Below are 113,574 nucleotides of genomic sequence, written 5' to 3'. Positions count from 1 at the left end.
TCCGCACCGAGGACGACGCGCTGGTGACGGACGAAGGCTGCGAGCTGATCACGCGCGGCGTGCCGGTGCAGGCTGGCGAGATCGAGGCGCTGATGCGCGAATGATGGCGCGGGCGGGCGCCGCGCCAGGCCCGCCCGCGGGGGGCCGGGGGGATCTGCCCATTACGGGGGACCTGCCTACAGGTGTCTACAGGGTCAGGCCGTCCAGCCAGCCCATCGCCACCCAGACGTAGACCACCACCATCGCGATGGCGAACATGGACACGGTGGCGCCGACCAGGCAGGCCAGGATGGCGACCAGCACCGGCCCCCAGCCGGTCTTGCGGGATGGCGGCAGCCCGGGGTTGTAGAGGCGGTCGAACTTCTCGTCGGGCATCAGCGAGAACACCGCGCTCTCGATGAAACCGTCGATCATGGGAATGAACAGCAGGAAGAAGGCCGGGTTGTCGTACCAGACCGGGAAATAGCGGAACGCACAGAACAGGCTGAGCAGCGCCAGCACGGTCACCAGCCAGGCATGGCGCCGGCCCAGGTACCACCAGTGCGCCCCGAGCCAGCCGAACAGGCAGGCCAGCAGGCCGACGGCGACCTTGCCGCGCGGACGGCGCGGGATTGCGGCGGACAGCGAAGATGAAGCCTGGAGCTGCGTCATGTCAATCAACCTGTGCAGGGGGCGCGCACGCCAAGCCGCGCCGGCAGACCCGGATTGTAGTGGACGGGTAAAATCCCGGCATGACTATCTCCGCCTTCGACATTGCGATTCTCGGCGCCGGCCCCGTGGGGCGTGTCCTGGCGTTGATGCTGGCGCGCGTGGCGCCGGACCCGTCCCGCATCGCCCTGCTGCAGGGCGCGTCGCCGGCGCCCGTCACGCCGGCCGCCGCCGTGCCCGCGGCCGATCCGCGCGTGCTGGCCATGAACCACGGCAGCCGCGTGCTGCTGGAATCGCTGCACGCCTGGCCCGCCAAGGCGGCGGACATCCTCAACATCCACGTCTCGCAGCGCGGCCGGCTCGGCCGCAGCGTGATCCGCAATACCGATTTCGACGTGCCGCAGCTGGGCTGCGTGGTCGCCTACTCGGCGCTGCACGCCCGCCTCGAAGAATGCGTGGCCGCCAGCGGCGTCACGCTGCTGTCCGGGCCGCCGGCCGTGGTGGACGGCCAGGATGCCGACGGCGTGCGCATCAGCCAGGGCGATGCCGCGCTGAGCTGCCGCATCGCCGTGCAGTCCGACGGCGCCGGGGGCAGCGACGTGCGCCGCGAATACGGCCAGCACGCCCTGCTGACCACCGCCCACGCCAGCCTGCCGCGCCGCGGCTGGGCCTGGGAGCGCTTCACCACCGAAGGACCGCTGGCGTTGCTGCCGCACCCGCAGACGCCGGACGCCTATTCGGTGGTCTGGTGCAGCGCGCCCGAGCGCGCGGCCGAGCTGGCGGCGCTGGACAACACCGCCTTCTCGCAGGCGCTGAGCACGGCCTTTGGCGACCGCCTGGGTCGTCTGAGCTGCCAGGCGCCGCGCCATGTCTTCCCGCTGGCGCTGAGCGCGCGCCGCGCCCTGGTGCAGGGCCGCGTGGCCGTGATCGGCAATGCGGCGCAGACCCTGCACCCCGTGGCGGGACAGGGGCTCAACCTGGGGCTGCGGGACGCCGCCAGGCTGGCCCAGTCCCTGGGCGGCTGGCTGGCCCAGCCAAACGCCACCCCCCACCCCGCGCTGCACGACTTCGCCCGCGCGCGCCAGGTCGACCGGGTCATCACCGCCGGGGTCACCGACCTGATGCCGCGCATCTTCGCCACCGGCCTGGCGCCGGTCGAACACGCCTGTGGCCTGGCATTGCTGGGCCTGGACTTGGCCGCGCCCCTGCGCGCGCCGCTGGCGCGCCATCTGCTGCAGGGTTTCCGGGCCTGATCTCGCCCTTTTTTTGCCCGCCTGTTACCAAGTGGTTGCGGAGCAAAAAATGGGGGTTCGATCGAGCCGGTTAAAATGTGACCATGCGCATCGGCCCGTGGACTCTTCCCAACAACGTTCTGGTCGCGCCCATGGCGGGCGTGACGGATCGTCCTTTCCGACAGCTCTGCAAGAAATTGGGGGCCGGTTACGCCGTGTCGGAAATGGCCGCCAGCAACCCCAAGCTGTGGGACAGCGTCAAGACCTCGCGTCGCCTGAACCACGACGGCGAGATCGCGCCCATTTCAGTGCAGATCGCCGGCGCCGACCCGGCCATGATGGCCGAAGCGGCCGTGTTCAATGCCAACAAGGGCGCGCGCATCATCGACATCAACATGGGCTGCCCCGTGAAGAAGGTCTGCAATGTGGCCTCGGGTTCGGCCCTGCTGCGCCACGAAGACCTGATCGCCCGCATCCTGGACGCCGTGGTCGAGGCCTGCGCGCCGCTGGGGGTCCCCGTGACCCTCAAGACCCGCACCGGCTGGGACCGCGACAGCCGCAACGCGCTGCGGGTGGCCAGGCTGGCCGAAAATGCCGGCATCGCCGCCCTGACGCTGCACGGGCGCACCCGCGCCGACCTCTATACGGGCGAGGCGGAATATGACACTATCCGCGCCGTCCGCGCCGAGCTGAAAATCCCGCTGATCGCCAATGGCGATATCGACTCCCCCGAAAAAGCCAAACGCGTCCTGGATTACACTGGCGCCGATGCGGTCATGATCGGCCGGGCGGCCCAGGGCCGTCCCTGGATTTTCCGCGAAGTCGACCACTACCTGCGCACGGGCGAAACACTGGCCCCTCCCGGCTATGGGGAAATGCGCGAACTGCTGCTCGAACATCTCGACGACCACTACCGCTTCTATGGCGAACACACCGGCGTACGCACGGCGCGCAAGCACATAGGGTGGTATCTGGACGGCCTGCCGGACGCGGACTCGTTCCGCGACCGCATGAACCTGATCGACAACACCCGCGACCAGTGGCGGGCGGTGTCGGATTGGTTCCTCAATCTTTCCCGCGACGGCAACCCCAACCCGGCGCCTGTCGCGAAAGCCCTGCTGGCGGCATGACCGCCTCAACACCAACATAAAAATATCTGTACTCCGATGAGCAAGAAAGATGTCCTGGAAGAATGCGTGCGCGCCAGCCTGGAGCGCTATTTCGAAGACTTGGGCGAATCCGAGCCCCACGACATGTGGGATATGGTGATGCGCTGCGTGGAGCGCCCGGTCCTCGAAGTGGCGTTGGAACGGTCCGGCGGCAACCAGTCGCGGGCATCCGAAATGCTGGGCATCACGCGCAACACCCTGCGCAAGAAACTGCTGGCCCACAACATCCAGGTATAGCGCATTGCCGCGCGGGCGGGCCGGCTGGCGCGCCCCGCATGACAGATTTCCCATCCCGACCTGAAGCGAGACAGGCGCACGCGCCCCACTCCCGTCCCTCACCATGAAAATCGAAACCGCCCTGCTTTCGGTGTCCGACAAGACCGGCATCGTTGAATTTGCCCGCGCCCTGGCCGCGCGCGGCGTGCGCCTGCTGTCGACCGGCGGCACCGCCAAGCTGCTGGCCGAATCCGGCCTGACCGTCACCGAAGTGGCCGCCCACACCGGCTCGCCCGAGATCCTGGACGGCCGCGTCAAGACGCTGCACCCCAAGATCCACGGCGGCCTGCTGGCCCGTCGCGACAGCGCCGAGCACATGGACACCATCAAGGCGGCCGGTATCGATCGCATCGACATGCTGGTGGTCAACCTGTACCCGTTCCGCGAAACCGTGGCCAAGCCGGATTGCACCTTCGCCGACGCGGTCGAGAACATCGACATCGGCGGCCCGGCCATGCTGCGCGCCGCCGCCAAGAACCACGGCACCGAAGCCGGTGGCGTGACCGTGGTGATCGACCCGGTCGACTACTCGCGCGTGCTGTCCGAAATGGACCAGGGCGGCGCCACTTCCTACGGCCTGCGCCTGGCGCTGGCCGCCAAGGTCTACGCCCACACCGCGGCCTACGACGGCGCCATCGCCGCCTACCTGACCAGCCTGACCGAAGCCGAACCGGCGCAGGACGCCGTGCCGGCCCGCCAGGAATGGCCCGGCACCCTGACCCTGCAGGTCAGACAGGAACAGGCCCTGCGCTACGGCGAGAACCCGCACCAGACCGCCGCGTTCTACGTCGACGCGCAGCGTCCGGCCGGCCTGCTGGGCAACTACCGCCAGCTGCAGGGCAAGGAACTGTCGTACAACAACATCGCCGACGCCGATGCCGCCTGGGAATGCGCGCGCAGCTTCGAGGCGCCCGCCTGCGTCATCGTCAAGCACGCCAATCCCTGCGGCGTGGCCGTGGCGGCCGACACGCTGGGCGCCTACCAGCAGGCCTTCAAGACCGACCCGACCTCGGCCTTTGGCGGCATCATCGCCTTCAACCGCCCGGTCGACGCCGCCACCGCCGAAGCCGTCAGCGCCCAGTTCCTGGAAGTGCTGCTGGCGCCGGCCTATGACGGCGCCGCGCTGGCCATCCTGGCCGCCAAGAAGAACGTGCGCGTGCTGGAAGTGCCGATGGGCACGGGCCAGAACGCCTTCGACGTCAAGCGCGTCGGCGGCGGCTGGCTGGTGCAGAGCCCGGATGCCTACAACGTGCCGCGCGACGCCCTGAAGGTCGTCACCAAGCGCCAGCCCACCGAGCAGGAAATGAACGACCTGGCGTTCGCCTGGAAGGTCGCCAAGTACGTCAAGTCCAACGCCATCGTGTTCGTCGGCGGCGGCATGACGCTGGGCGTCGGCGCCGGCCAGATGAGCCGCATCGACTCGGCCCGCATCGCCTCGATCAAGGCCGAGAACGCCGGCCTGACGCTGAAGGGCTCGGCGGTGGCGTCGGATGCCTTCTTCCCGTTCCGCGACGGCCTGGACGTGGTGGTGGCCGCGGGCGCGACCTGCGTGATCCAGCCTGGCGGCAGCGTGCGCGATGACGAAGTCATCGCCGCGGCCGACGAGCATGGCATCGCCATGGTGCTGACCGGCACCCGCCACTTCCGCCACTGATGCGCGTCCTCGGCATCGATCCCGGCCTGCGCCGCACCGGCTTCGGTGTGATCGATGCCGACGGCCCGCGCCTGCGTTATGTCGCCAGCGGCACCATCGTGGTGCCGCCGGCTCTGACGCTATCCGAACGCCTCAAGGTCATCCTGGACAACCTGCGCCAGGTGGCGCGCGACACGCAACCCGACGTGGCCGCGCTGGAAATCGTCTTCCTGAACACCAATCCGGCCTCGACCCTGCTGCTGGGCCAGGCCCGCGGCGCGGCGCTGTGCGCGCTGGCCGACAGTTCGCTGGCGGTGCACGAGTACACCGCGCTGCAGATCAAGAAAGCGGTGGTGGGCACCGGCCGCGCGGCCAAGGAACAGGTCCAGATGATGGTGCAGCACCTCCTGGCGCTGGACGGCACCCCCGCGCCCGACTCGGCCGACGCGCTGGCCTGCGCCATCTGCCACGCCCACGTCGGGCCCTTGCAGGATCGGCTGACGGAATTGGGCACGCGCCTGAGCCTGAGCGGCAAGACCCGCATCCGCAACGGCCGCCTGCTGGGCTGAAAACGCCGCGGCCCGCGCCACGCGGCGCGCGGACCCGTATAGAATCCCCGCATTCGCCGCGACTGACGCGGCCTCTTCTTCTGCCAGGCCACTGCCACCATGATCGGACGCATCACCGGAACCCTGATCGAGAAACTGCCGCCCACCGTCTGCGTGGACGTCAACGGTCTGGGCTATGACATCGACGTGCCCATGAGCACGCTGTACTCGCTGCCGGAAACCGGCGCCCGCGTCACGCTGTACACGCACCTGACCGTGCGCGAAGACGCCCACATCCTCTACGGTTTCGCCACCGCCGGCGAACGCAGCGCCTTCCGCGAACTGATCAAGGTCAGCGGCATCGGCGCGCGCACCGCCCTGTCGGTGCTGTCGGGCCTGTCGGTGGCCGACCTGGCGCAGGCCATCACGCTGCAGGAATCAGGCCGTCTGACGCGGGTGCCCGGCATCGGCAAGAAAACCGCCGAACGCCTGCTGCTGGAAATGCGCGGCAAGCTGGGCGCGGACATCGGCGCCACCGCGCACGCGGTGCACGACAACCAGTCCGACATCCTGAACGCGTTGCTGGCGCTGGGATACTCCGAGAAGGAATCGCTGTCGGCCCTGAAGACGTTGCCCGAGGGAGTGGGCGTCTCCGACGGCATCAAGCAGGCATTGAAAGCCCTGGTGCGCTGAAGGGGCGCCACCTGGGCCGCGCCGGCCGAAGATCATTGCGACCAGGGCTGGTCGCGGCAACAGGCGCGATACGCCCCAGGGCTGCCCCTGTCGACGCAGGCTTCGCGCACTAGCGCGCCGGCGCCAGGTAGCCGGGCGCCACCGCCTCCAGGCCGGTCGGCACCACATTCAGTTCGGGGGCCATCGGCGCCCCGCAGATGTTGTCGCTGCGCAGGGAATCGAGGTTGTCGCGCGACATCAGCGGCCGCCCCGGCAAGCATTCGAACAGCAACGCCTGCATCCGGCCCACGCCCATCGGCACGCTCATCACCGGACGCGGATGGCCGCTCCAGCCCGCGCACAGGCGCGCGATCTCGCCCAGGGTGTAGACCTGCGGTCCGCCCAGCTCGTAGGTCTTGCCGCAGGCATGCGTGTTGGCCAACGCCGACAGCATCGCCGACACCACGTCGCCCACGTACACCGGCTGCATGCGCGCGTGCGCGCCGGCCAGCGGCAGCACCGGCAGCCAGCGCGCCAGGCGCGCGAACATGTTGGTGAAATTGTCGTCCGGCCCGAACACCACCGAGGGGCGGAACATCGTCCACCCCCCTTCGCGCCAATCGGCCAGCTCCTGCCGGATGGCGGCCTCGCCATCGCCCTTGGAACGCTGGTACATGCTGCCGCCATTGGAATCCGCCCCCAGCGCGCTGACATGCAGCAGCCGGCGCACGCCCTGGCGGCGGCAGGCCCGGGCGATGCGTTGCGGCAGGTGCACGTGCGCCTGCGCGAAATCGGAGCCATAGGGGCGGCCCGCATTGCCGTGCAGGATGCCGACGAGATTGACGACCACGTCGCAGTCGCGCGCCAGGCGGTCGAGCGCGTCGTCGTCGTGCACGTCGCTGGCGAGCAGGGTGACGGTGGGCAGGATCTGGAGTTCTCGTCCCTGGCCGTAGCGGCGGGTGGGCACCAGGATCTGGTGCTGTCCACCCGAAAGCCGGGCGACGAGATGACGGCCGATGAAGCCAGTGCCGCCGATGACAAGGATACGCATGGAGCAGCCCCTGTTCTTCAGGATTCAGGCCCGATTCTGCCCTGCACGGGCCGCATCCGCAAGCGCGCGGCCAAAGCGCCGGACGATATCCCGCCGACGCCCGGCGCCGACCCTCAGCTTGCCAGCAACTTGCCGTAGGCCGGAAGGTCGACGTTGCCGCCGCTGATGATCACGCCCACGCGCGCGCCGCGCACCGGCACCACGCCCTGCAGCACGGCCGCGGACGACAGGCAGCCGGTCGGTTCCACCACCATCTTCATGCGCTCGGCGAAGAACTTCATGGTCGAGACCAGCTGGTCATCCGTCACCGTGACGATGTCGCGCACGTGCTTCTGGATGAGCGGGAAGGTCAGGTGGCCCAGGTGGGTGGTGGCGGCGCCGTCGGCCAGGGTCTTGGGCGCGGGGATGCGGACGACTTCGCCCTTGCGCAGCGATTGCTGGCCGTCGTTGCCGGCCTCGGGCTCGACGCCGTAGACCAGGCAGCGCGGGCTGAGCGCGTACGCCGACAGCGCCGACCCCGACAGCAGGCCGCCGCCGCCCAGGCACACGAACAGGTAATCCAGTTCGCCGACGTCCTCGAACAGTTCCTTGGCCGCGGTGCCCTGCCCCGCGATCACGTCCTCGTGGTCGTAGGGCGGGATCAGCGTGGCGCCGGTCTCGGCCTGGATGCGGCGCGCGATCTCTTCGCGATCTTCGGTGTAGCGGTCGTAGGTGACGATCTGGCCGCCATAGCCTTCGGTGGCGGCGCGCTTGGCCGCCGGCGCGTCCAGCGGCATGATGATGGTGGCCTTCACGCCCTGCAGCTTGGAGGCCAGCGCGATCGCCTGCGCGTGGTTGCCCGACGAGAACGTGACCACGCCGGCGGCGCGCTGCTCGGGCGTCAGGCGCGCGATGGCGTTGAAGCCGCCGCGGAACTTGAACGCCCCCATGCGCTGGAAGTTCTCGCACTTGAAGAACAGCGAGGCGCCGGCGATGGCGTCGGCCGTGGTCGAGGTCAGCACCGGCGTGCGGTGCGCGTGGCCGGCCAGGCGCTCGCTGGCGCGCGCGACGTCGTCGAAAGTGGGCAGTTCGGGCAACATGGAAACAGTCCTTTGAACGCGGAAAGAGTCGGAAGCGAAACCTCCGGATCATAAACCCGTGGCGGCGTTCCCGCCGCCGCCACGCCCGGACGGTTTACTTGCCGAACAGCTCGCCGCTGGTGCTGGCGGCGCCGGCGGGCGGCGTCAGGCCCAGGTGGCGCCAGGTGGTCAGGGTGGCCGTGCGGCCACGCGGCGTGCGCTGCAGGTAGCCGTGCTGGATCAGGTAGGGCTCGATCACGTCCTCGATGGTGTCGCGCTCTTCGCCAATGGCCGCGGCCAGGCTGTCGACGCCGACCGGCCCGCCGTCGAACTTGTGGATGATGGCCTCGAGCAGCTTGCGGTCCATCAGGTCCAGGCCTTGCGGATCGACTTCCAGCATGGCCAGCGCGCGGCCGGCGACATCGGCGTCGATGGTGCCGCCGGCCTTGACCTCGGCGTAATCGCGCACGCGCCGCAGCAGGCGGTTGGCGATACGCGGCGTGCCGCGGGCGCGGCGCGCCACTTCGGCGGCGCCATCCGGCGTGATGACCGCATTGAGCAGGCCGGCGCTGCGGGTGACGATGCGGCCGAGGTCGTCGGCGTTGTAGAACTCCAGCCGCGACACGATGCCGAAGCGGTCGCGCAGCGGGTTGGTCAGCATGCCGGCGCGGGTGGTGGCGCCGACCAGCGTGAACGGTTGCAGGTCGAGCTTGACGCTGCGCGCGGCCGGACCTTCGCCGATCAGGATGTCGATCTGGAAATCCTCCAGCGCCGGGTAGAGGATTTCCTCGACCACGGGCGACAGGCGGTGGATTTCGTCGATGAACAGGACGTCGTTCTTTTCCAGGTTGGTCAGCAGCGCCGCCAGATCGCCAGGGCGTTCCAGGACGGGGCCGGACGTCTGGCGCAATTGCACGCCCATTTCGTGGGCGATGATGTGGGCCAGGGTGGTCTTGCCCAATCCGGGCGGACCGAACAGCAGCACGTGGTCGAGCGCTTCGCCGCGCTTGCGGGCCGCGGCGATGAAGATCTCGAGTTGTTCACGGGCGCGCTGCTGGCCGACATATTCCTCCAGCGCCTTGGGGCGCAGGGCGCGTTCGATCGACTCCTCGTTGGGCGACGCCGGCTGGGGCGCCACGATGCGAGGCGCGTCGGGACGGGAGGAAAGCGAATCGGACTGGATGGCCATGGTGCGGAAAACGACTGGATACTGAGCGGGATGCTGCATCGTACCGTAACCACCGCCCCCGGGACTGGATTCCGCCCCGCCACGCCCTGGCGGGGGCGGGGTCAGGCGCCTTCCGCCACCGGCAGCTTGACCCGCACGCACAGGCCACCGGACTCGGCCTGCAACAATTCCAGCGAGCCGCCATGGGCGCGGGCGATGGCTTCGGCCAGCGCCAGCCCCAGGCCGACGCTGCCGGTACGGGTCCGGGCATCGTCCAGGCGGCTGAACGGACGCAGCGCTTCCTGGCGGCGTTCCGGCACGATGCCGGGGCCGTGGTCCGCCACGTCCAGCACCGCCTGGCGGCCTTCGCGCCGCAGGCTGACGTCAACCGGCGGCGCGCCGTGGTTGAGGGCATTGCCGATCAGGTTGTCGAGCAGGCGGCCCAGCGCGACGGCATCGCCCTGCACCACCAGGGCGTCGTCGCTGTCGGCCGTCTTGAGGTGGATGTCGGTGCCCGCGCCGCGCCAGGCGTTGACGCGCTCGGTGAGCCAATCGGGCAGCACCATCGACGCGTAGCGGTAGGCCGCGGGATCGGTGCCGCGCACGAAGCCGATGAACTGGTCGACCATGTGCTGCATGTCCTGCAGGTCGGTGCGCAGGCCCTCCTTCAGGGCCGAATCGTCGGCCAGCTCAATGCGCAGCCACATGCGCGATAGCGGCCCCTTCAGGTCGTGCGGCAGGCCCGACAGCAGCGTGCGGCGCACCGAGTCGGATTCGGCCAGCGCATCCAGCATGGCGTTGAAGCGCTCGCCCAGCACACGGGTTTCGTGCGGGCCTGAAGGTTCGACCCGTTGCGGCTGGCCGGCGGCCAGGCGGTCGGCGGCGTCGGCCAGGCGGGTGATGGGACGCGTGATGTGCCAGGAGAACCCCACCGCCAGCAACAGCAGCAGCCCCAGCCCGCCCAGCCAGGCGGCGATCAGCGGCGTGGCCACGGGCGGGTCGAGGCGGTCCAGCGGAATCACCAGCCATTCGCGCAGGCGCGGCGCGTCCTCGCTGGCCGGATTGGGCGCCAGCGAGATGAAGATCTCGGGCGTGGGGCCGCGCGACAGCGCCACCCGGGTGCCGTCGTTCAGGCGTTCGTTCAGCTGCTGCACCAGCCCTCTCAGATCGCGCCGGATATCGTCGGGTTCGGGCTTGTAGCGGCGCATGTGTTCTTCATGCTCGCGCTGGCGTTCGCGCTCGGCCCGCTCCTGTTCGACTTCGTGTTCGTCGCGCATCTCCGGCGGCAGTGGCGGGCCCTGGATCTGCGCGCTCGGCGGTGGCGGCGGCGGCGGTGGCCGTTGCGCGCCGCGCGGCGGCGGGCGGCGGCCGTTGAAACGCTGCAGCTTGGCTTCGGCCGGCAACACCCGCGACCACAGGCGCCATTGGTTCTGCGAGGCCGCGCGCACGAAATCGGCGCGGTCTTCGGCGGGAACCTGCGACACGGCGGCGCGCAGGGTGCGGATGGTGGTGGTGATGTAGCCGATGGCCACGTCTTCCATGAACTTGTGGCGGAAGTACGAAACCGTGACCAGCGTGGCCGCCTGCGTCAGCAGCACCGACCCGAGGATCAGCAGGATCAGCCGCGCCCGCAGCGAGCGCGGCACCAGGGAACTGGCGGAGAAGCGCATCAGGGCGAGAACCGGTAGCCGATGCCCCAGACGGTCTGGATCCAGCGGGGTTGCTTGGGATCGTCCTCGATGACGCGGCGCAGGCGCAGAATGGCGATGTCGATGGCGCGATCGTTGCGTTCGCCGGCGTCATCGTCGCGCGCCAGCGCCAGCAGGCGTTCACGCGACAGCGGCTTGCCGGCGTTGCGCACCAGCGCTTCGAGCAGGTTGATTTCGCCGCCCGTGAGCTTGACCACCGTGCCGTCGCGCGACAACTGGCGGGTGGAGGGGTCGAAGAGGAACGGGCCGAACGCGACCGGCGCGTCCTTGGTGAGGGCCGAGGGGCCGCGCTTGCGGCGCAGCACGGCTTCGATGCGGGCCAGCAGCTCGCGGGGATCGAAGGGCTTGCCGACGTAGTCGTCGGCGCCGGCCTCCAGGCCGATGATGCGGTCGACGGCCTCGTCGCGGGCGGTCAGCAGGATGACGGGGATGTCCTCGCCCTGCTCGCGCAGGCGGCGACAGGCATCGGCGCCGTCCCCGCCCGGCAGCATGCGGTCCAGCACCAGCAGGTCGGGCGCGTAGCGGGTGATGCGCGACGGCAGGTCGCTGGCGTCGGGCGCCAGCAGCGTGTCATAGCCGTGACGGTTCAGGTAGTCGGCCAGCAACTGGCGCAAGGCCGGATCGTCGTCGACGACCAGCAGCTTGGTGTGGTGATTGTCCATGGATGCCATAGTGGAGCCGTCCGCCCGCGGCGGCAAGAGCCGGGAAATCATCTGAAATATACCTGTTGCACGATGTTTGCCGGCGATGCCGGCCCGTTGGCGCCAGCGTCACCCGCCGGACAGGACTGGCCCTAAAATATCGCCATTGCCCCGCATACGCTGGTGCGGTTTGCTAAAAATCGTTTACAGCAGGGGCAACGCCCCCTTTTTACACTGTCGGTTATGGTCGCCCCTGCATCCTGGCGCAAGCGGCTGCTGCACTCGGCGTTGACGGCTGGCCTGGCCTGCCCGTTGATGCCGGCGTTTGGCGGCACGCCCGCTGCGCCCTCTTCCTCCCCGTCGGCTCCGGCCTACGTCGCGCGCGGTATCGGCGTGCTGGCGCCGGTGCAGCCGATACCGGTGCGGCCGGCGCCGTCGATGGCGTCACGGGCGGTGCCGCTGGATCCGACGCCCTGCGACCTGCAGACCAGCGAACCGGCCATGGACACCAGCGTGGCCGGAGGCGGCGCCGAAGCCATACCGGGGACGGGTTCGACCCTGTCCGGAGACGCCGCCACGGGCCCGCTGGCTTGCGACGACACCCAGGCCGCCACGGCGTCGACCGACGCCCCCAGCTACTCGTTTGACCTGGAAAGCGGGGACATACCAAGAGTGCCGGTGGTGGTGATCTCCGGCGTGTCGCGGCCAAGCCGCCCCTGGTTCGCCTCGGTCAGCGGCCAGGACGGCCTGCGCTATGGCGGCGACCGCAACTGGATCTACCGCAATACCGGCGGTCCGTCGTTCGCGGTGGGCAACATCAGCGCCAATGCCCCCACCTGGGGCAGCAGCGCGCCGGTGGGCGGGTTGCAGATATCCAACCTGCAGAGCACCACGGCGCCGCTGGCGGAAGGCACTTTTGGCTATTCGTCGTCGCTCGGACGACTCAACCGCATGGACCCGTCCGCCACTTCCGGCGCGGTCGACTACGGCGCCTCGGTCGGCAACAGCACCGTGCGCTACGGGCTGACGCCGGTGCTGACGCTGGAGGGCCAGATGCAGAGCGCGCCCTCCCTGACCACCCGGGGCATGGGCACCACCTACACCGCGGGCGAGTACGGCACTTTCCAGGCGGGAGCCACCCAGAGCTCGTTCGATGCGGCCAGCGCCTGGCGCTACCGCTTCGGCTACAGCGTGGACGTGGCCGACGCGGTCAACCTGGGCTACACCAACGAACAGATCGGCGCCGGCTTCGGCGACCTGTCCACCTATTCCGGTGGCGTGGCCGCCGCACCGCAGACCCGCAACACCCTGACCGCCGGCGTACCGATCACCGGCTGGGGCACGCTCAGCGGCACCTATTCCGGCCTGCATGAAGGATCGGCGCTGGCCGAGCAGCGGCTCGGCCTGTCGCACAGCATGTTCGTGGCGCCCAAGGTCAAGCTGGCGGTGGGAGCCGACCGCGACATCATCTCCGGCAATTACGAATGGCGCGCCAATCTCAGCATGCCGGTCGACACCTTCATGCGCGGCACCTGGCTGAGCTGGTGAGCCGGCCCGCCCGCGGACGGAAATGTCCGCCCGCGCCCGGGCGGTCCGATTTGCGGCTTAAAATCCCTGCCATGATGCTCACCGCCTATCCCCATGTCTGACGCGCGCGCCCTCGGAGTCCTGCAGCGCGTTTTCGGTTACGAATCCTTCCGCGGCGACCAGCAAGCCATCGTCCAGCAGGTCATCGACGGCGGCGACGCGCTGGTCCTGATGCCCACCGGCGGCGGCAAGTCGCTCTGCTACCAGATCCCGTCGCTGGTGCGCGAAGGCACCGGCATCGTCGTTTCGCCCCTGATCGCGCTGATGCAGGACCAGGTCGACGCGCTGACCGAACTGGGCGTGCGCGCCGCCTTCCTGAATTCGACCCAGGACTGGCGCGTGGCGCGCGATGTCGAACAGGCCTTCCTGGCCGGCGAGCTCGACCTGCTCTACGTCGCGCCCGAGCGCCTGCTGACCGACCGCTGCCTGCAACTGCTGGAGCGCGGCAACATTGCCCTGTTCGCCATCGATGAAGCCCACTGCGTCTCGCAATGGGGCCACGACTTCCGCCCCGAATACCTCGGCCTGTCGATGCTGCACGAGCGCTGGCCGGACGTGCCGCGCATCGCGCTGACCGCCACCGCCACCGCCGAAACCCGCAACGAGATCGCCCAGCGCCTGTCGCTGACCGACGCGCACCACTTCGTCTCCAGTTTCGACCGCCCCAACATCCGCTACCGCATCGTCGAAAAGAACGAGGTGCGCAAGCAGTTGCTGGACATGATCCGCACCGAACACGAAGGCGAATCCGGCGTGGTCTACGCGCTGTCGCGGGCGCGCGTCGAGGAAACCGCCGAATTCCTCTGCAACCAGGGCATCGACGCCATGCCGTACCACGCCGGGCTCAGCCCGCAGGTGCGCGCCGCCAACCAGGCGCGCTTCCTGCGCGAGGACGGCGTGGTCATGGTCGCCACCATCGCCTTCGGCATGGGCATCGACAAGCCCGACGTGCGCTTCGTGGCGCACATCGACCTGCCCAAGTCGGTCGAGGGCTATTACCAGGAAACCGGCCGCGCCGGCCGCGACGGCCTGCCCGCCACCGCCTGGCTGGCCTACGGCCTGCAGGACGTGGTGCAACAGCGCCGCATGATCGACGAATCCCCGGGCGACGACGCCTACCGCCGCCGCCTCGGCCAGCAGCTGGATGCGATGCTGGGCCTGTGCGAAACCGTGGAATGTCGCCGCGTGCGCCTACTGGCGTATTTCGGCCAGCAGATCAGCGCCTGCGGCAATTGCGACGTCTGTCTCGATCCGCCCCAGGCCTGGGACGGCACCGTGGCGGCGCAGAAGGTGCTGTCGGCCGTGTACCGGCTGTGGAAGGAACGCGGCCAGCGCTATGGCGCCGGTCACATCATCGACATCCTGCGCGGCAAGGTCACCGACCGCACCAAACAGCACGGCCACGAAACCCTGAGCGTGTTCGGCGTGGGCGAAGACCTGAGCGACACGGCCTGGCGCGGCGTGCTGCGCCAGTTGCTGGCGCAGGGCCTGCTCACCGTCGACAACGAAGGCTACGGCACGCTGGCCCTGACCGAAGGCAGCCGCGCCGTGCTCAAGGGCGAGCGCCAGCTGATGCTGCGGCGCGAATCCGAAAAGAAGGCCCGCTCCGGCAAGAGCGGCGGCAGCCGCGCCAAGGCCGCGGCGATCGACCTGCCCGCCGAACTGCAACCGGTATTCGAGGCGCTGCGCGCCTGGCGCGGCGAAGTGGCCAAGAGCCACGGCGTGCCGGCCTACGTGATCTTCCACGACGCCACGCTGCGCGAGATCGCGCTGGCCCAGCCCGAGTCGATGGACGCGCTCAGCCACATCAGCGGGGTCGGCGCGCGCAAGCTGGAAGCCTACGGCGAGGAAATCCTGCAACGGGTGGCGCGGCCGGTGCTGTAGCGCCGGGCCCCCGCTCCCGGGAGCCGCGACCGGAGCGGCCGGGGTGGCCGACCAGGGCGGCCGGGGTGGCCGACCAGGGCGGCCCGGCACGGCGGATGACATGGTCATCCGCCGGCGCCTGCCGCCTCGGACCTCAGGGCGACGGCGGCGGCAACAGCGGCACGGGCGCGCGCTCCTTGCCGAACACCGAGCGGTAGGCCAGGATGTTGAACACCAGCACCACCGGTATCCCCACCACCGCTCCGGCCATCACCAGCCGCATCGAGCCCAGCGCGCCGGCGCCGTCCCAGAGCGTCATGTCGTCCAGGATCAGGAAGGGGAACAGGCTGTAGGCCAGCCCGCTCAGCATCAGCAGGAACAGCGCCACGCACAGCACGAACGGCAGCCAGCTGAAGCGGTCGGCGCGGCCCGGCAGTCGCGCCAGCAGCATTTCGGCGGCCACGAAGCCCGCCAGCATCAGCACCCATACCGTGGCCGCCAGGCTCAGGTGGGCGATGTTGCTCCACTTGTAGAAGATGCCGGCGTTGGCCAGGCCCAGCGTGACGGCAATGGCCACCATGCCGACCGCGGTCCAGCGGATCGCATGGCGCGCCCAGTTGGCGGCGCGGCGCTGCAGGTCGCCGTCGACCCGCATCACCAGCCAGGACGCGCCCAGCAGCACATAGGCGGCCACGGCGCACAGGCCGACGAACAGCGCGAACCAGCCATAGCCGGCGTCGGATTGGTAGCCGGTGGCGATGCGACCGAGCAGCATGCCCTGGCCGAAAGCGGTCATCAGCGACCCGGCCCAGAAGGCGAAGATCCAGCGCGGCTTGGCCTCGTTGCGGGCGCGGATGCGGAACTCGAAGGCCACGCTGCGCAACACCACGCCCAGCACCATGAAGGTGAGCGGCCCGTACAGCTTGCCCAGCACCGCGCCCCAGGCGAACGGAAACGCGGAAGCGAACAGGCCCATGCCCAGCAACAGCCAGAACTCGTTGGCGTCGCGCCAGGGACTCAGCAGGCTCATCATGCGGCCGCGCTCCTGTTCGGGCGCCAGCTGCAGCAGGATGCCCACGCCCAGGTCGAAGCCGTCCAGCACCACGCCAGCGGCGATGACGACGAACAGCAGGCCCATGAACGCCAGCGGCATCCAGAAAGAAGGATCATCGGGGCTCAACCCCTGCGAAGCGGCCAGCATGGCGATCATGGCGTGCCTCCGCCCAGTTTGCGCACCGGCACCACGCCGTAGCGGGCCGCATGGAACAGCATGCCGGCAAACGCCGCCAGCAGCAGCGCATACAACACGCCATAGCCGACCAGCCCATACAGCACGGTGCTGGAGGACATGGTGCCCAGCACCTCGGTCTGGGTGACGGTGCCGTTGACGACGAAGGGCTGCAGGCCGATCACCGAGACCCACCAGCTGGCCACCACGGCGATACCGCCCGAGAACATCATGCCGCAGAGCACGCGCTGCCACCATTGCGGCAGCACCGAGACGTCCAGGCCGCGGCGCCAGGTCCAGAGGAAGGTGATCCAGGAGACGGCCAGCATCAACAGGCCCAGCCCGGCCGCGACCCGCAGCGACCAGAAGGTCAGCGCCACCGGCGGCAGCATGCCCGAATACTTGTCCAGGCCGAGATAGGTGCCGTCGTCATTGCGATGCAGCCACATGCCGCCGGCGTTGTTCCAGGTCCAGTCGGCCACGTTGGCATGGGCGCGGGCGTCCGGCCAGCCGAACAGAACCAGGCGCGGTTCGCTGCCGCTTTCCCAATAGCCCGCGGCGGCGGCGGCCTTGGCGGGCTGGTACTTGGCCACCATCTGGCCGGCGCCGGTCGCCACCGGCACCTGCAGCACCGCGGCCAGGGCGGCAATCACCAGGCCGGTCTTGAAGGTGGCGCGTTCGCCATCGCCCAGAGGGCGGCGCAACGCCTGCAGCGCGGTCACGCCCATCATCAGGAAGGCGGCGGCCAGGGCCGATCCCACCACCACCACGGCCATGCGCCAGCCGACGGAGGGGTTCAACACCACCGCGGTCCAGTCGTAGACCTGGTAGCGGCCATCGACCAGCACCGCGCCGTCGGGCGTCTGCATCCAGGATTGCAGCGCCAGCACCCAGAACAGCGCCACCAGTTGTCCCACCGCCACCATCAGCACCGCCAGGGTATGGGCGCCGTCGGACACGCGGCGCTGGCCGAACAGCATGACGCCCAGGAAGCACGACTTGAGGATGAAGACCGACAGGATGCCGTAGCCCAGCAGGGGACCGGCAACGTTGCCGATCTTGTCCATCAGGCCGGACCACAGACTGCCAAGCTGGATCAGCACCGGTACACAGGCGGCCAGGGTCAGCACGAACGACAGGGCGAAGATGCGGACCCAGAAGCGGTAGGCGGCGGTCCAGCCGCCCAGGCCCGAGAACCGGGCCCGGAGTTTGAAGAACAGCAGGACCCACGCAAGCGCCAGGGCCACGGCGAGAAACAACGCCAGGAAGCTCAGGCTGGCCACGAATTGCGCGCGGGCCAATGAAAGAGTGGAAATATCCATGATGGCCCGTAGTGTAGAGCCAGTTACATGACAATGGGGGCCAGTTTGAAACCGCTTGCAGCGAGCCAAAAATGGCTTGTCCCGGGAACGTGGCAAAATTGACGCTTTGTCGCTGCTTTTTCCTATTCTTTCAAGAATGACCTCCGCCACGACGCCGACCCCTGCCGCATCCAATTTCCTGCTCAACATCGTCGAGGACGACCTGCAAGCCAACCGCTTCCAGGGCAAGCGTTGGGCCGGCAAGCCTGGCCCGGCCGCCGTGCAGCAGCAGGGCGAGCCCGACCCGGCGAAGATCCGCACCCGTTTTCCGCCGGAGCCCAACGGCTACCTGCACATCGGTCATGCCAAGAGCATTTGCGTGAACTTCGGCCTGGCGCGCGACTTCGGCGGCGTCTGTCACCTGCGCTTCGACGACACCAACCCCGAGAAGGAAGACCAGGAATACGTCGACGCCATCATCGAGGCCGTGCACTGGCTGGGCTTCGACTGGAAGGCCGACGGCCGCGACAACCTGTATTTCGCCAGCGACTACTTCGGCTATATGTATGAGTTCGCCGAGGCGCTGGTCGAGGCCGGCCATGCCTACGTCGACGAACAGAGCCCCGACGAGATCCGCGCCAACCGCGGCACCCTGACCGAACCCGGCACCGACTCGCCCTGGCGCAACCGCCCGGCCGCGGAGTCCATCGCGCTGCTGCGCGAGATGCGCGACGGCAAGCATCCGGATGGCAGCCTGGTGCTGCGCGCCAAGATCAACATGGCGTCGCCCAACATCAACCTGCGCGATCCGGTCATGTACCGTGTGCGCCACGCCACCCACCACCGCACCGGCAACCAGTGGTGCATCTACCCGATGTACAGCTGGGCGCACCCGGTGGAGGATGCGCTGGAAGGCATCACCCACAGCGTCTGCACGCTGGAGTTCGAAGACCAGCGGCCGTTCTACGACTGGATCCTGGAACGCCTGGCGGAACTGGGCAAGCTGGCCCGGCCGCTGCCGCACCAGTACGAGTTTTCGCGCCTGAACGTGAGCTACGTGGTCACCAGCAAGCGCAAGCTGCTGCAACTGGTGCGCGAAGGCCACGTGGATGGCTGGGACGATCCGCGCATGCCGACCATTTTCGGCCTGCGCCGCCGCGGCTACACGCCGGCCTCGATCCGCCTGTTCTGCGACCGCACGGCGGTGTCGAAGTCGGATTCGCGCATCGACTACAGCCTGCTGGAACAGGCCGTGCGCGACGACCTGGACCCGATCGCGCCGCGTTCGGTGGCGGTGCTGGACCCGCTCAAGCTGGTCATCACCAACTATCCGGAAGGCCAGACCGAAATCTGCACGGCGCCGCGCAATCCGCACGATCCGGAGGCCGGCTTGCGCGAGTTCCCGCTGTCGCGCGAGCTGTGGATCGAGCGTGACGATTTCCGCGAGGAAGCGCCGAAGAAATACTTCCGCCTGTTCCCGGGCAACCTGGTGCGCCTGAAATACGGCTACGTGGTGCGTTGCACCGGCTTCACCAAGAACGAGGCCGGCGAAGTGGTCGAGGTGCAGGCCGAATACCTGCCGGAAACGCGCAGTGGCACGCCGGGCGCGGACAGCGTCAAGGTCAAGGGCAATATCACCTGGGTCAGCGCGGCGCATGCGGTGCCGGCGCAGATCCATCTGTACGACCGCCTGTTCGCGGATCCGCGGCCCGATGGCGGCGACAAGGATTTCCTGGCCTGCCTGAATCCGAATTCGAAGGAGACGGTGACGGCCTGGCTGGAACCGGGCACGGTGGCGACGCCGGGCGCGACCTGGCAGTTCGAGCGGCTGGGCTATTTCACGGCCGACATCAAGGAATCGACGGCGGAAAAGCCGGTGCTGAACCGCATCGTGACCTTGCGCGACTCCTGGGTGCAGGGCTGATCGTCGGCGGGACCGGCTGCCAGGGCTGGGACCCGCATGAAAGACCCGCCGGATGGCGCCGCGTCCGGCGGCGCCTGCGCCATCCGCCGCGATTCCGGGTTTTTTCCCCCTTGCCGAATCGATTGAACGGGCCCGGGGCGGGTTATCATGCCCGACATTCCGCAGCCGGTTGCGCGCGCCCCTTCCAGGCGCCCGGAACCGCCAGCCCCCGATCAAGATGAACACTGAATCCCTAGCCCTGGACTTCAAGAGCGCCACCCTGTATGCCATCCGGGTGGTCCTGCACAGTGCCGATCCCGAACGCCTGAACGCCGCGCTGGCCAAGCGCATGGCGGACGCGGGCAGCTTCTTCGAGAACGAGCCCGTGGTGATCGACGCCAGCCGTGTCGAGGAAACCATCGACTGGCCCGCCCTGGTCGCGGCCTTGCGCGGGCACAACCTGCCCCCCATCGGCATCGTGGCCGAGGGCGCCAACCTGGCCGCGGCCCGCGCCGCCGGCCTGACGCCGGTGGAGCTGTCCACCCCCGCGGCCCGGCCGGCGCAGGTCATCGATACGGCGCCGCCCAACGATGTCGCCACGCCGGTGCCGTCGGTGCCGGCCGCCGCCGTCGAGATCGCCCCCGCCCCCGCCCCCGCCCCCACGCCCGCCGCTGAAGCGCAGGTCGACAAGGCTGCCGACAAGACCGCCGATAAATCCGCGGACAAGGCCACCGACAAGCCCGCCGACAAGGCGGCCGCCGAGCCGCTGCCCGAGCGCGCCGCCGCCAGCACCACATCGGCGCCCAGCCCCACGCCGGCCGCGCCGCAATCGTCATCGGCCCTGGTCATCACCAAGCCGCTGCGTTCGGGCCAGCGCGTCTACGCGCGCCATACCGACCTGGTCGTGATCGGCATGGTCAGCCAGGGCGCCGAGGTCATCGCCGACGGCAATGTGCACGTGTACGGTCCGCTGCGCGGCAAGGCCATGGCCGGCGCGCGCGGCGACACGTCGGCGCGCATCTTCACCACGCACCTGGACGCGGAGCTGCTGGCCGTGGCCGGCGTGTACCGCGTGGTGGAAGACAAGCTCGACCGCTCGCTGCACAACCAGCCCGCGCTGGTCCGGCTGGACGGCGACACCCTGCGCATCGAGGCCTTGAAAGCCTGAGATGCCCTTCCGCGGTCCATGCCGTCGGGGCTGGCGCGAGACGGCGCCGGACGCGGAATGGTCCTGCAACGCAATACTCTGTCAGCCTCGAACGGGCCGTGCCCGTTCAACACATTCTGTAAGAAGCCTTACACGGGCTTTTTGCTTTACGATAACGCGATTTATTCGAACATAAGGGTTTGATCGTCATGACACGCATTGTTGTGGTGACTTCCGGCAAAGGCGGCGTGGGCAAGACCACGACGAGCGCCAGTTTTTCCGCGGGCCTCGCGATGCGGGGCCACAAGACCGCTGTCATCGACTTCGATGTCGGCCTGCGCAACCTCGACCTCATCATGGGTTGCGAGCGGCGTGTGGTGTACGACTTCGTCAATGTGATCCAGGGCGAAGCCACGCTGAACCAGGCGCTGATCAAGGACAAGCAGCTTGAAAACCTGTTCATCCTGCCCGCCTCGCAGACGCGCGACAAGGACGCGCTGACGCAGGAAGGCGTGGAAAAGGTCATCAACGACCTGAAGGAAATGGGCTTCGACTACATCGTCTGCGACTCGCCCGCCGGCATCGAGACGGGCGCGCTGATGGCGGCCTATTTCGCCGACGACGCGCTGGTCGTGACCAACCCGGAAGTCTCGTCGGTGCGCGATTCCGACCGCATCCTGGGCATCCTGGCGGCCAAGTCCAAACGCGCCGTCGAGGGCGGCGAGCCGGTCAAGGAATTCCTGCTGCTGACGCGCTACAACCCCAAGCGCGTGGTCGACGGCGAAATGCTGTCGCTGGGCGACATCGAGGACATCCTGCGCATCAAGCTGATCGGCGTCATTCCCGAGTCCGAAGCCGTGCTGCAAGCCTCCAACCAGGGCCTGCCCGCCATCCACCTGAAAGATACCGACGTCTCCGAGGCCTACAAGGACGTCGTGGCCCGCTACCTGGGCGAAGACAAGGCCCTGCGCTTTACCGACTACGAAAAGCCGGGTTTCCTGAAACGCCTGTTCGGAGGCAAGTAAGCAATGTCCTTCCTGTCGTTTCTGCTTGGTCAAAAGAAAACCTCCGCTTCCGTCGCCAAGGAACGGTTGCAGATCATCCTGGCCCACGAGCGGGGCCGTGGCGATTCGCCCGACTACCTGCCGCAATTGCAGCAGGAACTGATCGCGGTGATCTCGAAGTACGTGAAGATCAATCCCGAGGACATCAAGGTGCACCTGGAACGCCAGGACACGCTCGAAGTGCTCGAGGTCAAGATCGAGATGCCGCAAAGCGAAACCTGATGTCCGCGCGCGCCGCCCGCCGGCGCGCGCCTCGTTCTGCGCCACAAAGCAAAAACGCCCGGCAATGCCGGGCGTTTTTGCGTTTGGCACGGTACGCCAGCGCATCCTGGCGACTGCCTGGTTCGCGGCTTAGTGCTTGCCCACCTGATCACCGATGACGCCGCCGATCGCCGCGCCGCCCACCGTGCCGAGGATGCCGCCGTTGGTGATGACGGCACCCGCCACACCGCCGAGCGCCGCACCGCCCACCGTGCTTTTCTGGCGGTGGCTCATGCTGTCCCACGACGAGCAACCGGCCATGGCGGCGGCCATGGCGACAGCGACACAGATTTTGGAAAGAGATGCGATTTTCATGATGAGGCTCCTATTCTTGTACCCGGGGCCGCACCTAGATCCAGACGCGAGCGCACGATACCCCTTATGGGTTTAGAGCCTTCAGGATCGCAAAATATCCCGTCCCGCGGTGTTAGGTTTGCCCAGGAATTGTGTCAAAGGGCGAGGGAATCTTTGCGACTCCCAGGGACGATGTTGCAGGCGCGGCCGGCTATTTGACCAGACGTAACACGTCGCGGAAGCGCGGGTGCTCGCAGGTCTCCATCCACTCGAAAATGGCCATTTCCGTGGTGACGATCTCGGCGCCGTGGGCGCGCGCGCGGCGCAACGCGGCATGGTGGTCGGACGATTTGCGCGAACCGACCGCATCGGCCACCAGCACCGCCTTGTAACCCAGCCCGGTCAAACCGATGACGGTCTGCAACACGCAGATGTGGGCTTCGCAGCCGGTCACCAGCACCGTTTTTCGCGCCGCCGGCAGCCAGGCATCGAAGCCTTGTTCGCGCGCGGCCGAAAAGTGCATCTTCTGGAAAGTGGACTGCACCAGCTCGGCGAGCGGCGCCACGGTGACGCCCAGCATCTTGCTGTGATGCTCGGTGGCGACCACGGGGACATCCAGCAGCCGCGCGGCCCGCGCCAGCTTGGCGTTGGCCGCCACCACCGCGTCGCCGTCGTGGATCGCAGGCATCAGGCGGCCCTGCATGTCGACGATGAGCAGCGTGGAATCGGAGGCTTGCAACAACATGGGAGGTCTCCTGAGGTTGAAGGCGGTATCGACGATACGGTACGACCATCACGCCAAACCGCTTCACTCAATGATATCTCGGGGGATCAACCGCCAGGCTCAAGGTGGTGGCGAGTGCCTGCAGCCGTTTGTCCCTGGTCCATAGCGCCGCGCCAGGTGTCAGTCGCGTGGACGCCAACAAGTGTAAATCCACATAACCAATGCCCTTTCCAAACAATCTCTCGCTATGAAGAAAGTGCATGACTTCGTCATGACTCGCACGCACGACTTGAGGCAATAGCGACATCGCACCCAATACAACGTCACGCCGGCCCAACGAACCCAGCGCCAATTCACCCGCGATGAACGGGTGCATCAATACACTTTCTTCCTCCAGCAAGCGCACCAGAAATGGCTCGCCGTCGGATAAATGATCTATCCAGATGGAAGTGTCAACCAGGATCATTGCAGGTTTCCGTCTGCCGCCGCGGGATAGGCTTCAACTTGGGCGAACTACCACCAAGCTTGGCCAACCGCTTCGCGGCCTCTTTCTGCACGAGCTGGGTCAGCGCTCGCGTTACGAGCGCCGATGTCTCCTGGACGCCCGTATAGGTACGGGCCAATTCGAGCAGGTCGTCATCGAGCGTCACAGTCGTACGCACACTGGCCTCCTTGAAATGATTGGAGCAAAAATTCGCATCAAATGATGAACTTTTTGATTCTATCATCCGAAAAAAAATCCCGGCGCGCAATGGCCGGGATTTTCGCACCGCCTGACAGGCCGGCTTACTTCAGCGCCTTGTAGCGCAGGCGCTTGGGCTTGGCGCCCTCTTCGCCCAGGCGGCGCTTCTTGTCGGCTTCGTACTCCTGGTAGTTGCCGTCGAAGAACACCACCTGCGAATCGCCCTCGAAAGCCAGGATGTGCGTGGCGATACGGTCCAGGAACCAGCGGTCGTGGCTGATGACCATGACGCTGCCGGGGAACTCCAGCAGCGCGTCTTCCAGCGCGCGCAGCGTTTCGACGTCGAGGTCGTTGGACGGTTCGTCCAGCAGCAGCACGTTGCCGCCGGCGATCAGCGTCTTGGCCATGTGCAGGCGGCCGCGTTCACCGCCCGACAACTGGCCGACCACCTTGTTCTGGTCGCCGCCCTTGAAGTTGAAGCGGCCCAGGTAGGCGCGCGAGGACATTTCGAACTTGCCCACGGTGAGCAGGTCGGCGCCGTCGGCGACCGCGTCGAACACGGTCTTCTTGTCTTCGAGCGCGTCGCGCGACTGGTCGACGTAGGCCAGCTTGACGGTCTGGCCGATCTTCACTTCGCCCGAATCCGGCTGCTCGCGGCCCGCGATCATGCGGAACAGCGTCGATTTACCGGCGCCGTTGGCGCCGATGATGCCGACGATGGCGCCGGCCGGGACCTTGAAGCTGAGGTTGTCGATCAGCAGGCGGTCGCCGTAGGCCTTGCTGACGTTGTTGAATTCGATGACCTCGTTGCCCAGGCGCTCACCCACCGGAATGAAGATTTCCTGGGTCTCGTTGCGCTTCTGGTATTCGTAGGACGACAGTTCCTCGAAGCGGGCCAGGCGCGCCTTGGCCTTGGCCTGGCGGCCCTTCGGGTTCTGGCGCACCCACTCCAGTTCCTTCTTGATGGTCTTCTGGCGGGCCGATTCGGACGCCTCTTCCTGCTTGAGGCGATCTTCCTTCTGCTCCAGCCAGGAGCTGTAGTTGCCCTTCCAGGGAATGCCGTAGCCGCGGTCCAGTTCGAGGATCCATTCGGCGGCGTTGTCCAGGAAGTAGCGATCGTGGGTCACGCCGACGACGGTGCCCGGGAACTTGTGCAGGAACTGTTCCAGCCATTCGACGCTTTCGGCATCCAGGTGGTTGGTGGGTTCGTCCAGCAGCAGCATGTCGGGCTTGGACAGCAGCAGGCGGCACAGCGCCACGCGGCGCTTTTCACCGCCGGACAGGTTGCCGACGATGGCATCCCAGGGCGGCAGGCGCAGCGCGTCGGCGGCGATTTCCATCTGGTGTTCGATGTCGTCGGCGCCGCTGGAGGCGGCGGCCGCGATGATCGCTTCCAGCTCGGCCTGCTCGGCGGCCAGCGCGTCGAAGTCGGCGTCCGGCTCGGCGTAGGCGGCGTAGACCTCGTCCAGGCGCTTCTTGGCGGTGACCACCGCGCCCAGGCCTTCCTCAACCGCCTGGCGCACCGTGTGCTCGGGGTTGAGCTGCGGTTCCTGCGGCAGGTAGCCGATGTTCAGGCCCGGCATGGGGATGGCTTCGCCTTCGATCTCGCGATCCACGCCCGCCATGATCTTCAGCAGCGTCGACTTGCCCGAGCCGTTCAGGCCCAGCACGCCGATCTTGGCGCCAGGAAAAAACGAAAGCGAGATGTCACGCAGGATCTGCCGCTTGGGCGGCACGATCTTGCCGACGCGGTTCATGGTGTAGACGTATTGGGCCATGGGCTCGTATAGGGAAAGAAAGCTGATGAATCGCTGATTGTAGGCCGGAACCCGGACAGGCGCGCGGGCGGGGTCCGCGCGCCGGCGGCAAGGCTATATTTACCGCTTGTGTCCGTTCCATGACGCCCCTCGCGGCACCCTGCCCACCCCCATGACCGAAGCCGACCTGCTGGCCCGCACCCCGTTTCCCGCCACCCGCGACAGCCTCGCGGCGCAATTGCGCGACGGCGGCCTGCGCCCCGGCGCCACGGTGCTCGTGCACACCTCGCTGCGCGCCCTGGGCTGGATCGCGGGCGGTCCCGTGGCGCTGATCCAGGCCTTGCTCGACTGCGTCGGCTCCGACGGCCTGGTGGCGATGCCGGCGCACTCCTCCGACCTGACCGATCCCGCGCAGTGGCAGGCGCCGCCGGTGCCGGCCGCCTGGCTCGACACCCTGTACGAGCACATGCCGGCCTACGATCCCGCCATCACGCCCACGCGTGGCATGGGCGCGGTGGCCGAGCTGTTCCGCACCTGGCCCGGCGCCGTGCGCAGCCTGCATCCCACCTGTTCGTTCGCGGCCGTCGGCGCCGGCGCCCAAACGCTGACCGCCGGCCACCAACTGGAGGACCCGCTGGGCGAAACCTCGCCGCTGGCCAAGCTGTTGCGCGCCGACGCCGAGATCCTGTTGCTGGGCGTCGGCTTCGATGTCTGCACCATGCTGCACCTGGCCGAACAACGCGCCTGGCCGGCGCGGCCGCGCCAGCCCGAAGCCTCGCCCATCATCGAGCACGGCCGGCGTGTCTGGAAGCGATATGACCAGCCCGCCTTGCTCGACTCCGATCATTTCCTGCCGGTCGGCCAGTCGTTGATCGACGCCGGACTGGCGCGGCGCTTCCCGCTCGGCGCGGGCCACGGCCTGCGCGTGTCAGCGCGGGTCGCCGTCGAACACGCCGTGCGCTACTGGCAAGGCCAGCCCGCGCCGGGCTGAAGCGGAAAGCCCCTACGAGGCAACCCGCGCGCGGCGCGCGCCGGCGAATGGCGCGCGCATCTGCGCCAGCATCACGCCGGCCAGCGCCATCGCGCCGCCAACGATGTGGAACAGGTGCGGTTTCTCGTCCAGGAACAGCGCCGCGATCGCCACCGTGGCCACCGGCATCAGGTTCAGGAACACGCTGGCGCGGGCCGGCCCCAGGTGGCGCACGCCCTGCATCCACAGGAACGGCGCGAACAGCGACGGGAACAGGCCCGCATACAGCACCAGCGGCAGGTTCTCGGCATTGAGCGGCGAGGCCGGCGCCATCAGGAAGGTGGGCAACTGGAACAGCACGCCGAACGCCACCTGCACGTACAGCGACACCCACGGTCCGGCCGGCAGGCCCCAGCGCCGCAGCAGCACGCCGTACAACGCATAGGCCAGCGCGGCCACGCCCATCAGCACGTCGCCATGGTTCGCGCCCACCGACAGCAGGCGCGCCGGATCGCCTTCGCCGATCAGCAACGCCAGCCCCGCCAGCGACAGCAGGCCGCCCAGCAGCGCCATCAGGGAGGGACGCTCGCGCAACACCGCGGCGCCGACCGCGATCGTCAGCAACGGAATCATCGCGGTGATGATGCCCATGTTGGTGGCGGTGGTGCTGCTGGCCGCCACATAGGCCAGGCCCTGGTACAGCGCCATGCCCAGGCCGCCCAGCACCGCGAACTTGGGCAGGTAAGGCCACAGCGCGCGCCGCTGGCGCCAGGCGGCCGGCAGCGCGAACGGCGTCAGCAGCAGCCCGGCCAGCGCCCAGCGGTAAAAGCCGATGGCGGCCGGCGCGATCACGCCGGCCGCCATCTTGGTCACGATCATGTTGACCGACCAGATCAAAGCCGCCAGCAGCGGGAACAACAAATAGCGAGCCGGGGTGGGCGAAGCATCTGCGCGCGTCATGGAACAACTGCCAAAACAGGATTACGGCTGGCCAGTGTAGGATTTGTCCGACTTGATGTATATAATGAAAAACCGACAAACACCAGTGAACTTCGGACATGGACCTCGCCGTATCGCCGCCCAGCCTTGGCCCGGGCCGGCCCTATCCGCTGGCCTGCCGCATCCTGCACTTCCTGCCGCACTCGCGCGTCCAGCGCCACAGCTCGCCCTGGGGCGAACTGAATTTCGCCCTGTCCGGCATCATGGAAATCGGCATCGAGGACAGCACCTACCTGTCGCCGCCCCAATACGCCATCTGGATACCGCCGCGCGTCTCGCACTGCTGCCAGAACCAGGGGGAAGTGCACTACGCCTGCATCGACATTCCGGCCGCCGCCTGCGCCGACCTGCCCGCCAGGCCTTGCACGCTGGAGATCAGTCCCGTCATGCGCGCCATTCTGGCCGACTTCGAACGGCGCGGCATCGCCTATCCAGATACGCCGGAAGACCGGCGCCTGGCGCAAGTGGTCATCGACCAGATCCGCGTCGCCCCCGCCTACGCCAGCTACCTGCCGTCCGCGACCGAACCCGTGCTGGCCCCCATCCTGACCGCCCTGCAACGCCAGCCTGGCGACAAGCGCGGCGCCGCCTACTGGGCCGCCACCGCCGGCATCACCGAACGCACCCTGCTGCGCCACTGCCAGCAACACCTGGGCATGTCATTCAACGAATGGCGCCAACGCTTGCGCGTGGTCAGTGCGCTGGAAATGCTCGACGCCGGCCAACCGGTACAGGCCGTATCGCGCGAACTCGGCTACAGCACGCCGTCCGCCTTCATCGCCATGTTCCAGCGCCTGACCGGCCAGTCCCCCGACAGCGCCCGCAAGCGCGCCGCCGCGCCCGCCTGAAACGCGCGTAATCCAAGCGCCCGATGCACGCCGCGCGCGATCGCGAGACAATAGCGTCTGCATTTTTTTCGTAACGCCGTCCCCGCGGCATCATCGCGCCAGGAACCCCCATGTCCGCCTCCGCCACGCCCCCGCCTTCCCTGACCCACTTCAGCGCGACCGAACTGGACATGCTCGCCAAGACCGCCGACGCCCTCAGCGCCTACCTGGGCAAGCCCGTCCTGGCCGAAGTCGTGTTGGGTGAAGAAGGCACCGAATGGGTCACCTATGGCGTGCCCATCGACGAGAACGCCGAACCCGACGAAGAACAGACCCACGTCCAGCTCGGCGGCCCCGGCGCCCGCCTGCTCGGCAACCGTGGCGGCCTGCCCCCGACCGGCGACGACACCTACGACTGCCTCTACCTCTGGGCCATCCAGATCTCGCTGAACGAAGGCGAACGCTTCATCAAGCTCGACCACGACGGCGAGGAATCCGCCTGGTCCGACAACCTGGAAGATGTCCTGCCCTTCGCCCTGACCGAGGAACCCCTGCCCGACCCGGATGAGGAAGACGAGGAAGAAGACGACGAGGACGAGGACGAGGACGACGCTCACGCCCCCCCCCACGACCACAACGACCCCGGCCACCGTCACTGAACCAGCAGGCAGGCGGCAAGACACAATAAGCCGCCGCCAACAAGCAAAAGGGCTTCCAGAAAGAAGCCCTTTGCCAAAATCACGCCCCCGCGACACCGCCCCGCCAAAAAACCGGCAAGCGGGCAAACCAGCACCGCCTCGACGCCCCACCACCCAGACGCTGCAACGGGCCGCCCGCGCGGCCCCGTTGCAGCAGCCCCGCAAGACGCTCCCCCCACGACAGTGTCGGCAAAAACGCCAAGCACACCACTCCCCCAAGCGCCCGTCATGAGCCACCGACGCGAGTCTGTCGTGGCGCGGGGCGGGGTGCGCGGGGCGTGTAGATGCGCCCGACGGAATCTGAAGGGAAGGCCGAAGGCCTGGACGAAGATGAGGAAGGGGAAGTCCGGAGCGAAGGCTCCGGACCGCAATCGTAGCCCCGCGCACCCCGCCCCGCGCCGCGACAGGCGCCTCAAGAACCCCTTACAAGGCCAGCAAGCAAAAGATCACCCCGCAATCCGCCCCTCCTCCACCGCATGGCAAGCCACCACCGCCCCCCCCGCCATCCGCCCCACAGGCGCCTCCCCCCTACACCGCTCATTCGCATGCGGACACCGAGGATGAAACGTGCACCCCGACGGCGGATTCAACGGATTCGGCACTTCCCCCGCCACCGCCGTGCGCGGCTTGCCGGCCCCATCGATATCCGGAATCGCCGCCAGCAGCATCCGCGTATACGGATGCCGCGGCCGCGCGAACAGCTCGTCGCGCGGCGCCACCTCCACCATCCGCCCCAGGTACATCACCCCGACCCGATCGGCCACGTGATGCACCACCGCCAGATTGTGCGAGATGAACAGATAGGTCAGCCCCAGCTCGCGCTGCAGGTCCTTCATCAGGTTCAGCACCTGCGCCTGCACCGATACATCCAGCGCCGACGTCGGCTCGTCGCACACCAGGAACTCCGGATTCACCGCCAACGCCCGCGCGATCGAAATGCGCTGGCGCTGCCCGCCCGAGAACTGGTGCGGATAGCGGCTCTGGTCGGCCGGATCCAGCCCCACCTGCCTGAGCAGCTCGCCGACCCGCGCCGTGCGCTCGGCCGGCGTCATTTTCGTATGCGTCAGCATCGGCTCGGCAATGATGCGGCCGACGCGCCAGCGCGGGTTCAGGCTCGCGTACGGATCCTGGAAAATCATCTGCAGCCGCTTGCGCAGCTCGCGCCCGCCCGGCTCCGACATGCGCGACAGCGGCTGGCCGTCGAAACGGATGTCGCCGCGCGTCAGCCCATACAGCCCCACCAGCATGCGCGCCACCGTCGACTTGCCGCAGCCCGACTCGCCCACCAGCGCCAGGGTCTCGCCGCGATTGATCTCGAACGACACGCCGTCCACTGCGCGCAGCATCACCCGCGGCTTGCCCGCCAGCTTGCGCTCCAGCCAGGGCGGCGACACATCGAACCAGCGCGCCGCGTCCTTCACTTGCACCAACGGCGTGCTCATGGCGTCACCTCGACTTCGCTCTCATGCAACCAACAAGCCGCTCGGGACGTGCCCGCCGGCATCAATTCAGGCCGATCCTGGCCGCAGCGCGGCAGGCGCCGCCCGCAACGCGGATTGAAGGCACAGCCCGGCGGAATCGCGTTCAGCCGCGGCATGCTGCCGTCGATCTGCACCAGCCGCTCGGCATGTCCCTGCAACGACGGGATCGATCCCATCAGCCCCATCGTGTACGGATGGCGCGGCTGGTGGATAACGTCGCGCACGGGGCCGATCTCGGCCACGCGTCCCGCGTACATCACCGCCACCCGGTCCGCCGTTTCCGCGATCACGCCCATGTCGTGCGTGATCAGCATCACCGCCGTGCCCTGCTCGCGGCACAGGCGCTTGAGCAGCTCGATGATCTGCGCCTGGATCGACACGTCCAGCGCCGTGGTCGGCTCGTCCGCCACCACCAATTTCGGCTCGGCCGCCAGCGCCAGCGCGATCACCACACGCTGCCGCATGCCGCCCGAGAACTGGTGCGGGTAATGATCGATACGCTCGCGCGCCGCCGGGATGCCGGTGGCCGCCAGCAGCTCGACCGCGCGGTTGCGCGCCTGCGACCAGCTCATGTCCAGATGCGTCACGATGGTCTCGGCCAGTTGCCGGCCCACCGTGTACAGCGGATTCAGGGAGGTCAGCGGGTCCTGGAACACTGCTCCGATCTCGCGGCCGCGCACGCGGCGCATCTGCTCGTCGGGCAGGTTGTCGATACGCCGGCCCGCCAGCAGGATCTCGCCGGCCGCGATGCGGCCAGGCGGTTCCAGCAGACCGATGATCGACGCGCCGGTCAGCGACTTGCCGGCGCCCGATTCCCCCACCACGCCCAGGACTTCGCCTGCCTGGATCGAAAAGGACACGTCGTCCAGGGCCAGCAGCGTGCCGCGACGCGTGGGGAACTCCACGCGCAGGTTGCGGACTTCAAGTAATGCGCTCATAGGTATTTCTCAAATTCGTGTTCCACGTACAGCGCCCCCGAGGCCGATGAAATGCCGACGGGGCCATCGGGATGCCGCGGAGCCGGCTTCGCCGGTCCGCCAGCATGCCCCCTTGAGGGGGAAGCGCGCAGCGCTTCGGGGGTGGGCCATCACCCTAGGCGCGGGTTGAGTGCGTCGCGCAGCCAGTCGCCCAGCAGGTTGACCGACAACACCAGCAGCACCAGCGCCGCGCCCGGGAAGATGGTGATCCACCATTCGCCGGAAAACAGGAAATCGTTGCCGATGCGGATCAGCGTGCCCAGCGACGGCGCCGTCGGCGGCACCCCCACTCCCAGGAACGACAGCGTCGCCTCGGTGATGATGGCCGTCGCCAGGTGCACGGTGGCCAGCACCAGCACCGGCCCCAGCACGTTCGGCAGCACGTGGCGGAACATGATCACGGGCGAGGCCACGCCGATCACGCGCGCCGCCTGCACGTATTCGCGGTTCTTCTCCACCAGGGTCGAGCCGCGCACCGTGCGCGCGTACTGCGGCCAGCCGGCCAGCGCGATGGCGCCGATCAGCACCGGGAACGCGATGATCTCGTGCAGCTCGCGCGGCACCGCCGCGCGCGCCACGCCATCGATCAGCAGCGCGATCAGGATCGCCGGGAACGACAGCTGCACGTCGGCGATGCGCATGATGAAGGCATCGATGCGTCCGCCCGCGTAGCCCGAGATCAGCCCCAGCACGATGCCGATCAGCATCGACAGCAGCACCGAGGCCAGGCCGATCAGCAGCGACACGCGGGTGCCGTACAGGATCGCCGAATACAGGTCGCGGCCCTGGCTGTCGGTACCCAGCAGATAGGTCGACTGGCCGTTGGGCGACCAGGCCGGCGGCAGCAGCGCATCCAGCAGCTCGACCTTGGTCAGGTCGAACGGATTGTGCGGCGCCACCCAGCCGGCGCCGAACGAGCCGATCAGCAGCAGCGCCAGCATGACGGTGGCGACGATGGCCACGGGCGCCCGGCGCCAGGCCCAGGCAATGTCGCTGTCCCACCAGCGTTTCAGAACGGCACGCATCAGTGGCCACCTCCGCCGCGGGTCAGCCCGGAGCGCAGGCGCGGGTCCACGACAAAATACAGAAGATCGACGATCAGGTTGATCACCACGAACACCAGCGCGATCAGGCACAGGTACGCGGCCATCACCGGCACGTCGGCGAATTGCACCGCCTGGATGAACAGCAGCCCCATGCCGGGCCACTGGAACACCGTCTCGGTCACGATGGCAAAAGCGATGATGCCGCCCAGCTGCAGGCCGGTGATGGTGATGACGGGTACCATGGTGTTCTTGAGCGCGTGACCGAAATGGATGGCGCGCCGCTTCAGGCCGCGGGCGCGGGCGAACTTGATGTAGTCCGAACGCAGCACCTCCAGCATTTCGGAGCGCACCAGCCGCAGCACCAGCGTCATCTGGAACAGCGACAGCGTGATCGACGGCAGGATCAGGTGCTTCCAGCCTGTCGCCGTGAACAGGCCCGAGGTCCACCAGCCCAGCGCCACGGTGTCGCCGCGGCCGTAGCTGGGCAGCCAGCCCAGTTGCACCGAGAACACCAGGATCAGCAGGATGCCGATCAGGAAGGTCGGCAACGACACGCCCAGCAGCGAACCGGCCAGCAGCAGCTGCGACAGCAGGCTGTTGCGCTTGAGCGCGGTGTACACGCCCAGCGGCACGCCCACCACCAGCGCCAGCAGGGCCGCCACCAGGGACAGCTCCAGCGTGGCCGGCAGGCGCGACTTGAGCAGGCTCGAGACCGGTTCGCTCTGGCGCAGGGAAATGCCGAAATTGCCCTGCGCGGCGTTGGCCACGAAATGGCCGAACTGGACGATGGCGGGCTCGTTCAGCCCCAGGCGCTCACGCAACTCGATGCGCTCGGCATCGGTGGCGTCCTGCCCCAGCATGATGGTGACAGGGTCGCCGACGTATTGGAAAAGCACGAAGGCCAGTAGCGCGACGGTGAGCATCACCGCTACGGCCTGCAACAGGCGACGCAGTATGAAAGCAAACATAGGCGGGAAAGGCAAAACGGCGAAGCCCCGCGGGGCTTCGCTGTCTGGTTAGCCGGGGCGGGGTCAGTCGACCTTGACCCAGTCGGCAACGAGGCGGTTGTCCGCGCGGTGGATCACCGACACGTTCTTGCGCATGGCCCAGGGAATGACCTGGTCGTGCAGCGGGATGTGGCCGAATTCCTTGGCGTGCACTTCCAGCACCTTGTGGATGTCGGCGTCGCGCTTGGCCGCGTCGGTTTCGGTCTTGATGCGGTCGATGATCGCATCAAGTTCCTTGTTGCTGTAGTTGCCCAGGTTGTACATGCCGTCCGCGCCCTCGCCCTTGGTGCGGATCAGGTTCTGCAGCGTGTACATGGCGTCGAACGTGGGCACGCCCCAGCCGAACAGGTAGGCGCTGGTGTCGGAGCTCTGCACCTTGGGGAAGTAGGTCGAACGCGGCATGGCGTTCATGGTCGCCTTCACGCCCACCTTGGCCCACATGCCGACCACGGCCTGGCAGATGGCTTCGTCGTTGATGTAGCGGTTGTTGGGACAGTCGAGCGTGAAGTTCAGGGTGCCATCGTAGCCGGCTTCCTTGAGCAGGGCGCGGGCCTTTTCGGGATCGTAGGGCACGCGCTTGTGCAGCGACTCGGTCCAGCCGTGGACCTGCGGCGCGATCATGGTGCCGGTGGGCGCCGACAGGCCGCGCATCACGGCGCGCTTGATGGCGTCGACGTCGATCGCGCGGTACAGCGCCTCGCGCACGCGGATGTCCTGGAACGGGTTCTTGCCCTTGATGTTGGAATACTGCAGCTCGGGACGCTTCTGGTCCAGGCCCAGGTAGATGGTGCGGTACTCGTTGCCCTCGACCACCTTGGCCGACTGGCGCAGGCGGTCCAGATCCTGCGCGGCCGGGTCGAGCACGAAGTCGATCTCGCCGGACAGCAGCGCCGCGGTGCGCGTGGCGTTCTGCTTGATCGGCGTGAACACCACTTCGGTCACGTTGCCGACCTTGCCGGCCTTGTTCCACCAGTCCTTGTTTTCTTCGAACACGGTGCGCACGTCGACTTCGCGCGACTTCAGCTTGTACGGGCCGGTGCCGTTGGTGTTGCGCGCGCCGTAGGTCTCTTCCTTGTTGACGAAGTCCTGCGGCTTGGCGATGTTGTTCTTCTCCGACCAGGCCTTGTTCATGATGAACACGTTGGGCAGCTGGCGCAGCAGCACCGGGTTGGGCGCCGTGGTCTCGATCTCGACCGTCAGGTCGTCGATCTTGCGCGCTTCCTTGATGCCGGTGGTGTAGGCCTTGTAGTTCGAGGTGGGCGCCATGGCGCGATGCACCGAGAACACCACGTCGTCGGCCGTGAAGGCGGCGCCGTCGTGGAACTTGACGCCGGGACGCAGCTTGAAGCGGTACAGCGTGGGCGAAACCTGCTGCCATTCGGTTGCCAGGCGCGGCACCACCTTGAAGTCCTTGTCGTAGTCCACCAGCGGTTCATAGACATAGCTGTTGGCGGCGATCGTCATGCCTTCGTTCTGCGAGTGCGGATCGAAGGTGAGGATGTCGCCCTGGGCGGCCCAACGGAAGGTCTTGGCCTGCCCGATCGAGGGCACGGCCACGGCGGCGGCGATCGCGATGGCAATCAAAGTGCGGCGCATGGTTCAACTCCTGACTGTAGTCTGAATACCGGCGCGATATTGCCTAGCGCCAAGACCCGCGTCAATTAAGGGTTTATGCGTACCGGAGGGGGTTTTCCCAGGGAGAACCTATTTAGGGACGTATAAAAATATGACAAAAAAATCGCTGTTCTCTTGATGTAAACGGTGTTCACCCGACCGCAACGCGCCTCATCAAGGGCTCGGCCCCTGGCGGCCCGGTGCCGCCCTACTCGTCGGCCTCCAGCGGCAGGTCGAGCGGCACATGCTCGGTCATCAGCACCCGCAGCATGTCAATCAGCAGGGTGGCCTTTTCTTCGCCGAAAGGGGCCAGCACCGCCTTCTGGTGCTGCTTCGCCTGCTCGCACAGCGCGGCAATGAGGTTGCGGCCCTTGGTGGTGATGCAGACCCGGGTCTGGCGCCGGTCGGCGCGCACCCCGTTGCGCGCCACCAGCCCTTCGGCCTCCATGCGCTGCACCACCTTGCTCAGCGTCGGCTGCTTGGTGATGGCCAGCACCGCCAGGTCGCCGATGGTCTCGCCGGCGCTGCCTTCCAGGCTGGCCAGCACCCGCCATTCGGTGACCGACAGGCCGGCCGCCTTCACCTGCTGGTGGAACTCCGCCGAAATGCGCTGGCTGGCCTGCGCCAGCAGGTAGGCCAGGTAGTCGTCGACGAACCGCGCGCCGCCGGCCAGGGTATCGCCGTGCTTGTCCGACCGCATGTTGTTCTGCTCCCACGCATCAATATTGAATAGGCGACCCGAGGCCGGCAGGCGCATTGCACCACGTTGGCGCCGGCCTGCGCCATGACGCGGCGCAATGCTGTTGCGCAGCACAGGGTATACCCCGAATCGCAACCCGTTTTTGCACCATCAAAGCGCCTTTTCCCGGTCCTTAGGATAGAGAACAACCAGTATATACATCCTTGTTTTAGCGTGATATTTTTTTGATTCCATGAAATTTCATCTTTTTTGTTGACAGCTAAAACGTTGACTCCTAAAGTATTTTTCAGAGCGAAATTTCGTGACATGAGCGTGCTGCGCAGCAGCATGGCTTCGGGACCCGGATGCCGGTCCGCGTGGAGGAGTTCGAGATGGCTGAAAGGTCTTTCAAGAAAGAAGTCCAGCAGTTGCGCATCGGCGCGGGCGAAGAGTTCCGCGGCGAGGGCATCCTCGCGGTCACCAAGGCGCTGCTGCAATCCGGGGTGGGCTACGTCGCGGGCTACCAGGGCTCGCCCATCTCGCACCTGATGGACGTGCTGGCCGACGCCAACGACATCCTGCAGGAACTCGGCGTGCATTTCGAGGCCAGCGCCTCCGAGGCCACCGCCGCCGCCACGCTGGCCGCCTCGGTCATGTACCCGATCCGCGGCGCAGTCACCTGGAAATCCACCGTCGGCACCAACGTCGCCTCCGACGCGCTGGCCAACCTGGCATCGGGCGGCGTCACTGGCGGCGCGCTGGTCATCGTCGGCGAGGACTACGGCGAAGGCTCGTCCATCATGCAGGAACGCTCGCACGCGTTCGCCATGAAGTCGCAGATCTGGCTACTCGATCCGCGTCCCAACCTGGAAAGCATGGTCAAAGCGGTGGAAGACGGCTTCGCGCTGTCGGAAGCCAGCAAAACGCCAGTGATGCTGCAACTGCGCATCCGCGGCTGCCACGTGCACGGCCGCTTCATCGCCAAGGACAACCAGCGGCCGGCGTTCTCGCTGGCCCAGGCGCTGGAAAGCCCGGCGCGCGACACCAGCCGCATCGTGCTGCCGCCGGCCTCGTTCCTGCACGAGCAGGAAAAGATCAAGGAACGCTGGCCCGCCGCCATCCGCTATATCAAGGAACACAAGCTCAACGAGCACTTCGACGGCGACCAGGACGACATCGGCCTGATCCTGCAGGGCGGCCTGTACAACGGCGTGATCCGCGCCCTGCAACTGCTGGGCCTGGCGGATCACTTCGGCAACAGCCGCATTCCGCTGTATGTGATGAACGTGGCCTACCCTGTCATCGAAGACGAGGTCATCGACTTTTGCCGCGGCAAGCGCGCCGTGCTGCTGCTCGAGGAAGGCCAGCCCGATTACCTGGAACAGGCCCTGCACGCGGTGCTGCGCAAGGCCGGCGTCGATACGAAGCTGTCCGGCAAGGACGTGCTGCCGATGGCCGGCGAATACACCACCCAGGTGATGCGCGACGGCCTGCGCGAATTCCTCAAGCGCGAGCGCCCCGAATCGCTGCAGACCCATCCCGCCGTGGCCGCCGACAGCGCCGCGGCGGAAACGACGTTGCAGGTCACCGAGATCACGCGGCCCAAGCCCGCGCCGCGGCCGGCCGAACAGCCCATCACCTTCCACAAGCACGTCGCCGAACTCGCCGCGGTGGTGCCGCCGCGCCCGGCCGGCTTCTGTACCGGCTGTCCGGAACGGCCGATCTTCTCGGCCCTGACGCTGGCGCAGGAAACGCTGGGCCAGCACCACATTTCCTGCGACATCGGCTGCCACCTGTTCTCGATTTTGCCGCCGTTCAACCTGGGCGCGACCACCATGGGCTACGGCCTGGGCGCATCGAGCGCCGCGGCCTTCAACGTGCCGGCGGCCAAGCGGCCCATCTCGATCATGGGCGACGGCGGCTTCTGGCACAACGGCCTGGCCTCGGGCATCGGCAACGCGGTGTTCAACAAGTACGACGGCGTCATCGTCATCGTCGACAACTTCTACGCCTCGGCCACCGGCGGCCAGGACATCCTGTCCTCGCGCGCCGAGAATCCCGACCGCTCCACCAACAATCCCATCGACCAGGCCGTGCGCGGCGTGGGCGTGAAGTGGGTGCGCACGCTGGACCGCACCTATGACGTGGCCAAGGTGCGCGCCACCATCGAGGAAGCGCTGACCACCGACATCAAGGGCCCCAAGGTCATCATCGCCCAGTCGGAATGCATGCTGAACAAGCAGCGCCGCATCAAGCCGCTGTTCAACCAGGCGGTCAAGGCCGGCAAGCGCGTGGTCAAGGAACGCTTCGGCGTCGACCCCGACGTCTGTACCGGCGACCATGCCTGTATCCGGCTGTCCGGCTGCCCGTCGCTGACGGTCAAAGACAGCGGCGATCCGCTCAAGGAAGATCCGGTGGCCCACGTGGAGAGCAGCTGCGTCGGCTGCGGCAACTGCGGCGAAGTGGCGCACGCCGCCGTGCTGTGCCCGTCGTTCTACCGCGCCGACATCGTCCACAACCCCAGCGGCCGCGACCGTTTCCTGGCGCGCCTGCGCCAGGGCGTGATCGGCTACCTGCAGCGCCGCCGCGAAGCGCGCCTGGCCAAATTCGCCCTGTGAGGACCCGCCCCATGAACCCGGTGGCATTGCAGCAAGGCACTCCCATCAAGATCGCCATCCTGGCCATGGGCGGCCAGGGCGGCGGCGTGCTGGCCGACTGGATCGTCGACATGGCCGAGCACGCCGGCTGGTGGGCCCAGACCACCTCGGTGCCAGGCGTGGCGCAGCGCACCGGCGCCACCATCTATTACCTGGAACTGCTGCCCGAATCCGACGTAACCCGCGCCGGCCGCCCGCCGGCGCTGGCGCTGATGCCCACCCCGGGCGACGTCGACCTGGTGGTGGCGGCCGAGCTGATGGAAGGCGGCCGCGCCATCCAGCGCGGGCTGGTGACGCCCGACCGCAGCGTGCTGATCGCCTCATCGCACCGCAGCTACGCGGTCAGCGAAAAATCGGCCCCCGGCAACGGCATCGCCGATCCCAACAAGGTGCTGGAAGCCGGCCGCGCGGCGGCCCGCCGCTTCCTCTGCTTCGACCTGCAGGACCTGGCCGACCGCGCCGGCAGCGTCATCAGCGCCAGCCTGTTCGGCGCCGTGGCCGGCAGCGGCGCGCTGCCGTTCTCGCGCGACGACTTCGAGGCCACCGTGCGCCGCGCTGGCGTCGGCGTGGACGCCAGCCTGCGCGCCTTCGCGCTCGGCTTCGAGGCCGCCGACCAGGCGCCCGCGCAGCCGGCCGCGATCGATCTGGCGCGCCCGGTCCCTGTCGTGCCCGAGCGCGCCGCCAGCCCGAGAGCGCAAGCCTTGCTCGACCGCATCACCCGCGACTTTCCCGCCTGTGCGCAGCCGATGCTGACGGCCGGCGCGCGCCGCCAGATCGAATTCCAGGACCTGGCATACGCCGAGGACTACCTGGCCCGCATGGCCGCGATCCGCGAACTGGACGCGCGCCACGGTGGCGAATCGAAACAGTGGGCGCTGACGTGTGCCGCCGCGCGCTACCTGGCCACCGCCATGGCCTATGACGACGTGATCCGCGTGGCCGACCTGAAGACGCGCGGCAGCCGCTTCGAGCGGGTGCGCGCCGAAGTCGGCGCCAAACCGGATCAGCTGGTCTACACCACCGAATTCATGCACCCGCGGCTGGAAGAGATCTGCGGCACGTTGCCGGCCGGGCTGGGCCGCTGGCTGGAACGGTCGAAAGCCTTCGGCGGCTTCGTCGAACGCCGCCTGGGCAAGGGCCGTCGCATGCAGAGCGGCACGCTGGGCGGCTTCCTGATGCTGTACACGCTGGCCGGCATGCGCCGCTTTCGGCGCCGCACGCTGCGCCACCAGATCGAATCCGAAGGCCTGACGCAATGGCTCGACCTGATCGCCGACCTGGCGCCACGCGACTACGACCTGGCGGTCGAGACCGTCAACTGCCGCCGCCTGGTCAAGGGCTACAGCGACACCCACGCGCGCGGCGGCGGCAAGTACCGCCAGCTGATCGCGGCCGCCGCCAAGCTGGCAGGCCGGCCCGACGCGGCGGCCTCGCTGCGCGCCCTGCGCCAGGCCGCGCTGGCCGACGAGAAATGCGGCCCCATGGAACGCCAACTGGCCGAGAAACTGGCCGCCTGACATCGAGATAGAGACGAACGCCGTGCAAACCCTGAAACTCATCGTCCGTGAAGTCCGGCAGGAATCGCCGCTGATCCGCTCGCTGCGCCTGGCGCGCGAAGACGGCGGCGCCCTGCCCGCCTTCGGCCCCGGCGCCCACCTGAAGGTCAGCGTGCCGGGCCTGCGCGAACCACGCTGCTACTCGCTGGTGCAACTGGCGCCGGAAGCCGGCCGCTTCGCCGAACCCGTCGAATACCGCCTGGGCGTGCGGCTGGAAGAAGCCAGCGCGGGCGGATCGCGCCACATGCACGGGCTGGCGGTGGGCGACACGCTCAGCGTCGAAGGGCCGAAAAACGACTTCCCGCTGCACGAGGGCCCGGCCGGCGACGAGCCGGTGGTGCTGATCGCCGGCGGCATCGGCATCACGCCGGTGGCGTCGATGGCGGCGGCGCTCAAGTCCGCCAACCGCGCCTTTGAACTGCACTACAGCGGCCGCAGCCGCGACCAACTGGCCTTCCTTCCGGAACTGCAGGCGCTGGCCGGCGACGCGCTGGTGCTGCACGCCGACGATGATGCCTCCTGCCGCTTCGACCTGAAGGCGCTGCTGGACGCCGCCAGTCCGCGCCAGCATCTGTACGTCTGCGGTCCCAAGGGCCTGATAGACGCCGTGATCCAGGAAGCGCGCGCGCGCCACTGGCCCGACGCCCACATCCATTTCGAGCTGTTCACCAGCGCCGCGCCGCAGGCCGGCGACCAGCCCTTCGAGGTCGAGCTGCGCCAGTCCGGCCGGGTGCTGACCATTCCCGCCGACAAGACCATCGTCGAGGTGATGGAAGAAGAAGGCTGCGACCCGATGTATGACTGCAAGCGCGGCGAATGCGGCGTTTGCCAGGCCACCGTGCTGGAAGGCGAGCCGGACCACCGCGATTACTACCTGTCGGACACCGAGAAAGCCAGCGGCAAGATCATCCAGATCTGTATCTCGCGCGCCAAGTCGGCGCGCCTGGTGCTGGACCTGTAGGCCGGGTGCGAGAAGAGGAGACCACGATGGCCAAATACCGCTACAACCCCGATGCCATCCGCGCCTTGCTGCGCGAGACCGAGGTGCACAAGGACCTGTTCATCGACGATGAACTGTTCGACCTGGAGATGGAACGGCTGTACGCCAACACCTGGGTCTACGTCGGCCACGACAGCCAGGTGCCCAACCCCGGCGACTACATCACCACCACCGTCGGCAATCAGCCGGTGGTGATGGTGCGCCACAGCGACCGCTCGGTGCGCGTGCTGCACAACCGCTGTCCGCACAAGGGCACCATGGTGGCGGGCGACGCCTGCGGCAACACCGGCAAGTTCTTCCGCTGTCCCTATCACGCCTGGACCTTCAAGACCGACGGCAGCCTGCTGTCGATCCCGCTGAAAAAGGGCTATGAGAACACCGGCCTGGAGCAGTGCGAGGCCAGCCAGGGCATGGCGGCGGTGAAAGACGTGCGCAACCACCGCGGCTTCGTGTTCTGCCGCCTGAACCCGAACGGTCAGTCGTTCGAGGACTTCTTCGGCGACGCGCTGTCAACGCTGGACAACATGGTCGACCGCTCGCCCGAGGGCCGGCTGGAAGTGGCCGGCGGCGTGCTGCGCTACATGCACCGCTGCAACTGGAAGATGCTGGTCGACAACCAGACCGACACCTGCCATCCGATGGTGGCGCACGAGTCGTCGGCCGGCACCGCGGTCAAGGTCTGGGAACAGGCCCCGGCCGGCACGCCCAAGCCGATGGCGGTGGAACTGTTCGCGCCGTTCATCTCGCCGTATGAGTTCTTCGAGAACATGGGCATCCGCGTCTGGGAAAACGGCCACGGTCATACCGGCGTGTCCGACTCGATCCATGCCGCGTATTCCGGCATTCCCGGCTACTGGGAGTCCATGGTCGCGGCCTACGGCGAGGAACGCGCCCGCCAGATCCTGGGCGACGTGCGCCACAACACCGTGTACTTCCCCAACATCATGGTCAAGGGCCCGATCCAGACCCTGCGCGTGTTCAAGCCGATCGCCGCCGACCGCACCCTGGTGGAGTCGTGGACCTTCCGCCTGGTCGGCGCGCCCGACCTGCTGCTGGAACGCACCCTCATGTACAACCGCCTGATCAACGCGCCCACCTCGGTGGTCGGCCACGACGACCTGGAGATGTACGAGCGCGCGCAGGACGGCCTGCAATCGCGCGCCCGCGACTGGGTCAACGTCGGCCGCCTGTACGACCCCGCCGAGCTTGGCCAGAAGAACGTCACCACCAACGGCACCAACGAATGGCAGATGCGCAACCAGTACCGCGCATGGGGCCGCTACATGACGGAGCAGGCATGAGCTTGAGCGACCGCGACCTGATCGATTTCGTCTACGCCGAGGCGCGCCTGCTCGACGAGCTGCGCTTCGAGGACTGGCTGGATCTGTACACCGAGGACGGCCACTACTGGATGCCGCTGGCCCACGGCCAGACCGACGCTCGCCTGCACGCCTCGCTGATGTACGAGGACAAGCTGCTGCTGCGCGTGCGGGTCGAGCGCCTGGCCGGCCAGCGCACCTTCTCGCAGCAACCCAAGAGCCGTTGCCATCACCTGCTACAGGCGCCCACGGTCGAACGCGACCATCCCGATTCGGCGCCGGACCAGGGCCGCCACGTGGTGCGCACCGCCTTCCATTACGTCGAGACGCGGCAGGACGCGCAGACGCTGTACGCCGGCTGGGCCACGCATCACCTGGTCGAGCAGGACGGCGCGCTGCGTATCCGCCTCAAGCGCGTCGACCTGGTGAACTGCGACGCCGCGTTCGGCAACATCCAATTGTTCATGTAGGAGCGGCTTGTGAGCACCACCGTCCACCAGGCTTTCCTGGACACCGCGGCCCGCCACGGCGCCCGGCCCTTCCTGTGCATCCTGCCGGAAACCGCCGGCATCTACGGCATCGGCGCCGGCGAACTGGGCTATGCGCAGGCTGCCGCCGCCATCGAGACGCTGCGCGCGGCCTATGCCCGCGCCGGCTACGGCCACGGCCACCGCGCCGGCCTGCTGCTGGAAAACCGTCCCGCCTTCTTCCTGCACTGGTTCGCGCTGAACGCGCTGGGCGTGTCGGTGGTGCCGATCAATCCCGACCTGCGCGCGGCCGAACTGGAGTACCTGACCGGCCATTCCGAAATCGCGCTGGCGGTGGCCCTGCCCGAGCGCCACGCCGACCTGCTGGCCGCCGCCGAGCGCGCCGGCCGGCCGCTGCGCGTGATGGGGCCGGACGACGCCCCGCCCGCCGCGCCCTTCCCCGCGCCGCTGGCGGGCGAGCCGGATGAACTGACCGAGTGCGCGCTGCTGTACACGTCCGGCACCACCGGCCGCCCCAAGGGCTGCATCCTGCCGAACCGCTATTTCCTGCACGCGGGCGGCTGGTACGCGCGCATCGGGGGCCTGGCCGCGCTGCGCCCCGGCGAGGAGCGCATGCTGACGCCGCTGCCGCTGGTGCACATGAACGCCATGGCCTATTCCGCCATGGCCATGGTGCTGACCGGCGGCTGCCTGATCCCGCTGGACCGCTTCCACCCCAAGACCTGGTGGGACAGCGTGCGCGAATCCGGCGCCACCGTGCTGCACTACCTGGGCGTGATGCCGGCGATCCTGATGAAGGCCGAACCGTCGGCGCGGGACAGGCAGCCAGCCATCCGATTCGGTTTCGGCGCGGGCGTCGACCGCAAGCTGCACCAGCCCTTTGAGGAACGCTTCGGTTTTCCGCTGCTGGAAGCCTGGGCCATGACCGAAACCGGCGCCGGGGCCGTCATCATCGCCAACCAGGAGCCGCGCCACATCGGCAGCAGTTGCTTCGGCCGCGAAGAGGACGACATAGAGGTGCGCATCGTCGCCGACCACGGCGGCGAGGCCGCGGCCGGCGAGCCGGGCGAGCTGCTGGTGCGCCATGCTGGCGAGGACCCGCGCTACGGCTTCTTCGCCGGGTACCTGAAGGACGCCGAGGCCACTTCGCAGGCCTGGGAGGACGGCTGGTTCCACACCGGCGACATCGTGCGCCGCGAGGCCGACGGCGCGCTGCGCTTCGTCGACCGCAAGAAGAACGTGATCCGCCGCAGCGGCGAGAATATCTCCGCCGTGGAAGTCGAAAGCGTGCTGCTGCAGCATCCGCTGGTCAAGGCCGTGGCGGTGGCCGCCGTGCCCGACCCGGTGCGCGGCGACGAGGTGCTGGCCTGCGTGGTGGCGGAAACCGCGCCCGCCGACGCCGCCGCCCGCGCCGACGCGGCCCGCGACATCGTGCAGTGGAGCCTGCAACAGCTGGCCTATTACAAGGCGCCCGGCTACGTCGCCTTCGTCGACAGCCTGCCGCTCACCACCACCAACAAGATCCAGCGCGGCGAAATGAAGGCGCTGGCGCCGAACCTGCCGGGCACCACGAACTGCGTCGACACCACCGCGCTGAAGAAGCGCCAGGAGCCCGCCCGATGAGCACGCCGCGCGCCCGCTACGACGGCGTGGTGGCGGCCCTGCCCGTCAGCATTCCGTACGAGCGCTATTCCACCCATGCCGCGCATTGGTGGCTGGGCCGCGCGCTGGGCGCGCTGATCCGCCAGGCCGGCATCGCCAAGACCGACGTTGACGGCCTGTGCGTGTCCAGCTTCACGCTGGCGCCGGACACCGCCGTGGGCCTGACGCAGCACCTGGGCATGAGCCCGCGCTGGCTCGACCACATCCCCATGGGCGGCGCCAGCGGCGTCGCCGCGCTGCGCCGCGCCGCGCGCGCGGTGCAGGCGGGCGACGCCGGCATCGTCGCCTGCATCGCGGGCGACACCAACCAGGTCGACTCGTTCCGCAACACCGTCAGCCAGTTCTCGCGCTTCGCCCAGGACGCGGTCTACCCCTATGGCGCGGGCGGCCCCAACGCCAGCTTCGCGCTGCTGACCGCGCACTACATGCGCGGCACCGGCGCCACCCGCGAGGACTTCGGCAAGGTTTGCGTGGCGCAGCGCGACAACGCGCTGCGCTATCCGCACGCGCTGATGAAGAAGCCGCTGACGCTCAAGCAATACCTGGACGCGCGCGTCATCACCGACCCGATCCACCTGTTCGACTGCGTCATGCCCTGCGCTGGCGCCGACGGCTTCCTGGTGATGAGCGAAGACCGGGCGCGGGCGCTGAACCTGCCCTACGCCCGCATCCTGTCCACCATCGAGCGCCACAACGCCTGGATCGAGGACCCGATCCAGACCCGCGGCGGCTGGACCTTGGACATCGACGAACTCTATGGCATGGCGGACGCGGCGCCGGCCGACATGGATTTCCTGCAGGCCTACGACGACTACCCCGTCATCAACCTGATGCAGATGGAGGACCTGGGCTTCTGCGCCAAGGGCGAGGCGCCGCAATTCGTGCGCGCCAACACCTTCACCATCGACGGCAGCTTCCCCTTCAACACCAACGGCGGCCAGTTGTCGGTGGGCCAGGCCGGCGCCGCCGGCGGCTACCTCGGCATGGTCGAGGCGCTGCGCCAGCTGACCGGCACCGCCGGCGGCACGCAGGTGGCCGACGCGCGCCTGGGCCTGGTCAGCGGCTTCGGCATGATCAACTACGACCGCGGGCTGTGCACCGCCGCGGCCATCCTGGCCAGGAGCGACGCATGACCGAGCCGCTAGCCAAGCCGCCGCGCAAGAATCCCGTGACGCGCACGCGCCAGCCGACCCTGCCGCCGGGCGCCCGCAGCCGCGCCGCCCTGGGCCTGACGGCCGCGGCCGCCGAAGGTCGCTTCGAGCTGCAGACGTGCGCCGATTGCGGCGCGGTGCAGTACCCGCCGCGCGAAGTCTGCGGCCATTGCCTGTCGGAACGCCTGCCGTGGCGGCCGGTGGATCCCAACGGCGTGCTGCTGGTCAGCACCACGCTGCATCACAGCAACGACCTCTATTTCCGTGAACGCCTGCCGTGGCGGGTGGGCACCGTGCGCATGGACGCCGGCCCGTCGGTGGTGGCGCACGTGCACCAGGATTGCGCCGACGGCGCCCGCGTGCGGCTGGCGCTCAAGCTCGACCGCGGCGGCCAGGCCGTGATGATCGCCCTGCCCGAAAGGAATACGCCCAATATGGAAGACGACAAGACCCTGCGCGAGACCTCGTGCGATCCGAAATTCCGCCGGGCGCTGGTCACCGACGGCAAGTCGGCGGTGGGCCAGGCGGTGGCGCGCGCCCTGCTCGACGCCGGCTGCCCGACCGTGTTCCTGGGCGATCCGCAGGCCTGGCGCCGCGACGCCGGCTTCGACGCGCTGGCGGCCGATCCGCGGGTGCAGGCACTGGCGCTGGACGTGACCGACAGCGACTCGGTCGAACGCGCCGCCGCATCGATCGGCGGCAAGGTCGAGATCCTGGTCAACACCGCCGACCTGGAACGCGAAGGCGGCCTGCTCGGTCGCAAGGACGTCAACACCGCGCGCGACGCCCTGGACGTCAACGTGCTGGGCCTGATGCGGCTGGCGCAGGGTTTCGGACCTGCGCTGTGCGGCCGCGCCGCCGACGGCGTCAACAACGCCACAGCCTGGGTCAACGTGCTGTCGATCTACGCCCACCTCAACCTGCCGGCGCGCGGCATGTGGTCGGCCTCCAAGGCTGCCGCGCTGTCGCTGGCGCAGTGCCTGCGCGCCGAAATGCGGCCGGCCGGCGTGCGCGTGGTGAACGTGTTTCCCGGCCCGGTCGACCACGAATGGGAGCAGCGCACGCCGCCCCCGCGCGTGGCGCCCACGGCCATCGCGAGCGCCATCGTGCGTGCGCTGAGGGATGGCGTCGAGGACGTGTACGTCGGCGACGTGGCACAGGAATTCCGCGCGCGGCTGGCGGAGAACCCCAAGGGACTGGAACGGGAACTGGGCGCCTGACGCCCCGACACGAAAACCAAAGGAGCAACAGATGAGCCAACCCATACTTGCCCAATTCATGACCGAACTGGTGTCGGGCCGCATCCGCCTGGTGGACCTGACCGAGACGCTGACGCCCGAATTCCCCACCATCGTGCTGCCGCCGGAATTCGGCCAGGCCTGGCCGTTCCGCATCGAGGAAATCTCGCGCTATGACGAGCGCGGCCCGGCCTGGTACTGGAACAATTTCTCGTGCTCCGAGCACACCGGCACCCACTTCGACGCGCCGGTGCACTGGGTCACCGGCAAGGACCAGCCCGACAACACCGTCGACACCATCCCGGTGGAGGCCTTCATCGCCGGCGCCTGCGTCATCGACTGTTCGGCCGAAGCGCGCGACAACCCGGACTTCCTGCTGACCATCGACTTCGTCAAGAAGTGGGAGGAACAGCATGGCCGCATCCCGGCCCGTTCCTGGGTGCTGATGCGCACCGACTGGTCCAAGCGCGCCAAGCCGGCCGAATACCTGAACATGCGGGAAGACGGCGCCCACTCGCCCGGCCCCGACGCCGAGGTGGTGCCGTGGCTGATCAAGGAACGCGACGTGCACGGCTTCGGCACCGAGTCGGTAGGCACCGACGCCGGCCAGGCCCATCACCTGAATCCGCCCTACCCCTGCCATTACTTCATGCACGGCAACAACCGCTATGGCCTGCAGTGCCTGACCAACCTGGACCAGTTGCCGCCCACCGGCGCGGTGATCTTCTCGGCGCCGCTCAAGATCCGCAGCGGCTCGGGCAGCCCGCTGCGGGTGCTGGCGCTGGCGCCGCGCGCCTGAGCGGCCGCCAAGAACAACAGAACACAGGGGGATTCACCATGACGCAAACCAACGTCGCCATCGTCACCGGCGGCAGCGCCGGCATCGGCGCCGAAATCTGTCGCAGCATGCTCGACGCGGGCTACGAGGTGATCTCGATGGCGCGCCGCGCCGCCGACTTCAGCCACCCGCGCCTGCACAACGTGCAGGTCGACCTGCTGGACGCCGACGCCACCGCCCAGGCGGGCGCCGAGATCGCGGCTAGCTTTCCGGTCAGCCACGTCATCCACAACGCCGGCGTCATCTGGCCCAACCTGCTGCCGCAGGTGACCCAGGAGGAACTGCACGGCCTGACCCAGATCCACCTGGGCGCGGCCATCAGCCTGGTGCAGGCGGCCTTGCCCGGCATGCAGGAACGCCATTTCGGCCGCATCGTCATGATGTCCTCGCGCGGCGCGCTGGGCCTGCCCACCCGCACCGCCTATTCGGCCACCAAGGCCGGCATGGTCGGCATGGCGCGCACCTGGTCGCTGGAACTGGCCCCCTTTGGCATCACCGTCAACGTGGTGGCGCCCGGCCCGATCCAGACCGACATGTTCTACGAAGTGATCGAACCCGGCAGCGAACGCGAAAAGCAGCTTGCCAACGGCATCCCGGTCAAGCGCCTGGGACGCTCGGACGACGTGGCGCGGGCGGTGATGTTCTTCGCCGACCCCGCCAACAGCTTCGTCACCGGCCAGACGCTGTTCGTCTGCGGCGGCGCCAGCGTCAGTTCCATCACCATCTGACCGGCGTCCCACGCATCCGCTTCGGGTTTTGACGGATAGGTAAGCACGCAGACCGCGTCTACAGTGCAGTGCCAGAAAGTTGAAACCAAAAGCAATTTCCGCGGTATCCGTTTTCTCCGTTTTCCAGCCGCACCCACTCTGCCCCCTATCCGGAGGTTTTGCCATGCTGTCGAAGAAACTCCCCCTGGCCGCCGCCGTGCTGGCCACGCTGGTCTCCCTGCCCGTCCTGGCCCAGGTCAAGGTCGGCGTGGTCACCTCATCCACCGGCCCCACCGCGCTGGTCGGCATCCCGCAAAAGAACACCGTGCCGCTGCTGCCCAAGAAGATCGGCGACCTGACCGTGGAATACATCTCGCTGGACGACGCCAGCGATTCCACCAACTCGGTCACGGCCTTCAAGAAGCTCATCACCGAACAGAACGTGGACGCCCTGATCGGGCCGTCGGGCTCGCCCAACGCCATGGGCGTGATCCAGTTCGCCGCCGAGGCCGGCGTGCCGATGCTGGCGCCGGTGGGCACCGCCGCCGTGGTGCTGCCGATGAACGAGCAGAAGAAGTGGGTCTTCAAGACCACCCAGAACGATGACATCATCGCCCGCGCGCTGGTCGACCACATGGCCAAGAGCGGCATCAAGACGGTCGGCTTCATCGGCCTGAACGATCCGTATGGCGAGAACTGGTACAAGGTGTTCTCCGGCCTGGCGGCCGAAAAGGGCATCAAGATCACCGCCAACGAACGCTACCTGCGCTTTGACAGCTCGGTCACCGGCCAGGCGCTGAAGATCCTGGCGGCCAAGCCCGACGCCGTGCTGGTGGCCGCCCCCGGCGCCGCCAGCGTGCTGCCGCAGGCGACGCTGTTCGACCAGGGCTACAAGGGCAAGTTCTACCAGACCCACGGCGCCGCGCTGCCCGACTTCCTCAAGCTCGGCGGCAAGAAGGTCGAAGGCACCGTGCTGGCCGCCAGCCTGATGCTGGTGCTGCCGGAAATGCCCGACAGCAACCCGTCCAAGAAGGTCGCCAGCGACTACATCGCCGCCTACGAAAAGCTCAACGGCTCCAAGCCCGCCACCTTCGGCGCCAACGTCTACGACGCCGGCCTGCTGCTGGAGAAGGCCATTCCGCTGGCCGAAAAGGCCGGCAAGCCGGGCACCAAGGAGTTCCGCAGCGCGCTGCGCGACGCGCTGGAACAGACCCGCGAGCTGGTCGGCACCCAGGGCGTCTACAACATGAGCGCCGCCGACCACAGCGGCTTCGACGACCGCGGCCGCGAACTCATCACCGTCAAAGACGGAAACTGGACGCTAGTGAAGTAAAGCCTCCTCTTGAACGCAGCCCCATCGAGATGCCGCGGCGCCGGCTTTGCCGGTCCGCAGGCATGCCCCCTGGGGGGAGGCGCGCAGCGCTTCGGGGGGTGATATTTGTCCGTTATCCGGAAGTACCGATGAATGCTCAGATCGCCCTGATACTCGGGCAGGATGGCATCACCAACGGCGCCATTTACGCGCTGCTGGCCTTGTCCATCCTGCTGGTCTTTACCGTTACCCGCGTGCTGTTCATCCCCCAGGGCGAGTTCGTCGCCTTCGGCGCGCTCACCATGGCCGCGCTGCAGGCCGGCAAGCCGGTGCTGCTGGTGTGGCTGCTGCTGGCGTTCGCGCTGGCCGAGGCCGTGGCCGACCTGATGGCGCGCGCCAGGCGGCCGGGACGCCGCGCGCCGCTGTGGCGCATCATCGCCAAGGTGGCGTATCCGCTGCTGCTGGCCGCGCTGTTCTACCGCCTGCCGCTGGCGCAGCTGCCGATGGCCGTGCAGGCGCTGCTGACGCTGCTGCTGGTGGTGCCGATGGGCCCGCAGCTGTACCGCCTGTTCTACCAGCCGATCGCCTCGGCCTCGACGCTGGTGCTGCTGATCGTGTCGATCGCCGTACACCTGGCGCTGGTCGGCCTGGGCCTGCTGGCCTTCGGCGCCGAGGGCGCGCGCACCGCGCCGTTCAGCGACGCCAGCCTGGCGCTGGGCCCGGTCAACGTCAACAGCCAGGCGCTGTGGGTGGTGGCCGTGTCGGCGCTGCTGATCGTGGTGCTGTACCAGTTCTTCGAGCGCTCGATGTACGGCAAGGCCTTGCGCGCGGCCGCCTTCAACCGGCTCGGCGCGCGCCTGATGGGCATTTCGCCGGTGTTCGCCGGCAAGGCCACGTTTTTCCTGGCGGCGCTGATCGGCACCGTCTCGGGCATCCTGATCGCGCCCATCACCACCATGTATTTCGATTCCGGCTTCATGGTCAGCCTGAAGGGCTTCGTCGGCGCCATCATCGGCGGCCTGGTGAGCTACCCGCTGGCCGCCGCCGGCGCCGTGCTGGTCGGCCTGATCGAGGCCTTCTCCTCGTTCTGGGCCAGCGCCTACAAGGAGATCATCGTCTTCACGCTGATCATCCCCGTGCTGCTCTGGCGCTCCCTGAAAAGCCACCACGTCGAGGAAGAAGAAGAATGACCCCGCGCCACCTCGTCCTCGTGTTCCTGGCGCTGCTGGCGGCCGCGCCGCTGGCGTTGCCGCCGTTCTACGTCACCCTGCTGAACTACATCGGCCTGTATGCCATGGTGGCGCTGGGGCTGGTGCTGCTGACCGGCGTGGGCGGCCTGACCAGCTTCGGCCAGGCGGCCTTCGTCGGCGTCGGCGCCTACACCACCGCGTTGCTCACCACCCGCGCCGACGCCCTGCCCGCCTGGCTGGCGTGGTTGGGCGCCTCGCCCTGGCTGACGCTGCTGGCAGGCCTGCTGCTGACCCTGGTGGTGGCCTACCTGCTGGGCGCCATCACGCTCAAGCTGTCCGGCCACTTCCTGCCGCTGGGCACCATCGCCTGGGGCCTGTCGCTGTACTTCGCCTTCGGCTCGGTCGAGGGCCTGGGCGGCCACACCGGCATCCCGGACGTGCCCGCCATCAACCTGTTCGGCTGGTCGCTGACGCAGGGCGATGAGATCTACTACCTGATCTGGGCCTTCCTGCTGGTGGCCATGTGGTCGACCAGCAACCTGCTCGACTCGCGCGAGGGCCGCGCCATCCGCGCCCTCAAGGGCGGCCGCGTCATGGCCGAATCGATGGGCGTGGACACGGCGCGCTCGCGCATGGTGATCTTCATCATCGCCGCGCTGCAGGCCTGCGCCTCGGGCTGGCTGTACGCGCACATGCAGCGCTTCGTCAATCCGAATCCGTTCGGCCTGCAGATGGGCATCGAGTACCTGTTCATGACCGTCATCGGCGGCGCCGGCCAGGTGTGGGGCGCGCTGGTCGGGGCCGGCGTGTTCACGGTGCTCAAGCAGTGGCTGCAGGACTGGCTGCCCAAGCTGCTGGGCCAGACCGGCAACTTCGAGGTGATCGTGTTCGGCTTCGGCATGGTGCTGCTGCTGCACCGCTTCCGCGGCGGCCTGTGGCCGGTGCTGGCGCGCTGCGTGCCGGTGCGCAGGCGCCAGCGCCAGATCGACAGCCAGGCCGAGCCGCTGCCGCGCAAGCCCATGCCGCCGCGCGGCGAGGTGGTGCTGAAGGCGGTCGACGTGACCCGCAAGTTCGGCGGCCTGGTCGCCAACAACGCCATGAACCTGGAGATCCGCGCCGGCGAGATCCTGGCGCTGATCGGCCCCAACGGCGCCGGCAAGAGCACCATGTTCAACCAGATCTCGGGCGTGGACACACCCACATCGGGCCAGGTCACGCTGCTGGGCCAGCCAGTGGCCGGCGCCGGCGCGCGCCGCATCGCCCGCCTGGGCCTGTCGCGCACCTTCCAGCACGTGCGGCTGCTGGGCCGCATGAGCGTGCTGGAGAACGTCGCCATCGGCGCCCACCTGCGCGGCCATCGCGGCGTGCTGCCGGCGGCCTGGCGCCTGGACCGCGCCGAGGAGGCCCGCCTGCTGGCCGAGGCCGCGCGCCAGGTCGAGCGCGTCGGCCTGGGCAAACACCTGCACGACGAGGCCGGCTCGCTGGCGCTGGGCCAGCAGCGCATCCTGGAGATCGCGCGGGCGCTGGCGTCGGATCCCTGCATTCTGCTGCTGGACGAACCGGCCGCCGGCCTGCGCTACCAGGAAAAATGCGAACTGGCCGAGCTGCTGAAAAAGCTGCGCGCCGAGGGCATGGCGATCCTGCTGGTGGAACACGACATGGATTTCGTGATGGGCCTGGTGGATCGCGTGGTGGTGATGGACTTCGGCGAAAAGATCGCCGAGGGCCTGCCGGCGGAGATCCAGCACAACCCCGCGGTGCTGGAAGCCTATCTGGGCGGAGTGGAATGATGAGCGCGAAACTGCTGGAAGTGCGCGACCTGCGCGTGGCCTACGACAAGGTCGAGGCCGTCTCGGGCGTCAGCCTGTCGGTGGACGAAGGCAAGATCGTGACCGTGATCGGCCCCAACGGCGCCGGCAAGACCACGCTGCTGTCGGCCATCATGGGCGTGCTGCCCTCGCGCGGCGAGATCGTGTTCGGCGGCAAGCGCCAGGAACACGCCGAGATCGAGGAAATGGTGGCGGCCGGCATGAACCTGGTGCCGGAAAAACGCGAGCTGTTCGCCGAGATGTCGGTGGAAGACAACCTGATGCTGGGCGGCTTCGACCGCTTCCGCCGCGGCCTGCGCGACCAGGACCAGACGCTGGCCGAGGTCTACGACCTGTTCCCGCGCCTGCGCGAACGCCGGGCGCAACTGTCGGGCACGCTGTCCGGCGGCGAACGCCAGATGCTGGCGGTGGGCCGCGCGCTGATGGCCAAGCCGCGCCTGCTGATGCTGGACGAGCCCAGCCTGGGCCTGGCGCCGCGCATTGTGCGCGAGGTGTTCCGCATCGTCGAGCAGTTGCGCGGCATGGGCGTGTCGATCCTGCTGATCGAACAGAACGCGCGCGCCGCGCTGCAGGTGGCCGATTACGCTTACGTGCTGGAGACCGGCGCGGTCACCCTGGAAGGCCCGGCCGCGCAGGTGGCGGAGGACCCGCGCGTGGTCGAGGTGTACCTGGGGTTGGGGCACGCCACGGCGGCGTCGGCGTAGCCGCGGCCAAGCGGACGGACGCGGGACCGCCCCGCGCCGGCATTTCCCGGGTGCTCAGGCAACGCCGCGCCGCCGGTCGCGGCGGTACAGTGCATAGCCCAGCGGCCACATCACGCCCACCATCAACCGCGCCCACGGGTTTGTCAGGCGGTAGGCCTGCAACGCCGTCGGCACGCCCGAGTGCTTCAGGTGCAGCCGGAAGCGCGTGTAGCGCGCGGCGGCCATGATGAATTCGCGTGGCCGGAAGCGGAAGAATTCCAGGTGGTGCTGCAGCATGTCCCAGGCCAGCAGGTACAGGCCCTGGGCGTTGTTGTGCACCGAGACCGCCCCCTGGCTGAGCCCGCCCGGGGTGTCGTGGTAAGTGCGCACGACCTGGTTGATGAAGCGGCTGAGATAGCCGGCCCGCGCGATCGCCCACCACACCAGGCTCTCGGGCACGAACCCGGCCACGTCTTCGGGGAACGGAAACTTGCGCAGGATGTCGGTGCGCATACAGCCGAACTTCTCACCCTTGATGCGATAGCGGAAATACACGTCGACCGCAGTGCTGTCGAACACGTCCTGCGGATAGCGGTCGCCGACGATGCTGCCGTCCGGCCGCGCGCACAGGCCGGTGATGGCCACGTACGAATCGCGCCGCGCCGGCGGAATGGCGTCCCAGGCGGCCTTGAACGTGGCCAGCGCCTCGGGAGGCATTTCATCGTCGCTGTCCAGCGCCACGACCAGTTCCCCGCGCGCCTCGCGAACGCCGCGATTGAAGGCGGTTTTCTTGTGCTGGTTGTTCTGCCAGACATAACGGATGGGGAAGGCGGCGCGCTGCTGCCAGTCGAGCACGGCTTCGTGGGTGTTGTCGGTGGAACCGTCGTCCACGATCACCCACTCGAAATCCCGGTAGGTCTGGCGGGAAAGCGATTCATACACCCGATGCAGCGTGCCCGCCCGGTTGTAAGTGGGGGTGAGGACGGTGAAGAACGTCGGCGTAGCGGTCATGCGAACTGTGCCCCTTTGCGATTTCCGGCAAACCGCTGCGGTCTTGGTCTGTGTGTTGTTTTCGCCTGAAGTTTAGGGGATATGCCTGTGCCAACTGATGCCATGGCATGCAAATTTGCAATCAAATCTGACAATGTGCGGATTTCCAGACGCTTCCTAGCTTCCGCTCCTGCCGTTGGGCACCTGGCCGGAGTGGCGTAAACTCGGGCGGCCCACACCGGAACGCCTATGGAAGCTTCGACCGTCCAGCTCAATGACATCGCCTTGTTCGTAGAGGTTGCCAAGCGCAAGAGCTTCAGCCTGGCCGCCCGGGCCCTGAACATGCCCACATCGACGTTGTCACGCCGTATCAACGAGCTGGAACGGGCGATCGGGCTGCGCCTGATCAACCGCAATACCCGCCGACTGGACCTGACCGAGGCGGGCGCGGCCTACATGAGCCGCTGCCAGGGCCTGATCGACGAGGCGCGCCTGGCGCACGAGCAATTGCAGGCGTTGTCGGGCGGCCCGTCCGGCAATCTGCGGGTGTCGATGCCCTATAGCCTGGCGATCTGGCTGCTGCCGGAGACGATCAAGGATTTCACCGACCGCTATCCGGAGGTGGAGTGCGAGTTCGACCTGAGCATGATGACGGCATCGGACGCGCAGGGTACGCCGTTCGACATCGTGCTGCGCTTCGGGCGCGACGGCGACTATCCTTCGGCCGCCGCGGACAACGGCAATGGCGTCGCGCCGGCGCCGCGCAGCGATGGCGCGGTGGTGCAGGAGCTGGTGTCGCTGGACAATTACCTGTATGCATCGGACCGCTATCTGGAGCGCTTTGGCGAGCCCAAAACGCCGAGCGACCTGATGCAGCACCAGTGCCTGCGCACCACCATCGACGACGCCCATTCCTATTGGACGCTGCACAACGGCAAGGTGACCGAGCAGGTGCCGGTGAGCGGCCATCTGGCCGCGAACAACATGAGCATCGCGGGGACTTTCGCGGGGCTGGATCTGGCGATCACGCGCATGCCGCACTGCCAGGCGCTGGATCCGATCATCAAGCGCAATTCGCTGCGGCGGGTGTTGCCCGGGTGGTCGGTGGATCCCATTTCGATCTACGTGGTGTATCCGTCGAGTATTCAGCCGGCCAAGACGCGGGCGTTCATGGATTTCATTCGGCCTAAGTTGGGGCCGGCTGAATAGTCTTTATTTTTGGGCGATGCGGGGTTCTTGAGCCGCGCGTGGCGGGATCGGCGGGGGATGGCGGGGCTACGATTGCGGTCCGGAGCCTTCGCTCCGGACTACCCCTTCCTCATCTTCGTCCAGGCCTTCGGCCTTCCCTTCAGATTCCGTCGGGCGCATCTACACGCCCCGCCATCCCCCGCCGATCCCGCCACGCGCTCACGATGAGACTTAGCGTCGGGCGTTGGGGCGGTCGGCTTGCTTGACGTGCAGGTGACTATCAGGAGTGGAGCGGAGGATCTTGCGGGGCCCGCCTCAAACCGGCCGCGCGGGCGGCCTTTTGAGGCTTACGCGGTGTCTGGCGTCGGGGTGATGGCGCTCTCGCCTGTGCGAAGGGACCAACTAGCTGCCTTGTCGATGCATGTCCTGCACACGAATCCGGCCGAAAGGCGACCTACCGAGCCAAAATGCGTCCCCATTTTTTAGACGCTCTCGGGTCTCCAGACAAGCCCCCAAAATTGGCACCCTCGCCACTTTCAGGCTAGAATGCCGAGTTACCCAATTTCCCCGCCAGCCCGATTTCCGGTTGTGCGGTCGGATCGAAGACGCCGGCAAGCCAAGCTTGAAGGCGGATTTCGATCCGCTAATTCGATTTCCGCAAATTCAACAGGAGAATCAACATGGCTGAACGCAAACGCGTGCGTCGCAACACCCTGGAACGCCGTTGCCTGGGCAAGGCCTTCAAGCGCTTGTTCGTCAAGTCGCCCAAGGGTGTGTTCAAGATGCTGGAAAAGATCAAGCGCGTCTAAATGACACGCGGGCCGCGCCAGGTTCCTGGCGTGCCGCCTGATCGAAAAAATCCCCGCTGGTGCGAACCGGCGGGGATTTTTGTTTGGGCCGGCGGTTGGGGCCGGCTGTCGGGACGCCCCCTGCCTCAGGTCCGCAGCTTGGCCAGCACCTGCTCCGCCCGCGGCAGGGGGTCGACGGCGCCGTAGCCCAGCGTCGACAGCGCCGCCGCCACGTTGGCGTAGCGCACCGCGTCGGCCCAGCCGTCGCCCTGGCAGCGGCGCGCCAGCAGGCTGCCGGCGAAGCAGTCGCCGGCGCCGGTGGCGTCCACCGCATCCACGCGCAATGCCGCGACCGGCGTGCGGGTCTTGCCGTCGTCGATGATGGAGCCGTCCTTGCCCAGTTTCAGCACCACCACGCCGGTCGCGCCGGCGTCGCGGATCCAGTCGAGGGTGCGCTCGGGGTCGTCGTTGCCGGTCAGGTGCTGCATGTCGTCCATGCTCGGCAGGAACAGGTCTGCGTGGCGCAGCGCCTCGCGCAGTACGGCGCGGGCCCGGTCCAGCGGCCACAGGCGCAGCCGCAGGTTCGAATCCAGGCTGACCTGCACGCCGGCGGCGCGGGCGCGGGCGATGGCGGCGAAGACCGTGTCGCAGGCGCTGGTGCTGATCGCCAGGCTGATGCCGGAGACGTGCAGGAAGCGGGCGCGTTCGATCAGGCCGCCGTCGAGGCTGGCGGGAGTCATGAGGCTGGCGGCCGAGCCACGTCGCAGGTAGCTGAAGGCGTGGCCGTCGGGGCCGTGCTGCACGAAGTACAGGCCGGTGTGCGCATTGGCGTCGACCTCGACGCCCGAGGTGTCCACGCCCTCGTCGCGCCACAGCGCCAGGAACTGCGCGCCGAAGGCGTCGTCGCCCACGCGGGTCAGGTAGGCGCAGCGCGCGCCCTGGCGGGCCGCGGCGATGACGGCGTTGGAGGTGTCGCCGCCGAAGCCTTGCAGGTATTGGCGCTGGTCCTGGCTGGTCTGGTTCAGTTCGACCAGCGGCTCGCCCAGCGCGACGATGTCGAAATCAGCCATGGGCGGCCTCGCGGGTGCGGGTGATCTGGGCCACCAGCGCGGCGGTGTCGCGCGCGGCGAAGGCGGCCTTGTCGTAAAGGTTGCTGCCGATGCCGACCAGGCCGGCGCCAGCGGCGAAATAGGAAGCCATGTTCTCGGCGGTGACGCCGCCGGTGGGGCAGAACACGGTGTCCGGGTAGACCGACTTCAACGCCGCCAGGTGCTTGGGGCCGCCCGTGTCGGCGGGGAACACCTTGACCACGTCGACGCCGGCGCGGCGCGCGGCCAGCACTTCGGTGGGCGTGAAGGCGCCCAACAGGCACAGGGCGTCGGCGGCGTGCGCCAGGTCGACGATCTCGCTGGCCAGGGCCGGCGACACCAGGAAATCGGCGCCGGCCACCAGCGCCTCGCGCGCCTGGGTTTCATCCAGCACCGTGCCCACCCCCAGCAGCAGCGCGGGGCCATGCTTGTCGCGCAGCGCGCGCACCAGATCGGTCACGCCGGGAATGGTCCAGGTCAGTTCGAGGGTGGTGCAGCCGGCGGCCACGGCCACCTCGGCGGCATAGGCCGCGGTGGCGGCGTCCTGGTAGCGCAGCACAGGCACCACCCGCGCGGCGAGCAAGGCGTCGAGTTTCGAGGCAAGGGGAGCAGCGGTCATGGCATTCCTTTCGGGGCGGATCGTTCAGGCGCCGCCGCACGGCAGCACGGCAAGTTTGGCCGTGGCCGCATCACGCAGCCGCAGCAGGGGTTCGATATAGGCGGACTGCGGATCGTCGCGGCGCCGGAACAGCAAGGTGCTGATGCTGACGCAGGCCACCGGGTGGCCCGCGGCATCGCGCAGCGCCACGCCATAGCAGACGATGCCGGGCTCGTTTTCCTCGTTGTCCATGGCGTAGCCGCGCGCCGCCGTTTCGGCCAGCGCCGCGCGCAATGCGGGCAGGCTCGCCAGCGTGCCGGGCATGCGCGATTCCAAGGGCAGATCGCGCAGCAGGGGTTCGCGCGCGGCGTCGCCCAGCGCCGCCAGATAGGCCTTGCCCACCGCGCTGGAATGCAGCGCCACCGCCGCGCCCACGCGCGAGGCCATGCGCACCGGGCCGGGGCTTTCGAGCTTGTCGATATAGACCATTTCCGTGCCGGCCGGCACCGCCAGGTGCACGGTTTCGCCGGTGGCGTCGCGCAGCGCCCGCAGGTCGGCCGCCAGCGTGGCGCGCAGGTCGAACTGCGACCAGGCGCGGCTGGCCAGCGACAGCAGGCGGGGGCCGAGGCGGTAAACGCCGTCGGTCTCGGCCACCATGCCCTGCTCGGCCAGCGCCGCCACGATGCGGTAGACCGTGGGCCGCGGATAACCGCAGCCGCGCGCCAGCGCCGCCGCCGTGGGCGGACTGTGCGCGTCCGCCACCGCCTGCAGCACCGTCATGAATTTGGCGAACGCCGCGGCGCCCGCCACCTTGGATTCCGACACCACCACCCCCATCTCGGGAAGATGCTCAGCGTTAACAATGCCCGCGCAGAATGCGGGCCGCTCGAAGCAAATCGCGCCAATTTCAGACGAATCTGCGATACTGTTTATTTGTACAGCAGCGGAGCGCATGATTGCCCACAATGTGGACACATGCCTCACGATATAGGCAATTATTCCACATCGCCGCGCCCGGAACCAGCCACAGGCCGCCGTCCGGGATCGCCTCCTCCCTCAGGCTACGATACCGTCCATGAGCTCCCAAATTCGCATCGTTGGCGCCCGCCAGAACAATCTCAAGAACCTGGACCTGACCATCGCCACCGGCGAACTGGTGGTCGTGACCGGCGTGTCGGGGTCCGGCAAAAGTTCGCTGGCCTTCGACACCCTCTACGCCGAGGGCCAGCGCCGCTACGTGGAAACCTTCTCGCCCTATGCGCGCCAGTTCCTGGACCGCATGGACAAGCCGCAGGTGGATCGCATCGAAGGCATCCTGCCTGCCATCGCCATCGACCAGACCAACCCGGTGCGCAGTTCGCGCAGCACGGTCGGCACGATGACCGAGCTCAATGACCACATCAAGCTGCTGTTCGCGCGCGGCGCGCGCCTGCACTGCCGCGGCTGTGGCAAGGTGGTGCAGCGTGACACGCCGGAATCGATCCACCGCTCGCTGGCCGAACGCTCGGCCGCGGCCGGCGATCCGCGGCTGGTGGTGACCTTCCCCATCGCCGTGCCGGCCAACTTCACCGAAGACGAAGTGCGCGGCTTCCTCGAACAGCAGGGCTATACCCGCGTGCACGCCGAGGAAACCGCCGTGCCGAACGCCACCGCGCCGGCCAAGGGCGCCAAGAAGGAAAAGGGCAAGGCCAAGGCCGCCACCGAGGAACGCCGCATCCTGCACGTCATCCAGGATCGCTTCCGCTTCGCCGGCACCGAACGCGAACGCGTGATGGAAGCGCTGGATACGGCATTGCGCATGGGCGCCGGCCACCTGGCCGTGTACGTCATGGACGCCGAGGGCGCCGACGCGCACATCTGGAAGTACAGCGACCGCCTGCACTGCGCCGACTGCAACATCGAATACACCGACCCGCTGCCCAGCAGCTTCTCGTTCAACTCGCCGCTGGGCGCCTGCGAGGCCTGCCGCGGCTTCGGCCGCGTGATCGGCATCGACTTCGGCCTGGTCATCCCCGACGAGAACAAGACCCTGCTGGAAGGCGCCATCAAGCCCTGGACCACGCCCTCGTACAAGGAATGCCAGGACGATCTGCAGAAGTACGCGCCGCGCGCCGGCATCCCGCTGGGCGTGCCGTGGAAGAGCATGAGCGAGGAGCACAAGCGCTGGGTGCTGTACGGCACGCCCGACTGGAAGGGCGGCAATGACGCCTGGAAGCACCAGTGGTACGGCGTGCAGCGTTTCTTCGATTGGCTCGAGACCAAGTCGTACAAGATGCACGTGCGCGTGCTGCTGTCCAAGTACCGCAGCTACACCCCCTGCCCCACCTGCAACGGCGCGCGCCTCAAGCCCGATGCGCTGCTGTGGCGCCTGGGCACCAAGGCCGAGGCCGACAGCGTGCTGCCGCCGGAAGACGGCCGCTACAAGCGCTTCATGCCGGTCGGCGCCAACTGGAGCCGCGAGCAGCTCGACAACCTGGACGGCCTGTCGATCCATGACGTGATGCTGCTGCCCATCGAACGGGTGCGCGCGTTCTTCGACAAGCTGTCGTTCGAAGGCGCGCTGGACGCCGCCACCGACCTGCTCATGACGGAGGTGCGCGCGCGCCTGAAATTCCTGTGCGACGTCGGCCTGGGCTACCTGACGCTGGACCGCCAGAGCCGCACGCTGTCCGGCGGCGAAGTGCAGCGCATCAATCTGACCACGGCGCTCGGCACCTCGCTGGTGAACACGCTGTTCGTGCTGGACGAGCCGTCCATCGGCCTGCACCCGCGCGACATGCACCGCGTGGTCGAGGTCATGCACCGGCTGCGCAACGCCGGCAATACGCTGGTGGTGGTGGAGCACGACCCGCAGGTCATGGTGGCCGCCGACCGCATCATCGACATCGGCCCCGGCCCCGGCGAACGCGGCGGGCAGATCGTGTTCGACGGCACGCCGGCGCAGTTGCGCGCGGCCCGCACGCTGACCGGGGACTATCTCGGCGGACGCCAGCGCGTCGAAGCGCCGCGCCCCATGCCGGTGGCGGCCAACACGCCGCGCCTGCTGCTCGAAGGCGTCAGCGCGCACAACCTGAAGAATGTCTCGGTCGAGCTGCCGCTGGGCCGGCTGGTGTGCGTGACCGGCGTGTCCGGCTCGGGCAAGTCGACGCTGGTGCAGGATGTGCTGTTCCCCGCCCTGCTCAAGCAGAAGGGCAAGCCGTCGGAAGCGCCGGGCGCCTTCGAGCGCCTGCTGGGCGCCGAGCAGATCGCCGACGTCGTCATGGTCGACCAGACCCCGATCGGCAAGACCGCGCGTTCCAACCCGGCCAGTTACGTGGGCGCGTTCGACGCGATCCGCAAGCTGTTCGCGCAGGCGCCGCTGGCGCGGGAACGCGCCTACACCGCCGGCACCTTCAGCTTCAACGGCGGCGACGGCCGCTGCCCAACCTGCGGCGGCACCGGCTTCGAACACGTCGAGATGCAGTTCCTGTCCGACGTCTACCTGCGCTGCCCCGATTGCGACGGCAAGCGCTTCCGCCCCGAAGTGCTGGAAGTGCGCGTCGAGCACCTGGGCAAGAGCGCCTCGATCGACGAGGTGCTGGAAATGACCGTGAGCGAGGCGCTGGAGTTCTTCAAGGGCCTGCGCGACGTGCAGACGGGCCTGGCGCCGCTGGCCGACGTCGGCCTGGAATACGTGCGGCTGGGCCAGCCGGTGCCGACCCTGTCGGGCGGCGAGGCGCAGCGCCTGAAGCTGGCCGGTCACCTGGCCGAAGCGGCGCGCAGCGGCATCTCCACCGCCAAAGTCGCCAAGAAGGGCAGCCTGTTCCTGTTCGACGAACCCACCACCGGCCTGCACTTCGATGACGTCGCGCGCCTGATGCGCGCCTTCCGCAAGCTGCTGGCCGCGGGCCACACGCTGCTGGTCATCGAGCACAACCTGGACGTGATCCGCGCGGCCGACTGGCTGATCGACCTGGGCCCCGAAGGCGGCGACGCCGGCGGCCTGGTGATCGGCGTCGGCACGCCGCAGGACCTGATGGCCAACCCCGCCTCGCACACCGGCGCGGCGCTGCGCGACTACGAGGTCAGCATCCTGCCGGCCGACGTGGTGGTCAGCAGCGACATCGACGCGCAGGAAGCCGAGCAGGCCGGCCTGACGGCCCGCATCGCCGAGCCCACTGCCGCCTATGGCGCCGGCGAAGGCACGCCGCTGCAATCCGTCATGCGCAAGCGCCGCCAGGACAACATGGCGATCGAGATCCGCAACGCGCGCGAACACAACCTGAAGAACGTCAGCGTCGAGATCCCGCGCGACAAGTTCACGGTGATCACCGGCGTGTCCGGCTCGGGCAAGTCGACCCTGGCCTTCGACATCCTGTTCAACGAAGGCCAGCGCCGCTATCTCGAATCGCTCAACGCCTACGCCCGCGCCATCGTGCAGCCTGCCGGCAAGCCGGATGTGGACGCCATTTTCGGCATCCCGCCCACCGTGGCCATCGAGCAGCGCACCAGCCGCGGCGGCCGCAAGTCGACCGTGGCCACGATGACCGAGATCCACCACTTCCTGCGGCTGCTGTACGTGAAGCTGGGCACGCAGTACTGCCCGGACTGCAACGTCGCGGTCGAACCGCAGAACACCGACCAGATCGTGGCGCGCCTGCTACGCGAGCGCAAGGGCGAGCACATCGGCCTGCTGGCGCCGCTGGTCACCGCGCGCAAGGGCTACTACACCGACCTGGCCAAGTGGGCCGGCTCCAAGGGCCACACGCACCTGCGGGTCGACGGCGAATTCATCCCGGTGGCGCCGTGGCCGCGCCTGGACCGCTACAAGGAACACACCATCGAACTGCCCGTGGCCGACGTGGTGGTCGACCCGGCCAACGAGGCCGACCTGCGCGCCGCGGTCAAGAGCGCGCTGGAAAACGGCCAGGGCGTGATGTCGGTGGTGTGGCCGGTGGACAAGCTGCACGAGGCGCTGAACAGCGAACTGCAGCAGCAGCACTTCTCGGTCAAGCGCGCCTGCCCCTCGTGCGGCACCAGCTTCCCCGAGCCCGATCCGCGCCTGTTCTCGTACAACTCCAAGCATGGCTGGTGCACCGGCTGCTTCGGCACCGGCCTGCAACTACAGGGCTTCGACGAAGAACAGACCGGCGAGGAAACCGCCTGGAACGCCTGGTACGAGGGCGAGGCCAAGGTCTGCACACAGTGCGACGGCCAGCGCCTGAACCGCGTCGCGCGCGCCGTGCGCTGGCGCGACAAGTCGATCGCCGAGCTGGCCTCGCTGCCGGTGTCGGACGCGCATACTTTCTTCACCGGACTGGTGGCGCGCGGCCGCGAAGGCGAGATCGCCCGCGACATCCTCACCGAGATCCGCGGCCGCCTGAACTTCATGCAGGAAGTCGGCCTGAACTACCTGGCGCTGGACCGCGCCGCCCCCACCCTGTCGGGCGGCGAGGCGCAGCGCATCCGCCTGGCGGCGCAGCTGGGCTCGAACCTGCAAGGCGTCTGCTACGTGCTGGACGAGCCCACCATCGGCCTGCACCCGCGCGACAACCGCATCCTGCTGGACGCGCTGGCGCGCCTGGAAGGCAACGGCAACACGCTGGTGGTGGTCGAGCATGACGACGACACCATCCGCCGCGCCTCACACATCATCGACATCGGCCCCGGCGCCGGCATCCGCGGCGGCCGCGTGGTGGCGCAGGGCAGCGCGCAGGACCTGATCGACGCGCCCGAATCCGTCACCGGCCGCTACCTGGCCAAGCCGCTGCAGCACCCGCTGCAAGGCCGCCGTCCGGTCGAGGCCGACACGCCCATGATCGAGATCAAGGGCGCGCGCCTGCACAACCTGCGCAGCGTCGACGCCAAGATCCCGGTCGGCCGCCTGAGCGTGGTCACGGGCGTGTCCGGTTCCGGCAAATCGACGCTGGCGCGCGAAGTGCTGCTGGACAACCTGATGCAGGCCGTCTCGCAGGGCAAGGCGCCCGGCTGGGCCGGCTGCGAAAGCATCAAGGGCTGGGAAGCGATCGACCGCGTGCTGGAAGTGGACCAGACCCCGATCGGCAAGACGCCGCGTTCGTGCCCGGCGACCTACGTCGGCTTCTGGGACGACGTGCGCAAGCAGTTCGCCGACACGCGCGAAGCGCGCATGCGCGGCTGGACCTCGGCGCGCTTCTCGTTCAACACCGGCGACGGCCGCTGCCCGATCTGCGAAGGCCAGGGCATGCGCACCATCGAAATGAACTTCCTGCCCGACGTGAAGGTGCCGTGCGACGCTTGCAACGGCGCGCGTTTCAACAGCGACACGCTGAGCGTGCAGATGCGCGGCAAGAACGCCGGCGAGCTGCTGGCCATGGAAGTCGATGACGCCATCGAATACTTCGCCGCCCATCCCAAGATCCATCGCCCGCTGCAACTGATGCAGGACGTCGGCCTGGGCTACCTGACGCTGGGCCAGCCGTCGCCGACGCTATCCGGCGGCGAGGCGCAGCGCATCAAGCTCGTGACCGAGCTGTCCAAGGCGCGCCTGACCGACGGCCTGATCAAGACCGGCCGCGCCTCGCGCATCCCGCACACGCTGTACGTGCTGGACGAGCCGACCGTGGGCCTGTCGATGGCCGACGTGGAAAAGCTGATCCACGTGCTGCACCGCCTGGTGGAAGCCGGCAATACGGTGGTGGTGATCGAGCATAATCTCGACGTCATCGCCGAAGCCGACTGGCTGCTGGACCTGGGTCCCGAGGGCGGCACCGGCGGCGGCAAGCTGGTGGCGCAGGGGTCGCCGGAACACGTCATGACCTTGCGCGACCACTCCCACACGGGCCGGGTGCTGACGGAGTTTCTGGCCCAACAATAAAGAGCGTCATGCATTGTCGTTTTGAAGACCGGCTGGCCGGCCGCGCCCTGCGGCTGGACGGCTTCCTGGCCCGTATCGAGGCGCGCGCGGCGGCCGAGGTCGGCCCCGCGCTGGCCGCCATCGACGCGGCGCGCCAGCGCGGACACTGGGTCGCCCTGCTGCTGGACTACGAACTGGGCGAATGGCTGCTGCCGGAAGCCACCCTGCCCGCGCCCGCCGGGCCCTGGACGCCGCCGCGCGACGACGGCCGGGCGCGCCTGACGGCCCTGGTATTCGAACGCAAGATCGACGAAGCCCCGTGGGACGCGCCAGCGGCCGACAGCGCGCCGGGCGCCCTCAGCATCCCCGCGCCGCGCATGACCGAGGCCGGCTACGTGCGCCAGATCGACGCCATCCGCGAACTGATCGGCGCCGGCGAGCTGTACCAGGTCAACTACACCCAGCCGCTCGACGTGCAGTACCAGGGCGACGCGGCCACGCTGTATCGCCGCATCGCCGCCCGCAATCCGGTAGCGCACGGCGCCTATATCGAGGACGGCGCGCGCACGGTGCTGTCGTTCTCGCCCGAACTGTTCGTGGCCCGTCGCGGCGCGCAACTGACCACCCGGCCGATGAAGGGCACGGCGCCGCGCCACCCCGACCCGGCCGAGGACCAGCGCCTGGGCCAGGCGCTGCTGGCCAGCGACAAGAACCGCGCCGAGAACCTGATGATCGTGGACCTGCTGCGCAACGACCTGGGCCGGCTGGCCGAGCCCGGCTCGGTCAAGGTCGAGGCGCTGTTCTCGCTGGAACGCTATCCCACCGTCTGGACCATGACCTCGACCGTGTCGGCGCAGGCGCCGCGCGCCACGCTCGAGGACGTGCTGCGCGCGCTGTTCCCGTGCGGCTCCATCACTGGCGCGCCCAAGGTCGCCGCCATGCGCCGCATCCGGCAAATGGAGGCCGCGCCGCGCGGTCTGTATTGCGGGAGCATCGGCTGGCTGGCGCCGGACGGCGACTTCTCGCTCAACGTGGCGATCCGCACGCTGGTGCTGGATGCGGCCGGCCATGGCGTTTACAGCGTCGGCGGCGGCATCGTGCACGACTCCGATCCGGCCGAGGAATGGCAGGAATGCCACTGGAAGGCCCGCATCCTGCGCGCCTGAGTGCGCAATCCGTGGCCGCGGGGTAGGATAGACCCCGGCCCCGCCCTCCTTCGCCCGCCGTTTACCAGGAGCCCGCATGCAACCCGAACTGATCGAGACCATCCTGGTCGACGCCGAGCGCCGCGTGCCGCTGCTGGCGCGCCACCTGCACCGCCTGGAGCATTCCTGCAAGGCGCTGGGCTACACCTGGGGCGGCAACGCGGTGCAAAGCGACATCATGATCGCCGCGCTCAGCCTGAACACCCCCGGCGCGCACCGCCTGCGCCTGTTGGTGGCGCGCGACGGCAGCCGCCACATCCAGACCGCCGTGCTGCCGCCCCTGCCAGCGGCGCAGGAAATCATGCTGGCGCCCGAGGCGCTGCGCTCCTCCGAACCGCTGCTGCGCTACAAGACCACCTACCGGCCCTGGTACACCAAGACCATCGAATGGCTGCCGGCCCATCCGCACATCTTCGACCTGGTCTACCTGAACGAACGCGGCGAGCTGTGCGAAGGCAGCCGCAGCAACGTCTACCTGCGCCTGGATGGCGACTGGTACACGCCGCCGGTCGACAGCGGCTGCCTGCCCGGCGTGCAGCGCGCCGAACTGCTCGATACCGGCAACGTCAGCGAACGCGTGCTGACCCTGGCCGACCTGCACGCGGCCGACGAAATCCGGCTGTCCAACGCCCTGCGCGGCTGGTTCAAGGTCACGCTGCGCGAGACCTGAATCCCGCCGCGCCGGGCGGTGAGTACGCGGTCCCCTAATCCGCGAACTGCTCCACCACCACCTGCCGCAACCACTGGTTGGCCGGCTCGCGGTGGTTGCGGGCGTGCCAGAACACGTTGATGACGGACTCGGGGATCTTCACCGGACAGGGCGCGGTGGCCAGGCCGAAGGGCTTGCAGGCGCAATCGGCGAAGCGCCGCGGCACCACCGCGATCATGTCGGTGGCCTGCAGCACCGGCCCCACCGCCATGAAATGCGGCACCGTCAGGCGCAGGCGCCGGCGGATGCCGGCCTGCTCGATCACCTGGTCCACCACCCCGTGGCCGGTGCCCTCCGACACGATGGCGACATGCTCGGCGGCGCGGAACTGCCGCGCCGACACGCCGGTGCGCGCCAGCGGATGATCCTCGCGAAAGATGCACACATAGGGCTGGCGGAACAGCCGGCGCTGGAAGAAACCGTGCTTCAGGCCCGGCAGGAAACCCATCGCCAGGTCGATGCGGCCGCGCTCCATCTCGTCCTTCACGTCGATCGAGGTGGTGCGCACCGTGCGGATGGTGACGCCGGGCGCGGCATCGTCCAGCGCCCGCATCAGGCGCGGCAGGAAGTAGGTCTCGCCGACGTCGTTGACGCCGATGACGAAGGCGCGCTCGCTGCGCGCCGGATCGAAGCTGGCGCGCGCATTGAGCGTGCCGTGCAGCGCCGCCAGCGCGTCGGCGATCGGCTGCGCCAGCGCCTCGGCATAGGGCGTGGGCACCATGCCGCGCGAGGTGCGCAGAAACAGCTCGTCGCCCAGCAGTTTGCGCAACCGCCCCAGCGCGTTGCTGACCCCCGGCTGCGAGATGCCCAGGTTCTGCGCCACCGCCGACACCCGGCCGTGCTTGCACAGCTCGTTGAACACGACCAGCAGGTTCAAGTCCATGTCTTGCAGGTTCATGCTTGTCTCCACCAATATTTATTTTGGTGATTGTTGTCATCATCCAGATTCTATTTATTTATTTCACACCCTGGCCGATGATGCAACAAACGCCCGCGCCGATGTCGCGCAGGCTCCGATGGATGAAGGAGACAACCATGCGCCACCCCCCCGTCACGCCCTGTAGGCGCGGCCGCCTCGCCGGAGGCCGCCGATGAACACTCCCCTGGATAGCGCGCCGGACGCGATCGCCGGCGCCGCCGCCAACTCTGCCTGCCCCGCCAGCGCCGCCCGCGAACAGCCGCTGTCGTTCGTGCCGCCCTGGCAGGGCGACGGCAGCCACCGCATTCCCTTCGGCGTCTACACCGACGCCGCCCTGCACCAGCGCGAGCTGGAGCGTTTCTTCTACCGCGGCCACTGGAGCTACGTCGGCCTGGAAGCGGAAATCCCCAATCCCGGCGACTTCAAGCGCACCGCCGTGGGCGAGCGTTCCGTCATCCTGCTGCGCGACAACGACGGCCAGGTGCGCGTGGTGGAGAACGTCTGCGCCCATCGCGGCGTGCAGTTCTGCCGCGAACGTTCCGGCAACCGCAGCGAGTTCGTCTGCCCCTACCACCAGTGGAACTACGACCTGCAGGGCGATCTGATCGGCGTGCCGTTCCGCCGCGGCGTCAAGCAGGACGGCCGCGTCAATGGCGGCATGCCGCCCGATTTCAAGCCGGAAGATCACGGCCTGACCAAGCTGGCCGTGGCCTGCCGCAACGGCGTGGTGTTCGCCTCGTTCGATCACGACGTCGAGCCGCTGGAGGACTACCTGGGCCCGGACATCCTGCACTACTTCGACCGCGTCTTCGACGGCCGCCAACTGGTCATCCACGGCTACAGCCGCCAGCGCATCCCGGGCAACTGGAAGCTGATGCAGGAGAACATCAAGGACCCGTACCACCCCGGCCTGCTGCACACCTGGTTCGTCACCTTCGGCCTGTGGCGCGCCGACAACCGCTCGGAACTGAAGATGGACCGCCATTTCCGCCACGCGGCCATGATCTCGACCCGCGGCCAGGGCGGCAAGGGCAGCGTCACCAGCGGCGTGTCCAGCTTCAAGGAACAGATGACGCTGAACGATGACCGCTTCCTGGACATCGTGCCGGAACCCTGGTGGAACGGCCCCACCGCCGTGCTGATGACGCTGTTCCCCAGCGTCATCATCCAGCAGCAGGTCAACTCGCTGTCCACGCGCCACATCCAGCCGGTCGGCCACGACGCCTTCGACTTCGTCTGGACCCACTTCGGCTTCGCCGACGACACCCCCGAGATGACGCAGCGCCGCCTGCGCCAGGCCAACCTGTTCGGCCCGGCCGGCTTCGTCTCGGCGGATGACGGCGAGGTCATCGAGTTCTCGCAATCGGGCTTCGCGCAGAAGCCCTGGCACCGCAGCGTGGCCGAACTGGGCGGCAAGACCGCCGAGAACACCGACCACATGGTGACCGAAACCCTGATCCGCGGGATGTACGCCTACTGGCGCCGCGTGATGGAAGCGGAGGCGTGAACATGCTGGACTTTCCCCTCTACTACCAGCTGACCCGGCTGTACGCCGACTACGCCGCCGCGCTCGACGCCGAACAGTGGGAGCAATGGCCCGACTTCTTCCTGGAGGACTGCGTCTACAAGGTGCTGCCGCGCGAGAACCACGAGCGCGGCTACCCGCTGGCGACCATGTCGTTCGAGAGCCGCGGCATGCTCAAGGACCGCATCTACGGCGCCACCGACACCATCTTCCACGATCCCTACTACCAGCGCCACGTGGTCGGCGCGCCGCGCGTGCTGTCGGTGCAGGGCGACCGCATCGAATCGGAAGCCAACTACGCGGTGTTCCGCACCAAGCCGAACCAGCTGACCACGGTCTACAACGTCGGCCGCTACCTGGACGTGATCCGGCAGACGCCCGACGGGCTGAAGTTCGAGTCGCGCCTGTGCATCTTCGACAGCGAGCTGATCCCGAATTCGCTGATCTACCCCATCTGACGAGGACACCAAGACATGAGTACGAACTGGATCAAGGCCATCGCGCTGGCCGACGTGCCGGACGAAGACGTGATCGCCGTGCAGGCGGGCGGCCGCGAGATCGCGCTGTACGGCGTGGAAGGCAACGTCTACGCCACCGACAACCTCTGTACGCACGGCAATGCGCGCCTGTGCGACGGCTTCCTGATGGGCCACGAGATCGAGTGCCCGCTGCACCAGGGCCGCTTCGACGTGCGCGACGGCCGCGCGCTCTGTTCGCCGCTGCGCGACAACCTGGCGACCTATCCGGTCAGGATCGAGGACGGCGTGGTGTTCGTGGCGCTGTGACCCGGGCGCGGCGGCGTTCCGTGACGGGCCCGTCGCCGCCCAGCTAGCCTTGCAACGCCAGCCGCAAGGCCTCGTTGGCGGCCGCCATGCCCATGGCGGCGGTCACGGTGACCACCGAGCCATAGCCGGCGCAGGACAACCCCTGCGGCGCCACGGTCTGCGCCGAGGCGCCCATATCGTCCTCGGCTTCGGCCTGCCGCGTCCATTCATCGGGCAGGATGGCAGGCTGGTCGAACCACAGCGCGTGGATGCCCATTTTTGGAATGCGCTTAAGCGCCTTGCCATTCTTGTCCGATGCGCGCGGAAACCCGTGTTCGCGCCGCAGCTTGTTGCGCAGCTTGGACAGCAAGGCGTCATTGACCGCGGCCGACAGGTCGCCGGCGCGCAACGCCAGCGGATCGGTCTTGCCGCCGGCGCCGCCGCACAGCAGCATCGGAATCCCCAGCGCCCGCGCATGCAGGATCATGGCGATCTTGGCCGCGGCCTGGTCGGTGCAGTCGATGATGGCGCTGTAGGGGCCGGGCAGCACTTGCGCGACGTTTTCCGGAGAAACGAAATCGTCCACACGGGTCAGGCGACATTCGGGATTGATGGCCAGGACGCGTTCGGCCATGGCATCCACCTTGGATTGTCCCAGGGTCTGCGTCAGGGCGTGGATCTGCCGGTTGACGTTGGATTCGGCGATGTGGTCCAGGTCGATCAGCGTCAGGGCGCCGACGCCGCAGCGGGCCAGCGCTTCCACCGTCCACGAGCCTACGCCACCCAGGCCGGCGACGGCGATGTGGGCGTTCTGGAGGCGGGCGGGAGCGTCGGGGCCGTAGAGGCGGGACAGGCTGCCGAAGCGGCGGGCGATGTCGGCTTTTTCTTCTGGAGCGGTCATGGGGGGTATTTTATATGGGCGCGCGTCGGGCAATCCCCCCCGGTCTTTTCACGGCGAAGGTTGCCATTCATCCCGGACATAACCCGGTGCAAGGCCCGTCACGACCACCCCGTCCGGCGTGGCAGGTCCGGCCGAGACCACGACCGACCGCTCGGGGGAGCTCGCCGATTCACGAAACCGGACAAGGCTTTTTCCCGCGTCAGTCCGAATCGCCGTGGCCGGCACCACCATCGCCTGCTCATCATGAAATATCACGATCGAGGCGCTCGCCGTCATTCCCAGCCGCACCACCGCCTGTTGCGCCGCCGTCAGCGGCGGCAATGCAATCACCACCCGATACATCGTGCCCGCCTGCGAGTCTCCTTCGAGCCCCTGCACCCCGATCGATTCCAATTCGCCGGAAAGCGCCAGGTCCCTGAATCCTTCGCCACGTATTTCCACCTGCTGGCCTGGACGCAGCTGATTCAGATCCGTCTCGTCGACCTTGGCCACGACATGGACCCGCGCGACGTTGGCGATGGCCAAGAGCCCCTGGCCCTGCCCTACCTTCGTACCCGCCTGCAATGGCGCTCCCGCGGCATCCTGCCTGCCATCGACGTTGCCCGGAACTCGGACCACAACGCCGGAAAACGGCGCCACCACCCCGCCCGAGGCCTCATCGGCCAGCGCATTGAGCCTGGCCGTGGCATTGGCCAGTTCCATTTCCGCGAGTTGCCGCGCTTGCCCCTTGCCGCGTTCCCGGGCGTTGGCGAGTTCCGCCTCTGCCGAGGCCACCGACAGGGATTGCATCTTTTCCTGCTGGATCAAAGCATCCAGCTCCATGCGGGGCACGATTCCGCGCTCATAGAGCTGCCTGGTCTCAACCAGCTTCTGATGCGTGTCGCTCACGCTGAGACGCGCGCTCGACAGGGTTTGACGAGCGCGGGCGACGTCAGGGCCCGACTCCCAGTGATCGATGTCGCTCAGGACCTTGCGCGCCTTGATCTGTTCGCTCAGCGCCTGGCGTCGCTGTATGTCGAGTTGGGTCACATCCATCTCGAGCAGGCGCTGGCCCGCCTCCACCCGCTGCCCTTCCGACACCTCAAGCGACTTGATATTGCCATCGAAAGGCGCCGTGATTGTGACGATCTGCGCCGAAACGATCTTTCCCGCCACGCCCAGACGAATCTCGACCGGCCGAGGAGAAACCAATGTCCAGAGCGAGGGTTTATCTTGCGCCCTGCCGCCAGACGGCCGATGCCATGCAAAGGCGATCGCCGCGACGGCAAGCAGGGCCACGCCCGCCGCCATCAGGCCGGATTTATAGGCAGAGAGCTTAGTCATTCAGCGAGATACCCCAACTTTGCAATGTCATGCCAAGCTTCAGGTCCAGCTGCGCCTGTGCATCCAGATAGCCGATCAAGGCATTGAGTCGGGCGTTCTCCGCCCCGCGTAGATCGGTTTCAAAGGCCAGCACCTGAAAATTGCTCGATCGTCCTGCCTGCAGTTTCTGGTGTTCGATCTCGAGCTTCTTGCGTGAAAGATCGCGGACGCGCCCCGCGATTTCGTACTGGCGCCATCGCGAGGCCAGTTCCCGCACCGCGTTGTTCACGTCCAGCGCCAACTGCTGTTCGGCGTCTTCGAGCAGCAGCGCCTGGTTGTCCGCGTCGGCTTTTGCATGGACTTCAGCCTGTCGTGCGCTCAGGTCCCCGATCGGTATCTGGACCTGGACACCCACATACCCGTCCCAATGGCGATCGGACACCGCGTCCGCACGGCTCGACCGCCTCGTTCGCCCCTGGCTGGCGCCGCCCATCAGGGAAACATCCCACAGGCGGTTGTCGCGCGCGACCACAAGATTGATATCGGCCTGTTCCCGGGCGATCACCTGCTGCAAATAGCGCGGTTGGTGCGTCAACGCGATGCGCTGCGCATCCTGCACGCCGAGCGTCGAGGGCTTTTTCCCGGGCGTGTCGCTGGCCCGGATCCGGCTGCGCAGATCCAGGGCCAGCAGTTGCAGCAACACCAATCGGCTGGCGTTGAGATCGTTATCGGCATTCTCGACATTGAATTCCTGGGCGGCCACATCGGCCTCCGTCTGCACCAGGTCGACCCGCGCCATGCGTCCGGCGGCGATCAGCGCCTGGTTGATCTCCAGAAGCGCTTGGGAACGCTGCAACGCCGCCTTGGCGAGGGTGACTTGCTCTTGCGCCCGCATCAATTGCCAGTAGGCCTGGACGATCTGCGTGACGGTCTGGGAAACCGAATCCTGCAAGGCCAGCCGATTGCTTTGCTCGATCAGGCGCGCCATGCGCAAGGGCGCGGTTGCCACCTCGCGGCCCGCGCCGCGCAGCAAGGGTTGGATGATCGCGAGCGTGACGCCGTCGTCCCGGAACCCGCCCGCCCGGTTGGCCTTGCTCAATTGGCTGGTCCAACCCAGGCTGAAACGCGTGCCGAATTCCCCCACCATCGTTGCCGCGGGCGAAAGCACCCCCTGCCGCGAACGATCGTCCTGATTGCGGTTGCCGGTGATCTGCCCGGTAACGAGAAGCTTGGGCGAAAAGAAATCCTCGGCCACGCGCAGGTCGAACTTCTGCGCCACGCGGGTCAGGTAGGCGCTCCGTATGCCGCGATTGGCGCGCAACCCGAGAAAGACGGCATCGGTCAAGGTCAGATCGACGACGCCTTCGCCCAACACGGCCGGCGCCTGATACGGCATGGTCGGGCGAGACGGCAACGGCTCATCACCCGCGCGTGCCACGGGTGACAGCGCCGCCAACCCAAGCGCCACGATGAGCATCCGCGCCGCACTACGCATCGCGCAAGGCCTGGACAGGCTCCAGCCGCGAAGCCGCGACGGCCGGATACCAACCGAAGAACAAGCCCGTCAGCAGCGCCGTGCCCATCCCCAAGGGCAAGGACGCGGGCGCCAGCACGAAATCCCAACCGGAGAAACGCGCAAAAGCGTAGGCCGCGCCAACGCCGCACACTGCGCCCAGCGCCGCGCCCACCATGGCCAACAGACCCGCCTCGGCGAGGAACAACAGGCGGATGTCGCGCCGGGTCGCCCCGAGCGCCAGGCGAACGCCGATCTCGCGCCGCCTTTCGGAGACACTCATCAGCATCACGTTCATCACGCCCACGCCGCCCACCAGCAATGAGATCGCGCCCAGCCCCGCGAGCAGATATGAAAAGGTTCGGGATTGGCGCTCGAGACCGTCGATCAACTGCCGGGGAATATCCACCTGGACCTCCCTGCCGGGCACCTGCGTGCCGACATACTCGCGCAGCGCGCTGGCCGTTTCCACAAGGTCGGCCATAGGCGTCGCCTTGGCCAGGATGGCGCCGAGTTCAGGCTTGGGAAACAATCGGTGCAACCCTTCAATGGGAACGATCACCGATCGGTCCGCATCGACCGGAATCAGCGGATTCCCCTTCATGCTGCGCGCGACGCCGATGACCTGATAGAAGTAGCCGCCAATTTGCAGCGAGGCACCCAGGGCGAGCGGATGCGCCGGACTGCCCAGTTCACGCGCGATTTCCGCACCCACGACGGCAAACGTGGCATGACGATCGAACGGCGACAGGAAACGGCCGCGATCCATGCGCAGATTCATCGCGGCGGCAAGATCCGGCGTCGTGCCTACGATCCTGGGAACCATCGTACGTCCCGGGAAACGCAGCGGCACGTTGTAGACCGACAGGGGCACCGCATGGCGGATGCCCGGCACGGCTTGCGCCAACGCGCCGGCATCCAACGCGCGGGGCAGCGCGCGCGGCTTGGCGCCCGTCACCGGGAAAGTCACCACCAGGACGTCCGTACCCATGTCCTTGAACATGCGCATCACCTGTTCGGCGGCGCTATGCCCGATGTTCAGGAGCGCGATGATGGCGGTGCTGCCGACCATGATGCCGAGCAAAGCCAACAAGGCCCTGCGACCCATTTGGCGCAGGCTGTCGGCCGCTTGCAGCGCAGTTTGCGTCAGCGATGGACCGCGCATGCACCGGAACACCGGAAATCAACGTCTTTCATCGCAGTGGCAGGGTTCATGCAATACACCGTCGCGCACATGAAGCTGGCGCGAGAAGCGGCCAGCCAGGTTGGCATCATGCGTCACCATCACGATCGTGACCGCCCGCTCGCGATTCAGCCCCATGAGCAAGGCCATGATGCTCTCGGCTGAAGCTTGATCCAGATTACCGGTCGGTTCGTCCGCAAGAATGACGGAGGGATTGCCGACCAAGGCGCGGGCAATGGCGACCCGCTGGCGCTGCCCGCCGGAGAGATCGGCAGGGAGATGCCCGCCGCGATCGGCCAATCCAACTTGACGAAGCCAATCCATGGCCGTGGCCCGCGCCGGCGCTAGCGGGATACCACGATAGAACAGTGGCAAGGCAACGTTATCGAGGGCGTTCATACGGGGCAACAGGTTGAAGGACTGAAAAACAAACCCGATCTCTCGATTGCGAACCCAGGCGCGGGCGTTCTCGTCGATACCCAGCATGTCGCGTCCGCGAAACAGGAACTGGCCGGCCGACGGCCGGTCGAGCAAGCCCAGGATATTGAGCAAGGTGCTCTTGCCGGAACCGGACGCCCCAAGCAGCGCGCAGGTTTCGCCGGAGCGGATCTCGAGTGTCACGTCGCGCAGCACGCTCACTGATTGGCTGCCTTTGCGATAGGCATGGCTGACATGTGTGACGTGAATGAGCGGATGGTGCAGCATCTTGCAAGCCGCATCAGTCAAAAGGTCCAAATCGATTCAAATGTATTCGATAGCGGGTTATAGCCAAACCGGCAATGACCCACTATCGATCGGAACTTGCTTAGTCGTTGTAATACACCACCATCGAGGAAATTATGTACCTGGGGTACGGCCCGGCACCCGTACCGGTATATTTGACATAGAACGTATTATCGGCAGGACTGCCAACAAAATATTGGTAAATCCTCCCATCGTAGGATATCGGAAGGCAATTAACTGTATTACCGTAGCAAACCTGCATCGCTACATCCGCCTGGGCGCTATCTCGAAGCTGCACTTGCACACCCTTTATTTTTTTACCCGAGGGTGAGACGAGAAAATTAGCCGGCCGATACATAACAATTGTTGTCGCCCCCTTCCTTGACACGGAGTCGCTACCATTATCAGCGGACCAAACATAATCCCCGGCGAATGCGCTGCCGGAGAACAGCAGCGAAGCAGCCATCAACGCATTCAGCAATCCATTCTTCATAAAATCTCTTCCAAAAAAAGGTGAACTTCGTATCGATCATCGGCTGATGCTGAACTTCCCCGGCTTTTGCTGGCGAGGCCCGATCAACATACAGGACGACAGGTTGATAACCTGCAACTCAATTTGAGCGCCACAATGGGATTGCATATTGTTATTTTTGGAACACGCGCGACCGAATTGGTCAGACCATGAAAAATCCCATCATTGCTTAGCGGACCGTCGCTACATCAAAGAGAAAAATCAGATTGAGTCACGATCATAAAAAAACCCGACGGAACGCATCGGGTTTTTTTCGGAAAGGCACATAAGAGCGTGCCACTCTGAAATTAATAATCTATACCGAGCGATTGGATGCCTTCGACGTATGACCCAATTTTCCATAAAGCAAATCCATCAGCAGGTATTGCCTGTCCCGTTCCATAGCATGCACTTTGTGCTGCAACACGCTTCGGGAAATTTCATCCTTTGTCTGCGTAGGCGTCCCAGCGTCTGATTCATCTGGTGGGACATACGTGATGGACGTAATACCATTAACGAACGGATTCCCGTGACCTCCCCACGGATCCATTGACTCTACCGCTTCACGATACTTGACACTCAATCCGAATCTGTAGGCGAAATCGTTCGGCTGAGACAAAATCACATGCCCCATTTTTTTATAGATATCCATTGCTGAACTGCCCTTTGCCTTCTCGGCGGCATACATGGCTTTCAATTCGGCATTGCACGCATCGGCTTGTCGTTTATCGATCATTTTACTTTCAGGAGTGATCGGAATTCTCGTAGTCGCGTAGTAATCCGGCCCCCCATAAATTGCGTCGCTGCAGTCACATGCGGCCCCATCGCCGAAGAAAGCCCAAGTCTCGAGCCGTTGATACCGTTCCTCCTCGGTATAGTTGTTAGCAAAGCGAGCCAACTCTTCAGGTGTCCAGGCCGTCAACAAGCTGAGGTCTGCATCCTTATCTTCCGACTCCTTATTTGACAGCGCCACCGCCTTATCAGACAGGGTCACGGCCTTCGATGCGGGGGGGCTTTCGATATATTTTTGCTTCGCAGAACCCATGACTTCGGTGAAGCGGGCCTCCCCATTCGCGTCCGTAGTGAACCGCGTGGACGAATAGTTGAATCCGAGCGGGCCGCTCGGACCTGACAGCGTTGAATTGGATACTTGCACAAGTAGCTCCTGATTGATTCAAGCCATTGATGCCATTGGCTGTTCTCCAAATGGGCGCAAGGGCAAGGAATTGGATCTTTCAATCTAGAACGGCGAGTGGCCCTTGACGTTGCCTTATAAGAAACGCGCCAGACCGAAAAGGTAACGTACGGGCAACCCACCCGAAGGCGGTACTCACTGCACACATAGGGAGCAATTCGCCCGGCAATGGCTAGTCAACCTGATGAGGTTTTTCTGTTGCCGGGAGTTGCCCCCTAGCGGGTTTCCCAGGTAGGAACCGGTCCGCCGAAAGCCGGTCGAGCAAGCCCAGGATATTGAGCAAGGTGCTCTTGCCGGAACCGGACGCCCCAAGCAGCGTGCAGGTTTCGCCAGGATGGATTTCGAGCGTCGCGTCCCGTAGCACGGATACGGATTGGCTGCTCATGCGATAGGCATGGCTGACATGTGTGATTTGAACGAGCGGATGGCCCGACGACGCCTCTTTGCTCTGCATCGGTCACGATGTCCAGAATCAGCTTATACATTTCGGATGGCAATTTATTTTCAAATCGAAAACAAATCGCCATCCATTGCTGTTTTCTCAGTCGTTGTAATAAACCACCATCGTGGCAAGGATATAGCGAGGATATGGCCCAAGCCCTGTTCCAGTATATTTCACATGGAAAGGCTTATCGGCGAGCTTGCCATTAAAATACTGCGATATCTGCCCGTTGTTGGATAAAGGAATGCAATCAAACGGACCGTTATAGCAAACCTGCATAGATACGCTTGCCTGGCTACTATCCTGAAGCTGAACTTGCACACCCTTGATTGTTTTCCCCACCGGCGAAACAAGGAAATTGCTGGGTTGATACACAACCGTGGCGGTTCCTCCTCTTCTCGACACATAGTCGCCACTCTTATAGGTGGACCACACATAATCACCGGCAAACGCGCTGCCGGAGAAAAAAAGCGAAGTAATAACCAATGCGCGCAGCAATGGGGTTTTCATGGTATCTCTCCAGGGCTAGGTATGAAACTACGCATCCATCAGCGATTGATGCCCCCCCTTAGATGACTTGCTTTCAGCTTGACAACATACGGGGTGGACAGGTTGACAACCTGCACATCAATTTGAACGCAGCAACGGCGTCGTTTATTGCTATTTTGGGAACACGCGTTACCGTATCGGTCAAAAAAATATGGTTTTGCCCCTAGCCATAAAAAGCTATGGTCAGCCCGATCCCCACGAAGCGCTACGCCTAGCGGGGTTCTGTCTGACCATCTTTATCAGGCCCGGCGAATCCAATATGCCGACGCCTTTCCGAAAATGCGACATGCGCATTTTTCGGAGAAACCTGATTTACGCCTGGCGACCTGTAGGTTTCGACTTATGGTTCACTTTCCCATACAACAGGTCCATCAACTGATGCTGCCTGTCTCGCTCCATATCATGTACTTTCTGTTGCAGCGTGTTGTGCGAAAACCCATCTTTCATTTTTTTCAACATCGCGACATTCGATTCGTCTGAAGCGGCGTGACTAAGGGTAGAAAATTCACCGCGCTGCCGTTCGACCGGTTTAGCACGCCCCCCCCATTGCATGGACTCCACCCTCTCGCGAAACGTGACACTGAATCCGAACCTATAAGCAAAATCATCCGGTTGGGCCAGAATCAATTTTCCGATCTTCTTGTAGATATCCAGCGCTGAGCTGCCTTTGTTCCTTTCGGCCTTATACATGGATTTCAACTGCGCAACGAACGTATCTGACTGCCGCCTGTCGACAATTTCACTTTCTGGGGTAACCGGAATCCTCGTGGTCGCATAGTAAATCTGACCACCATCTGCAGTAAGCTCACTGCAATCGCACCCCGGTGAATACTGACTGTTAAAAACCATAATATCCAGTTCCTCGAGCCGCTCGCTTTCCGTATAGTTCCTGGTGAAGCGCGCCAGCTCAGCCGGTGTCCAGCACGCCAACAAGCTGAGATCCGCATCCTCATCTTCGGTCTCCTGGCTTGACAGCGCCACCGCCTTATCAGACAGGGTCACGGCCTTCGATGCGGGGGGGCTTTCGATATATTTTTGCTTCGCAGAACCCATGACTTCGGTAAAGCGGGCCTCCCCATTCGCGTCCGTAGTGAACCGCGTGGACGAATAGTTGAATCCGAGCGGGCCGCTCGGACCTGACAGCGTTGAATTGGATACGTGCACAAGCAGCTCCTGATTGATTCAAGCCATTGATGCCATTGGCTGTTCTCCAAATGGGCACAAGGGCAGGGAATTGGATTTTTCAATCTAGAACGGCGAGTGGCCCATGACGTTGCCTTATGAGAAACGCGCCAGACCGAAAAGGTAACGTACGGGCAAGGAACCGGTCCGCCGAAAGCTGGTCGAGCAAGCCCAGGAGGTTGAGCAACGTGCTCTCGCCGGAACCGGAAGCCCCGAGCATCGCGCATGTTTTACCGGAATGGATCTCGAATGCCACGTCACGCAGCACGGGTATGGACTGGCTACCCATGCGATAGGTATGGCCGACACGTGTGATTTGAATGAGCGGAAGGCCGGGAGTGTCAGTAATTCGCATCGATCACATAGTCCGAAATCGACGCGAATAGCTTCGACAACAACTCAACGCCAGATCTACGAGTCGCCACTCAAGGAGTTAGTTAATCGCCGTAATAGACCACCATCGTGGCGATAACGTAGCGTGGATACGGACCAAGACCAGTACCGGTATACCTTACCGTGAACGGCTTATCGGCCGGCCTGCCATTAAACATTTTATAGATTTGTCCATTGTAGGTTATGGGATAGCAATCGATCGGGCCGTTATAGCAAACCTCCATTGATACGTTTGCCTGAGAACTATCTTGAAGCTGAACTTGCACACCAGTGACGGTCTTTCCCAGTGGCGAGACAAGAAAATTGCTGGGTTGATACACAACCGTGGCGGTTCCCCCTCTTCTCGACACATAGTCACCACTCTTATAGGTGGACCACACATAATCACCGGCAAACGCGCTGCCGGAGAACAAAAGCGAAGTAACAACCGAAACGTGCAACAATCGATTTTTCATAAAATCTCTCCATGGGGTACGTTGACTATGCATCAATCATCGACTGATGCTGAACTCACCCTTGGGATGACTTATGCTTCAAAAACTTGGTCAACGTGCAGGGTGAAGCAGGTTGACGACCTGCCACCTCAATTTGAACGCGGCCGTGAACTCGCATATTGCTATTTTTGGAACACGCGTGACCTTATAAATCAGGCAAAACCGGCCAGATTACGAAATAAAAAATGCCCGATGAAAATCATCGAGCACCACTTCTGCCAGGAATTTTTTCTAAAAACAGCCCGGGCGCAGGACTTTTAAATTTACAACCTACACTCGGTGGCTGGATGCAGATTTAGACCTAAAACCTGCTTTCCCATGAAGCAGGTCCATTAATATTTGTTGCCGCTGCCGCTCTAGATCACTCGCTTTTTGCAATACGGAATTATGCGCAAGGCCAGTCTTCGCTTTCACCAATGCGTCAACCTTCGACTCATTCGAGAGTGGCATACTAGATGAGGAATGATCGACATGCCTGCCAAACTGGCTATTATGCGCACTGTTATAAGCCGCGGTAAGAGCATCCATTCTTTCGCGATATTTGACACTAATCCCAAATTTATAGGCAAAATCACCCGGCTGCGCCAAAATCAGCTTCCCGATCTTCTTGTAGATATCCATAGCCGAGCTCCCCTTACTCATTTCGGTGACATACAAGGCTTCCTGTTGAGCTGCAAATGTATCGTGCTGCCGCTTTAACGCGGCCTCCCTTTCGGGCGTGACCAGAATTCTCGTGGTCCCATAATATATGGGACCGCCCTCCGACGTGAGTTCGCTGCAATCGTGCCCTGGCGTGTATGCGCTATTGAAAACCATAATCTCGAGCTTCTGATACCGTTCGGCCTCTGTATAGTTATTTGCGAAACGCGCCAGAGCTTCCGGTGTCCAGCACGCCAACAAGCTGAGATCTGCATCCTCATCTTCGGTCTCCTGGCTTGACAGCGCCACCGCCTTATCAGACAGGATCACGGCCTTCGATGCGGGGGGGCTTTCGATATATTTTTGCTTTGCAGAACCCATGACTTCGGTAAAGCGGGCCTCCCCATTCGCGTCCGTAGTGAACCGCGTGGACGAATAGTTGAATCCGAGCGGGCCGCTCGGACCTGACAGCGTTGAATTGGATACTTGCACAAGCAGCTCCTGATTGATTCCAGCAATTGACACCCCTGACTTCTTTTCCAAAAGCGCTACAAAGGCAGGGAATTGGATCTTTCAATCTAGAACGGCGAAAGGCCTATCACGTTGCCTTATGGGCAACGTGATAGGCCCAAAAGGTAACGTGGGGATGTGATCGAGGCGGGCTCACGCGCCGATAGTGGCCGTTTACCGCGCGCGGGAAGGTGGAGAGGTGTCTTCGCGCATGGCAATCACCCGCTCAACGAAGCGCGCCACGTTCTGGCGTGCGACACGGGTTGAGCGCAGGAGCCAAGTCGTCAACGCCGCCGGCTCGGCCAGCGGGCGGCTGAGGATGCCGAGTTCCCAGTTTGAAAGGGCCTGGGAAGCGCCCACCAGTGCGAGGCCGACGCCAGCGGCCACCATCGAAAGCATGAGATAGGTCGACTGCACCTGCGCCGCCACGAGAGGTTGGGCCGAACCCTTACTGATCAAGCGGTCGATTTGCTGGCGGCATCCCTCGCAATACTTCGGATCGCCAAGTACCAGGGGATGCCTGAGAACCTCGCTCAAGGGAATCACTTCCATCGCCAGCAACGGGTGGCCGGTGGGGAGGACCACATGGATCGGATCTTGCCAGGCTCGTTCAGCCACGATGCCGCGGCCCACGTGGTCGGATGGCGCGAAACCCAGGTCGTAAAGGCCTTGGTCCAGGCCTGCGAGCTGCTGGGCGAACGGCACCTCCGAAAAATGGATGACCACGCGCGGCTCGTCCGCGCGGCAACCGGCCATCAACGCGGCCAATCGCGTCGGGTTCATTCCTTCTGACAGGGCAATATGTAGCGCGCCGCGATTGCCAACGGCCACGCCTAGGACGCTGTCGCGTGCATGGCCGATTGCACTGAATATGGCCGGGATGTGCTCCCGTAGCGCTTCCCCCTCCGGCGTGAGCAGGGTGCCACGGTTGGACCGCACAAAAAGAGACACCCCCAAGGTGGTTTCCAGCGATTGAATCGCCCGAGACAACGGCGAGATTTCAATATGCAGCCGTTCGGCGGCGCGGCGATAGTTCAACTCGTCGGCCAACACAGCGAAGTACTTCAGCAGTCGCAAGTTCATTCTGAGTATTTCGGTGACGGTGATCGTACGTTGCGGTGAACGTGATCAGTCTGGCGGGGTATTGCGCGGTCAATCGATTGTAGCGACGGCCTTCATGATTCAGCGTCGGCTGACGCTGCTTTCCGTCTTCTATTGCATCAGGTGAAACCGTCCGAATCTGACGGCATAGGCGACGATTCGGGAACAGGCCGAAGCGCTGCGGGTCAGCTTGCGAACTGCCCGAGCCAATATCGAAGCTGACGCGGCCCGGAGGGTCGAACGCGATCGGATTTCAGCGCTGGCGCCGGCGATATCGCGCGCCGACGCCGGTTTTTTTTCAACGCGCTAATGGGCGCGATCCGCTCATCGGCCGTCCACCGCGCCAGCACCGGCCATGACGACGACATCGTCCCCTCCCAGCGCCTGATAGACCTTCACCTGATTCACCAATCGATTCAGGGCGTTCTCATCCCGCGCGATCTCGGCGGTGCGCCGCTTCTCTTGCGCATCCAACCAGAACCGCAACGACACCGATCCCGCTCGGTAGCGCACCTCGTACAGGCGCTCCGCCTCGCGCGCCGCCTTCAACGACGCGTCCAACTGCTCCGCCTGCAGACGCAACTGCGTCCGGTTCGACAACGCGTTTTCCACATCCGCCATGGCCTGGTATAGCGCCTGGCGGAATTTCACCACCCGTTCGTCGAAATCCGCGCGCGAGACCTTCAGGTTCAGGTTCAGGCGGTTGAATTGCAGGAACGGCAGCGTCAGCGCCCCCGTCAGCGTGCCCACGGGGTTCTGCAGCACATTCGACAGCGTCGGGCTGGAGCTGCCCAGCGCGCCGGTCAGGTTCAGCGTCGGATAGAAACTGGCGCGGGCCGCGTCGATGTTCGACAGCGACTCCCGCAGGCGCAGTTCGGCGGCGCGCAGGTCGGGACGGCGGCCCAGCAGTTCGGCCGGCACGCCTTCGCGCGCCTGCGGCAGCGGGTACTGCGGCAGGCGTTGCGGGTCGGCCATGACGCGGTCGGGCGGGCCGTCGAACAGGATCGCCAGCGCGTTCACGTATTCCACCCGTTGCTGCACCAGCAGCGCATGCGCCGCCTGCTGGCTGGCCACGGTCTGTTCGGCCTCGGCCACTTCCAGCGCCGAGGCGCCGCCGGCGGCATATTGCGCGCGCACCAGTTCCTGCGTCTTGCGGGCGTAGGCGATGCTCTCCAGGCTGCTGGCGATGCGCTGGTTGATGAAGGCGGTCTGCCAATACAGCGTGGCGGTGGTGCCCACCAGCGACAGCGCGGAGCTTTGGCGGTCCTGCTCGCTGGCGAGCGCTTCCCACTCGGCGGCGTCGAGCTGGCGCGACAGCTTGCCCCACAGGTCGACCTCGTAGCCGATCGACAGTTCGGCGCTGTTGGTGCGCGTGATTTCGCGTTCGCCGCGCAGGTTGCGCGCGCGCGTCACGTTGCCGGTGCCGGACAGTTGCGGGATAAGTTGGTCCTGCGCCAGCCCGGCCTGCAATTGCGCGCGGCGCACGCGGATGGCGGCGGCGGCCAGGTCGTTGTTGCGCGCCAGCGCGCCATCGACCAGGCCGTCCAGCACCGGGTCGTTGAAATTGCGCCACCAGGCGCCGCCAGCGGCCAGCGCGTTGGCGGGCGCGTCGGCGCCCGCGCCGTGGCGCCAGGCGGCCGGTGACTGCATCCGCGGCGTTTCGTATTCGCTCTTGAGCAGGCCACCGCAGCCGGCCAGGGCCAGCACCAGGGCCAGGGCGGCGGGTTTGCGGATCAGGGAAACAGCTTTCATCGTTCTCATTCCCGGGCCAGGGCCTCGACGGGATCCAGGCGCGCCGCGTTGCGCGCCGGGAGATAACCAAACAGCACACCGATCAGGGTCGAGCAGGTGAATGCCGCTACCATCGACGCGGTGGAATAGATCATGCGGAAGGACCCGCCGGTCGCTTTCGAGACCAGCACGCCCAGGCCCAGCGACAGCGCGATGCCCACGGCGCCGCCGATCAGGCAGACCAGCACGGCTTCGATCAGAAACTGCTGCATGATGTCGCTGCGCCGCGCGCCCACCGCCATGCGAACGCCGATCTCGCGGGTACGCTCGGTGACCGACACCAGCATGATGTTCATGACGCCGATACCGCCCACCATCAGCGAGATCAGCGCGATCAGCGATACCAGCAGCGTCATGGTGGCCGTGGTGCGCTCGATGGTCTTGCGGATCGCGTCGGTGTTGAACACGAAGAAATCCTTCACCACGTGGCGCCGCAGCAGCACCTTGGTGATGGCCTGCTCGGCCGCCGCCGGCGGCGCGGCGTCGTTGACGCGCACGGTGATGCTTTTGAGGTGCTGCTGCCCCAGCACACGCGACAGCGCCGTGGTGTAGGGAATCCACACGTTCAAGGTTTCGTTGTTGCCGAACACCGTGTCGTTCTTCTTGGTGACGCCGATCACCCGCGCCGGCATCGACCCCAGGAACACCACCTGACCGATCGGGTCGGTGTGCGAACCGAACAGGGTCTTGCGGGTGCTCTCGTCGATCACCACTTCCTGGGCGCGCCGCGCCACGCTGGTGGCATCGAAGAACTTGCCCTGCGCCAGCTTGACCGCGCGCACCCGGAAGTACTGCTCGCCCACGCCCTGGATCGAGCCATTCACCGCCACGTTGCGATAGCGCAGCGTGTTGCTGGTGGAAACCTCGGGCGTGACGCTGTCCACGTAGGACTCGCGTGACAGGGCCTCGGCATCGGCCGGCACCAGGGTGCGGATGGTCAGGGCCTTTTCGTCGCCGAAGTCCTTGCCGGGAAACACTTCGACGGTATTGGTGCCGATCTCGCTGATGTCTTCCAGGATCTTCTGGCGCGAGCCCTCGCCCAGCGCCACCACCGACACCACGGCGGCGATGCCGATGATGATGCCCAGCATGGTCAGCGAGGTGCGCAGGCGGTGCGCGTTCATGGCCAGCAGCGCCATGCGCAGCGCTTCGCCGCAGCGGTCCAGGTAGGCCTGCCAGGCCGGCCGTGGCGGCAGCGGCGCCGCTTCCTCGCGCTTGACCTCGATGCGCGGCGCGTCGGGGTTGCGCCGGTCCGATACGATCTCGCCGTCGCTGATCTCGATGATGCGCTGCGCGTGCCGCGCCACGTTCATGTCGTGGGTGACCAGGATGATGGTGTGGCCGGCGGCGTTCAGTTCCTCCAGGATGCGCAGCACTTCCTGGCCGGTGTGCGTGTCCAGCGCGCCGGTCGGCTCGTCGGCCAGGATGATGTCGCCGCCATTCATCAGCGCGCGGGCGATGCTCACGCGCTGCTGCTGGCCGCCGGACAGCTGGCCCGGGCGGTGGCCGGTGCGTTCGCCCAGCCCCAGGCGCTCGAGCAGGTCGGCGGCGCGTTCCAGCCGGGCCTCGCGGCGCTTGCCGGCGTAGACGGCCGGCACCTCGACGTTGCCCTGCGCCGTCAGGTCGGACAGCAGGTGGTAGCGCTGGAAGATGAAGCCGAAATGCTCGCGCCGCAATTCGGCCAGTTCGTCAGGGTCCAGCTCGCCAGTGCTGCGGCCGCTGACGCGGTAGTCGCCGCTGGTGGCGCGGTCCAGGCAGCCCAGGATGTTCATCAGGGTCGACTTGCCCGAACCGGACGCGCCGACGATGGCCACCATTTCCCCGGCCTCGATGGTCAGGTTGATGTCCTTGAGAACGGCGATGGTCTGCTCGCCAGCGGGGAATTCGCGCCGGACGCCGGACAGCGAAATCAACGGTTCGGCCATATCAGCGTCCCGCCGCGGCGGCCACCGGCGCGGCGTCGGCCGACACCACGCGCTCGCCCACCTCCAGGCCTTCCAGCACCTGCGCCTGCACGTTGTTGTTCATGCCGATCTTGACCTTGCGGGTCTCGGTCTGGTTGTCCTTGCCGACCACCCGCACCTCGTAGCGCCCGTCCTCGCCGCGCTTGCCCAAGGCCGAGGCCGGCACCACCACGGCGTCGCGCGCCTCGCCCAGCACGATGGAAACCTGCGCGGTCATGGAGATGCGCAGCTTCTCGTCCGGGTTGGGCACGTCGAACAGCCCGTTGTAATAGACGGCCGCGCTGGTGGATGTGGAGCTGGACGAGGTCAGCGACGTGGCGGCGTCGTCCTTCTGGATCGAATCCGGCGCCGGCTCCACCGCGCGCAGCGTGGCGTGATAGCGGTGGTCCGGCTCGCCCAGGATGGTGAAGTACACGGGCAGGCCCGGCTTGACGCGGGTCACGTCGGCCTCGGAGATTTGCGCCTTGATGGTCATGGTGGCCACCTGGGCCACCTTGATGATGGTGGGCGCGCTCTGGATCGCGTTGACGGTCTGGCCTTCCTTGGTCACCACCGCCACCACCACGCCGTCGATCGGCGACACGATACGGGTGTAGCCCAGGTTGACCTTGGCCTTGTCGACCTCGATTTCGGCCTGGACGATCTGGGCGTCGAGCGCGGCGATATCGGCCCGGGTCACGCCCAGCGTGGCCTCGGCCGATTCAAAGGCCTCGCGCGAACTGGCGTCGGCCGCCAGCATCTGGCGCTGCCGGCGGAAAGCCAGCTCGGCCTGCTTCAGGGTGGCGACCTTGGCGGCGCGCTCGGCGCGGCGTGTCTGCAGGGCGGCCTGGGTATTACGCAGTTCGTTCTGCTGCGTCAGATCGTCGATCTCGGCGACCAGTTGGCCGCGCGTCACGCGGTCACCCAACGCCACCTTCAGCGACTTCAACTGGCCGGTGGCCTGCGCGCCGACACTGACGCGCTCGATGGCGTCCATGGTGCCGCTGGCCAGCACACTGTCTTCGAGATTGCCGCGGACGACCTCGGCCACGGCGAAGGTGGGCGGCGGCGGCGACGAGAAAAAGGCGGCGCGGACGCCAAAGGCGATGATCAGGAGAACGACGGCGATCAGGACGTAACGCTGGACTTTGCTACGAGGCTTTTTCATTGAACCAGTTCGGAGGAGGCGGCGGAGGCATCGTCCACCACTCGAATAACTCGATACGGATCGGGCCGGCTGTACGTACCCATACTGCCCGCTCATCCTAAACGGGGGGCTGCGTCAAAGCATGGCCAATCTGTGGCGAAAGGGTGAAAAACGGTAAAGCACCCGGCATTGGGTCGTGGGCAGGCAATATTGTTCCGTTGCACGAACGATACATCTGTTGCGGCGCATTAGCGTTTCCATTCTATGGAACCTTGCCGGCAACGTGATGCCATCTTGCCGCATCCCCATCTCAGTTGGACCATAGATGGCGCCTATCTTGTCACCATTGGCAATCGAGAATTGCGGCGGCGCAAAAAATCCACGCCTCGACATAGGGCGACGATAGGGACAGAATGAATGCAGTTAAGCCGTATCCGTGTCCAATTCGCCCCCTCCCCCCTCTTCACGCAGCGCCGCCCCGGAGTTTTCCGGGGCGGCGCTGTTGTGCCTGCTGGCCATGTTGAACCATGTGGCGCTGACAGGGGGACGGATCACCGTATCCCTGACGGCGCTGCAAATGGGCCTGTCGACCTTCAAGGTGGGCACCCTGGTGGCGGTGTTCGCGGTTTTGCCGATGCTGTTCTCGGTGCGCGCCGGACGCTGGGTGGACCGGGTCGGCATCGTCCGGCCGCTGGTCACCGGCACCACGCTGGTGGCGGTTGGCACGGCCTTGCCGTTCCTGTCGCAGACCCAGTTCGCGCTGCTGGTGGCGTCCTGTTGCATCGGCATCGGCTTCATGCTGCACCAAGTGGCCACGCAGGACCTGTTGGGCCACGCCGAGCCGGCCCAGCGGCTGCGCAATTTCTCGCTGATGTCGCTGGCGCTGGCGGGCTCGGGCTTCTCGGGACCGCTGATCGCCGGCCTGGCGATCGACCATCTGGGCACCCGGCTGGCCTTCGGCCTGCTGACGCTCGGTCCGCTACTGTCGGCCGGCGGCCTGTATGCGCTGCGGCACCAATTGAAGGCGGTGGATTCGCAGCTGGCCGGCACCAAGGAAGCGCAGCGCCGCCGCGTGACGGAACTGCTGGCGGTGCCGGCGCTGCGCCGTATCCTGATGGTCAACACCATCCTGTCGGGCGCCTGGGACACGCACTTGTTCGTGGTGCCGATCTTCGGTGTCGCCATCGGCCTGTCCGCCACCACCATCGGCGTCATTCTCGCGTCCTTCGCGGCGGCAACGTTCATCATCCGCCTGGTACTGCCCCTGATCCAGCGCCGAGTGCGGTCCTGGACACTGGTGCGGGTGGCCATGGCCACCGCCGCCATCGATTTCATGCTTTATCCGCTGTTCACCGACGTTGGCGTCCTGATCGTGCTGTCCTTCATCCTGGGACTTGCGCTGGGTTGCTGCCAACCGAGTATGCTTTCATTGCTGCACCAGCATTCGCCGCCGGGCCGCGCCGCCGAAGCCGTGGGGTTGCGGATGGCACTGATCAACGGCTCCCAGGTTTCCCTGCCGCTGACCTTCGGCGCGCTGGGTGCGGTCATTGGCGTCGCCCCGCTGTTCTGGGCCTATTCCGTGGCCCTGATGGCTGGCGGCTGGGCCAATCGCAACCCCCCGCTCGAATCTGACCGGAAACCGTAGTCGTGAACATGCAGTCTTCTCCTCCCGTGGCCGGCGCCAGCCTGCCTTTTCGCCTGTGGACGCCCGAAGAGCGGCAGGCATCGCTGCAGGCGGCCTTGCAGCATTGGCGGGACGGGGAAGACGTCTGGGTATATGGGTACGGATCACTGATCTGGCGCCCCGACTTCGACTTCGAGGAACGCCGCCTGGCCACCCTGCGCGGCCATCACCGCGCGCTGTGCCTGTGGTCGCGGGTCAACCGCGGCACGCCGGAATGCCCCGGCCTGGTGTTCGGGCTGGACCGTGGCGGCTCCTGCCGCGGCGTGGTCTACCGCCTGGCCGGCAACCAGGTGCCGACCTATTTCCCCGCCCTGTGGGACCGCGAGATGTCCACCGGCGCCTACCTGCCCCGCTGGATCAATTGCAGCACCGAGGCCGGCCCGGTCCGCGCCCTGGTCTTCATCATGAACCGGGACAACCCGGCCTACATCCGCGCCCTGCCCGAGGCCGAGCTGCTGGCCATCGTGCGCCGCGCCGCCGGCCGCTACGGCCCCTGCACCGACTACGTGGTGCAGACCGCCCAGGCCCTGCGCGCCGCCGGCATCCACGATGCCCGCCTGGACGCCATCGCCCGGCGCCTGGAACAGGACAGCCACGCGCTGCCCGAAGGCGCCTGAAGCGAGCCCGGCGCGGGGCCGCCAGGCCCGGCCGAAAGGCGCCGGAGGCCCTCGCGGCGCAAAAACTTGCCCGGGCCCTGCGCGGGGTCAATGAGGGGAGCGTTTCTTCGGCGGTATAAACTGCTTGTTATCAACGCTGAATCAAACGTCCCATGTCTGTCTCCGATCTGCGTCAAAGCTACGAAAAGAACGTGCTGCTGGAAAGCGACGCCGCCGCGTCCCCGTTCGAGCAGTTCACCCGCTGGTTCGACGAGGCCCTGGCCGCCAAGGTGCCCGAGCCCAACGCCATGACCCTGGCCACGGTCGACGCCAACGGCCAGCCCAGTGCCCGCATCGTCCTGATCAAGGGCTTCGACGAGCAGGGTTTCACGTTCTTCACCAATTACGAGTCGCGCAAGGGCACCGACCTGCTGGCCGAGCCGCGCGCCTGCCTGCTGTTCTTCTGGCAGCCGCTCGAGCGCCAGGTGCGCATCGAGGGCGTGGTGGAAAAAGTGCCGGCCGAAGAGTCGGACGCCTACTACCACAGCCGCCCGGCCGGTTCGCGCATCGGCGCCTGGGCCTCGCGCCAGAGCCAGCCCATCACCCGCGCCGAACTCGAAGCCCGCGAGCAGGAGTTCCGCGCCCGCTACGGCGACCAGCCGCCGCGCCCGCCGCACTGGGGCGGCTACCGCCTCAAGCCCACCTCGATGGAATTCTGGCAAGGCCGGCCCTCGCGCCTGCACGACCGCCTGCGCTACGTCGCCGACGGCCAGGGCTGGAAGATCGAACGCCTGTCGCCCTGACGCCGCCGGGCGCCGGCCACGGCGCCCCCCCATCTATCAATTGCATGCCAGCCTCCTCCCCTGATTTCGACGCAGCCTTCTTCCGCACCGCACTCGGCCGCTACGCCACCGGCGTCACGGTCGTGACCACCGCCGACCTCGATGGCGCCCCCATCGGCCTGACGGTCAGCTCGTTCAACTCGGTGTCCCTGAATCCGCCGCTGGTGCTGTGGAGCCTGTCGCGCAATTCCTCGTCGCTGGCCTCCTTCGAGCAGTGCCAGCGCTACGTGGTCAATGTATTGAGCGCCGACCAGATCGCGCTGGCGCGGCGCTTCGCCACCGGCAAGACGCCGGACCGGTATGCTGGCCTGACCGTGCACCACGCGCCCGGCGGCACGCCGATGCTGGACGGCCATTGCGCCGCCTGGTTCGAATGCCACAACCGCAGCCGCTATGTCGAGGGAGATCACATCATCATGGTGGGAGAAGTCGAACGTTGCGGACATAGCGGCGAACCGCCGCTGGTCTTCCACGCGGGCGGTTTCGACCTGACGCCCGCCGGCGCCCGTGCGGAAGGCGGGAAGTCATGAGCGCCGACATCGATTGCGTCGTCATCGGCGCGGGCGTGGTCGGCCTGGCCATCGCCCGCGCCCTGGCCCAGTCGGGCCGCGAGGTGCTGGTGGCCGAGGCCACCGAGGCCATCGGCACCGGCACCAGCTCGCGCAATTCCGAAGTCATCCACGCCGGCATCTATTACCCGGCGGGCAGCCTCAAGGCCCGCCTGTGCGTGCGCGGCAAACACCTGCTGTACGCCTATTGCGCCGAACGCGGCATTCCGCACAAGCGGCTGGGCAAGCTGATCGTGGCCACCAGCACCGAGCAGGCCGCCCAGCTCGAAGGCATCGCGCAGCGCGCCCGCGCCAACGGCGTGGACGATCTGCAGTTCATTTCCGGCGAAGACGCCATGCGCCTGGAACCGGCGCTGCGCTGCACGGCGGCGCTGGTGTCGCCGTCCACCGGCATCGTCGACAGCCACGCGTTGATGCTGGCCTACCAGGGCGATGCCGAGAACGCCGGCGCCCAGTGCGTGTTCCACACCCCGCTGGTGTCCGGCCGGGTGCGCCCCGAAGGCGGCTTCGACCTGCAGTTCGGCGGCGACGAGGCCATGAGCCTGAGCTGCAACGTGCTGATCAATTCCGCCGGCCTGCAGGCGCCGGCGCTGGCGCGCCGCATCGACGGCGTGCCGGCCGCCAGCATCCCCACCGATTACCTGTGCAAGGGCAGCTATTTCACGCTGTCTGGCCGCGCGCCGTTCTCGCGCCTGATTTACCCCGTGCCGCAACACGCCGGCCTGGGCGTGCACCTGACGCTCGACATGGGCGGCCAGGCCAAGTTCGGCCCCGACACCGAATGGGTCGGCACCGAGGACTACACCATCGACCCGGCCCGCGCCGAGGTCTTCTACGCCGCCGTGCGCAGCTACTGGCCGGCCCTGCCGGACAACGCCCTGGCCCCGGGCTATACCGGCATCCGCCCCAAGATCTCCGGTCCGCACGAGCCGGCCGCCGATTTCGTCATCGCCGGCCCGACCGCCCATGGCGTGCCCGGCCTGGTGAACCTGTTTGGCATAGAATCGCCCGGGCTGACTTCCAGCCTGGCGCTCGCCGAAGAGACCCTGGCGCGGCTGGCGGACGACGCTTCTTCTCATTCTTCCCACTGAATCATGCAGCACAACGACTACATCCTGACCCTGTCCTGCCCCGACCGCACCGGCATCGTCTTCCGCGTCAGCGGCCTGTTGTTCGAATCGGGTTGCAACATCCTCGATTCGCAGCAGTTCGGTGACGAAGAGACCGGCCGCTTCTTCCTGCGGGTGCACTTCGACCTGCCGGCCGGCGCGGCCCCGGACGCGCTGCGCGCCCGGCTGGACGAGATGGCGGCCGAGTACGGCATGGAGTTGCAGCTGCATGACGCCCGCCGCAAGGAACGCCTGCTGATCATGGTCAGCAAGCAGGGCCATTGCCTGAACGACCTGCTGTTCCGCGTGCACAGCGGCCAGCTGCATGCCGAAGTGGCCGCCATCGTCTCGAACCACAACGACTACGCCAGCCTGGCCGCGTCCTATGGCATCCCGTTCCACCACCTGCCCGTCACGCCCGACACCAAGGCCGAACAGGAACGCCAGGTGCTGGCGCTGGTGGACCGCTACGAGATCGACCTGGTGGTGCTGGCGCGCTACATGCAGATCCTGTCGGCCGACATGTGCCGCGCGCTCAATGGCCGCGCCATCAACATCCACCACAGCTTCCTGCCCAGCTTCAAGGGCGCCCGCCCGTACCACCAGGCGCATGCGCGCGGCGTGAAGATCATCGGCGCCACCGCCCACTTCGTCACCTCGGACCTGGACGAAGGCCCGATCATCGACCAGGACATCGAGCGCGTCGACCACACCATGACGGCGCAGGACCTGACCCAGGTCGGCAGCGACATCGAGTCGTTGGTGCTGTCGCGCGCCGTGCGCAGCCACGTCGAGCACCGCATCCTGCTGAACCGCAACAAGACCGTGGTGTTCCGCTAGGACAGCACCGGCGTCCGCTGGCGCGCGCTCAGCGCTTCCAGTCGGCGTCCTTGAACCAGTTGCGCAGGTGTTCCACGACCAGCCTGACCTTGTCGGGCTGGTTGCGGCGGGTCTGCACGACCGCATGGATGTCCAGCCCCTGCGGCTCGTAGCCCGGCAGCAGCACTTCCAGCGCGCCATCGGCAATGTCCTGTTCGACCATGTAGCGCGGGTGCATCGACACCCCGCCGCCGCGCTTGGTCATGTTCATCAGCGCTTCCCCCAGGTTCGAATTGAACGAGCCCGCCACCCGCACCACGTGGGTGTTCGACTGGGCGTCGGTGAAGCTCCATTGCCCGGTGGGCGCCTTCAGGTTGTGCACCAGGCAGTTGTGCCGTTCCAGGTCCTGCGGCTTCCCGGGCCGGCCGTGGCGGGCCAGATAGTCGCGCGTCGCCACCACCACTTGCGGCACCAGCGTGATCTTGTAGGCGATCTGGTTGGAATCCTTCAGTCGCGGCGCGATACGCACGGACAAGTCCAGATTCTCGGCGATCAGGTCGCCACGGCCGTCATCGATCAGCAGCGACACCTTGATCGCGGGATAGCGCGCCAGGAAGTCCTGGATCGCCGGCACCATGTGCACGGTGCCGAACGACGGCGGCGTGCCGATGCGGATGCGGCCGCTGGCGGTCAGCACCGGCCCCTGCACCAGCTCCTTCAGGTTCATCAGGCTCAGCGCCAGCGTATCGGCGTTTTCCAGCAGCAGGCGGCCGCTCTCGGTCAGGCTGACGTGCTTGGTATTGCGGTTGAGCAGTTGCACTTCGAAGTGCGCTTCGAGCCAGGCGATCTTCTTGGTGACCGCCGAGCGGCTCGACGCCAGGCTTTCCGCCGCCTTGGAGAAACTCAGGCTCTTGCCGACTTCGACGAAGACTTCCAGGCAATCGATGACGTTCATTTCCAACTCGTGTGTTTCCAAAAAGGAAAAAACGATTTCCTTTTTTGGTGATTTTTCAGGGCGATCGGTCTCTCTATACTGGCCGCATGAGCCAAGAACGTCCCCCCGCTGCCGCCGCCAGCGCCGCCGCTTTCGACTACCACCTGTTCGGTACCCATGTCTGTTTCGGTGATGGCGTATCGGCCTTGATATTAAAGGAACTGGACGCGCTAGGCTGTTTCCGGCCGGCGATCCTGGCACAGGACGCGATGGTGCGATCCGCCGCATTCGAGATCCTGTCCGCCTGTTGGAGCGGACTCGATCACCTGCGGCTTCCGGCAGTCCCGCGGCACTCCAGTGTCGATTTTGTGGAAACAATGGCCGAAAAAGTGCGGACATTCGGCGCGGACAGCCTGATCGCCATCGGCGGCGGCAGCGTGGCCGACAGCGCCAAGGCCCTGGCGCTGCTGCTGGCCGAAGGCGGCCGGCTGGCCGACCACGTCACCACCTTCGAACCGCCCGCCACGGTGCGCATTCCGCGCCGTGTCCGACCGCAGCTGCCGATCATCGGCATCCCCACGACCGCCTCGGGCGCGGAAACCACGTCGTCGTTCGGCGTGCGCCGGCAAGACGGCCACAAGCTGATGTTCTGGAACCGCGGGGTGGCCGCGGCGACCCTGCTGATCGATCCGCGCCTGAGCGCGGACCAACCCGTCGCGCTGCTGCGCGACAGCGCCATGAACGGCATCGCTCACGCGCTGGAGGCCCTGTATTCGCGGGGACGATCGCCCGTGTCCGATTGCATCGCCGTGCAGGCGATCCGGCTGTTCGACAGCGCCCTCGACGGCGACAGCCTCGCCGCTGGCGACGCGCGCGGCGCGATCCTGCAAGCGGCGCATCTGGCCGGGCTGGCCCTGTCGATGGCGCGCAGCTGCCTGCATCACGCCATCTGCCATGTCGTGGCGTCGCGCCAGCGGTTGTCGCACGGCGCGGTCAACAGCGTGATCCTGCCGCATGCGCTGGCGTTCAACGAAGCGGCAGCGGCCGACGCGCTGCGGCCGGCGCTCGACGCCATCAACCAGCGGGCGCGCCGGCCGCACGTCACGCTGTCGGCCTGGGTGCGGGACATCCAGCGGCGCCACGCCATGCCCGCGCGGCTGTCGGAACTTGGCGTGGCACGCGAGGCGCTCGGCGCCATGGCCCGCGACGTCCTGACCGAACGAGGGCTGGCGCTCAATCCCCGGCCGGTATCCGAAGCCGAGGCCTCAGGAATTCTGCGGGCCGCTTTCTAGCCCTGGCATCCCCGCAAGGCCGTCCCTGGCCTTGCCCATCCCGAAAACGGAGAGATCATGAAAATCGTTGCTGGCGAGGGCCCGTTGGGCGCGCGCATCCTGGATATCGATCTGGCCCGCCCCCTGGCCGACGCCGACTATCGCGCCATCGAGGCGGCGCTGGGCCGGCATGGCGTGGTCAGCTTCCCGAAACAGGCGCTGGAGGCGCGGCACCTGAAGGCGTTCGCCGAGCGCTTCGGCACGCTGGAAGTGAACGTCGCCAACATGTACTTCGAGCCCGGCCTGCCGGAAGTGATGATCCTGTCGAACATGGTGGAGAACGGCAAGCCGGTGGGCCTGAGCGACGCCGGCCAGGACTGGCACACCGACATGTCCTACAGCCGAACCATCGCCTTCAGCAACGTGCTGTACGGCATCCGCATCCCGATGCGCGACGGCAAGTCGCTGGGCAACACCGAGTTCTGCAACATGCACGCCGCCTATGACGACCTGCCGCAGGCATTGAAGGACGAGCTGGACGGCATGACCATCACCCACGACTTCAACAAGTTCTGGGAAATGATGCGGCGGGAAAAAGGCAGCACCCGGCCCCCGTTGACCGAGGAGCAGAAGCGCCGCAAGCCGCCGGTGTCGCACCCCGTTTTCCTGACGCATCCGATCACGGGCCGCAAGGTGCTGTACGCCAACCCCGGCTATTCCGTCAGGATCAACGAATTGCCCGAGTCGCGCAGCGCCGAGGTGCTGGACTTCCTGTTCAGGCATCAGCTGCAGGAGAAGTACCGCTATCGCCACCAGTGGCAGGAAGGCGATGTGCTGATGTGGGACAACATGGGGACCATCCATAACGCCGTGGCCGACTACCGGCCGGACGAGCCGCGCCTGATCAAGCGCTGCCAGGTCATGGCGGACCGGTACTTCCCCGACCAATACTGATACCAACACAAGGAGGAGACATCATGAACACAAAACAATGGACCAAGCTGCTGTGCGCCGCCCTGATCGGCGCGGGCGTTGCCGCGCCCGCCCTGGCCGACGACTACCCGTCGCGGCCGATCCGCATGGAAGTCGGCTACGCCGCCGGCGGGCCGACCGACGTGATCGCGCGCATTCTCGCCAAGCGCATGTCCGAGAGCCTGAATACCTCGATCGTGGTGGAGAACAAGCCGGGGGCCAGCGCGTCCATCGCCGCCAACGACGTGATGCGCGCCGAACCCGACGGCTACAAGGTGCTGGTGACCTCGCTCACGCTGAACGTGAATCCGTTGCTGTACCCCGAGCGCTACAACTATGACGCGGTCAAGGATTTCACGCCCGTCGGCAACTTCGCCAAGCTGCCCATGGTGGTGGTGACCAGCTATGGCTCGCCCTACAAGACCATGCAGGAGCTGGTGGCCGCGGCCAAGGCCAGTCCGGACAAGCTCACCTTCGGCTCGTCGGGCATCGGCGGGTCTGCGCACCTGACGGCCGAGATGCTGGCCAACATGACCGGCGCGCGCATGATGCACGTGCCCTTCAAGGGCAACGGGCCGGCCCTGCAGGAAATGCTGGCGGGCCGCATTTCGTTCATGTTCTATCCCAGCGTCGGCATCGCCAACTACGTGGCGCAGAAGCAGTTGCGCGTGCTGGCCATCGGCACGCGCGAGCCGCAGCCCGACTTCCCCGGCGTGCCGACGCTCGAAAGCCTGGGCTATCCCGGCTTCGACGAAGCCGCCACCTGGGTGGGCATGCTGGCGCCGCCCGCCACGCCCAAGGCCATCGTCGACAAGCTGAACCGGGCCGCCAACGAGGCCCTGGCCGATCCGGCGGTGCGGCAACAGCTTGCCTCGCTCGGCGCCCTGGCCGACGGCGGCACGCCGCAACAGTTCAGCCAATTCCTGGTGCAGGACCGCAAGCGCTGGGCCGACGTGATCAAGAAAGGCAATGTCAAAGGCGAATGATGGTCCATCGGAGCAGCATGCAATGACCACCCGGCTGGACGATTGCTATTCCATCGAGCGCCTGCGGCTCGCGGCCCGGGCGCGCCTGCCGCGGCCGGTGTTCGACTTCTTCGACGGCGGCGCCGAGGACGAGATCACGCTGCGCGAGAACGCTGGCGCGTTCCAGCGCCTGCGGCTGGCGCCGCGGGTGCTGCGCGATGTCTCGCGGGTGGATGCCACGGCGATGCTTGTCGGCGCCCCCGCCGCCCTGCCCTGCGCCATCGCGCCCACCGGCGCGGTGGGCTTCGGCTGGCGCGACGGCGACGTGGCGCTGGCGCGCGCCGCCGCCCAGGCCGGGATTCCCTACACCCTGTCCACATCCGCCACCGCGTCGATCGAGGAGATCGCCGACCGGGCGCCCGGACGGCTCTGGTTCCAGGCCTACATCCTGCAGGACAAGGCCCGGCTCGCCGACCTGATCCGGCGTGCCGGGGCCGCCGGCTACGAGGCGCTGATGATCACGGTGGATCTGCCGGTGGGCGGCAAGCGCGAACGCGACCTGGGGCACGGCCTGGCGTTTCCCATGAAGATCAACCCGCGCAACTTCTTCCAGTTCGCGCGCAAGCCCGCCTGGTCGCTGGACATGCTGCTGCGGCGGCCGCCGGCCATGCCCAGCCTGGCGGGGCTGGCGCGGGTCGCCACGGACCGCAGGGCCATGAAATCCGTCGCCGGCCGCAACTACGATCCGGCGTTCAAGCTCGACGATCTGGCGCGGCTGCGCGAAGGCTGGCAGGGCAAGCTCATCGTCAAGGGCGTGGTCAATGCCCTGGACGTGGACGCCATCGTCGGTATCGGCGCCGACGCGCTGGTCGTCTCCAACCACGGCGGCCGGCAGCTCGACACCGGCATCGCGACGCTGGCCGCCTTGCCGGAAGTGATCGCCGCCGCGCGCGGCCGGGTACCGGTGCTGCTGGACGGCGGCGTGCGGCGCGGCAGCGACATCTTCAAGGCGCTGGCGCTGGGCGCGGCCGGTGTGTTGACCGGCCGCGCCACGCTCTACGGCGTGCTGGCGGGCGGTCACCCCGGCGCCTGCAAGGCGCTGGAGATATTGCGCGACGAGTTGGCGCGCACCATGCAACTGTGCGGCGCGGACACGCTGGCCGCCATCGATGAAACCATGCTGAGGATGACATCCCCATGAGCGACACCCTGTCCCTCTGCCACAACCAGGTCATGGCGTTCTTTCGCGACCTGGATGAAAGCCGCTACGACGACCTGGTGCGGCGCCTCGCTCCCGACGGCGTCTGGCTGCGCCAGGGCCAGACGCTGGCGGGCCGCGACGCCGTGCTGGCGGCGCTGGCGCGCCGCTCCGCGACCCAGCGCATCCATCACCTGATCTGCAACCTGGCGGCGCACGCCTGGAGCGCGGACCACTGCGCGCTGCGCGGCTACATGCTGGTGGTGCGGCATGACAGCGGCAGCCCGCTGTCCGGACCGGCGCCGCTGGCGGGCGTGGACACCATCCGCACCCTGCGCGTCGAACTGGCGCGCCGCGACGGCGAATGGCTCATCGCCCGCATGGCCAACGATGAACCCAGTTTTTCCGCCCAGGCGGCCTGAAGGAACCCACCATGAAATGGATACGCTGCACCCACGACGACGAAACGTTCTACGGCATCCTCGATGAAGACCGCATCACGCCGGTGCGCGGCGACCCGTTCAACGGCCATGAAAAGCGCAACGAATCGCTGCGCCTGGCCGACGTGCGGATCGAAGTGCCGGTGATTCCGCCGACCTTCTATTGCGTCGGCCTGAACTATGTCCGGCACATCGGCACCGAGGGCAAGAACATTCCCACCCAGCCCGACGTCGGCTACCGCGCCAACAACGCGCTGCTGGCGCATGGACAGGACGTGCTGATGCCGGCCGACGCCAACCGCGTGCACTACGAGGGCGAACTGGTGGTGGTGATCGGCAAGCGCATGAAGCACGTGCGGCCGGACGAGGTGCGCGCCGGCATCCTCGGCTACACCATCGGCAACGACGTCAGCGCGCGCGATTGGCAGGCGTCCGACCGCACTTTCTGGCGCTCCAAGAACACCGACACCTTCAAGCCGATGGGGCCCTGGATCGAGACCGACCCGGACCTGGCGCGCATGGAGACGGTGGTCAGCGTCAACGGCCGCGAGAGCACCCGCTTCGGCACCGGCGACATGCTGTTCGGCGTGGATACCTTCATCAGCACGATGAGCCGCTACCTCACCTTGCAGCCCGGCGACATCCTGTGGATGGGCACCGACGGCCATTCGCCCGACCTGCGCGACGGCGACGTAGTCGAAGTGACGCTGACGGGTTTGGGCACGCTCACCAACCGCTTCGCTCGGCTGCCGGACTGATTTCAGGCGGGCCGGTCAGGAGACAACACCCGGACGCCCGTTCAGCCCGCGGGGAACTGGCGCTCGACCAGCGCCAGCGCCTTTTCCTGCAGCGGCGACCGGCCCTCTTGCGGCCAGATCACCTGGCTGACCGAGCGCGCCTGGTGCTCGAACGCGATGAACCGGGTGCCCGCCAGGCCGCTGCGCGACAGGCACGACGGCACGATCGACACGCCCAGGCCCTGCGACACCAGCGAAGCCACGCTGAGCCAGTGGCGCACCTCGTGGCGGACCACGGGCATGAAGCCCGCCCCCACGCACAGCGACAGCACAGTCTCGTAATAGCTCGGCGAGGCGGCGCGGGCGAAGAACACGAAATCATCGCCGGCCAGGTCCGCCAACGCCAACGAACGCCGCCCGGCCAGCGCATGGCTTTGCGGCAGGCACACCACGAAGGGTTCGGCCAACAGATCGCGCGCCGCCACGCCGGCCGGCACCGGGTTGGCATGGATGAAGCCCAGGTCCTGTTCGCCGCGCCGCACCGCCTCGATCTGGTCGTGCGAATTCAATTCGGTCAGCACGTGCTCGACGTCCGGCAGTTCGGCCCGCATGGACTCCAGCAGCGCCGGCAGGCCGCGGTACAGCATCGACCCCACGAAGCCGATGCGCAACCGGCCGCGCAGGCCGGCGTCGACCCGCTGCACCAGCATGCGCACGTCCTCGGCCTGGCGCAGCAGCGTCAGGGCCTCGCGGTACAGCACCTGGCCGGCGGCGGTCAGTTCGACGTGGCGGCTGGTGCGCGCCAGCAGGCGCGCGCCGACGTTGTCCTCGAGCTGGCGGATGGCGTAGCTCAAGGGCGGCTGGGAAATGTGCAGGCGCGCGGCGGCGCGGCTGAAATGGCGTTCTTCGGCCACGGCGATGAAATAGCGCAGCAGGCGCGGGTCCAGGTCCATTGGTCTCCTCCCTGGGCGCGCCTGCCGGCGGCACCCGAGATCCATATTTTTATTGGATAGGTCTACACAAAAACGGTATTTGTATAGATTAATCCATCATCGCACCATGCCGGAAACACCCCTTTTGCGCAGGATGCCGCCATGGATACCCCCGCCCAGCCCCCCGTCGCCCCCACCCGCGCCACCGCCACGCCCGTCCCGGACGCGCGCGGCCTGAACCTGTTCCGCGCCGATCCGTACGCCGCGCCCCTGGCCCGGCGCTATCTGCCCGCGGCGCTGCACGCGCACCTGCTGCCGCACCTGGACCGCCTGGGCGAACTGGCGGGCGGCGTGATGGACGAACTGGCGGCCACCGCCGACAAGCATCCGCCCACCCTGTCGGTGCGCAGCCGCGCCGGCGCCGACGAGTCGCGCATCGACAAGCACCCCGCCTATGTCGAGCTGGAACGCCTGGCCTACAGCGAATTCGGCCTGGCGGCGCTGTCGCATCGCGGCGGCGTGCTGGGCTGGCCCGAGCCGATGCCCGCCGCCGCCAAGTACGCGCTCAGCCACCTCTTCGTACAGGCTGAATTCGGCCTGTGCTGCCCGGTCAGCATGACCGACTCGCTGGCGCGCACGCTGCGCAAGTTCGGCGACCCGGCGCTGGTCGAACGGGTGCTGCCGCAGGTCACCAGCCAGGATTTCGACGCCCTGCGCCAGGGCGCCATGTTCATGACCGAACAGGGCGCCGGCTCGGACGTCAGCGCCACCGAGGTCACGGCCACGCGCCAGGACGACGGCAGCTGGCGCATCCACGGCGACAAGTGGTTCTGCTCCAACCCCGACGCCGGCTTCGCCATGGTGCTGGCGCGCAGCGAAAGCGAGCCCGGCCTGAAGGGCGTGTCGCTGTTCCTGCTGCCGCGCGACCTGGCGGACGGCACGCACAACCACTACCGCATCCTGCGCCTGAAGGACAAGCTCGGCACCCGTTCCATGGCCAGCGGCGAAATCCGCCTGGAAGGCGCGGTGGCGTGGCTGGTGGGCGAGCGCGGCAAGGGCTTCAAGCACATGGCCGACATGATCAACAACTCGCGCCTGTCCAACGGCATGCGGGCGGCCGGCCTGATGCGCCGCGCCGTCACCGAGGCCACCTACGTCTCGCAACACCGCCGCGCGTTCGGCAAGCGCCTGATCGACATGCCGCTGATGCAGCGCCAGCTGGTGAAGATGACGGTATGGGCCGAACAGGCCCGCAGCGTCATGTTCCAGACCGCCCGCGCCCTGGCCGACGCCGACCACGGCCGGGGCGATCCGGCGCTGGCGCGCATCCTGACGCCGCTGATCAAGTTCCGCGCCTGCCGCGATGCGCGCAAGGTCACCGGCGACGCCATGGAAGTGCGCGGCGGCTGCGGCTACATCGAGGAATGGACCGAGCCGCGCCTGGTGCGCGACGCGCACCTGGGCTCGATCTGGGAAGGCACCAGCAACATCGTGGCGCTGGACGTGCTGCGCGCCATCAGGAAAGAGGGCTCGCTGCCCGCGCTGCGCCGGCATGTCGACCAGTTGCTGGCCGAAGGCCTGCCCTGCCCGCCGGCGCTCGCCGCCACCCAGGCCGACGCGCTGGAACGGACCTATGCGCTGGCCGAACATGCCGCGCAGGGCGACCACGCCGAACTGGCGCGGCAGGCCGCCTCGCTGCTGTACCACGCGGTATCGATGGCGGCGCTGCGCTGGGAAGCCGTCGGCGACGGCCTGGCCAGCCGCGCCCTGCTGGCCGACCAGGTGCTGCAACATCGCCTGGCCCCGCGCGACCCGTACGCGATTCCCGCCGACGAAAGCGCCGCCTGCCGCGGCATCCTGCAACACGCGCTGTAGCCTGGCGCACCACGACGCCGGCGGCACAGCCGGCGCGTCCACCACTGGAGACAACCATGAAACGCCTGTTCACCCCTTTGCTGCTGGCGGTCGCCGCCATCGCCGCCGCGCCCGCCGCGCTGGCCGCCGACGCCTATCCGTCGCGGCCGGTCACGCTGGTGGTGCCGTTCCCGCCCGGCGGCCCGACCGACGCCCTGGCGCGCCGCCTGGCCGAAAAGCTCAAGCAGCCGCTGGGCCAGACCGTCATCGTCGAGAACCGCGCCGGCGCCGGCGGCAACATCGGCTCCGAATACGTGGCCACGGCCAAGCCGGACGGCTACACCATCCTGTTCGGCACCTCCGGGCCGCTGGCCATCAACGTCAGCCTGTACAAGAACCAGGGCTACAACCCCGAGACCAGCTTCGCCCCCATCATCCGCATCGGCCACCTGCCCAACATCCTGGTGGTGAACCCCTCGGTGCCGGCCACCAACGCGCAGGAACTGATCGCCTACGCCAAAAAGAACCCGGACAAGCTCAGCTACGCCTCGTCCGGCAACGGCGCGTCGTCGCACCTGGCCGGCATCCTGTTCAACCAGATGGCCGGCACCCGCATCATGCACATCCCCTACAAGGGCACCGGGCCGGCGCTCAACGACCTGCTGGGCGGCCAGGTGTCGATGTCGTTCACCGACATCCTGACGGCGCTGCCGTACATCAAGGCCGGCAAGCTGCGCGCCATCGGCCTGGCCAGCGCGCAGCGCTCCGAGGCCCTGCCCGACCTGCCGACGCTGTCCGAACAAGGGCTGTCCGGCTACGACGTCAGCGTGTTCTTCGGCATCGTCGCGCCCAAGGCCACGCCGGCCGAGACCGTGGCCAGGCTGAACCAGGCATTCCAGGCCGCGCTGTCGGACCCCGCGATCGAACAGACCCTGCGACACCAGGGCATCGTGCGCGCCCAGGACCAGACGCCCCAGGGGCTGTCCCGCTTCATCACGACCGAAGTGCCCAAGTGGCGCACGCTCATCAAGAGCGCCAACGTTTCCATCGACTGACCGCAGAGGCTTCATGGCTCCCAAGCTCCCCGACGCCGGCGCCCTGGCCGGCTGCAAAGTGATCGACCTGTCGCGCGTGCTGGGCGGTCCTTACTGCACCCAGATCCTGGCCGACCACGGCGCCGACGTGCTCAAGATCGAACCGCCGGGCGGCGACGAAACGCGCGGCTGGGGTCCGCCGTTCCTGGGCGATACCGCGTCGTACTTCGTCGGCGTCAACCGCAACAAGCGCGGCATGACGCTGGACCTGTCGCAAGCGGCCGGCCAGGAACTGCTGCGCCACCTGCTGGCCGATGCCGACGTGCTGGTCGAGAACTTCAAGCCCGGCACGCTGGAGAAGTGGGGGCTGGGCTACGACACCTTGAAAGAACGCTTCCCGAAACTGATCCACTGCCGCGTCAGCGGCTTCGGCGCCGACGGCCCGCTGGGCGGCCTGCCCGGCTATGACGCCTGCGCGCAAGCCATGTGCGGGCTGATGAGCGTGAACGGCGAAGCCGACGGCGACGCCACCCGCGTCGGCCTGCCGGTGGTGGACATGGTGACGGGCCTGAACGCGGCAGTGGCGATCCTGCTGGCGCTGAACGAGCGCGCGCGCAGCGGGCTGGGCCAGTTCCTCGACATCACGCTGTACGACTGCGCGCTGTCGCTGCTGCATCCGCACGCGCCCAATTACTTCTACAGCGGCAAGACGCCGGGCCGCAGCGGCAACGCGCATCCCAACATCGCGCCCTACGAGACCCTGCCCACCGCCAGCGGCCCGATCTTCCTGGCGGTCGGCAACAACCGCCAGTTCGCGCAGCTGGCGCAAGTGCTGGAAGCGCCAGCGCTGGCCGCGGACCCGCGCTATGCCGCCAACGCCGACCGGCTGGCGCATCGCCAGGCCCTGCGCGACGACCTGTCGGCCCTGCTTGCGCATCACGAGGCGGCGGCCCTTGCCGACCGCCTGCTGCGCGCCGGCGTGCCGGCCGCGGCCGTGCAGACGGTGGACCAGGCGCTGGCGCATCCGCACACGCGCCATCGCGGCATGGTGCTGGAACAGGGCGACTACCGCGGCGTCGGCTCGCCCATCAAACTGTCGCGCACGCCCGCCACGCTGCGCCGCCTGCCGCCCGATCTGGCGCCGCCCCAGCCATAGCGGCCGCGGCATCAGCGCTCGCCCCATGCGCCGCCCTGCCCGCCTTGCGCGGGCCTTTTCATGCCTGCCTAACCAGGCGCCGCGCCGGCGATTGCCGCCATTCCCTACACCCGCTTGCATGTCTTGCATGCACAGACAATTCGTTGCATGACTGTTGCATTGCCCGCCTCCCGGCCGATTTAGACTTTTCCCATCACACCGGCCCGCCCTTCATGGCGGGCACCGAGGGAGCGATGCGCGGCGATACCCGCGCTGCATGCCCGCTCCCTCGACGTTGCCCTGGCGCGACTCCCCATCGAACGAGAACAAGGAGAAAGACTATGGCTACGAACGCCCCCAGCGGCGATCCGCAACAGAACGCCCCGCTCAAGCGGGTGATGGGGCCCAAGCTGCTGCTGCTCTTCATCGTCGGCGACATCCTCGGCACCGGGGTCTACGCCCTGACCGGACAGGTCGCCAAGGAAGTCGGCGGCGCGGCCTGGCTGCCGTTCCTGGTGGCCTTCGGCGTGGCGCTGCTGACCGCGCTGTCCTACCTGGAACTGGTCACCAAGTATCCGAAAGCGGCGGGCGCCGCGCTCTACGTGCACAAGGCGTTCGGCCTGCACTTCCTGACCTTTATCGTCTGCTTCACGGTGATGTGCTCGGGCCTGACGTCGGCCGCGACCGCGTCGCAGGCCTTCGCGGCCAATCTGTTCGCCGCCTTCGGCATCGAGGCCAGCAAGACCTGGATCACCATGGGCGCGCTGGGATTCATGGCGCTGGTGATGCTGGTGAACCTGCGCGGCGCGTCCGAAAGCGTGCGCGCCAACGTGGTGCTGACGCTGATCGAACTGTCCGGCCTGCTGATGGTGATCCTGCTGGGCTTTTACGCCATGTCGGAAGGCCAGGCCGACTTCTCGCGCGTCATCGCCTTCGACACGCCGGAAGACAAGAGCGTGTTCCTGGCCGTCACCTCGGCCACCGCGTTGGCTTTCTTTGCCATGGTCGGCTTCGAGGACTCCGTCAACATGGCCGAGGAAACCCACAACCCCAGCCGCATCTTTCCCAAGGTGATGCTGACCGGCCTGGGGCTGACGGCGGTGATCTACGTGCTGGTGTCGATCTGCGCGGTGGCGCTGGTGCCGGTGGGCGAACTGGCCGGCAGCAGCACGCCGCTGGTGCTGGTGGTCAAGCGCGCCGCGCCCGGCCTGCCGGTGGAATACATCATGCCGGTGATCTCGATGTTCGCCGTCGCCAACTCGGCGCTCATCAACATGATGATGGCCAGCCGCCTGCTGTACGGCATGTCGCGCCAGGGCGTGCTGCCCGCCTTCCTGGCCCACGTGCATCGCCGCAACCAGACGCCGTGGACCGCCATCCTGTTCACCACCGCGCTGGCGTTCGGCCTGATCATCCTGGTGGCGCTGGCCGACTCCGAGGCCATTCGCGCGCTGGGCGGCACCACCGCCCTGCTGCTGCTGGGCGTGTTCGCCTTCGTCAACGTGGCGGTGCTGGTGCTGCGCCGCGACCAGGTCAAGCACGAGCATTTCCGCATCAACCGCATCGTGCCGTGGCTGGGCGCGGCCGCCTGCCTGTTCCTGGTGACGCCGCTGACCGGACGCGACGTGATCCAGTACCAGGTGGCCGGCTGGCTGCTGCTGCTGGGCGTGGTGATGTGGGGCGTCACCTACCTGGCACGCAGCCGCGAGGAAAAGATGCGGCTGGATCCGTCGGCGCTGGAATAGGAAGGCGCGCCAGGCCCTGCCTGGCGCGGGGCCTGCCCCGGCCCATGCGGGAACGGCGGATGGCGCGCCGGGAGTCCTCCTCAGCCGCCCTGCGCCAAACCCTCGCGGCGCGGATCGACCCCACCCTGCAGGCCGTCGGCGTCGATCACGATGCCATGGATGCCGCTGGGGAAATCGGTGATCTTGACCGGATGCCCCATGCGCTCCAGGGCCGGCGCCAGCGCCTCCAGCGCGGTGCCCTTTTCCAGTTCGGTTTCCTTGTTGCGGCTGCCCAGGTTCGGCAAGGCCGCGGCGGCCTGGATGTCGAGCTTCCAGTCGAGCACCGCCACGATGGTCTTGGCGACGTAGTTGATGATGGCGCTGCCGCCCGGCGACCCCACCAGCAGGTAGGGCTTGCCGTCGCGCAGCACGATCATCGGCGCCATCGCGCTGCGCGGGCGCTTGCCGGGTTCGACGCGATTGGCCACCAGCCGCCCTTCGGGATCCTTGAACGAGGACGAAAAGTCCGTCATCTCGTTGTTCAGCAGGAAGCCGCGCACGAAAATCTTGCTGCCGAATTCGTTCTCGATGGTGGTGGTCATCGACAGCGCATTGCCGTCGGCGTCCACCGCCACCAGATGGCTGGTCGAAGGTTGCTCCAGGGCGTTGTCACGCCCCAGCGACAGCAGCTTGCCTTCGGGGTCGCCGGGCAGCGCCACCTTCATGCTGCGGTCGGGCCGGATCAGCGCGCCGCGCGCGCGCAAATACGCCGGATCAAGCATCGCGCGCACCGGCACGCGGACGAAATCCGGGTCGGCCACGTAGAAGTCGCGGTCGGCAAACGCCAGCCGGCCGGCCTCGGCGAAATAATGCACCGCTTCGACGCTGCCAGGCGCGAAATCGCCGATCGGATATTGCTCCAGTTCGCCCAGCATCTGCAGCACCGCGATCGGGCCGCTGCTGGGCGGCCCCATGCCGCACAGCTCGTAGCCGCGATAGGCGCCGCACACCGGTTCACGCTGGCGCGCCTGGTAGCCCGCCAGGTCGGCCAGCGTCAGGTCGCCCGGCTTGGGATGCGCATGCACCGCGGCCACGACGTCACGGGCGATATCGCCCTGGTAGAAAGCGTCCGCGCCGCCCTGCGCCACGGCCCGCAGCGTGGCCGCGAAGGCGGGATTCTTCAGCATGTGGCCGACCGGCCAGGCGCTACCATCGGGCGCGTAGAAATAGGCCGCGGCGGCCGGCTGGCGCGGCAATTCCTTGTTGCCCGCCAGCAGTTTGTGCAGGCGCGGCGACACGGCGAAACCCTGCTCGGCCAGCCGGATCGCGGGCTGGAACAGGTCGGCCCACGGCAGCTTTCCCTGGCGCTGGTGCGCCATTTCCAGGCCGCGCAGCAGGCCCGGGACGCCCACCGCCATGCCGTTGTTGACCGCCTGCGCGAACGGCAGCGGCTTGCCGTCGGCATCCAGGAAGCGGTCGGGACGCGCCGCGGCGGGCGCCGTCTCGCGGCTATCGTAGGTCACGATGGCGCGATCCTTGGCCGAATACACCACCATGAAGGCGCCGCCGCCGATGCCCGACGATTGCGGTTCGACCAGATTGAGCACCAGCTGAGTGGCGATGGCGGCATCCACCACGCTGCCGCCGCGCCGCAGCATCTCGTCGCCGGCGGCGGTGGCCAGGGGGTTGGCCGCGACCATCATGAAATGCGGAGCGCGCACCAGCTTGCGGGCCTGGCTGCCGGTGGCGGCCTCGGGATTCAGGTCGTCGGCGGCCACCGGCGAACGGGCCCAGGCGGACGGCGCCGCGGCCAGCGCGGCGGCGAGCAAAAGAGCGGCGGTGGAACGACACACGCGCATGGAAAGGGCTCCAGGATGGCGCCGGATGGCCGGCATGGACGTCCATGATAGACAAGACCCGCGCCGCTGTCGCAGTGCCCCGTCGCGCCGTAGAATGCGGGATTGCGCCGACCCACCCTTCGCATCATGCGCCTGCGCCACATCGAGATCTTCGAAGCGATCCGCCGCACCGGCTCCCTGACCCAGGCCGCGGCGGCGCTGCACATCACCCAGCCGGCCGCCAGCAAGCTGCTGGCCAGCGCCGAGTCGCAACTGGGCTTCAAGCTGTTCGAGCGCGTCAAGGGCCGTCTGGTGGCCACGCGCGAAGCCGACATCCTCACGCCCGAAGTGGCGCGCCTGAACCAGGACCTGGACAGCGTGCGCAGGCTGGCCGCCAGCCTGCGCGACCGGCCCCACGCGCACCTGCGGCTGGGCTGCGCGCCGGCGCTGGGCCTGGGCCTGCTGCCCGGCGTGGTGCGCGACAGCCGCGAGGCGCAGCCCGGCCTGACCTTCGATATCCACACCTACCACAGCAGCGAGCTGGTGCGCGGCATGCTGACGCGCGAGCTGGACCTGGCGGTGACCTTCGACACCAGCGAGACGCCCGGCCTGACGCGCACCGAACTGGGCCAGACCGAACTGGTGCACCTGGGCCGCGGCCCCGCCGGCGGCCCGCTTGCGCTCGCCGACGTCGCGGGCGACAACCTGATCCTGCTGGACGCCAGCGACGCCGCCGGCGCCCTGCTCCAAATGGCGCTGGACGCGCAGGGCGTGGACCCGCACGCCGCGATCCGGGTGCAGACCCACTACGTCGCCTGCGCGCTGGCGCAGGCCGGGGCCGGCGACGCCATCGTCGACGCCATCACGGCCCAGGCCATGCTGCGACCCGACATGCGCCTGCGGCGATTGTCGCCCACGCTGGGCGTGCCGATCAGCGTGTTGACGCGCAGCCAGGATCCGCTGACGGCCGTGCATCGAGACCTGATCGACCGGTTGCGCGCGGCCTGCGACGCAAGCCAGGCGGCGCTGGAACGCTGACGCCCCTTGGGCGCGGGCCCCGCGCGCAAAGAAAAAAAAGCGCCCCGCGGGGCGCCTTCTCTGCCAGGCCGGCGGCAGGCCGGAGCCCGCGCCGTCAGGCCATCAATCCAGCTTGATGTTCTGCTTCTTCACGACGTCCTTCGCCCAGTCGTACTGTTCCTTGATTTCCTTGGCGAACTCTTCCGGCGTGTTGCCCGAGGGCGCCGAGCCCTGGTCGTCCAGCGCCTTGATGACCTTGGGGTCCTTCAGGGCCACGACGGCGGCGTCGCGCAGCTTGTTCACGACTTCCATCGGGGTGCCCTTGGGCGCCAGCAGGCCGTACCAGACCGGCTGGTTCAGCACGGGGAAGCCGGCTTGCTTGAAGTTCGGCACGCCCTTGAGCGAAGCGATGTCTTCCGGCCAGGCGATCGCCATGGCGTTCAACTTGCCCGCCTGGATCTGCGGCATCGAGGACGGCAGGTTGTCGAAGATGATTTCGATCTGGCCGCCGACGGCGTCGGCCACGGCCGGGCCCGAGCCCTTGTAGGGCACGTGCACGATGTCGGTGCCGGTGGCCATCTTGAACGATTCGCCCATCAGGTGCAGCACGCCGCAAGTGCCCGAGCTGCCGTACGAGTACTTGCCCGGGTTCTTCTTCAGTTCCTCGACGAAGCCCTTGAAGTCCTTGGCCGGGAACTTCGGATTCACGGCGACCACGTTGGCGGTGTTGGCGAAGTTGGTGACCGGCTGGAAGTCCTTGATCGGATCGTAGGGCAGGTCGTTGGGGCGGCACGCAGGATTGACGGCCATGGTCGAGACCGTGGCGATCGACAGCGTGTAGCCGTCCGGCGCGGCGCGCGCGGCTTCGGCCGCGCCGATGGCCCCGCCGGCGCCGCCCTTGTTCTCGACGACCATGGGCTGGCCCAGTTCCTGGCTCATGCGCTGCGTCACCAGGCGCGCGATGATGTCGGTGGAGCCGCCGGGCGCGAACGGGACGATGACGCGGATCGGCTTGTCGGGATACTTGTCGGCGGCATGGGCAACCGAGGCGCCGACCGTGCCGGCAGCCAGCGCGATGGCGATGGCCAGGGAGCGAACTTTAATCATTGGTGTGTTTCCTCCAAATATGCGAGCCCGGGTGTGAACGGACCGTCTTGTGGCGCACTCGTCTGTGGACGAGTCAGCAGTTAGCGTTGGCGGGGCATCGCTTGTTGTGCAGGGCTGAAAGCCGTGCTGTTATGGGTTGCTTGTGGCACACGCGCCCGCCAGAATGACGGAGAATAGCAGCAAATGCTTACAGTCGCATAGCGAGCCGATCCCGCGCGCCCGCGCCAGAAAAAATAGCTTATCCATGTCGGTTGCACTGCTCGTTTTCCCTGATTTCATGCTGGTCGCGCTGGGTTGGGCGCTGCGCCACAAACTCAATTTCTCGCGCGAGTTTTTCGCCGGCGCCGAGCGCCTGGTGTACTTCGTGCTGTTCCCCGCCCTGTTGTTCCAATCCATCCTGCGCACGCCGATCAGCGCCGGCAACGCCGCAATACTGTTGCAGGCGACGGCGGCGGTGATCGTCTCGGGCGTGGCCTTGTCGTGGCTGGCGGGGCTGGCGCTCAGGCCCACGTCGCTGGGGCTGGCGTCATCGGCGCAATGCGGCTTCCGCTTCAACACCTATATCGGACTGGCCCTATCCGCCAGCCTGGGCGGCGCGCAGGGCCAGACGGTGATGGCGCTGATCATCGGTTTCGCCGTGCCGATGGCGAACGTGGCGGCGGTGTACGGCCTGGCGCGCCACAACGGCGGCAATCTGCTGCGCGAGCTGGCGCGCAATCCGCTGGTGGTGTCGACGCTGGCGGGGTTGGCGTGCAACCTCGCGGGACTGCACCTGCCGGGACCGGTGGACACGGTGCTGGCCCGCCTGGGCGCGGCGGCGATCGCGTTGGGGATCCTGTGCGTGGGCGCCAGCCTGGCGTGGGAAGGCGGCAAGGGCTATGGCGGGTTGATCGCGTGGATGCTGGCGGTGAAGCTGGTGGCGTTGCCGCTGGTGGCGCTCGGCGTGGCCAGGTTGCTGGGACTCGCGCCGCTGGAGGCGCGCATGCTGCTGCTGTTCGCGGCGTTGCCCACGGCTTCGGCGGCTTATGTGTTGGCGATGCGGATGGGGGGTGATGGGAGGATGGTGGCGGTGCTCATTTCCCTGGGGACGTTGTTTTCTGCGGTGACGATTCCTGCTTGGTTGTTGTTGACCGGGAATGCTTAGCGGGTTTCGAGGCATGTTGCGCTGCTGGACCTGAAAAAAAAGCCGCCCTACGGGGCGGCTTCGTGTTTGGCGACGGCGGCGTTACTTGCCGGCGTTGGTCATGCTGCCGGGCACGACCCATTCGGCGAACTGGGCTTCGGTGACGTAGCCCAGGGCCAGGGCCGATTCCTTCAGCGACAGGCCTTCCTTGTGCGCCTTCTTGGCGATCTGGGCGGCCTTGTCGTAGCCGATGTGCGGGTTCAGGGCGGTGACCAGCATCAGCGAGCGGTCGACCAGTTCGGCGATGCGCTCGCGGTTGGGCTGGATGCCGGCGGCGCAGTGCTGGTCAAAGCTGGCCATGCCGTCGGTCAGCAGGCGCACCGACTGCAGGAAGTTGTGGATCACCAGGGGCTTGTAGACGTTCAGCTCGAAGTTGCCGCTGGCGCCGCCGATGTTGATGGCGACGTCGTTGCCCATGACCTGGGCGGCCAGCATGGTGATGGCTTCGCACTGGGTCGGGTTGACCTTGCCTGGCATGATGGAGCTGCCGGGTTCGTTTTCGGGGATGCTGATTTCACCCAGGCCGGAACGCGGGCCGCTGGACAGCCAGCGCACGTCGTTGGCTATCTTCATGAGGCCGGCGGCGAGCGACTTGAGGGCGCCGTGGGCGAACAGCAGGGCTTCGTGCGAGGCCAGGGCCTGGAACTTGTTGGGCGCGGAGACGAAGGCGGTTTCGGTGGCGTGGGCCAGTTCGGCCGAGACCTTGGCGGAAAATTGCGGATGGGCGTTCAGGCCGGTGCCGACGGCGGTGCCGCCGATGGCCAGCTGGTGCAGGCCCGGCAGCGTGGCGCGGATCTGCTGTTCGGCCAGGTCGAGCTGGGCGACGTAGCCGGACAGTTCCTGGCCCAGCGTCAGCGGGGTCGCGTCCTGCAAGTGGGTGCGGCCGATCTTGACGATATCGTAGAACTCGGCGCTCTTGGCGGCGAAGGTGGCGCGCAGGGTCTTCAGGGCCGGCAGCAGGTGGTGCTCGACCTGCACGGCGGCAGCCACGTGCATGGCGGTGGGGAAGGTATCGTTGGACGACTGGCCGCGGTTGACGTGGTCGTTGGGGTGCACCTTGCGTTCTTCGCCGCGCACGCCGCCCAGCAATTCGGAGGCGCGGTTGGCCAGCACCTCGTTCATGTTCATGTTGCTCTGCGTGCCCGAGCCGGTCTGCCACACGGACAGCGGGAATTCGTTGGGCCACTTGCCGGCGATGACTTCATCGGCGGCGCGGATGATGCCATCGGCGATCTTGGGATCGAGCTCACCCAGGTCGGCGTTGACCTTGGCGGCCGCACGCTTCAGGCGCGCCATCGCGATGACCAGCGGCTCGGGCATCTTTTCGGTGGAGATCGCGAAAAAATGCAGCGAACGCTGCGTCTGCGCGCCCCAGAGATGATCCTCCGGGACTTCGATGGGGCCAAAGGTGTCTTTTTCGATGCGGGTCTTCATGGCGCTTACTGCTCCGTGGCGGCGTCCGTCGCGGCCGGCGGATTCCGCCTGGCCGGACTTATTTGAGAATAGCAATCACTTATAAGATTAGCAGAAACCCGAATTCCTATAATTGCGTTCGATCCGTGTTCCCATCCAGACCTTTTACCACTCGCCCCCGACCCGCGCCATGTCCGCTCCCCTCAGCAGCCTGACCCTGCACCTGCCCGATGAAGCCGCCACGGAAGCGCTGGCACGCCAGCTCGCGCCTCTTGTCTCGGGTCGTGAAACCGGGCTGGCAGGCGCATGTATCCACCTTCAAGGGGACCTGGGGGCAGGAAAAACGGCCTTCTCCAGGGCATTGTTGCGGGAATGCGGCATCACAGGCCGAATCAAGAGTCCGAGCTACGCGCTGCTTGAATCCTATAAAGTTTCTAACTTATACTTCTATCACCTTGATTTTTATAGATTTAGTGATTCGCGCGAATGGTTGGACGCCGGATTCCGGGATTTGCTGCGTGAGGATGCGGTCGTTTTGATTGAATGGCCG

105 protein-coding genes (2 of these 105 only partly in view) are annotated in these 113,574 nt (G+C 66.9%); 58 read left to right on the top strand and 47 right to left on the bottom strand.

Annotated elements, in window-relative coordinates; translation table 11 throughout:
* Positions 1-104: the 3' portion of an aminopeptidase P N-terminal domain-containing protein gene (locus AC6CR5_RS25680; RefSeq protein WP_020924982.1), read on the top strand. It extends 1,240 nt beyond the left edge of the window; the window shows 104 of its 1,344 coding nt (coding positions 1,241-1,344); its start codon lies beyond the left edge, outside the window; the stop codon is at positions 102-104.
* Positions 105-186: 82 nt separating this feature from the next.
* Here the strand turns inward: AC6CR5_RS25680 and AC6CR5_RS25675 are convergent, their stop codons facing one another.
* Positions 187-651 carry a TM2 domain-containing protein gene (locus tag AC6CR5_RS25675; RefSeq protein WP_006384591.1) on the bottom strand — a complete coding sequence of 155 codons (465 nt, stop codon included), beginning with the start codon at positions 649-651 and terminating at the stop codon, positions 187-189.
* An 80-nt stretch (positions 652-731) separates the two neighbouring features.
* Between AC6CR5_RS25675 and AC6CR5_RS25670 the strand changes: the two genes are divergently transcribed.
* The 6 genes from AC6CR5_RS25670 to ruvA all read left to right on the top strand — a co-directional run bounded on the left by AC6CR5_RS25670 (position 732) and on the right by ruvA (position 6,199).
* Positions 732-1,901 (top strand): UbiH/UbiF/VisC/COQ6 family ubiquinone biosynthesis hydroxylase, encoded by a 1,170-nt coding sequence (locus AC6CR5_RS25670; protein ID WP_054516682.1) that lies wholly within the window; start codon positions 732-734, stop codon positions 1,899-1,901.
* Positions 1,902-1,984: 83 nt separating this feature from the next.
* Positions 1,985-3,010, top strand: coding sequence for a tRNA dihydrouridine synthase DusB (gene dusB / locus AC6CR5_RS25665; RefSeq protein WP_035199573.1), 1,026 nt, complete (start codon positions 1,985-1,987; stop codon positions 3,008-3,010).
* A gap of 36 nt (positions 3,011-3,046) precedes the next feature.
* Complete coding sequence (locus tag AC6CR5_RS25660; protein WP_006217670.1) at positions 3,047-3,286, top strand: helix-turn-helix domain-containing protein; 240 nt, start codon at positions 3,047-3,049, stop codon at positions 3,284-3,286.
* A 103-nt stretch (positions 3,287-3,389) separates the two neighbouring features.
* Positions 3,390-4,979, top strand: a complete 1,590-nt coding sequence (gene purH, locus AC6CR5_RS25655) for a bifunctional phosphoribosylaminoimidazolecarboxamide formyltransferase/IMP cyclohydrolase (protein WP_049057796.1) — start codon at positions 3,390-3,392, stop codon at positions 4,977-4,979.
* Positions 4,979-5,527, top strand: a complete 549-nt coding sequence (ruvC, locus tag AC6CR5_RS25650; RefSeq protein WP_006388993.1) for a crossover junction endodeoxyribonuclease RuvC — start codon at positions 4,979-4,981, stop codon at positions 5,525-5,527. The genes purH and ruvC overlap by 1 nt, the downstream gene beginning before the upstream one ends.
* A 99-nt stretch (positions 5,528-5,626) precedes the next feature.
* Entirely contained in the window at positions 5,627-6,199 is a 573-nt protein-coding gene (gene ruvA, locus AC6CR5_RS25645; protein WP_006388992.1) for a Holliday junction branch migration protein RuvA, read from the top strand.
* Positions 6,200-6,308: 109 nt separating this feature from the next.
* Here the strand turns inward: ruvA and AC6CR5_RS25640 are convergent, their stop codons facing one another.
* The 5 genes from AC6CR5_RS25640 to AC6CR5_RS25620 form a co-directional block, all read right to left on the bottom strand.
* Positions 6,309-7,229 carry a complex I NDUFA9 subunit family protein gene (locus AC6CR5_RS25640; RefSeq protein ID WP_024067863.1) on the bottom strand — a complete coding sequence of 307 codons (921 nt, stop codon included), beginning with the start codon at positions 7,227-7,229 and terminating at the stop codon, positions 6,309-6,311.
* 113 nt (positions 7,230-7,342) lie between these two features.
* Positions 7,343-8,308, bottom strand: coding sequence for a threo-3-hydroxy-L-aspartate ammonia-lyase (locus tag AC6CR5_RS25635; RefSeq protein ID WP_024067862.1), 966 nt, complete (start codon positions 8,306-8,308; stop codon positions 7,343-7,345).
* Positions 8,309-8,402: 94 nt separating this feature from the next.
* A complete protein-coding gene (ruvB, locus tag AC6CR5_RS25630) occupies positions 8,403-9,476 on the bottom strand; it encodes a Holliday junction branch migration DNA helicase RuvB (RefSeq protein ID WP_026382640.1) in 1,074 nt (357 codons plus the stop codon).
* Positions 9,477-9,577: 101 nt separating this feature from the next.
* Positions 9,578-11,125: a sensor histidine kinase RisK gene (gene risK, locus AC6CR5_RS25625; protein ID WP_058665154.1), complete on the bottom strand. Its 1,548-nt coding sequence runs from the start codon at positions 11,123-11,125 to the stop codon at positions 9,578-9,580.
* Positions 11,125-11,826: a response regulator gene (locus AC6CR5_RS25620; protein WP_006388986.1), complete on the bottom strand. Its 702-nt coding sequence runs from the start codon at positions 11,824-11,826 to the stop codon at positions 11,125-11,127. The genes risK and AC6CR5_RS25620 overlap by 1 nt, the downstream gene beginning before the upstream one ends.
* Positions 11,827-12,048: 222 nt before the next feature.
* Between AC6CR5_RS25620 and AC6CR5_RS25615 the strand changes: the two genes are divergently transcribed.
* On the top strand, positions 12,049-13,353 hold the full coding sequence (locus AC6CR5_RS25615; RefSeq protein WP_238920214.1) for a fimbrial protein: 1,305 nt from the start codon (positions 12,049-12,051) through the stop codon (positions 13,351-13,353).
* Positions 13,354-13,446: 93 nt separating this feature from the next.
* Positions 13,447-15,276 (top strand): DNA helicase RecQ, encoded by a 1,830-nt coding sequence (recQ, locus tag AC6CR5_RS25610; RefSeq protein WP_006388984.1) that lies wholly within the window; start codon positions 13,447-13,449, stop codon positions 15,274-15,276.
* 133 nt (positions 15,277-15,409) lie between these two features.
* Here recQ and AC6CR5_RS25605 read toward each other — a convergent pair whose 3' ends face one another.
* Together AC6CR5_RS25605 and AC6CR5_RS25600 are read right to left on the bottom strand one after the other, a co-directional pair.
* Entirely contained in the window at positions 15,410-16,465 is a 1,056-nt protein-coding gene (locus tag AC6CR5_RS25605) for a cytochrome d ubiquinol oxidase subunit II (protein ID WP_006388983.1), read from the bottom strand.
* Complete coding sequence (locus tag AC6CR5_RS25600) at positions 16,462-17,805, bottom strand: cytochrome ubiquinol oxidase subunit I (protein WP_006388982.1); 1,344 nt, start codon at positions 17,803-17,805, stop codon at positions 16,462-16,464. The genes AC6CR5_RS25605 and AC6CR5_RS25600 overlap by 4 nt, the downstream gene beginning before the upstream one ends.
* Positions 17,806-17,941: 136 nt before the next feature.
* Here AC6CR5_RS25600 and AC6CR5_RS25595 point away from each other — a divergent pair, with 136 nt between their 5' ends.
* From AC6CR5_RS25595 to minE, 4 genes are all read left to right on the top strand, one after another.
* Positions 17,942-19,708 (top strand): glutamine--tRNA ligase/YqeY domain fusion protein, encoded by a 1,767-nt coding sequence (locus tag AC6CR5_RS25595; RefSeq protein ID WP_047992557.1) that lies wholly within the window; start codon positions 17,942-17,944, stop codon positions 19,706-19,708.
* A gap of 217 nt (positions 19,709-19,925) precedes the next feature.
* Positions 19,926-20,855 (top strand): septum site-determining protein MinC, encoded by a 930-nt coding sequence (gene minC, locus AC6CR5_RS25590; RefSeq protein ID WP_269878287.1) that lies wholly within the window; start codon positions 19,926-19,928, stop codon positions 20,853-20,855.
* Between the two features lie 188 nt (positions 20,856-21,043).
* Positions 21,044-21,859, top strand: a complete 816-nt coding sequence (gene minD / locus AC6CR5_RS25585) for a septum site-determining protein MinD (RefSeq protein ID WP_006388978.1) — start codon at positions 21,044-21,046, stop codon at positions 21,857-21,859.
* A gap of 3 nt (positions 21,860-21,862) precedes the next feature.
* The gene (gene minE / locus AC6CR5_RS25580) at positions 21,863-22,120 is read left to right on the top strand and encodes a cell division topological specificity factor MinE (RefSeq protein WP_006388977.1); all 258 of its coding nucleotides are present in this window, start codon (positions 21,863-21,865) and stop codon (positions 22,118-22,120) included.
* Between the two features lie 129 nt (positions 22,121-22,249).
* Here the strand turns inward: minE and AC6CR5_RS25575 are convergent, their stop codons facing one another.
* From AC6CR5_RS25575 to ettA, 5 genes are all read right to left on the bottom strand, one after another.
* Positions 22,250-22,474 carry a YMGG-like glycine zipper-containing protein gene (locus tag AC6CR5_RS25575; RefSeq protein WP_006388976.1) on the bottom strand — a complete coding sequence of 75 codons (225 nt, stop codon included), beginning with the start codon at positions 22,472-22,474 and terminating at the stop codon, positions 22,250-22,252.
* Positions 22,475-22,664: 190 nt separating this feature from the next.
* Positions 22,665-23,198 (bottom strand): isochorismatase family protein, encoded by a 534-nt coding sequence (locus AC6CR5_RS25570; protein WP_054504957.1) that lies wholly within the window; start codon positions 23,196-23,198, stop codon positions 22,665-22,667.
* Positions 23,199-23,265: 67 nt separating this feature from the next.
* The gene (locus AC6CR5_RS25565) at positions 23,266-23,643 is read right to left on the bottom strand and encodes a type II toxin-antitoxin system VapC family toxin (protein WP_054507022.1); all 378 of its coding nucleotides are present in this window, start codon (positions 23,641-23,643) and stop codon (positions 23,266-23,268) included.
* Positions 23,630-23,905, bottom strand: coding sequence for a type II toxin-antitoxin system VapB family antitoxin (locus AC6CR5_RS25560; protein ID WP_006388973.1), 276 nt, complete (start codon positions 23,903-23,905; stop codon positions 23,630-23,632). The genes AC6CR5_RS25565 and AC6CR5_RS25560 overlap by 14 nt, the downstream gene beginning before the upstream one ends.
* Before the next feature lie 58 nt (positions 23,906-23,963).
* Positions 23,964-25,637 (bottom strand): energy-dependent translational throttle protein EttA, encoded by a 1,674-nt coding sequence (gene ettA / locus AC6CR5_RS25555; protein WP_112957312.1) that lies wholly within the window; start codon positions 25,635-25,637, stop codon positions 23,964-23,966.
* 151 nt (positions 25,638-25,788) lie between these two features.
* On the opposite strand from ettA, the gene AC6CR5_RS25550 reads away from it, so the two are divergent.
* Positions 25,789-26,607 (top strand): AAC(3) family N-acetyltransferase, encoded by an 819-nt coding sequence (locus tag AC6CR5_RS25550; RefSeq protein ID WP_054472847.1) that lies wholly within the window; start codon positions 25,789-25,791, stop codon positions 26,605-26,607.
* A gap of 12 nt (positions 26,608-26,619) precedes the next feature.
* Here AC6CR5_RS25550 and AC6CR5_RS25545 read toward each other — a convergent pair whose 3' ends face one another.
* Positions 26,620-27,546, bottom strand: a complete 927-nt coding sequence (locus tag AC6CR5_RS25545; RefSeq protein ID WP_082402801.1) for a DMT family transporter — start codon at positions 27,544-27,546, stop codon at positions 26,620-26,622.
* Between the two features lie 98 nt (positions 27,547-27,644).
* Between AC6CR5_RS25545 and AC6CR5_RS25540 the strand changes: the two genes are divergently transcribed.
* Together AC6CR5_RS25540 and AC6CR5_RS25535 are read left to right on the top strand one after the other, a co-directional pair.
* Entirely contained in the window at positions 27,645-28,433 is a 789-nt protein-coding gene (locus AC6CR5_RS25540) for an AraC family transcriptional regulator (protein WP_049054627.1), read from the top strand.
* Between the two features lie 110 nt (positions 28,434-28,543).
* Entirely contained in the window at positions 28,544-29,071 is a 528-nt protein-coding gene (locus AC6CR5_RS25535; RefSeq protein ID WP_498085044.1) for a hypothetical protein, read from the top strand.
* 485 nt (positions 29,072-29,556) lie between these two features.
* On the opposite strand, the gene AC6CR5_RS25530 is transcribed toward AC6CR5_RS25535, so the two are convergent.
* The 6 genes from AC6CR5_RS25530 to AC6CR5_RS25505 all read right to left on the bottom strand — a co-directional run bounded on the left by AC6CR5_RS25530 (position 29,557) and on the right by AC6CR5_RS25505 (position 35,935).
* Entirely contained in the window at positions 29,557-30,552 is a 996-nt protein-coding gene (locus AC6CR5_RS25530; RefSeq protein ID WP_054447002.1) for an ABC transporter ATP-binding protein, read from the bottom strand.
* Positions 30,549-31,529 (bottom strand): ABC transporter ATP-binding protein, encoded by a 981-nt coding sequence (locus AC6CR5_RS25525; RefSeq protein WP_020924999.1) that lies wholly within the window; start codon positions 31,527-31,529, stop codon positions 30,549-30,551. The genes AC6CR5_RS25530 and AC6CR5_RS25525 overlap by 4 nt, the downstream gene beginning before the upstream one ends.
* A 149-nt stretch (positions 31,530-31,678) precedes the next feature.
* Entirely contained in the window at positions 31,679-32,593 is a 915-nt protein-coding gene (locus AC6CR5_RS25520; RefSeq protein ID WP_026382652.1) for an ABC transporter permease, read from the bottom strand.
* Positions 32,593-33,582, bottom strand: coding sequence for an ABC transporter permease (locus tag AC6CR5_RS25515; RefSeq protein ID WP_020925001.1), 990 nt, complete (start codon positions 33,580-33,582; stop codon positions 32,593-32,595). Before AC6CR5_RS25515 ends, AC6CR5_RS25520 begins: the two co-directional genes overlap by 1 nt.
* Positions 33,583-33,645: 63 nt before the next feature.
* The gene (locus AC6CR5_RS25510) at positions 33,646-35,217 is read right to left on the bottom strand and encodes an ABC transporter substrate-binding protein (protein WP_006388962.1); all 1,572 of its coding nucleotides are present in this window, start codon (positions 35,215-35,217) and stop codon (positions 33,646-33,648) included.
* Positions 35,218-35,443: 226 nt separating this feature from the next.
* Positions 35,444-35,935, bottom strand: coding sequence for a MarR family winged helix-turn-helix transcriptional regulator (locus AC6CR5_RS25505; protein WP_047992658.1), 492 nt, complete (start codon positions 35,933-35,935; stop codon positions 35,444-35,446).
* 371 nt (positions 35,936-36,306) lie between these two features.
* Here AC6CR5_RS25505 and AC6CR5_RS25500 point away from each other — a divergent pair, with 371 nt between their 5' ends.
* The 14 genes from AC6CR5_RS25500 (at position 36,307) to AC6CR5_RS25435 (ending at position 53,565) form a co-directional block, all read left to right on the top strand.
* A complete protein-coding gene (locus tag AC6CR5_RS25500) occupies positions 36,307-38,532 on the top strand; it encodes a ferredoxin family protein (protein ID WP_173000809.1) in 2,226 nt (741 codons plus the stop codon).
* 11 nt (positions 38,533-38,543) lie between these two features.
* The gene (locus AC6CR5_RS25495; protein ID WP_070780932.1) at positions 38,544-40,088 is read left to right on the top strand and encodes an indolepyruvate oxidoreductase subunit beta family protein; all 1,545 of its coding nucleotides are present in this window, start codon (positions 38,544-38,546) and stop codon (positions 40,086-40,088) included.
* 22 nt (positions 40,089-40,110) lie between these two features.
* Entirely contained in the window at positions 40,111-41,088 is a 978-nt protein-coding gene (locus AC6CR5_RS25490) for a PDR/VanB family oxidoreductase (RefSeq protein WP_047992564.1), read from the top strand.
* A gap of 26 nt (positions 41,089-41,114) precedes the next feature.
* Entirely contained in the window at positions 41,115-42,428 is a 1,314-nt protein-coding gene (locus AC6CR5_RS25485) for an aromatic ring-hydroxylating dioxygenase subunit alpha (protein ID WP_498085043.1), read from the top strand.
* Positions 42,425-42,916 carry an aromatic-ring-hydroxylating dioxygenase subunit beta gene (locus tag AC6CR5_RS25480; protein ID WP_498085042.1) on the top strand — a complete coding sequence of 164 codons (492 nt, stop codon included), beginning with the start codon at positions 42,425-42,427 and terminating at the stop codon, positions 42,914-42,916. Before AC6CR5_RS25485 ends, AC6CR5_RS25480 begins: the two co-directional genes overlap by 4 nt.
* Positions 42,917-42,925: 9 nt before the next feature.
* Entirely contained in the window at positions 42,926-44,557 is a 1,632-nt protein-coding gene (locus AC6CR5_RS25475; protein WP_498085041.1) for an AMP-binding protein, read from the top strand.
* A complete protein-coding gene (locus AC6CR5_RS25470; protein WP_498085040.1) occupies positions 44,554-45,729 on the top strand; it encodes a thiolase family protein in 1,176 nt (391 codons plus the stop codon). The genes AC6CR5_RS25475 and AC6CR5_RS25470 overlap by 4 nt, the downstream gene beginning before the upstream one ends.
* On the top strand, positions 45,726-46,967 hold the full coding sequence (locus tag AC6CR5_RS25465) for an SDR family NAD(P)-dependent oxidoreductase (protein ID WP_498085039.1): 1,242 nt from the start codon (positions 45,726-45,728) through the stop codon (positions 46,965-46,967). Before AC6CR5_RS25470 ends, AC6CR5_RS25465 begins: the two co-directional genes overlap by 4 nt.
* A 31-nt stretch (positions 46,968-46,998) precedes the next feature.
* Positions 46,999-47,784 carry a cyclase family protein gene (locus AC6CR5_RS25460; protein ID WP_054447005.1) on the top strand — a complete coding sequence of 262 codons (786 nt, stop codon included), beginning with the start codon at positions 46,999-47,001 and terminating at the stop codon, positions 47,782-47,784.
* Positions 47,785-47,822: 38 nt separating this feature from the next.
* Positions 47,823-48,551, top strand: coding sequence for an SDR family NAD(P)-dependent oxidoreductase (locus AC6CR5_RS25455; protein WP_238920206.1), 729 nt, complete (start codon positions 47,823-47,825; stop codon positions 48,549-48,551).
* 163 nt (positions 48,552-48,714) lie between these two features.
* Positions 48,715-49,863 (top strand): ABC transporter substrate-binding protein, encoded by a 1,149-nt coding sequence (locus AC6CR5_RS25450; protein ID WP_020925012.1) that lies wholly within the window; start codon positions 48,715-48,717, stop codon positions 49,861-49,863.
* A 128-nt stretch (positions 49,864-49,991) separates the two neighbouring features.
* Positions 49,992-51,032 (top strand): branched-chain amino acid ABC transporter permease, encoded by a 1,041-nt coding sequence (locus AC6CR5_RS25445; RefSeq protein ID WP_020925013.1) that lies wholly within the window; start codon positions 49,992-49,994, stop codon positions 51,030-51,032.
* Positions 51,029-52,822, top strand: coding sequence for a branched-chain amino acid ABC transporter ATP-binding protein/permease (locus AC6CR5_RS25440; protein WP_054447006.1), 1,794 nt, complete (start codon positions 51,029-51,031; stop codon positions 52,820-52,822). Before AC6CR5_RS25445 ends, AC6CR5_RS25440 begins: the two co-directional genes overlap by 4 nt.
* Positions 52,822-53,565, top strand: coding sequence for an ABC transporter ATP-binding protein (locus AC6CR5_RS25435; protein WP_200220890.1), 744 nt, complete (start codon positions 52,822-52,824; stop codon positions 53,563-53,565). Before AC6CR5_RS25440 ends, AC6CR5_RS25435 begins: the two co-directional genes overlap by 1 nt.
* A gap of 54 nt (positions 53,566-53,619) precedes the next feature.
* On the opposite strand, the gene AC6CR5_RS25430 is transcribed toward AC6CR5_RS25435, so the two are convergent.
* Positions 53,620-54,555, bottom strand: a complete 936-nt coding sequence (locus AC6CR5_RS25430; RefSeq protein ID WP_006388945.1) for a glycosyltransferase family 2 protein — start codon at positions 54,553-54,555, stop codon at positions 53,620-53,622.
* Positions 54,556-54,783: 228 nt separating this feature from the next.
* Between AC6CR5_RS25430 and AC6CR5_RS25425 the strand changes: the two genes are divergently transcribed.
* Together AC6CR5_RS25425 and AC6CR5_RS25420 are read left to right on the top strand one after the other, a co-directional pair.
* Positions 54,784-55,743, top strand: coding sequence for a LysR family transcriptional regulator (locus tag AC6CR5_RS25425; RefSeq protein ID WP_150101489.1), 960 nt, complete (start codon positions 54,784-54,786; stop codon positions 55,741-55,743).
* A 659-nt stretch (positions 55,744-56,402) separates the two neighbouring features.
* Positions 56,403-56,531, top strand: a complete 129-nt coding sequence (locus AC6CR5_RS25420; protein ID WP_006226408.1) for a hypothetical protein — start codon at positions 56,403-56,405, stop codon at positions 56,529-56,531.
* 125 nt (positions 56,532-56,656) lie between these two features.
* Here AC6CR5_RS25420 and AC6CR5_RS25415 read toward each other — a convergent pair whose 3' ends face one another.
* From AC6CR5_RS25415 to AC6CR5_RS25405, 3 genes are read right to left on the bottom strand one after another with little or no spacing between them, the layout of a single operon-like run.
* Complete coding sequence (locus AC6CR5_RS25415; RefSeq protein ID WP_047992574.1) at positions 56,657-57,580, bottom strand: sugar kinase; 924 nt, start codon at positions 57,578-57,580, stop codon at positions 56,657-56,659.
* Positions 57,573-58,217, bottom strand: coding sequence for a bifunctional 4-hydroxy-2-oxoglutarate aldolase/2-dehydro-3-deoxy-phosphogluconate aldolase (locus AC6CR5_RS25410; protein WP_047992575.1), 645 nt, complete (start codon positions 58,215-58,217; stop codon positions 57,573-57,575). The genes AC6CR5_RS25415 and AC6CR5_RS25410 overlap by 8 nt, the downstream gene beginning before the upstream one ends.
* 24 nt (positions 58,218-58,241) lie before the next feature.
* Entirely contained in the window at positions 58,242-59,033 is a 792-nt protein-coding gene (locus AC6CR5_RS25405) for an IclR family transcriptional regulator (protein WP_150101490.1), read from the bottom strand.
* Between the two features lie 238 nt (positions 59,034-59,271).
* Here AC6CR5_RS25405 and uvrA point away from each other — a divergent pair, with 238 nt between their 5' ends.
* From uvrA to AC6CR5_RS25390, 3 genes are all read left to right on the top strand, one after another.
* A complete protein-coding gene (uvrA, locus tag AC6CR5_RS25400) occupies positions 59,272-65,031 on the top strand; it encodes an excinuclease ABC subunit UvrA (protein WP_054448199.1) in 5,760 nt (1,919 codons plus the stop codon).
* Between the two features lie 8 nt (positions 65,032-65,039).
* On the top strand, positions 65,040-66,176 hold the full coding sequence (locus AC6CR5_RS25395; RefSeq protein ID WP_150101491.1) for an aminodeoxychorismate synthase component I: 1,137 nt from the start codon (positions 65,040-65,042) through the stop codon (positions 66,174-66,176).
* A 76-nt stretch (positions 66,177-66,252) separates the two neighbouring features.
* On the top strand, positions 66,253-66,885 hold the full coding sequence (locus AC6CR5_RS25390; protein WP_006388938.1) for an aminotransferase class IV family protein: 633 nt from the start codon (positions 66,253-66,255) through the stop codon (positions 66,883-66,885).
* A gap of 34 nt (positions 66,886-66,919) precedes the next feature.
* On the opposite strand, the gene AC6CR5_RS25385 is transcribed toward AC6CR5_RS25390, so the two are convergent.
* Entirely contained in the window at positions 66,920-67,822 is a 903-nt protein-coding gene (locus AC6CR5_RS25385) for a LysR family transcriptional regulator (RefSeq protein ID WP_006388935.1), read from the bottom strand.
* Between AC6CR5_RS25385 and AC6CR5_RS25380 the strand changes: the two genes are divergently transcribed.
* Genes AC6CR5_RS25380 through AC6CR5_RS25365 form a run of 4 tightly spaced genes read left to right on the top strand, consistent with a single transcriptional unit; the run spans position 67,821 to position 70,153 of the window.
* Complete coding sequence (locus AC6CR5_RS25380) at positions 67,821-67,988, top strand: hypothetical protein (RefSeq protein ID WP_158070859.1); 168 nt, start codon at positions 67,821-67,823, stop codon at positions 67,986-67,988. The genes AC6CR5_RS25385 and AC6CR5_RS25380 overlap by 2 nt on opposite strands.
* 27 nt (positions 67,989-68,015) lie before the next feature.
* A complete protein-coding gene (locus tag AC6CR5_RS25375; RefSeq protein WP_498085038.1) occupies positions 68,016-69,350 on the top strand; it encodes an aromatic ring-hydroxylating dioxygenase subunit alpha in 1,335 nt (444 codons plus the stop codon).
* 2 nt (positions 69,351-69,352) lie between these two features.
* Complete coding sequence (locus tag AC6CR5_RS25370; protein ID WP_026382666.1) at positions 69,353-69,826, top strand: aromatic-ring-hydroxylating dioxygenase subunit beta; 474 nt, start codon at positions 69,353-69,355, stop codon at positions 69,824-69,826.
* A 15-nt stretch (positions 69,827-69,841) separates the two neighbouring features.
* A complete protein-coding gene (locus AC6CR5_RS25365) occupies positions 69,842-70,153 on the top strand; it encodes a non-heme iron oxygenase ferredoxin subunit (protein ID WP_054439491.1) in 312 nt (103 codons plus the stop codon).
* Positions 70,154-70,196: 43 nt separating this feature from the next.
* Here the strand turns inward: AC6CR5_RS25365 and AC6CR5_RS25360 are convergent, their stop codons facing one another.
* The 17 genes from AC6CR5_RS25360 to AC6CR5_RS25280 form a co-directional block, all read right to left on the bottom strand.
* Entirely contained in the window at positions 70,197-71,033 is an 837-nt protein-coding gene (locus AC6CR5_RS25360) for a tRNA threonylcarbamoyladenosine dehydratase (RefSeq protein WP_498085037.1), read from the bottom strand.
* Between the two features lie 48 nt (positions 71,034-71,081).
* Complete coding sequence (locus AC6CR5_RS25355) at positions 71,082-72,356, bottom strand: efflux RND transporter periplasmic adaptor subunit (RefSeq protein WP_110135011.1); 1,275 nt, start codon at positions 72,354-72,356, stop codon at positions 71,082-71,084.
* The gene (locus AC6CR5_RS25350; protein ID WP_233256837.1) at positions 72,349-73,812 is read right to left on the bottom strand and encodes a TolC family protein; all 1,464 of its coding nucleotides are present in this window, start codon (positions 73,810-73,812) and stop codon (positions 72,349-72,351) included. The genes AC6CR5_RS25355 and AC6CR5_RS25350 overlap by 8 nt, the downstream gene beginning before the upstream one ends.
* Before the next feature lie 10 nt (positions 73,813-73,822).
* Positions 73,823-75,013 (bottom strand): ABC transporter permease, encoded by a 1,191-nt coding sequence (locus AC6CR5_RS25345; RefSeq protein WP_498085036.1) that lies wholly within the window; start codon positions 75,011-75,013, stop codon positions 73,823-73,825.
* Positions 75,014-75,031: 18 nt separating this feature from the next.
* Complete coding sequence (locus AC6CR5_RS25340) at positions 75,032-75,736, bottom strand: ABC transporter ATP-binding protein (protein WP_155874059.1); 705 nt, start codon at positions 75,734-75,736, stop codon at positions 75,032-75,034.
* 100 nt (positions 75,737-75,836) lie between these two features.
* The gene (locus AC6CR5_RS25335) at positions 75,837-76,247 is read right to left on the bottom strand and encodes a hypothetical protein (RefSeq protein ID WP_155871592.1); all 411 of its coding nucleotides are present in this window, start codon (positions 76,245-76,247) and stop codon (positions 75,837-75,839) included.
* Positions 76,248-76,581: 334 nt separating this feature from the next.
* Positions 76,582-77,421 carry a hypothetical protein gene (locus AC6CR5_RS25330; RefSeq protein ID WP_123767394.1) on the bottom strand — a complete coding sequence of 280 codons (840 nt, stop codon included), beginning with the start codon at positions 77,419-77,421 and terminating at the stop codon, positions 76,582-76,584.
* Between the two features lie 211 nt (positions 77,422-77,632).
* Positions 77,633-77,914: an ATP-binding cassette domain-containing protein gene (locus tag AC6CR5_RS25325; RefSeq protein ID WP_082371014.1), complete on the bottom strand. Its 282-nt coding sequence runs from the start codon at positions 77,912-77,914 to the stop codon at positions 77,633-77,635.
* 87 nt (positions 77,915-78,001) lie between these two features.
* Complete coding sequence (locus tag AC6CR5_RS25320; RefSeq protein ID WP_127913772.1) at positions 78,002-78,412, bottom strand: hypothetical protein; 411 nt, start codon at positions 78,410-78,412, stop codon at positions 78,002-78,004.
* A 351-nt stretch (positions 78,413-78,763) separates the two neighbouring features.
* The gene (locus AC6CR5_RS25315; protein ID WP_155871594.1) at positions 78,764-79,615 is read right to left on the bottom strand and encodes a hypothetical protein; all 852 of its coding nucleotides are present in this window, start codon (positions 79,613-79,615) and stop codon (positions 78,764-78,766) included.
* A 79-nt stretch (positions 79,616-79,694) separates the two neighbouring features.
* Positions 79,695-79,922: an ATP-binding cassette domain-containing protein gene (locus tag AC6CR5_RS25310; RefSeq protein WP_076467694.1), complete on the bottom strand. Its 228-nt coding sequence runs from the start codon at positions 79,920-79,922 to the stop codon at positions 79,695-79,697.
* A 148-nt stretch (positions 79,923-80,070) separates the two neighbouring features.
* Positions 80,071-80,481 (bottom strand): hypothetical protein, encoded by a 411-nt coding sequence (locus AC6CR5_RS25305; protein WP_131726807.1) that lies wholly within the window; start codon positions 80,479-80,481, stop codon positions 80,071-80,073.
* Positions 80,482-80,790: 309 nt separating this feature from the next.
* Positions 80,791-81,651: a hypothetical protein gene (locus AC6CR5_RS25300; RefSeq protein ID WP_327764063.1), complete on the bottom strand. Its 861-nt coding sequence runs from the start codon at positions 81,649-81,651 to the stop codon at positions 80,791-80,793.
* Positions 81,652-81,843: 192 nt separating this feature from the next.
* Entirely contained in the window at positions 81,844-82,752 is a 909-nt protein-coding gene (locus AC6CR5_RS25295) for a LysR family transcriptional regulator (RefSeq protein ID WP_024067823.1), read from the bottom strand.
* Between the two features lie 342 nt (positions 82,753-83,094).
* The gene (locus AC6CR5_RS25290; protein ID WP_238920195.1) at positions 83,095-84,522 is read right to left on the bottom strand and encodes an efflux transporter outer membrane subunit; all 1,428 of its coding nucleotides are present in this window, start codon (positions 84,520-84,522) and stop codon (positions 83,095-83,097) included.
* 5 nt (positions 84,523-84,527) lie between these two features.
* Positions 84,528-86,486 (bottom strand): MacB family efflux pump subunit, encoded by a 1,959-nt coding sequence (locus AC6CR5_RS25285; RefSeq protein ID WP_026384397.1) that lies wholly within the window; start codon positions 86,484-86,486, stop codon positions 84,528-84,530.
* 1 nt (position 86,487) lies between these two features.
* Positions 86,488-87,672: an efflux RND transporter periplasmic adaptor subunit gene (locus AC6CR5_RS25280; RefSeq protein ID WP_006388928.1), complete on the bottom strand. Its 1,185-nt coding sequence runs from the start codon at positions 87,670-87,672 to the stop codon at positions 86,488-86,490.
* Positions 87,673-88,087: 415 nt separating this feature from the next.
* On the opposite strand from AC6CR5_RS25280, the gene AC6CR5_RS25275 reads away from it, so the two are divergent.
* The 6 genes from AC6CR5_RS25275 (at position 88,088) to purU (ending at position 93,291) form a co-directional block, all read left to right on the top strand.
* Complete coding sequence (locus AC6CR5_RS25275; RefSeq protein ID WP_104413911.1) at positions 88,088-89,296, top strand: MFS transporter; 1,209 nt, start codon at positions 88,088-88,090, stop codon at positions 89,294-89,296.
* Positions 89,297-89,298: 2 nt separating this feature from the next.
* Positions 89,299-89,952, top strand: coding sequence for a gamma-glutamylcyclotransferase (locus tag AC6CR5_RS25270; protein WP_006388926.1), 654 nt, complete (start codon positions 89,299-89,301; stop codon positions 89,950-89,952).
* A 152-nt stretch (positions 89,953-90,104) separates the two neighbouring features.
* A complete protein-coding gene (gene pdxH / locus AC6CR5_RS25265) occupies positions 90,105-90,734 on the top strand; it encodes a pyridoxamine 5'-phosphate oxidase (RefSeq protein ID WP_026384400.1) in 630 nt (209 codons plus the stop codon).
* Between the two features lie 44 nt (positions 90,735-90,778).
* Entirely contained in the window at positions 90,779-91,303 is a 525-nt protein-coding gene (locus AC6CR5_RS25260) for a flavin reductase family protein (protein ID WP_498085035.1), read from the top strand.
* The gene (locus AC6CR5_RS25255; protein ID WP_020925037.1) at positions 91,300-92,433 is read left to right on the top strand and encodes an NAD(P)/FAD-dependent oxidoreductase; all 1,134 of its coding nucleotides are present in this window, start codon (positions 91,300-91,302) and stop codon (positions 92,431-92,433) included. The genes AC6CR5_RS25260 and AC6CR5_RS25255 overlap by 4 nt, the downstream gene beginning before the upstream one ends.
* A 3-nt stretch (positions 92,434-92,436) precedes the next feature.
* Positions 92,437-93,291: a formyltetrahydrofolate deformylase gene (purU, locus tag AC6CR5_RS25250; RefSeq protein ID WP_006388922.1), complete on the top strand. Its 855-nt coding sequence runs from the start codon at positions 92,437-92,439 to the stop codon at positions 93,289-93,291.
* Between the two features lie 28 nt (positions 93,292-93,319).
* Here purU and AC6CR5_RS25245 read toward each other — a convergent pair whose 3' ends face one another.
* On the bottom strand, positions 93,320-94,225 hold the full coding sequence (locus tag AC6CR5_RS25245) for a LysR family transcriptional regulator (protein ID WP_026384403.1): 906 nt from the start codon (positions 94,223-94,225) through the stop codon (positions 93,320-93,322).
* 86 nt (positions 94,226-94,311) lie between these two features.
* Between AC6CR5_RS25245 and AC6CR5_RS25240 the strand changes: the two genes are divergently transcribed.
* From AC6CR5_RS25240 to AC6CR5_RS25215, 6 genes are read left to right on the top strand one after another with little or no spacing between them, the layout of a single operon-like run.
* A complete protein-coding gene (locus tag AC6CR5_RS25240) occupies positions 94,312-95,496 on the top strand; it encodes an iron-containing alcohol dehydrogenase family protein (protein WP_045952867.1) in 1,185 nt (394 codons plus the stop codon).
* Between the two features lie 57 nt (positions 95,497-95,553).
* Positions 95,554-96,429: a TauD/TfdA dioxygenase family protein gene (locus AC6CR5_RS25235; protein ID WP_020925039.1), complete on the top strand. Its 876-nt coding sequence runs from the start codon at positions 95,554-95,556 to the stop codon at positions 96,427-96,429.
* Between the two features lie 23 nt (positions 96,430-96,452).
* Complete coding sequence (locus tag AC6CR5_RS25230) at positions 96,453-97,433, top strand: Bug family tripartite tricarboxylate transporter substrate binding protein (RefSeq protein WP_498085034.1); 981 nt, start codon at positions 96,453-96,455, stop codon at positions 97,431-97,433.
* A gap of 22 nt (positions 97,434-97,455) precedes the next feature.
* The gene (locus tag AC6CR5_RS25225) at positions 97,456-98,613 is read left to right on the top strand and encodes an alpha-hydroxy acid oxidase (RefSeq protein ID WP_498085033.1); all 1,158 of its coding nucleotides are present in this window, start codon (positions 97,456-97,458) and stop codon (positions 98,611-98,613) included.
* A complete protein-coding gene (locus tag AC6CR5_RS25220) occupies positions 98,610-99,032 on the top strand; it encodes a nuclear transport factor 2 family protein (protein ID WP_054484516.1) in 423 nt (140 codons plus the stop codon). Before AC6CR5_RS25225 ends, AC6CR5_RS25220 begins: the two co-directional genes overlap by 4 nt.
* Before the next feature lie 11 nt (positions 99,033-99,043).
* The gene (locus AC6CR5_RS25215) at positions 99,044-99,808 is read left to right on the top strand and encodes a fumarylacetoacetate hydrolase family protein (RefSeq protein ID WP_498085032.1); all 765 of its coding nucleotides are present in this window, start codon (positions 99,044-99,046) and stop codon (positions 99,806-99,808) included.
* A gap of 41 nt (positions 99,809-99,849) precedes the next feature.
* Here AC6CR5_RS25215 and AC6CR5_RS25210 read toward each other — a convergent pair whose 3' ends face one another.
* Positions 99,850-100,740, bottom strand: coding sequence for a LysR family transcriptional regulator (locus AC6CR5_RS25210; RefSeq protein ID WP_006388910.1), 891 nt, complete (start codon positions 100,738-100,740; stop codon positions 99,850-99,852).
* Between the two features lie 141 nt (positions 100,741-100,881).
* On the opposite strand from AC6CR5_RS25210, the gene AC6CR5_RS25205 reads away from it, so the two are divergent.
* The 4 genes from AC6CR5_RS25205 to AC6CR5_RS25190 all read left to right on the top strand — a co-directional run bounded on the left by AC6CR5_RS25205 (position 100,882) and on the right by AC6CR5_RS25190 (position 106,487).
* Positions 100,882-102,594, top strand: a complete 1,713-nt coding sequence (locus tag AC6CR5_RS25205; RefSeq protein ID WP_202730859.1) for an acyl-CoA dehydrogenase family protein — start codon at positions 100,882-100,884, stop codon at positions 102,592-102,594.
* Between the two features lie 56 nt (positions 102,595-102,650).
* Entirely contained in the window at positions 102,651-103,628 is a 978-nt protein-coding gene (locus AC6CR5_RS25200; RefSeq protein ID WP_498085031.1) for a Bug family tripartite tricarboxylate transporter substrate binding protein, read from the top strand.
* 13 nt (positions 103,629-103,641) lie between these two features.
* The gene (locus tag AC6CR5_RS25195; RefSeq protein WP_006388905.1) at positions 103,642-104,763 is read left to right on the top strand and encodes a CaiB/BaiF CoA transferase family protein; all 1,122 of its coding nucleotides are present in this window, start codon (positions 103,642-103,644) and stop codon (positions 104,761-104,763) included.
* A 320-nt stretch (positions 104,764-105,083) separates the two neighbouring features.
* Positions 105,084-106,487: an APC family permease gene (locus tag AC6CR5_RS25190; RefSeq protein ID WP_006388904.1), complete on the top strand. Its 1,404-nt coding sequence runs from the start codon at positions 105,084-105,086 to the stop codon at positions 106,485-106,487.
* Between the two features lie 80 nt (positions 106,488-106,567).
* Here the strand turns inward: AC6CR5_RS25190 and ggt are convergent, their stop codons facing one another.
* Positions 106,568-108,325 (bottom strand): gamma-glutamyltransferase, encoded by a 1,758-nt coding sequence (gene ggt, locus AC6CR5_RS25185; protein WP_459694091.1) that lies wholly within the window; start codon positions 108,323-108,325, stop codon positions 106,568-106,570.
* A gap of 126 nt (positions 108,326-108,451) precedes the next feature.
* Here ggt and AC6CR5_RS25180 point away from each other — a divergent pair, with 126 nt between their 5' ends.
* Positions 108,452-109,342, top strand: a complete 891-nt coding sequence (locus AC6CR5_RS25180) for a LysR family transcriptional regulator (RefSeq protein WP_020925051.1) — start codon at positions 108,452-108,454, stop codon at positions 109,340-109,342.
* Positions 109,343-109,444: 102 nt separating this feature from the next.
* Here AC6CR5_RS25180 and AC6CR5_RS25175 read toward each other — a convergent pair whose 3' ends face one another.
* Positions 109,445-110,428, bottom strand: coding sequence for a tripartite tricarboxylate transporter substrate binding protein BugE (locus tag AC6CR5_RS25175; RefSeq protein WP_006388900.1), 984 nt, complete (start codon positions 110,426-110,428; stop codon positions 109,445-109,447).
* 244 nt (positions 110,429-110,672) lie between these two features.
* Here AC6CR5_RS25175 and AC6CR5_RS25170 point away from each other — a divergent pair, with 244 nt between their 5' ends.
* Positions 110,673-111,572, top strand: a complete 900-nt coding sequence (locus AC6CR5_RS25170; protein WP_020925052.1) for an AEC family transporter — start codon at positions 110,673-110,675, stop codon at positions 111,570-111,572.
* Positions 111,573-111,653: 81 nt separating this feature from the next.
* Here AC6CR5_RS25170 and fumC read toward each other — a convergent pair whose 3' ends face one another.
* Complete coding sequence (fumC, locus tag AC6CR5_RS25165) at positions 111,654-113,045, bottom strand: class II fumarate hydratase (protein ID WP_006388898.1); 1,392 nt, start codon at positions 113,043-113,045, stop codon at positions 111,654-111,656.
* Positions 113,046-113,214: 169 nt separating this feature from the next.
* On the opposite strand from fumC, the gene tsaE reads away from it, so the two are divergent.
* Positions 113,215-113,574, top strand: partial view of a tRNA (adenosine(37)-N6)-threonylcarbamoyltransferase complex ATPase subunit type 1 TsaE gene (gene tsaE, locus AC6CR5_RS25160; RefSeq protein WP_026384412.1) — the 5' portion only. Its footprint extends 180 nt past the window's final position; only the first 360 of its 540 coding nucleotides appear in the window; it begins with the start codon at positions 113,215-113,217; the stop codon falls past the right edge of the window.

Source organism: Achromobacter sp. EG18, from assembly GCF_059759395.1.
The sequence above is the reverse complement of the archived record's forward strand: the minus strand, read 5'-3'. Positions and strand labels throughout refer to the sequence as shown.

Coding starts and splice junctions, on each gene's coding strand:
- AC6CR5_RS25675 (WP_006384591.1), bottom strand. CDS start 651: ATGACGCAGCTCCAGGCTTCATCTTCGCTGTCCGCCGCAATCCCGCGC.
- AC6CR5_RS25670 (WP_054516682.1), top strand. CDS start 732: ATGACTATCTCCGCCTTCGACATTGCGATTCTCGGCGCCGGCCCCGTG.
- dusB (WP_035199573.1), top strand. CDS start 1,985: ATGCGCATCGGCCCGTGGACTCTTCCCAACAACGTTCTGGTCGCGCCC.
- AC6CR5_RS25660 (WP_006217670.1), top strand. CDS start 3,047: ATGAGCAAGAAAGATGTCCTGGAAGAATGCGTGCGCGCCAGCCTGGAG.
- purH (WP_049057796.1), top strand. CDS start 3,390: ATGAAAATCGAAACCGCCCTGCTTTCGGTGTCCGACAAGACCGGCATC.
- ruvC (WP_006388993.1), top strand. CDS start 4,979: ATGCGCGTCCTCGGCATCGATCCCGGCCTGCGCCGCACCGGCTTCGGT.
- ruvA (WP_006388992.1), top strand. CDS start 5,627: ATGATCGGACGCATCACCGGAACCCTGATCGAGAAACTGCCGCCCACC.
- AC6CR5_RS25640 (WP_024067863.1), bottom strand. CDS start 7,229: ATGCGTATCCTTGTCATCGGCGGCACTGGCTTCATCGGCCGTCATCTC.
- AC6CR5_RS25635 (WP_024067862.1), bottom strand. CDS start 8,308: ATGTTGCCCGAACTGCCCACTTTCGACGACGTCGCGCGCGCCAGCGAG.
- ruvB (WP_026382640.1), bottom strand. CDS start 9,476: ATGGCCATCCAGTCCGATTCGCTTTCCTCCCGTCCCGACGCGCCTCGC.
- risK (WP_058665154.1), bottom strand. CDS start 11,125: ATGCGCTTCTCCGCCAGTTCCCTGGTGCCGCGCTCGCTGCGGGCGCGG.
- AC6CR5_RS25620 (WP_006388986.1), bottom strand. CDS start 11,826: ATGGACAATCACCACACCAAGCTGCTGGTCGTCGACGACGATCCGGCC.
- AC6CR5_RS25615 (WP_238920214.1), top strand. CDS start 12,049: ATGGTCGCCCCTGCATCCTGGCGCAAGCGGCTGCTGCACTCGGCGTTG.
- recQ (WP_006388984.1), top strand. CDS start 13,447: ATGTCTGACGCGCGCGCCCTCGGAGTCCTGCAGCGCGTTTTCGGTTAC.
- AC6CR5_RS25605 (WP_006388983.1), bottom strand. CDS start 16,465: ATGATCGCCATGCTGGCCGCTTCGCAGGGGTTGAGCCCCGATGATCCT.
- AC6CR5_RS25600 (WP_006388982.1), bottom strand. CDS start 17,805: ATGGATATTTCCACTCTTTCATTGGCCCGCGCGCAATTCGTGGCCAGC.
- AC6CR5_RS25595 (WP_047992557.1), top strand. CDS start 17,942: ATGACCTCCGCCACGACGCCGACCCCTGCCGCATCCAATTTCCTGCTC.
- minC (WP_269878287.1), top strand. CDS start 19,926: ATGAACACTGAATCCCTAGCCCTGGACTTCAAGAGCGCCACCCTGTAT.
- minD (WP_006388978.1), top strand. CDS start 21,044: ATGACACGCATTGTTGTGGTGACTTCCGGCAAAGGCGGCGTGGGCAAG.
- minE (WP_006388977.1), top strand. CDS start 21,863: ATGTCCTTCCTGTCGTTTCTGCTTGGTCAAAAGAAAACCTCCGCTTCC.
- AC6CR5_RS25575 (WP_006388976.1), bottom strand. CDS start 22,474: ATGAAAATCGCATCTCTTTCCAAAATCTGTGTCGCTGTCGCCATGGCC.
- AC6CR5_RS25570 (WP_054504957.1), bottom strand. CDS start 23,198: ATGTTGTTGCAAGCCTCCGATTCCACGCTGCTCATCGTCGACATGCAG.
- AC6CR5_RS25565 (WP_054507022.1), bottom strand. CDS start 23,643: ATGATCCTGGTTGACACTTCCATCTGGATAGATCATTTATCCGACGGC.
- AC6CR5_RS25560 (WP_006388973.1), bottom strand. CDS start 23,905: ATGATAGAATCAAAAAGTTCATCATTTGATGCGAATTTTTGCTCCAAT.
- ettA (WP_112957312.1), bottom strand. CDS start 25,637: ATGGCCCAATACGTCTACACCATGAACCGCGTCGGCAAGATCGTGCCG.
- AC6CR5_RS25550 (WP_054472847.1), top strand. CDS start 25,789: ATGACCGAAGCCGACCTGCTGGCCCGCACCCCGTTTCCCGCCACCCGC.
- AC6CR5_RS25545 (WP_082402801.1), bottom strand. CDS start 27,546: ATGACGCGCGCAGATGCTTCGCCCACCCCGGCTCGCTATTTGTTGTTC.
- AC6CR5_RS25540 (WP_049054627.1), top strand. CDS start 27,645: ATGGACCTCGCCGTATCGCCGCCCAGCCTTGGCCCGGGCCGGCCCTAT.
- AC6CR5_RS25535 (WP_498085044.1), top strand. CDS start 28,544: ATGTCCGCCTCCGCCACGCCCCCGCCTTCCCTGACCCACTTCAGCGCG.
- AC6CR5_RS25530 (WP_054447002.1), bottom strand. CDS start 30,552: ATGAGCACGCCGTTGGTGCAAGTGAAGGACGCGGCGCGCTGGTTCGAT.
- AC6CR5_RS25525 (WP_020924999.1), bottom strand. CDS start 31,529: ATGAGCGCATTACTTGAAGTCCGCAACCTGCGCGTGGAGTTCCCCACG.
- AC6CR5_RS25520 (WP_026382652.1), bottom strand. CDS start 32,593: ATGCGTGCCGTTCTGAAACGCTGGTGGGACAGCGACATTGCCTGGGCC.
- AC6CR5_RS25515 (WP_020925001.1), bottom strand. CDS start 33,582: ATGTTTGCTTTCATACTGCGTCGCCTGTTGCAGGCCGTAGCGGTGATG.
- AC6CR5_RS25510 (WP_006388962.1), bottom strand. CDS start 35,217: ATGCGCCGCACTTTGATTGCCATCGCGATCGCCGCCGCCGTGGCCGTG.
- AC6CR5_RS25505 (WP_047992658.1), bottom strand. CDS start 35,935: ATGCGGTCGGACAAGCACGGCGATACCCTGGCCGGCGGCGCGCGGTTC.
- AC6CR5_RS25500 (WP_173000809.1), top strand. CDS start 36,307: ATGGCTGAAAGGTCTTTCAAGAAAGAAGTCCAGCAGTTGCGCATCGGC.
- AC6CR5_RS25495 (WP_070780932.1), top strand. CDS start 38,544: ATGAACCCGGTGGCATTGCAGCAAGGCACTCCCATCAAGATCGCCATC.
- AC6CR5_RS25485 (WP_498085043.1), top strand. CDS start 41,115: ATGGCCAAATACCGCTACAACCCCGATGCCATCCGCGCCTTGCTGCGC.
- AC6CR5_RS25480 (WP_498085042.1), top strand. CDS start 42,425: ATGAGCTTGAGCGACCGCGACCTGATCGATTTCGTCTACGCCGAGGCG.
- AC6CR5_RS25470 (WP_498085040.1), top strand. CDS start 44,554: ATGAGCACGCCGCGCGCCCGCTACGACGGCGTGGTGGCGGCCCTGCCC.
- AC6CR5_RS25465 (WP_498085039.1), top strand. CDS start 45,726: ATGACCGAGCCGCTAGCCAAGCCGCCGCGCAAGAATCCCGTGACGCGC.
- AC6CR5_RS25460 (WP_054447005.1), top strand. CDS start 46,999: ATGAGCCAACCCATACTTGCCCAATTCATGACCGAACTGGTGTCGGGC.
- AC6CR5_RS25455 (WP_238920206.1), top strand. CDS start 47,823: ATGACGCAAACCAACGTCGCCATCGTCACCGGCGGCAGCGCCGGCATC.
- AC6CR5_RS25450 (WP_020925012.1), top strand. CDS start 48,715: ATGCTGTCGAAGAAACTCCCCCTGGCCGCCGCCGTGCTGGCCACGCTG.
- AC6CR5_RS25445 (WP_020925013.1), top strand. CDS start 49,992: ATGAATGCTCAGATCGCCCTGATACTCGGGCAGGATGGCATCACCAAC.
- AC6CR5_RS25440 (WP_054447006.1), top strand. CDS start 51,029: ATGACCCCGCGCCACCTCGTCCTCGTGTTCCTGGCGCTGCTGGCGGCC.
- AC6CR5_RS25435 (WP_200220890.1), top strand. CDS start 52,822: ATGAGCGCGAAACTGCTGGAAGTGCGCGACCTGCGCGTGGCCTACGAC.
- AC6CR5_RS25430 (WP_006388945.1), bottom strand. CDS start 54,555: ATGACCGCTACGCCGACGTTCTTCACCGTCCTCACCCCCACTTACAAC.
- AC6CR5_RS25425 (WP_150101489.1), top strand. CDS start 54,784: ATGGAAGCTTCGACCGTCCAGCTCAATGACATCGCCTTGTTCGTAGAG.
- AC6CR5_RS25420 (WP_006226408.1), top strand. CDS start 56,403: ATGGCTGAACGCAAACGCGTGCGTCGCAACACCCTGGAACGCCGTTGC.
- AC6CR5_RS25415 (WP_047992574.1), bottom strand. CDS start 57,580: ATGGCTGATTTCGACATCGTCGCGCTGGGCGAGCCGCTGGTCGAACTG.
- AC6CR5_RS25410 (WP_047992575.1), bottom strand. CDS start 58,217: ATGACCGCTGCTCCCCTTGCCTCGAAACTCGACGCCTTGCTCGCCGCG.
- AC6CR5_RS25405 (WP_150101490.1), bottom strand. CDS start 59,033: ATGGGGGTGGTGGTGTCGGAATCCAAGGTGGCGGGCGCCGCGGCGTTC.
- uvrA (WP_054448199.1), top strand. CDS start 59,272: ATGAGCTCCCAAATTCGCATCGTTGGCGCCCGCCAGAACAATCTCAAG.
- AC6CR5_RS25395 (WP_150101491.1), top strand. CDS start 65,040: ATGCATTGTCGTTTTGAAGACCGGCTGGCCGGCCGCGCCCTGCGGCTG.
- AC6CR5_RS25390 (WP_006388938.1), top strand. CDS start 66,253: ATGCAACCCGAACTGATCGAGACCATCCTGGTCGACGCCGAGCGCCGC.
- AC6CR5_RS25380 (WP_158070859.1), top strand. CDS start 67,821: ATGCTTGTCTCCACCAATATTTATTTTGGTGATTGTTGTCATCATCCA.
- AC6CR5_RS25385 (WP_006388935.1), bottom strand. CDS start 67,822: ATGAACCTGCAAGACATGGACTTGAACCTGCTGGTCGTGTTCAACGAG.
- AC6CR5_RS25375 (WP_498085038.1), top strand. CDS start 68,016: ATGAACACTCCCCTGGATAGCGCGCCGGACGCGATCGCCGGCGCCGCC.
- AC6CR5_RS25370 (WP_026382666.1), top strand. CDS start 69,353: ATGCTGGACTTTCCCCTCTACTACCAGCTGACCCGGCTGTACGCCGAC.
- AC6CR5_RS25365 (WP_054439491.1), top strand. CDS start 69,842: ATGAGTACGAACTGGATCAAGGCCATCGCGCTGGCCGACGTGCCGGAC.
- AC6CR5_RS25360 (WP_498085037.1), bottom strand. CDS start 71,033: ATGACCGCTCCAGAAGAAAAAGCCGACATCGCCCGCCGCTTCGGCAGC.
- AC6CR5_RS25355 (WP_110135011.1), bottom strand. CDS start 72,356: ATGACTAAGCTCTCTGCCTATAAATCCGGCCTGATGGCGGCGGGCGTG.
- AC6CR5_RS25350 (WP_233256837.1), bottom strand. CDS start 73,812: ATGCTCATCGTGGCGCTTGGGTTGGCGGCGCTGTCACCCGTGGCACGC.
- AC6CR5_RS25345 (WP_498085036.1), bottom strand. CDS start 75,013: ATGCGCGGTCCATCGCTGACGCAAACTGCGCTGCAAGCGGCCGACAGC.
- AC6CR5_RS25340 (WP_155874059.1), bottom strand. CDS start 75,736: ATGCTGCACCATCCGCTCATTCACGTCACACATGTCAGCCATGCCTAT.
- AC6CR5_RS25335 (WP_155871592.1), bottom strand. CDS start 76,247: ATGAAGAATGGATTGCTGAATGCGTTGATGGCTGCTTCGCTGCTGTTC.
- AC6CR5_RS25325 (WP_082371014.1), bottom strand. CDS start 77,914: ATGCAGAGCAAAGAGGCGTCGTCGGGCCATCCGCTCGTTCAAATCACA.
- AC6CR5_RS25320 (WP_127913772.1), bottom strand. CDS start 78,412: ATGAAAACCCCATTGCTGCGCGCATTGGTTATTACTTCGCTTTTTTTC.
- AC6CR5_RS25310 (WP_076467694.1), bottom strand. CDS start 79,922: ATGGGTAGCCAGTCCATACCCGTGCTGCGTGACGTGGCATTCGAGATC.
- AC6CR5_RS25305 (WP_131726807.1), bottom strand. CDS start 80,481: ATGAAAAATCGATTGTTGCACGTTTCGGTTGTTACTTCGCTTTTGTTC.
- AC6CR5_RS25295 (WP_024067823.1), bottom strand. CDS start 82,752: ATGAACTTGCGACTGCTGAAGTACTTCGCTGTGTTGGCCGACGAGTTG.
- AC6CR5_RS25290 (WP_238920195.1), bottom strand. CDS start 84,522: ATGAAAGCTGTTTCCCTGATCCGCAAACCCGCCGCCCTGGCCCTGGTG.
- AC6CR5_RS25285 (WP_026384397.1), bottom strand. CDS start 86,486: ATGGCCGAACCGTTGATTTCGCTGTCCGGCGTCCGGCGCGAATTCCCC.
- AC6CR5_RS25280 (WP_006388928.1), bottom strand. CDS start 87,672: ATGAAAAAGCCTCGTAGCAAAGTCCAGCGTTACGTCCTGATCGCCGTC.
- pdxH (WP_026384400.1), top strand. CDS start 90,105: ATGTCTGTCTCCGATCTGCGTCAAAGCTACGAAAAGAACGTGCTGCTG.
- AC6CR5_RS25260 (WP_498085035.1), top strand. CDS start 90,779: ATGCCAGCCTCCTCCCCTGATTTCGACGCAGCCTTCTTCCGCACCGCA.
- AC6CR5_RS25255 (WP_020925037.1), top strand. CDS start 91,300: ATGAGCGCCGACATCGATTGCGTCGTCATCGGCGCGGGCGTGGTCGGC.
- purU (WP_006388922.1), top strand. CDS start 92,437: ATGCAGCACAACGACTACATCCTGACCCTGTCCTGCCCCGACCGCACC.
- AC6CR5_RS25245 (WP_026384403.1), bottom strand. CDS start 94,225: ATGAACGTCATCGATTGCCTGGAAGTCTTCGTCGAAGTCGGCAAGAGC.
- AC6CR5_RS25240 (WP_045952867.1), top strand. CDS start 94,312: ATGAGCCAAGAACGTCCCCCCGCTGCCGCCGCCAGCGCCGCCGCTTTC.
- AC6CR5_RS25235 (WP_020925039.1), top strand. CDS start 95,554: ATGAAAATCGTTGCTGGCGAGGGCCCGTTGGGCGCGCGCATCCTGGAT.
- AC6CR5_RS25230 (WP_498085034.1), top strand. CDS start 96,453: ATGAACACAAAACAATGGACCAAGCTGCTGTGCGCCGCCCTGATCGGC.
- AC6CR5_RS25225 (WP_498085033.1), top strand. CDS start 97,456: ATGACCACCCGGCTGGACGATTGCTATTCCATCGAGCGCCTGCGGCTC.
- AC6CR5_RS25220 (WP_054484516.1), top strand. CDS start 98,610: ATGAGCGACACCCTGTCCCTCTGCCACAACCAGGTCATGGCGTTCTTT.
- AC6CR5_RS25215 (WP_498085032.1), top strand. CDS start 99,044: ATGAAATGGATACGCTGCACCCACGACGACGAAACGTTCTACGGCATC.
- AC6CR5_RS25210 (WP_006388910.1), bottom strand. CDS start 100,740: ATGGACCTGGACCCGCGCCTGCTGCGCTATTTCATCGCCGTGGCCGAA.
- AC6CR5_RS25205 (WP_202730859.1), top strand. CDS start 100,882: ATGGATACCCCCGCCCAGCCCCCCGTCGCCCCCACCCGCGCCACCGCC.
- AC6CR5_RS25200 (WP_498085031.1), top strand. CDS start 102,651: ATGAAACGCCTGTTCACCCCTTTGCTGCTGGCGGTCGCCGCCATCGCC.
- AC6CR5_RS25195 (WP_006388905.1), top strand. CDS start 103,642: ATGGCTCCCAAGCTCCCCGACGCCGGCGCCCTGGCCGGCTGCAAAGTG.
- AC6CR5_RS25190 (WP_006388904.1), top strand. CDS start 105,084: ATGGCTACGAACGCCCCCAGCGGCGATCCGCAACAGAACGCCCCGCTC.
- ggt (WP_459694091.1), bottom strand. CDS start 108,325: ATGCGCGTGTGTCGTTCCACCGCCGCTCTTTTGCTCGCCGCCGCGCTG.
- AC6CR5_RS25180 (WP_020925051.1), top strand. CDS start 108,452: ATGCGCCTGCGCCACATCGAGATCTTCGAAGCGATCCGCCGCACCGGC.
- AC6CR5_RS25175 (WP_006388900.1), bottom strand. CDS start 110,428: ATGATTAAAGTTCGCTCCCTGGCCATCGCCATCGCGCTGGCTGCCGGC.
- AC6CR5_RS25170 (WP_020925052.1), top strand. CDS start 110,673: ATGTCGGTTGCACTGCTCGTTTTCCCTGATTTCATGCTGGTCGCGCTG.
- fumC (WP_006388898.1), bottom strand. CDS start 113,045: ATGAAGACCCGCATCGAAAAAGACACCTTTGGCCCCATCGAAGTCCCG.